The organism is Bradyrhizobium sp. 26S5, assembly GCF_036923295.1.
GTDB lineage: Bacteria > Pseudomonadota > Alphaproteobacteria > Rhizobiales > Xanthobacteraceae > Bradyrhizobium > Bradyrhizobium septentrionale.
Genome location: NZ_CP145948.1, coordinates 454,388 through 569,730 on the forward strand (window position 1 = coordinate 454,388; position 115,343 = coordinate 569,730).

94 protein-coding genes, 1 tRNA gene and 4 pseudogenes (1 of these 99 cut by a window edge) are annotated in these 115,343 nt (G+C 64.9%); 54 read left to right on the plus strand and 45 right to left on the minus strand.

Going from position 1 to position 115,343, the window contains the following annotated elements:
• Together V5279_RS02105 and V5279_RS02110 are read left to right on the plus strand one after the other, a co-directional pair.
• Positions 1-443, plus strand: partial view of an ABC transporter ATP-binding protein gene (locus tag V5279_RS02105; RefSeq protein ID WP_338694694.1) — the 3' portion only. Its footprint begins 259 nt before the window's first position; only the last 443 of its 702 coding nucleotides appear in the window; the start codon falls outside the window, past its left edge; its stop codon occupies positions 441-443.
• 102 nt (positions 444-545) lie between these two features.
• Positions 546-738 (plus strand): annotated as a pseudogene (locus V5279_RS02110) (hypothetical protein).
• 39 nt (positions 739-777) lie between these two features.
• Here the strand turns inward: V5279_RS02110 and V5279_RS02115 are convergent.
• The 3 genes from V5279_RS02115 to V5279_RS02125 all read right to left on the minus strand — a co-directional run bounded on the left by V5279_RS02115 (position 778) and on the right by V5279_RS02125 (position 4,888).
• Positions 778-1,173, minus strand: a complete 396-nt coding sequence (locus V5279_RS02115; RefSeq protein WP_338694696.1) for a nuclear transport factor 2 family protein — start codon at positions 1,171-1,173, stop codon at positions 778-780.
• A 1,046-nt stretch (positions 1,174-2,219) separates the two neighbouring features.
• Positions 2,220-3,695, minus strand: coding sequence for a murein L,D-transpeptidase family protein (locus tag V5279_RS02120; protein WP_338694698.1), 1,476 nt, complete (start codon positions 3,693-3,695; stop codon positions 2,220-2,222).
• Positions 3,696-3,925: 230 nt separating this feature from the next.
• Positions 3,926-4,888 carry an acetyl-CoA carboxylase carboxyltransferase subunit alpha gene (locus V5279_RS02125; RefSeq protein WP_029079586.1) on the minus strand — a complete coding sequence of 321 codons (963 nt, stop codon included), beginning with the start codon at positions 4,886-4,888 and terminating at the stop codon, positions 3,926-3,928.
• A gap of 354 nt (positions 4,889-5,242) precedes the next feature.
• Between V5279_RS02125 and V5279_RS02130 the strand changes: the two genes are divergently transcribed.
• Positions 5,243-6,277: an IS110 family transposase gene (locus V5279_RS02130; protein ID WP_166294930.1), complete on the plus strand. Its 1,035-nt coding sequence runs from the start codon at positions 5,243-5,245 to the stop codon at positions 6,275-6,277.
• Between the two features lie 347 nt (positions 6,278-6,624).
• Here V5279_RS02130 and xerD read toward each other — a convergent pair whose 3' ends face one another.
• Positions 6,625-7,530, minus strand: coding sequence for a site-specific tyrosine recombinase XerD (gene xerD / locus V5279_RS02135; protein ID WP_414645991.1), 906 nt, complete (start codon positions 7,528-7,530; stop codon positions 6,625-6,627).
• A gap of 119 nt (positions 7,531-7,649) precedes the next feature.
• Positions 7,650-7,796, minus strand: coding sequence for a histidine kinase (locus V5279_RS02140; RefSeq protein ID WP_166301615.1), 147 nt, complete (start codon positions 7,794-7,796; stop codon positions 7,650-7,652).
• Positions 7,797-7,940: 144 nt separating this feature from the next.
• Between V5279_RS02140 and V5279_RS02145 the strand changes: the two genes are divergently transcribed.
• The 3 genes from V5279_RS02145 to V5279_RS02155 are packed head-to-tail and all read left to right on the plus strand — an operon-like array spanning position 7,941 to position 11,036.
• Positions 7,941-8,573, plus strand: coding sequence for a shikimate kinase (locus tag V5279_RS02145; protein ID WP_029079588.1), 633 nt, complete (start codon positions 7,941-7,943; stop codon positions 8,571-8,573).
• A complete protein-coding gene (gene aroB / locus V5279_RS02150) occupies positions 8,570-9,712 on the plus strand; it encodes a 3-dehydroquinate synthase (protein WP_338694701.1) in 1,143 nt (380 codons plus the stop codon). The genes V5279_RS02145 and aroB overlap by 4 nt, the downstream gene beginning before the upstream one ends.
• Before the next feature lie 16 nt (positions 9,713-9,728).
• Positions 9,729-11,036, plus strand: coding sequence for an HlyC/CorC family transporter (locus V5279_RS02155; protein ID WP_166301621.1), 1,308 nt, complete (start codon positions 9,729-9,731; stop codon positions 11,034-11,036).
• Positions 11,037-11,186: 150 nt separating this feature from the next.
• Here V5279_RS02155 and V5279_RS02160 read toward each other — a convergent pair whose 3' ends face one another.
• Entirely contained in the window at positions 11,187-11,636 is a 450-nt protein-coding gene (locus tag V5279_RS02160; protein ID WP_338694702.1) for a hypothetical protein, read from the minus strand.
• A 125-nt stretch (positions 11,637-11,761) separates the two neighbouring features.
• Complete coding sequence (locus tag V5279_RS02165; protein WP_029079592.1) at positions 11,762-12,037, minus strand: BolA family protein; 276 nt, start codon at positions 12,035-12,037, stop codon at positions 11,762-11,764.
• Between the two features lie 109 nt (positions 12,038-12,146).
• On the opposite strand from V5279_RS02165, the gene V5279_RS02170 reads away from it, so the two are divergent.
• Complete coding sequence (locus V5279_RS02170; protein WP_029079593.1) at positions 12,147-12,785, plus strand: J domain-containing protein; 639 nt, start codon at positions 12,147-12,149, stop codon at positions 12,783-12,785.
• Between the two features lie 196 nt (positions 12,786-12,981).
• On the opposite strand, the gene V5279_RS02175 is transcribed toward V5279_RS02170, so the two are convergent.
• A complete protein-coding gene (locus V5279_RS02175; protein WP_338694704.1) occupies positions 12,982-14,076 on the minus strand; it encodes a citrate synthase/methylcitrate synthase in 1,095 nt (364 codons plus the stop codon).
• Between the two features lie 76 nt (positions 14,077-14,152).
• Here V5279_RS02175 and V5279_RS02180 point away from each other — a divergent pair, with 76 nt between their 5' ends.
• Positions 14,153-15,376, plus strand: a complete 1,224-nt coding sequence (locus V5279_RS02180) for a citrate synthase family protein (protein ID WP_338694706.1) — start codon at positions 14,153-14,155, stop codon at positions 15,374-15,376.
• Between the two features lie 217 nt (positions 15,377-15,593).
• Here the strand turns inward: V5279_RS02180 and V5279_RS02185 are convergent, their stop codons facing one another.
• The gene (locus tag V5279_RS02185; RefSeq protein WP_338694708.1) at positions 15,594-16,256 is read right to left on the minus strand and encodes a DedA family protein; all 663 of its coding nucleotides are present in this window, start codon (positions 16,254-16,256) and stop codon (positions 15,594-15,596) included.
• 292 nt (positions 16,257-16,548) lie between these two features.
• Between V5279_RS02185 and cobS the strand changes: the two genes are divergently transcribed.
• The 5 genes and pseudogenes from cobS to V5279_RS02210 all read left to right on the plus strand — a co-directional run bounded on the left by cobS (position 16,549) and on the right by V5279_RS02210 (position 22,206).
• Entirely contained in the window at positions 16,549-17,547 is a 999-nt protein-coding gene (gene cobS, locus V5279_RS02190) for a cobaltochelatase subunit CobS (RefSeq protein WP_338694710.1), read from the plus strand.
• A gap of 3 nt (positions 17,548-17,550) precedes the next feature.
• Positions 17,551-17,961 (plus strand): GNAT family N-acetyltransferase, encoded by a 411-nt coding sequence (locus V5279_RS02195; RefSeq protein ID WP_338694711.1) that lies wholly within the window; start codon positions 17,551-17,553, stop codon positions 17,959-17,961.
• Positions 17,958-19,856 carry a cobaltochelatase subunit CobT gene (cobT, locus tag V5279_RS02200; protein WP_338694712.1) on the plus strand — a complete coding sequence of 633 codons (1,899 nt, stop codon included), beginning with the start codon at positions 17,958-17,960 and terminating at the stop codon, positions 19,854-19,856. Before V5279_RS02195 ends, cobT begins: the two co-directional genes overlap by 4 nt.
• Positions 19,857-19,859: 3 nt before the next feature.
• Positions 19,860-20,957: pseudogene (locus V5279_RS02205) on the plus strand (esterase-like activity of phytase family protein).
• A gap of 136 nt (positions 20,958-21,093) precedes the next feature.
• The gene (locus V5279_RS02210; protein WP_338694714.1) at positions 21,094-22,206 is read left to right on the plus strand and encodes an NADH:flavin oxidoreductase/NADH oxidase; all 1,113 of its coding nucleotides are present in this window, start codon (positions 21,094-21,096) and stop codon (positions 22,204-22,206) included.
• A gap of 21 nt (positions 22,207-22,227) precedes the next feature.
• On the opposite strand, the gene V5279_RS02215 is transcribed toward V5279_RS02210, so the two are convergent.
• Positions 22,228-23,739: an FAD-dependent monooxygenase gene (locus tag V5279_RS02215; RefSeq protein ID WP_338694716.1), complete on the minus strand. Its 1,512-nt coding sequence runs from the start codon at positions 23,737-23,739 to the stop codon at positions 22,228-22,230.
• A 55-nt stretch (positions 23,740-23,794) separates the two neighbouring features.
• On the opposite strand from V5279_RS02215, the gene V5279_RS02220 reads away from it, so the two are divergent.
• Both V5279_RS02220 and V5279_RS02225 read left to right on the plus strand, forming a co-directional pair.
• Complete coding sequence (locus V5279_RS02220) at positions 23,795-24,433, plus strand: TetR/AcrR family transcriptional regulator (RefSeq protein WP_338694718.1); 639 nt, start codon at positions 23,795-23,797, stop codon at positions 24,431-24,433.
• Positions 24,434-24,537: 104 nt separating this feature from the next.
• Positions 24,538-25,638, plus strand: a complete 1,101-nt coding sequence (locus V5279_RS02225) for an LLM class flavin-dependent oxidoreductase (protein WP_338694720.1) — start codon at positions 24,538-24,540, stop codon at positions 25,636-25,638.
• A 77-nt stretch (positions 25,639-25,715) separates the two neighbouring features.
• Here the strand turns inward: V5279_RS02225 and V5279_RS02230 are convergent, their stop codons facing one another.
• Positions 25,716-27,398: a phospholipase D-like domain-containing protein gene (locus V5279_RS02230; RefSeq protein WP_338694722.1), complete on the minus strand. Its 1,683-nt coding sequence runs from the start codon at positions 27,396-27,398 to the stop codon at positions 25,716-25,718.
• A 230-nt stretch (positions 27,399-27,628) separates the two neighbouring features.
• Complete coding sequence (locus V5279_RS02235) at positions 27,629-29,896, minus strand: DUF2235 domain-containing protein (RefSeq protein WP_166301657.1); 2,268 nt, start codon at positions 29,894-29,896, stop codon at positions 27,629-27,631.
• A 221-nt stretch (positions 29,897-30,117) separates the two neighbouring features.
• Here V5279_RS02235 and V5279_RS02240 point away from each other — a divergent pair, with 221 nt between their 5' ends.
• Positions 30,118-30,537 carry a hypothetical protein gene (locus V5279_RS02240; protein ID WP_338694725.1) on the plus strand — a complete coding sequence of 140 codons (420 nt, stop codon included), beginning with the start codon at positions 30,118-30,120 and terminating at the stop codon, positions 30,535-30,537.
• A gap of 46 nt (positions 30,538-30,583) precedes the next feature.
• On the opposite strand, the pseudogene V5279_RS02245 reads toward V5279_RS02240, so the two are convergent.
• Positions 30,584-31,761, minus strand: a pseudogene (locus tag V5279_RS02245) (ABC transporter substrate-binding protein).
• A 265-nt stretch (positions 31,762-32,026) separates the two neighbouring features.
• Between V5279_RS02245 and V5279_RS02255 the strand changes: the two are divergent.
• Entirely contained in the window at positions 32,027-32,911 is an 885-nt protein-coding gene (locus V5279_RS02255; protein ID WP_338694729.1) for a winged helix-turn-helix domain-containing protein, read from the plus strand.
• A 19-nt stretch (positions 32,912-32,930) separates the two neighbouring features.
• Here the strand turns inward: V5279_RS02255 and V5279_RS02260 are convergent, their stop codons facing one another.
• Complete coding sequence (locus V5279_RS02260) at positions 32,931-33,443, minus strand: TetR/AcrR family transcriptional regulator (protein WP_338694731.1); 513 nt, start codon at positions 33,441-33,443, stop codon at positions 32,931-32,933.
• A gap of 160 nt (positions 33,444-33,603) precedes the next feature.
• Here V5279_RS02260 and V5279_RS02265 point away from each other — a divergent pair, with 160 nt between their 5' ends.
• The 3 genes from V5279_RS02265 (at position 33,604) to V5279_RS02275 (ending at position 38,645) form a co-directional block, all read left to right on the plus strand.
• Positions 33,604-33,861 (plus strand): hypothetical protein, encoded by a 258-nt coding sequence (locus tag V5279_RS02265; protein WP_338694733.1) that lies wholly within the window; start codon positions 33,604-33,606, stop codon positions 33,859-33,861.
• A 287-nt stretch (positions 33,862-34,148) separates the two neighbouring features.
• Complete coding sequence (locus V5279_RS02270) at positions 34,149-37,607, plus strand: acyl-[ACP]--phospholipid O-acyltransferase (RefSeq protein ID WP_338694736.1); 3,459 nt, start codon at positions 34,149-34,151, stop codon at positions 37,605-37,607.
• Between the two features lie 75 nt (positions 37,608-37,682).
• Positions 37,683-38,645 carry an alpha/beta hydrolase gene (locus V5279_RS02275; RefSeq protein ID WP_338694738.1) on the plus strand — a complete coding sequence of 321 codons (963 nt, stop codon included), beginning with the start codon at positions 37,683-37,685 and terminating at the stop codon, positions 38,643-38,645.
• A 200-nt stretch (positions 38,646-38,845) separates the two neighbouring features.
• On the opposite strand, the gene V5279_RS02280 is transcribed toward V5279_RS02275, so the two are convergent.
• The 5 genes from V5279_RS02280 to rpmB all read right to left on the minus strand — a co-directional run bounded on the left by V5279_RS02280 (position 38,846) and on the right by rpmB (position 43,375).
• Complete coding sequence (locus V5279_RS02280) at positions 38,846-40,063, minus strand: ABC transporter substrate-binding protein (protein ID WP_338694740.1); 1,218 nt, start codon at positions 40,061-40,063, stop codon at positions 38,846-38,848.
• 365 nt (positions 40,064-40,428) lie between these two features.
• Positions 40,429-40,653, minus strand: a complete 225-nt coding sequence (locus V5279_RS02285; protein WP_166301675.1) for a hypothetical protein — start codon at positions 40,651-40,653, stop codon at positions 40,429-40,431.
• 307 nt (positions 40,654-40,960) lie between these two features.
• Positions 40,961-41,185, minus strand: coding sequence for a hypothetical protein (locus tag V5279_RS02290; protein WP_338694743.1), 225 nt, complete (start codon positions 41,183-41,185; stop codon positions 40,961-40,963).
• A 960-nt stretch (positions 41,186-42,145) separates the two neighbouring features.
• Complete coding sequence (locus tag V5279_RS02295; RefSeq protein WP_338694745.1) at positions 42,146-42,886, minus strand: DEAD/DEAH box helicase family protein; 741 nt, start codon at positions 42,884-42,886, stop codon at positions 42,146-42,148.
• Between the two features lie 180 nt (positions 42,887-43,066).
• Positions 43,067-43,375, minus strand: a complete 309-nt coding sequence (gene rpmB, locus V5279_RS02300; protein WP_092120029.1) for a 50S ribosomal protein L28 — start codon at positions 43,373-43,375, stop codon at positions 43,067-43,069.
• Positions 43,376-43,741: 366 nt separating this feature from the next.
• On the opposite strand from rpmB, the gene V5279_RS02305 reads away from it, so the two are divergent.
• From V5279_RS02305 to V5279_RS02325, 5 genes are all read left to right on the plus strand, one after another.
• Positions 43,742-44,572, plus strand: coding sequence for a DUF3108 domain-containing protein (locus V5279_RS02305; protein ID WP_414645992.1), 831 nt, complete (start codon positions 43,742-43,744; stop codon positions 44,570-44,572).
• A gap of 682 nt (positions 44,573-45,254) precedes the next feature.
• Positions 45,255-48,803, plus strand: a complete 3,549-nt coding sequence (locus V5279_RS02310) for a helicase-related protein (protein WP_338694754.1) — start codon at positions 45,255-45,257, stop codon at positions 48,801-48,803.
• A 20-nt stretch (positions 48,804-48,823) separates the two neighbouring features.
• A complete protein-coding gene (locus V5279_RS02315; protein ID WP_338694756.1) occupies positions 48,824-49,093 on the plus strand; it encodes an RNA-binding S4 domain-containing protein in 270 nt (89 codons plus the stop codon).
• 84 nt (positions 49,094-49,177) lie between these two features.
• Positions 49,178-49,516, plus strand: a complete 339-nt coding sequence (gene fdxA, locus V5279_RS02320; protein WP_029079620.1) for a ferredoxin FdxA — start codon at positions 49,178-49,180, stop codon at positions 49,514-49,516.
• Between the two features lie 420 nt (positions 49,517-49,936).
• Entirely contained in the window at positions 49,937-50,728 is a 792-nt protein-coding gene (locus V5279_RS02325) for a CarD family transcriptional regulator (protein ID WP_166301690.1), read from the plus strand.
• A 460-nt stretch (positions 50,729-51,188) separates the two neighbouring features.
• Here the strand turns inward: V5279_RS02325 and V5279_RS02330 are convergent, their stop codons facing one another.
• On the minus strand, positions 51,189-52,223 hold the full coding sequence (locus V5279_RS02330) for an IS110 family transposase (RefSeq protein ID WP_166294930.1): 1,035 nt from the start codon (positions 52,221-52,223) through the stop codon (positions 51,189-51,191).
• A gap of 523 nt (positions 52,224-52,746) precedes the next feature.
• On the opposite strand from V5279_RS02330, the gene V5279_RS02335 reads away from it, so the two are divergent.
• Positions 52,747-53,145, plus strand: coding sequence for a nuclear transport factor 2 family protein (locus V5279_RS02335; RefSeq protein WP_029079623.1), 399 nt, complete (start codon positions 52,747-52,749; stop codon positions 53,143-53,145).
• A gap of 71 nt (positions 53,146-53,216) precedes the next feature.
• Here the strand turns inward: V5279_RS02335 and V5279_RS02340 are convergent, their stop codons facing one another.
• The 7 genes and pseudogenes from V5279_RS02340 to cyoA all read right to left on the minus strand — a co-directional run bounded on the left by V5279_RS02340 (position 53,217) and on the right by cyoA (position 60,127).
• Positions 53,217-53,753 (minus strand): response regulator transcription factor, encoded by a 537-nt coding sequence (locus V5279_RS02340; RefSeq protein WP_338694759.1) that lies wholly within the window; start codon positions 53,751-53,753, stop codon positions 53,217-53,219.
• A pseudogene (locus V5279_RS02345) lies at positions 53,743-55,073 on the minus strand (ATP-binding protein). The gene V5279_RS02340 and the pseudogene V5279_RS02345 overlap by 11 nt, the downstream one beginning before the upstream one ends.
• 28 nt (positions 55,074-55,101) lie before the next feature.
• A complete protein-coding gene (locus tag V5279_RS02350) occupies positions 55,102-55,905 on the minus strand; it encodes an SURF1 family protein (RefSeq protein ID WP_414645993.1) in 804 nt (267 codons plus the stop codon).
• A 26-nt stretch (positions 55,906-55,931) separates the two neighbouring features.
• Positions 55,932-56,324 (minus strand): cytochrome o ubiquinol oxidase subunit IV, encoded by a 393-nt coding sequence (gene cyoD / locus V5279_RS02355; protein WP_338694760.1) that lies wholly within the window; start codon positions 56,322-56,324, stop codon positions 55,932-55,934.
• Complete coding sequence (cyoC, locus tag V5279_RS02360; RefSeq protein ID WP_029079628.1) at positions 56,321-56,950, minus strand: cytochrome o ubiquinol oxidase subunit III; 630 nt, start codon at positions 56,948-56,950, stop codon at positions 56,321-56,323. Before cyoC ends, cyoD begins: the two co-directional genes overlap by 4 nt.
• Positions 56,947-58,950 carry a cytochrome o ubiquinol oxidase subunit I gene (gene cyoB, locus V5279_RS02365; protein ID WP_338694761.1) on the minus strand — a complete coding sequence of 668 codons (2,004 nt, stop codon included), beginning with the start codon at positions 58,948-58,950 and terminating at the stop codon, positions 56,947-56,949. Before cyoB ends, cyoC begins: the two co-directional genes overlap by 4 nt.
• A gap of 10 nt (positions 58,951-58,960) precedes the next feature.
• On the minus strand, positions 58,961-60,127 hold the full coding sequence (cyoA, locus tag V5279_RS02370; protein ID WP_338694762.1) for a ubiquinol oxidase subunit II: 1,167 nt from the start codon (positions 60,125-60,127) through the stop codon (positions 58,961-58,963).
• Between the two features lie 181 nt (positions 60,128-60,308).
• On the opposite strand from cyoA, the gene V5279_RS02375 reads away from it, so the two are divergent.
• Positions 60,309-61,619: an MFS transporter gene (locus tag V5279_RS02375; RefSeq protein ID WP_414645890.1), complete on the plus strand. Its 1,311-nt coding sequence runs from the start codon at positions 60,309-60,311 to the stop codon at positions 61,617-61,619.
• Positions 61,620-61,804: 185 nt separating this feature from the next.
• Here the strand turns inward: V5279_RS02375 and V5279_RS02380 are convergent, their stop codons facing one another.
• Positions 61,805-62,449 (minus strand): transporter, encoded by a 645-nt coding sequence (locus V5279_RS02380; RefSeq protein WP_338694763.1) that lies wholly within the window; start codon positions 62,447-62,449, stop codon positions 61,805-61,807.
• Between the two features lie 350 nt (positions 62,450-62,799).
• Between V5279_RS02380 and V5279_RS02385 the strand changes: the two genes are divergently transcribed.
• Positions 62,800-63,150 carry a hypothetical protein gene (locus V5279_RS02385; protein ID WP_338694764.1) on the plus strand — a complete coding sequence of 117 codons (351 nt, stop codon included), beginning with the start codon at positions 62,800-62,802 and terminating at the stop codon, positions 63,148-63,150.
• A 118-nt stretch (positions 63,151-63,268) separates the two neighbouring features.
• Complete coding sequence (locus V5279_RS02390; protein WP_338694766.1) at positions 63,269-63,670, plus strand: c-type cytochrome; 402 nt, start codon at positions 63,269-63,271, stop codon at positions 63,668-63,670.
• Positions 63,671-63,832: 162 nt separating this feature from the next.
• Here V5279_RS02390 and V5279_RS02395 read toward each other — a convergent pair whose 3' ends face one another.
• Positions 63,833-65,335 carry a M48 family metalloprotease gene (locus V5279_RS02395; protein ID WP_414645891.1) on the minus strand — a complete coding sequence of 501 codons (1,503 nt, stop codon included), beginning with the start codon at positions 65,333-65,335 and terminating at the stop codon, positions 63,833-63,835.
• A 54-nt stretch (positions 65,336-65,389) separates the two neighbouring features.
• Positions 65,390-66,133, minus strand: a complete 744-nt coding sequence (locus tag V5279_RS02400; protein WP_338694768.1) for a thermonuclease family protein — start codon at positions 66,131-66,133, stop codon at positions 65,390-65,392.
• A 490-nt stretch (positions 66,134-66,623) separates the two neighbouring features.
• Here V5279_RS02400 and V5279_RS02405 point away from each other — a divergent pair, with 490 nt between their 5' ends.
• The 5 genes from V5279_RS02405 to V5279_RS02425 all read left to right on the plus strand — a co-directional run bounded on the left by V5279_RS02405 (position 66,624) and on the right by V5279_RS02425 (position 79,689).
• Complete coding sequence (locus V5279_RS02405) at positions 66,624-74,102, plus strand: Ig-like domain-containing protein (protein ID WP_338694769.1); 7,479 nt, start codon at positions 66,624-66,626, stop codon at positions 74,100-74,102.
• A 181-nt stretch (positions 74,103-74,283) separates the two neighbouring features.
• A complete protein-coding gene (locus tag V5279_RS02410) occupies positions 74,284-75,489 on the plus strand; it encodes an ABC transporter substrate-binding protein (protein WP_029079637.1) in 1,206 nt (401 codons plus the stop codon).
• A 166-nt stretch (positions 75,490-75,655) separates the two neighbouring features.
• Complete coding sequence (locus V5279_RS02415) at positions 75,656-76,450, plus strand: enoyl-CoA hydratase (RefSeq protein ID WP_338694772.1); 795 nt, start codon at positions 75,656-75,658, stop codon at positions 76,448-76,450.
• A 15-nt stretch (positions 76,451-76,465) separates the two neighbouring features.
• Complete coding sequence (locus V5279_RS02420; protein ID WP_338701802.1) at positions 76,466-77,221, plus strand: hypothetical protein; 756 nt, start codon at positions 76,466-76,468, stop codon at positions 77,219-77,221.
• Positions 77,222-77,574: 353 nt separating this feature from the next.
• Positions 77,575-79,689: an acetate--CoA ligase family protein gene (locus V5279_RS02425; protein WP_338694774.1), complete on the plus strand. Its 2,115-nt coding sequence runs from the start codon at positions 77,575-77,577 to the stop codon at positions 79,687-79,689.
• Positions 79,690-79,850: 161 nt separating this feature from the next.
• On the opposite strand, the gene V5279_RS02430 is transcribed toward V5279_RS02425, so the two are convergent.
• The 7 genes from V5279_RS02430 to V5279_RS02460 form a co-directional block, all read right to left on the minus strand.
• On the minus strand, positions 79,851-80,651 hold the full coding sequence (locus V5279_RS02430) for an enoyl-CoA hydratase/isomerase family protein (protein ID WP_166301731.1): 801 nt from the start codon (positions 80,649-80,651) through the stop codon (positions 79,851-79,853).
• 17 nt (positions 80,652-80,668) lie between these two features.
• Positions 80,669-81,829: an acyl-CoA dehydrogenase family protein gene (locus tag V5279_RS02435; RefSeq protein ID WP_018269158.1), complete on the minus strand. Its 1,161-nt coding sequence runs from the start codon at positions 81,827-81,829 to the stop codon at positions 80,669-80,671.
• Between the two features lie 18 nt (positions 81,830-81,847).
• A complete protein-coding gene (locus tag V5279_RS02440) occupies positions 81,848-82,915 on the minus strand; it encodes an acyl-CoA dehydrogenase family protein (protein WP_338694783.1) in 1,068 nt (355 codons plus the stop codon).
• Between the two features lie 231 nt (positions 82,916-83,146).
• A complete protein-coding gene (locus V5279_RS02445) occupies positions 83,147-83,989 on the minus strand; it encodes an IclR family transcriptional regulator (RefSeq protein ID WP_338694785.1) in 843 nt (280 codons plus the stop codon).
• A gap of 3 nt (positions 83,990-83,992) precedes the next feature.
• A complete protein-coding gene (locus V5279_RS02450) occupies positions 83,993-85,126 on the minus strand; it encodes an NADH:flavin oxidoreductase/NADH oxidase (RefSeq protein WP_338694787.1) in 1,134 nt (377 codons plus the stop codon).
• Between the two features lie 44 nt (positions 85,127-85,170).
• Complete coding sequence (locus tag V5279_RS02455) at positions 85,171-86,388, minus strand: ABC transporter substrate-binding protein (protein ID WP_338694789.1); 1,218 nt, start codon at positions 86,386-86,388, stop codon at positions 85,171-85,173.
• 15 nt (positions 86,389-86,403) lie between these two features.
• Positions 86,404-88,032: an AMP-binding protein gene (locus V5279_RS02460; protein WP_338694791.1), complete on the minus strand. Its 1,629-nt coding sequence runs from the start codon at positions 88,030-88,032 to the stop codon at positions 86,404-86,406.
• A gap of 193 nt (positions 88,033-88,225) precedes the next feature.
• Between V5279_RS02460 and V5279_RS02465 the strand changes: the two genes are divergently transcribed.
• Together V5279_RS02465 and V5279_RS02470 are read left to right on the plus strand one after the other, a co-directional pair.
• Entirely contained in the window at positions 88,226-88,987 is a 762-nt protein-coding gene (locus V5279_RS02465; protein ID WP_338694793.1) for an N-acyl homoserine lactonase family protein, read from the plus strand.
• 120 nt (positions 88,988-89,107) lie between these two features.
• Positions 89,108-89,890 (plus strand): SDR family oxidoreductase, encoded by a 783-nt coding sequence (locus tag V5279_RS02470; protein ID WP_338694795.1) that lies wholly within the window; start codon positions 89,108-89,110, stop codon positions 89,888-89,890.
• A gap of 194 nt (positions 89,891-90,084) precedes the next feature.
• On the opposite strand, the gene V5279_RS02475 is transcribed toward V5279_RS02470, so the two are convergent.
• Together V5279_RS02475 and V5279_RS02480 are read right to left on the minus strand one after the other, a co-directional pair.
• Positions 90,085-90,363 carry a GlsB/YeaQ/YmgE family stress response membrane protein gene (locus V5279_RS02475; protein ID WP_166301749.1) on the minus strand — a complete coding sequence of 93 codons (279 nt, stop codon included), beginning with the start codon at positions 90,361-90,363 and terminating at the stop codon, positions 90,085-90,087.
• 36 nt (positions 90,364-90,399) lie between these two features.
• Positions 90,400-91,002, minus strand: coding sequence for a YidB family protein (locus V5279_RS02480; protein ID WP_338694797.1), 603 nt, complete (start codon positions 91,000-91,002; stop codon positions 90,400-90,402).
• Between the two features lie 151 nt (positions 91,003-91,153).
• Here V5279_RS02480 and V5279_RS02485 point away from each other — a divergent pair, with 151 nt between their 5' ends.
• From V5279_RS02485 to V5279_RS02495, 3 genes are read left to right on the plus strand one after another with little or no spacing between them, the layout of a single operon-like run.
• Positions 91,154-92,164: a 2-dehydropantoate 2-reductase gene (locus V5279_RS02485; RefSeq protein ID WP_338694799.1), complete on the plus strand. Its 1,011-nt coding sequence runs from the start codon at positions 91,154-91,156 to the stop codon at positions 92,162-92,164.
• A gap of 51 nt (positions 92,165-92,215) precedes the next feature.
• The gene (locus tag V5279_RS02490) at positions 92,216-92,410 is read left to right on the plus strand and encodes a hypothetical protein (protein ID WP_166301758.1); all 195 of its coding nucleotides are present in this window, start codon (positions 92,216-92,218) and stop codon (positions 92,408-92,410) included.
• A 22-nt stretch (positions 92,411-92,432) separates the two neighbouring features.
• Entirely contained in the window at positions 92,433-92,855 is a 423-nt protein-coding gene (locus tag V5279_RS02495) for a CAP domain-containing protein (RefSeq protein ID WP_338694802.1), read from the plus strand.
• A 10-nt stretch (positions 92,856-92,865) separates the two neighbouring features.
• Here the strand turns inward: V5279_RS02495 and V5279_RS02500 are convergent, their stop codons facing one another.
• From V5279_RS02500 to V5279_RS02510, 3 genes are all read right to left on the minus strand, one after another.
• On the minus strand, positions 92,866-93,447 hold the full coding sequence (locus V5279_RS02500) for a hypothetical protein (RefSeq protein WP_338701804.1): 582 nt from the start codon (positions 93,445-93,447) through the stop codon (positions 92,866-92,868).
• Between the two features lie 268 nt (positions 93,448-93,715).
• On the minus strand, positions 93,716-94,813 hold the full coding sequence (locus V5279_RS02505) for a hypothetical protein (RefSeq protein WP_338694804.1): 1,098 nt from the start codon (positions 94,811-94,813) through the stop codon (positions 93,716-93,718).
• 199 nt (positions 94,814-95,012) lie between these two features.
• Positions 95,013-95,666, minus strand: coding sequence for a TetR/AcrR family transcriptional regulator (locus V5279_RS02510; RefSeq protein WP_338694806.1), 654 nt, complete (start codon positions 95,664-95,666; stop codon positions 95,013-95,015).
• Between the two features lie 84 nt (positions 95,667-95,750).
• Between V5279_RS02510 and V5279_RS02515 the strand changes: the two genes are divergently transcribed.
• Positions 95,751-97,256, plus strand: coding sequence for an NAD(P)/FAD-dependent oxidoreductase (locus tag V5279_RS02515; protein WP_338694808.1), 1,506 nt, complete (start codon positions 95,751-95,753; stop codon positions 97,254-97,256).
• 24 nt (positions 97,257-97,280) lie between these two features.
• Here V5279_RS02515 and V5279_RS02520 read toward each other — a convergent pair whose 3' ends face one another.
• The gene (locus V5279_RS02520; protein WP_166301776.1) at positions 97,281-98,189 is read right to left on the minus strand and encodes a LysR family transcriptional regulator; all 909 of its coding nucleotides are present in this window, start codon (positions 98,187-98,189) and stop codon (positions 97,281-97,283) included.
• 125 nt (positions 98,190-98,314) lie between these two features.
• Between V5279_RS02520 and V5279_RS02525 the strand changes: the two genes are divergently transcribed.
• The 7 genes from V5279_RS02525 to V5279_RS02555 all read left to right on the plus strand — a co-directional run bounded on the left by V5279_RS02525 (position 98,315) and on the right by V5279_RS02555 (position 104,207).
• Positions 98,315-99,184 carry an MBL fold metallo-hydrolase gene (locus tag V5279_RS02525; protein ID WP_338694812.1) on the plus strand — a complete coding sequence of 290 codons (870 nt, stop codon included), beginning with the start codon at positions 98,315-98,317 and terminating at the stop codon, positions 99,182-99,184.
• Positions 99,185-99,217: 33 nt separating this feature from the next.
• Positions 99,218-100,216 carry an alpha/beta hydrolase gene (locus tag V5279_RS02530; RefSeq protein ID WP_338694814.1) on the plus strand — a complete coding sequence of 333 codons (999 nt, stop codon included), beginning with the start codon at positions 99,218-99,220 and terminating at the stop codon, positions 100,214-100,216.
• A 96-nt stretch (positions 100,217-100,312) separates the two neighbouring features.
• Positions 100,313-100,389: transfer RNA gene (locus tag V5279_RS02535), tRNA-Arg, on the plus strand.
• A 248-nt stretch (positions 100,390-100,637) separates the two neighbouring features.
• Positions 100,638-100,955, plus strand: coding sequence for a DUF485 domain-containing protein (locus V5279_RS02540; protein WP_338694816.1), 318 nt, complete (start codon positions 100,638-100,640; stop codon positions 100,953-100,955).
• Positions 100,952-102,649 carry a cation/acetate symporter ActP gene (gene actP / locus V5279_RS02545; protein WP_414645892.1) on the plus strand — a complete coding sequence of 566 codons (1,698 nt, stop codon included), beginning with the start codon at positions 100,952-100,954 and terminating at the stop codon, positions 102,647-102,649. The genes V5279_RS02540 and actP overlap by 4 nt, the downstream gene beginning before the upstream one ends.
• Positions 102,650-102,692: 43 nt before the next feature.
• A complete protein-coding gene (gene fahA, locus V5279_RS02550) occupies positions 102,693-104,042 on the plus strand; it encodes a fumarylacetoacetase (protein WP_338694818.1) in 1,350 nt (449 codons plus the stop codon).
• Between the two features lie 12 nt (positions 104,043-104,054).
• Complete coding sequence (locus V5279_RS02555) at positions 104,055-104,207, plus strand: hypothetical protein (protein WP_338694820.1); 153 nt, start codon at positions 104,055-104,057, stop codon at positions 104,205-104,207.
• A gap of 115 nt (positions 104,208-104,322) precedes the next feature.
• Here the strand turns inward: V5279_RS02555 and V5279_RS02560 are convergent, their stop codons facing one another.
• Positions 104,323-105,384 carry an AraC family transcriptional regulator gene (locus V5279_RS02560; RefSeq protein ID WP_338694821.1) on the minus strand — a complete coding sequence of 354 codons (1,062 nt, stop codon included), beginning with the start codon at positions 105,382-105,384 and terminating at the stop codon, positions 104,323-104,325.
• A gap of 244 nt (positions 105,385-105,628) precedes the next feature.
• Here V5279_RS02560 and V5279_RS02565 point away from each other — a divergent pair, with 244 nt between their 5' ends.
• The 5 genes from V5279_RS02565 (at position 105,629) to V5279_RS02585 (ending at position 111,352) form a co-directional block, all read left to right on the plus strand.
• A complete protein-coding gene (locus V5279_RS02565; RefSeq protein ID WP_166211837.1) occupies positions 105,629-106,396 on the plus strand; it encodes an enoyl-CoA hydratase/isomerase family protein in 768 nt (255 codons plus the stop codon).
• A gap of 2 nt (positions 106,397-106,398) precedes the next feature.
• Positions 106,399-107,610 (plus strand): CoA transferase, encoded by a 1,212-nt coding sequence (locus V5279_RS02570; RefSeq protein ID WP_338694825.1) that lies wholly within the window; start codon positions 106,399-106,401, stop codon positions 107,608-107,610.
• Between the two features lie 189 nt (positions 107,611-107,799).
• Positions 107,800-109,218 (plus strand): UbiA family prenyltransferase, encoded by a 1,419-nt coding sequence (locus V5279_RS02575; RefSeq protein ID WP_338694827.1) that lies wholly within the window; start codon positions 107,800-107,802, stop codon positions 109,216-109,218.
• Between the two features lie 2 nt (positions 109,219-109,220).
• Positions 109,221-110,606, plus strand: a complete 1,386-nt coding sequence (locus V5279_RS02580; RefSeq protein WP_338694829.1) for an FAD-binding oxidoreductase — start codon at positions 109,221-109,223, stop codon at positions 110,604-110,606.
• Positions 110,606-111,352: an SDR family oxidoreductase gene (locus V5279_RS02585; RefSeq protein WP_338694831.1), complete on the plus strand. Its 747-nt coding sequence runs from the start codon at positions 110,606-110,608 to the stop codon at positions 111,350-111,352. Before V5279_RS02580 ends, V5279_RS02585 begins: the two co-directional genes overlap by 1 nt.
• Here V5279_RS02585 and V5279_RS02590 read toward each other — a convergent pair.
• Entirely contained in the window at positions 111,333-112,586 is a 1,254-nt protein-coding gene (locus tag V5279_RS02590) for a glycosyltransferase family 87 protein (RefSeq protein WP_338694833.1), read from the minus strand. The genes V5279_RS02585 and V5279_RS02590 overlap by 20 nt on opposite strands.
• A gap of 186 nt (positions 112,587-112,772) precedes the next feature.
• Here V5279_RS02590 and V5279_RS02595 point away from each other — a divergent pair, with 186 nt between their 5' ends.
• Positions 112,773-113,612, plus strand: a complete 840-nt coding sequence (locus V5279_RS02595) for a tetratricopeptide repeat protein (protein WP_338694835.1) — start codon at positions 112,773-112,775, stop codon at positions 113,610-113,612.
• 319 nt (positions 113,613-113,931) lie between these two features.
• On the plus strand, positions 113,932-114,894 hold the full coding sequence (locus V5279_RS02600) for an IS110 family transposase (protein ID WP_166301254.1): 963 nt from the start codon (positions 113,932-113,934) through the stop codon (positions 114,892-114,894).
• Positions 114,895-115,343 lie beyond the last annotated feature (449 nt).

Consider the following 115,343-nt stretch of genomic DNA (forward strand, 5'->3'; position numbering starts at 1 on the left):
CGCAGGAGCATTCGGTGTTCGCCCGCCTGTCGGTGCGCGACAACCTCGCGGTCGGCTCGCTGACCAATTCGGATGCCAGCGCGGTCGATCGCGTGCTCGCGATCTTCCCGAAGCTCGGCCAGCGGCTCGACCAGCCGGCCGGCACGCTGTCCGGCGGCGAACGCAAGATGCTGGCGATCGGCCGCGCCATGCTCGGCAATCCAAAACTGCTGCTGCTGGACGAGCCGACCGAAGGCGTCTGGATCGGCGTGATCGAGGAGATCACCGAGCGGCTGATCGAACTCGCCAAGAGCATTTCGGTCGTGATCGTCGAGCAGCATCTCGACCTCGCGCTGCGCGTCGCCGACTATGCTTATGTGCTGGACCGCGGCCGCGTCGCGTTGCAGGGCGAGGCGGGCGAGGTGCGCAACGATCCGGAATTGCTGCGGTATCTGGCGCCGTAGAATCCGTGGTTCCACAGGAACGAACGGCTCCGGCTGCCGTTGGGCAGCGGGAGGAGTTCATCCATGCGTTATCTTTCGATCGTAATCCTTAGTGCTGTTGCCATGATGAGCAGCGGCGTCGCGCTGGCGCAGCAGTTCCGGCACCAAGGCAGAACAGAATGCGTGCTCGCGCGATGCGCAGCGCTTCTGCCGCAAGGACCTCGGCAATGACGGCGCCGTGCAAAACTGTCTGCAGATGAAGCGGGCCAGCCTGAGCTCAAGCTGCAAGAAGGTCTTTGAAAGCCACGGCATGTAGCGATCACCGGCCGGTGCGGTCGCAAATGTCCTTGCCAGGTTAGTGCGACGGTGTTCCGCCGACGTGCTCGACAAGGTGTGCGCGTGAGGGCGACGGCTCAAACCGGTCGGCGAAATACTGCGTTTCGTGCACGACCTGGCCGTCGCGGAATTCCATGATGCTCACCGTATAGGACGGGATGCCGTCATAGGTCAGCACCAATTCGGTGACCCAGAGGTCACCGCCGCCGATCATGCGCTGGATCGTGAAGCGCTTCCTGTTCGGCTGCACCGTGCGGCTCTCCTGAATGTTGCGCCGGCCCCGGATCCGCTCGCCCGATTGCGGATAATCGAGCACTGCATCCTCATGGTAGATCTCATGCTCGCGCGCGAAATCGCTCGCGTCCGACGCCTCCCAATGGCGCTGCAGCGCCGCCCGCACGGTTCGATCATCCATCGCAACCTCCCGGCTGTGCCTCGTGCCGCATCTCACGATCGTCGGCGCGTAGTTGGCAAGAGGAATGTGGTGGCGAAGGGCGGCGATGATGCGGCTATGTGGCTCCTAGAATGCCAGTGAGGTGAGCACGCTTCTCGGGCTCCCTCTCCCCTTGCGGGAGAGGGTGGGGAGGGGTAGCCCCGGGCGAGATGATCGATGAGGGGGCGCGCTCGCAAAATGCGTTTGCTTATCGTCCTGACGAGCTCGGAGAGAGTTCGTCGTGTGGCACCCCTCTCCCTAGCCCTCCCCCGCAAGGGGGGAGGGAACCCTTCCGCCGGTGCTTCCCTGACGCGCCAATCACTGAGTTGCCCGACGGCGCAAGCCCCCGCAGCAAAAATATTTCGCTTTATCAGAAATACAACTCAGTGTTATAAATCCGCCGTCTCACCCGATCGAGGGGCGCTTCGCGATCGTCACGGGTGTTGCGGTGAGATGCGGTGGACGCTGAGCGTGCGAGAGACGAAAGCATGTGACGCGGACGGTGAAGTCGTGTGGTCCTGACGCCCTAGTGGCAGGTGTCCTCTCGCAAGACGCGCAAGCGTTTTCGCGAAGGCGGTGACAAGCAAGCCTAGTCTCGCCGGGGAGAGCACGAAGTAAGCCGTACCCCATCGCGCAGGGAAAGCCGGGATGTTCCCGGTTACACCTGTGGTCCTACCCCCGTGCTTTCTACCTTTGCACGGGGCCCATGGGTGCGATCGGCGCCCGGCTTTCCCTGCGCCCTCTGTTCAAGAGAGGGCGGAACGAAAAGCACGACTCGGACAAATCATGTCGCGAGAATGCGGATGTGTGAGCCATGTGTGAGCCACAAGTGGCGCAACAAATTCGGTGTCGTCCCGGCGCAGGCCGGGACCCATAGCCACCGAAGGTGATTGTTGCGACGCTGGGGCCACAGCTTTCCTCACCAACTCAATCCTGTGGTTATGGGTCCCGGCCTGCGCCGGGACGACACTGTCTTGTCTGGAAAGTTGATCGGTACCGACCGGCGTCGCGACGCAGTCGCGCCGCGCTTACTTCACCGCCGAGAAGCGGGTGTCGAACGAGTTCGACTGCACCACCGGCGCGGAGCCGGCGAGCTGGGTGCCGGTGGCTGCGGGGGCCGGCGCGGCTGCGGCAGTGTCGGTGACCGACGGTTTTGGCGCGGGCTTGGCGGCCTGCTTCGGCTCCGCCTTCGGTGCGACGCGAACCACCGATTGCGGCTTGGCCTCGGCGACCTTCGGCTTGGCCGGCGCGGCAGCGACTGCAGCCGGCGGCTTGGCCGCGGCTGCCGGGGTCGCATCAGCGGTGCCGCCGATCCCGACCTTACGGGCAAAGCTGGAGAAGAAGCCTTCGGACTTGTCGGACGCGTTGGCCGAAGCAACACGGGTGGTGGGCGATGGCGTGGTCGACGACGTCGTCGCCACGACCGGCTGTTCCTGCTGGACCGCCAGATTGGGCCGCGGCGGATTGACCGTGCCGGGGATCGTGCCGGGCGCGCGTGCCAGCGACATCGACTGCAGCGACTGGCTGTCGCCGCCTTCGGACAGACCGGTGTTTCCTTCCGGAATCTTCGAGGCGAAGATCGCGTTCATGCCGCCGTCGATGCCGGTGTTGAGGCGCGCCACCGGCGTGCCCTTGGAGACGAGCTTGGCGGTCTCGGCGGCGTCCTGCTGCTCCTTCTCGCGCACGGCGCTGGCGATCTCGTCGGGGATCACATAGGCCGGGCACTTCGCGGAGGCATCGAACACCGGATCTCGTGTCGCGTTCGGTGCCTTGACCGCGTCGAACACGTACTTCTTCTCGCAGAAGTCGACCTTCGGCTCGTGCTTCGTCACTTCGAAATGATCATAGCCTTCCTTGATCATCTTCCAGAAAGGCATGTTCGGATTGTTGCGGTGCTTGGCCATGTTCACCGGCGTCATCCGGAACGGGTAGGCCTGCAGCTGGAACGCCTTCTGGCCGCCGAAGAACGACTCGCGGCCGAGCGAATAGATTTCCGCGATCTGCTCGTCGGTCATCGCGTAGCAGCCGCGCGACGAACAGTCGCCATGCACCATCAGCTGCGAGCCGGTGCGGCCGAGCGCCTTGTCGAAGGCGTTGGGATAGCCGGTGTTGAACGACAGGTAGTAGGCCGACTGCGGGTTCATCTGGCTCGGGTTGATCGAATAGAACCCCTCGGGCGCCTGGCGGTCGCCTTCGCGGACCTTCGGACCGAGATCGCCCGACCAGCGGCAGATCGGATAGGTCTTGAGCAGCGCCATGCGGCCGGAGCGGTCCTGCTTCCAGACCTCGAGCTCGGCCTCCTGCTTGAACAGGCGGACCAGCATCGGCGACTGCAGATCCATGTCCTTCTCGACCATGGCGGCGAGGAGTTTTGGCGTGACCGGCTGGTTGGCCTTGGCGTTCTGCGCGAGCGAGATCTGGTCGCTGTCACAACCGGCGAGCAAGATACCCGCGGCGAGCACCGCCGAAGTCAGAAGCGCGCGTACGAGCGTGCGATGAGTCAAGTCCGAAGCTCCACACCCACCGGGCGTTATTCGCGACCCCAACACGGCGAATATGCCCTGAAGCCATTGTGTAAAATATTAGCCTTCGACACCCCCAGCTCGCAACCTGAACAGGGGCTGACGGCCCTCACGGTAGCAGGCATGGTTCAAGGAACGTTAAAGACCCTGCTCAGGGCCCAATTACGGCAAAATCAGGCGATTTGGACGAAAAATCGGGCGGTTTGGGCGCCTCAGCCGAGCTTGCGGCCGATATCGAGGAACTTCTGGCGCCGCTGTTTGCGAATCGCGTCCGGATCAAGATTTCGTAGGTCGTTGAGCGCCTGGGCGATGGCGTCGCCCGTGGTCGTGATCATCGCGGCGGGGTCGCGATGAGCGCCGCCCGAGGGCTCCCTCAGGATCTGGTCGATCACGCCGAAGCGCAGCATGTCCTGTGCGGTGATCTTCATGCTGTTGGCGGCTTCCTGCGCCTTGGTGCCGTCGCGCCACAGGATCGAGGATGCCGCCTCCGGCGAGATCACGCTGTAGATCGCGTGCTCCATCATCAACACGCGGTTCGCCGTGGTGATGGCGATGGCGCCGCCCGACATGCCTTCGCCGGTGACGATCGCGACATTGGGCACGCCGAGCGACAGGCAGGCGTCGGTCGAGCGCGCGATCGCCTCGGCCTGGCCCCGCTCCTCGGCGCCGATGCCGGGATAGGCGCCGGCGGAGTCGACGATCGACAGCACCGGGATGCCGAAGCGATCGGCCATCTCCATCAGGCGCACCGCCTTGCGGTAGCCTTCGGGGCGCGCCATGCCGAAATTGTGCTTGATGCGGCTGTCGGTGGTGGCGCCCTTCTCCTGGCCGACCACGCAGATGCTCTCGCCGCGGAAGCGGCCGAAGCCGCCGATCAGGGCCTCATCGTTGGCGAATTTGCGGTCGCCGGCCATCGGCGTGAATTCGGTGATAAGGCCGCCAATGAAATCGGTGAAGTGCGGCCGCTGCGGATGCCGCGCCACCAGCGTCTTCTGCCATGGCGTCAGGTTGGCATAGAGCTCGGTGAGCGCCTGCGCCGCCTTGTCCTCGATCCGTGCGACCTCGTCGCCGATGTCGCTGCCGCTTGCGGCAAGCGCACGCAACTCGTCGATCTTGGATTCAAGCTCGGCGACAGGTTTTTCGAAGTCGAGATAGCTGCGCATCGGGTCGGGCATCAACTCAATATAGGGAGGAAGGGTGCGAGGGGCGAAGCGGTTTCGGCGTAGAGAAGAGAAGTTTTGTAACTTCAATCGGTTAACGCGCATCCGGGCAGAATGCACGCTTCGGGATCGCAGGCAGGTGACGCTCTTTCTGCGGAGATGCCGCCGAAGTCAAGACGGATCAGATGACGGTATCGATGTCTCCGGTCCATGTAGATGGGGTAACGGGCCGGCCGCCCGCTCGCTACGGCGCGATTTGGAAGCGCGCTCGCGAGCGGCCTGTTGGTTGGAAGGCGGTCGTCCCTCAAACTGATGGTGTCAATAAACGGAGTCGGGCAAGCCCGCTCCAAGCATCATTAAGGGACGACCATGTACCACTATGCAGGAATCGACGTGTCTTTGGAATGCTCGAGCGTCTGCCTTGTCGATGGGACAGGTAAGATTTTGCGCGAGGCGAGGGTTGCGAGTGAGCCGGAGGCCTTGATCACCTGGTTGCGGTCGCTGGGGTTGGTGCTGGAACGGATCGGGCTGGAGGCTGGTCCGCTGTCGCAATGGCTCTACGCAGCGATGCGGGATGCGGGCCTGGCAGTCGAACTGTTGGAGACGCGGCACGTCCGCGATGCCTTCAAGGCGATGCCGGTGAAGTCGGACCGCAACGATGCCCGCGGGATCGCGCAACTGATGCGGCTGGGCTGGTTCCGGCCGGTGCACTGCAAGTCGATCGAAGCGCAGGAGACGCGGGCGGTTCTGACGGCACGCAAGCTGCTGCAGTCCAAGCTGCGCGACATCGAGAACAGCCTGCGCGGCGTGCTCCGCGGCTTCGGTCTGAAGGTCGGCACGACCACCGAGCGCACGTTCGCCGAACGCATCCGGGAGCTCGTAGCGGGCCATCCCGGACTTGAGATCGTGGCACAGGCGCTGCTCGAAGCCCACGCCGTGCTGCGGCGCGAGTTCAATGGCCTGGATAAGCACACCCAAAAGCTCGCCAGGTCGCACCCTCAAGCCCGCCTCCTGATGACGACACCGTCCGTCGGCCCGATCGTGGCGCTTACCTACGCCTCGGCGGTCGACGACCCGAAGCGCTTCCGGTCCTCGAAGGCGACGGGAGCGCATTTTGGCCTCACCCCGAAGAAGTACCAATCGGGCGAAACCGACTATACCGGCCGCATCAGCAAGATCGGCGATGCCTCCGTGCGCGAGGCGCTCTATCAGGCGGCTCACGTCATGCTGACCAAGCCGGTCAGGAACTGCTCGGCGCTGAAAGGCTGGGCGATGCGGATCGCCCGGCGCGCAGGCCTGCGCAAGGCCAAGGTGGCGCTCGCACGCAAGCTCGCCGTCGTTCTGCATCGCATGCTCGCCGACGCCAAACCGTTCAACCCGATGGCCAAGGCCTCGGCAACCTAAGCAAGGAGCAGCAATCGGTTCTGGGCGGGCCACGACACCAGGCTCTCCCTGAGCGAGGTCCCTGCGCCGGGACGATGGATCCGGTCAGGCCGCCATCCGGGAAGTGGCTCACAACCACGCTTCCGTAGATTGGCCGGCCGGCTCCTCAATGCACCCCATCAGGCGACGGCCTTCGCGCCGATCCCGTACAGAAGCAAGTGCCCGGCGAGTGGATCACGCAAAAAGGGATTGACTTACAAAGGCCCGTTACAGAAGCCCGGATGAAGCGAAGCGAAATCCGGGACAAGTCGACCCCCGGATGGAGCGTCTCCGGATTTCGCTTGCGCTGCATCCGGGCTACGGACGGCTTACGATTTCTCGGCCAGCGGATGCAGGTCGCGGACCAGGCTCTTCAGCCGCTCCTCGACCACATGGGTATAGATCTGGGTGGTCGAGATGTCGGTGTGGCCGAGCAGGGTCTGCACGATGCGCAGATCCGCGCCATTATGCAGCAAATGGCTGGCGAAGGCGTGGCGCAGCACGTGCGGGGAGACCAGCCGCGGCGCCAGTCCGGAGGCGGCGGCGAGCTCCTTGAGGTCGCGGGCAAAATGCTGCCGGGTCACATGGCCGCTCTCACTGGAGGACGGAAACAGCCATTTCGACGGCGCGGCCTTCTTCGCCTTCGGCTGCATCACCTCGATCGCCGCGAGGTAGTCCGCCATCGCCTGGCGCGAGGCGTCGTTCAGCGGCACCAGCCGCTCCTTGTTGCCCTTGCCGCGCACCACGATCATCCGCGCATCGCGCCGCGCCGCGGAGACCGGCAGCGATACCAGCTCGGAGACGCGCAGGCCGGTGGCGTAGAGCACCTCGAGCAGGCAATAGAGCCGCAGCGCGCGCAGCCGCTGCGCCGGCGAGACGTCGGTCTGGGTCAGCTCCTTGGCGCGGGTCAGCATGCGGTCGACGTCGGCGATCGACAGCACCTTGGGCAGGCCGCGGCCGCGCTTCGGCCCGGACAGGATCGCGGCCGGATCGTCGCCGCGGACCCGCTCGTCGAGCAGGAAACGATAGAGATGCCGCATCGCCGACAGCCGCCGCGCCACGCTCGACGACTTGAAGCCCCTGGTATCGAGGTCGGCAAGGTAGCCGCGCAGCACCTCGGTGTCGGCGCCGGTGAAATCGGTGCCGGCATGGGCGAGGTAGTCGGAGAAGTCGGTCAGGTCGCGCCGGTAGGCGTCGAGCGTGTTGGCGCCGGCGCCCTGTTCCGCGGCGAGCATGTCGAGGAACAACGCGGTCAGCTTGGCGTCGGAGGACTTCGGCTGAGCAGTCTTGGCCGGAGCCTGTGCGGGGGTCTTGGTGATCTTGGCGGAAGCGGGCATGCCAAGACTCATAGCGCCTATTTCTTGAGGAACTTATCCGGCGGGATGGTCACGGACATTTCCCGCGGCTTCGGGGTCACGAAATTCGCCAGCGCGAAGATGACGCCGTAGCCGATCCCGAAAATCACGGCGACGACCGTCAGGAAGCGGAACAGGCTGGGCATGGAGGCGACTCAGGGAGCGAATTAACCAATGAAATCATCCAACATGTTCCCCGCGCCGTTGCAAGAGTCGCTGGTAACGGTGTCGCCGGGGGTAGTATAGGTGGCTCGAATTCTGAACAATTCGTCCCGATATCCGAGCTTTTTATGTCCGACGCAGCCGTACCGGCGCCCACCCACCCGACCCTGGAGGCCGACATTGCGGCCGCGCTGGGGACGCGGTCGATCGTGCTGGTCGGCATGATGGGGGCCGGCAAGTCGACCATCGGACGGCGGGTGGCGGCGCGGCTCAAGCTGCCGTTCGCCGACGCCGACACCGAGATCGAGGCGGCGGCGAGGATGACGATCCCGGAGATCTTCGAGACCCATGGCGAGCCTTATTTCCGCGACGGCGAGGCGCGGGTGATCGCCCGCATCCTCGACAGCGGCCCGATCGTGCTTGCGACCGGCGGTGGCGCCTTCATGCGCGAGGAGACCCGCAACCGGATTCGCGACCGCGCGATCTCGATCTGGCTCAAGGCCGACAGTGATATCATCATGCGCCGGGTCCGCCGCCGCGCCGATCGTCCGCTGCTGCACACCGCCGACCCCGAGGCGACCGTCAACCGGCTGCTCAGCGAGCGCGAGCCGGTCTACCAGAACGCCGATCTGACGATTGCCTCGCGCGACGTGCCGCACGACCGCATCGTCGACGAATGCCTCGAGGCTCTGCATGCGCATCTGTGCGGCGCGCGCCCGGCCGACGAGCCACCATCTGATGGATTGAACGCGACCTCATGACTGCGCCCGTGAAACATTCCGCCTCCGTTACCGTCGACGTTGCGCTCGGTGACCGCGCCTATGACATCGTCATCGGCCGCGACGTGCTGCAGTCGCTCGGCGAGCGCGTCGCGGCGCTGCGGCCCGGCGTGCGCACCGCCATCGTCACCGACCGCACCGTCGCCAAGCATTGGCTGGAGCCGACCGAAGCCTCGCTCAAAGCTGCAGGCGTGCCGACGTCGCGGATCGTCGTCGAGGAGGGCGAGAGTTCGAAGAGCTATGCCACCCTGACGCAGGTCAGCGAAGCGCTGGTCGCAGCGAAGATCGAGCGCAACGATCTGGTGATCGCGCTCGGCGGCGGCGTGGTCGGCGATCTCGCCGGATTTGCGGCCGCGATCCTGCGCCGCGGCGTCGATTTCGTGCAGGTGCCGACCTCGCTGCTGGCGCAGGTCGATTCCTCCGTCGGCGGCAAGACCGGCATCAACTCGCCGCAGGGCAAGAACCTGATCGGCGCCTTCCACCAGCCGGTGATGGTGATTGCCGACACGTCGGTGCTCGACACGCTGTCGCCGCGCCAGTTCCGCGCCGGCTACGCCGAGGTCGCGAAATACGGCATTCTCGGCGATGAGGCCTTCTTCGCCTGGCTCGAAAAGAACCACGCCGACATCGTCGCAGGCGGCGCCGGGCGCGAGCACGCGATCGCGACCTCCTGCCGCGCCAAGGCCGCCATCGTCTCCCGCGACGAGCGCGAGACAGGCGAGCGCGCGCTGCTCAATCTCGGCCACACCTTTGGGCACGCGCTGGAAGCCGCGACCGGCTTCTCCGACCGCCTGTTCCATGGCGAGGGCGTCTCGGTCGGCATGGTGCTTGCCGCTGAATTCTCGGCGCAGCTCGGCATGATTTCGTCCGACGATGCTACGCGCATCGCGCGTCATCTGTCCGCGGCAGGATTGCCGACGCGGCTGCAGGATATCGCAGGCTTCACGCAGGAAGGTCTTGCCGACGCCGACGCGCTGCTGGCGCTGATGGCGCAGGACAAGAAGGTCAAGCGCGGCAAGCTCACCTTCATCCTGCTGGAGGCCGTCGGCCGCGCCGTGATCGCCAACAATGTCGAGCCACAGCTGGTGCGCGACTTCCTGCAAGCCAAGCTGAAGGCCTAAACCACGGATCAAGCCAGTGGGCTGGTTAACCTTCTCGATCGTGCTGGTCTGTCTCTTCATCTCCGCGTTCTTCGCGGCGAGCGAGACGGCGCTGACCGGCGCCTCGCGCGCCAGCATGCTGCGGCTGTCGAAACAGGGCAACAGCGATGCCGGCGTGGTCTCGAAGCTGATCAACATGCGCGAGCGCATGATCGGCGCGCTGCTGCTCGGCAACAACATCGCCAATATCGGCGCCTCGGCGCTGGCGACCGGCGTGTTCACCGCCTGGTTCGGCGATGTCGGCGTGCTCTACGCCACCGCGGTCATGACCGTGATGGTCGTGGTGTTCGCCGAGGTGCTGCCCAAGACCATCGCGATCAACGCGCCCGACCGCATCTCGCTGCTGGTCGCGCGGCCGATGCGGCTGACGATCTTCGTGCTGGGGCCGCTGCTCACCATCATCGAGACCATCGTGCTGGCGCTGATGAAGCTGCTTGGCATCAAGGTCGGGACGCATCAGGCGGTGCTGTCGCCGACCGAACGCCTGCGCGGCGCGGTCGATCTGCTGCATCACGAGGGCAAGGTCGAGAAGCAGGATCGCGACATGCTCGGCGGCCTCTTGGATCTGAGCGAGCTGCAGGTCTCCGACGTGATGGTCCACCGCACCGAGATGACCATGGTCAACGCCGACCTGCCGCCCGAGGAGCTGGTGCGCGAGGTGCTCGCCAGCGAATACACCCGCATCCCGCTGTGGCGCGAGAAGCCGGAGAACATCGTCGGCGTGCTCCACGCCAAGGACCTGCTGCGCGCGATCCGCGCCAATGAGGGCGACATGTCGGCGATCGACGCCTCCGCGATCGCGCTGCCGCCGTGGTTCGTGCCGGAGATGCGCCCGGTCTCCGAGCAGCTGAAGGCGTTCCGCCGCCGCAAGACCCACTTCGCCCTCGTGGTCGACGAGTATGGCGAGGTCGAAGGCATGGTGACGCTGGAGGACATCCTGGAGGAGATCGTCGGCGACATCTCCGACGAGCACGACGTCGTTGTCGCCGGTGTCCGTGCGCAGCCGGACGGCTCGGTCGTGGTCGACGGCTCGGTGCCGATCCGCGATCTCAACCGCGCGATGGACTGGCGCCTGCCGGACGAGGAGGCGACCACGGTCGCCGGCCTCGTGATCCATGAGGCGCGCTCGATTCCCGATCGCGGCCAGAGCTTCACCTTCCACGGCTTCCGCTTCCGCGTGCTGCGCCGCGAGCGCAACCGCATCACCGCGCTGCGCATCGTCGCAGTCCCGCGCGAGGCCGAGCACGACGAGAAGAAGCCGAAGCGGGCGGGGACGGCGTTTTAGTCCTGGTACCGCTAACGCAGGCCTATCCCCGTCACCCTGAGGAGCCGCGAAGCGGCGTCTCGAAGGGTCGACGGCCACCAGCCGGGCCGTGCATCCTTCGAGACGCGCTACGCGCTCCTCAGGATGACGGGTCTGATAGGCACGCCAGTGCTACTCGATATCGATCGAGATGCCCGACAGCTTCCAGGCACCGTCGGAGGCGATGAAGCCGAGCTGATACTTCACCTGCTTCGGCGTGGTGTCGAAATGGCCCTTCAGCCGCAGCACGCCCTTGTCGTCGATCTTGGCGTCCTCATCGAGCACGATCGGCCTGGCGACCACGGCGTCGAACACGGCGTGCTTGTCGACCAGGTCCTTGAAGATCGTCTTCAGCTTGTCGGGCGGAAACTGGTCGCGGAACGGTTTTGAGATCTTGGCGTGGAACACGGAGAAATTATTCGCCGCCACCGCATCGTTGAGCGACACTAGGATGCTCTTGATCAGCACCTCCTGGACGAACGGGCTCGGCATATCCAGCGCCGCGGCCGGGCGGATTGCACAGATCAGGAGCAGGCCGGCGGCGGTTGCGATCGACCGGAGGCGTGGCCAGCAAGGGATCATCAACGGCCCCACATAGATCGGTGGCGATGCGATACGCTGACCTGCCCGCATATGGTGCAGGTCCGTCGCCGAGTATCCGTCCTCAATAAAGGAAAACTGTGGCGGCGTCTTGAGGCCAGCGCGAACTAGCGCGGCTTTTCCCCGAGGGCGTGTGCATGGATCGCCAGCGCGTGCACCGAGCCGGCGAGTTCCTGCGCCAGCGTCGCATTTATCATGCGATGGCGTTCGATCCGGCTCTTCCCTTCGAAGGCCGGAGACACAATATATACACGGAAATGCGTCTCGCCGCCTGGCCTGTGCCCGGCGTGGCCCTCATGCAGATGTGACTCATCGACCACGTCGAGGCTTTCCGGCAAGAAAGCTTCACGCAACTTGTTTATGATAGTGTCTTTGGTGCTCATGGCGGCGGAGTTAGGTCCGCGTCGGCTTTTCGTCAATGGTGCAAGCGGGAAACGAGGTCTGCGCAATGTCAAGACTTGAAGAATTGTGCATTGCGTAGTCAAAGAGAACATGCCGATCGATTCATCAAAATTCTTCGACTCCATTCGCATCAAGCCGACCAAGGTGAGTGCGAAGCGCACGGCGCAGGCAGGCGAGCAGGCTGTGACCTGCGAATGGGCGGGTTGCCAGAACAAGGGTGCGCACCGCGCCCCGAAGGGCCGTGAGAATTCGCGCGAGTACTGGCACTTCTGTCTCGATCACGTCCGCGAGTACAACCAGTCCTACAATTTCTTCCAGGGCATGAATCCCGACGACGTCGCGCGCTACCAGAAGGACGCGCTGACCGGCCATCGTCCGACCTGGAAGATGGGCGCCAACAGCGGCAAGAAGGGCGACGATGGCCTCGACGCCGCCTCCGATCCGTTCCACGTCTTCTCCGAGCTCAACGGCCGCGGCCGCTGGCGCCCCGGACCGGGCGGCGCGGAGCCCAAGCCCGAGACCCGCAAGGTCATGAATGCCGAGCGCAAGGCGCTTCTGGTGATGGGGCTCGGCGCCGGCGCGACGCTGGAAGACGTCAAGGCGAAGTACAAGGCGCTGGTGAAGCAGCACCATCCCGACGCCAATGGCGGCGACCGCTCCACCGAAGATCGCCTGATCGAGATCATCAAGGCGTATAATTATCTGAAGACCGTGGTGCGCGAGGCCTGAACTCTGGCCTTCGCCGCTCCTACGCGAGGATGCGGAGCTTCCGCACCTCCCCTTGAAAAGGGGAGGTCGCTTTGCTCGCGAGAGCAAAGCGGGTGGGGATCCGTTCCCTCCACAAACAGTGTCGTCTGCGGCTGACCCCCATCCCGACCTTCCCCCTTTCAGGGGGAAGGAGAAGAGCCTCGTAGCCCGTTAGCACTCAGCCCTTCGGCACTGCCCCGACATAGGACGAACTCGGCCGGATCAGCCGTCCGGTGCGCCGCTGCTCCAGCGCGTGCGCGGTCCAGCCCGCGGCGCGGGCCACGGCGAAGATCGGCGTGAACGCCTGCCGCGGGATTTTCAGCCCGTCGAGCAGGATCGCGGTGAAGAACTCGACATTGGTCTCGAGCGGCCGCTCCGGATTCTTCTTGCGCAATGCCCCGCGGATATAGGCCTCGACCTCGCCGGCAAACGGCAGGTCGGCGCCGTCGGCCTCCAGGCGCTCGATCGCGACCTTCAGCACGTCGGCACGCGGGTCGCGCACTCGATAGACGCGATGGCCGAACCCCATCAGCCGCTCGCCGCGCGCCAACGCGTCGTCGACCCAGGGCTTGATGCGCTCGCGCGTGCCGATCGCATCCAGCATCTCCAGCACCGGCTCCGGCGCACCGCCATGCAGCGGACCGGTTAGCGCGCAATAGCCGCCGGTGATGGCCGCGAACAGGTCGGCCTGGGTCGATGCGATCACCCTTGTGGTGAAGGTCGACCCGTTCATGCCGTGGTCGCAGACGGTGACGAAGTACGCGTCGAGCGCGGCGACCTCGCGCGGCGCGGCCTTTCGGCCCAGCAGCATCCGCAGCGTGTCGGCGGCGTGGCTGGCATTCGCCTCGGGCGCGATCGGGTCGCTGCCACGGGCGCGCTGGACCAGGGCGCCTGCGATCACCGGGAAGGCGCCGACGATGGTCGCCTCGTGCTCCAGTCCGTTCTCGCCGCGCAATCCTGCGATCGCGGCGCGGAAGCCGTCGACGATCGACATGCCGCGGGTCGCCGGCAGCAGGTCCTCTAGCCGCGCAAAGGCGCGTTCGCGGGCGGCGCCGAGGCTGGCGCGGACATTGGCCTCGCTCAGCGACTTGCCGGTGGCGCCGTTCCACAGCCGCGCGGTGACGCCCTCGAAGCTCGACTTGCCCGCGAGGTTGGCGACGTGTTCGCCCGCGATGATTAGTTCGCCGCGCTCGCCGTCGACATGGCTCAACACGGTCTCAGCGGCGGGAACGCCGTCCAGACCGATCTGACTCTTGGTGAGATGCACATTCATGGCCCGATCTCCTTGCTTCACGCCTTCAAGGTCGGGCCTCTCGACGAGTTGATCAATCTTGATTATATAAATCAATATGAAAAAATCCGCCGAGCTATACCTGTCCGCCCGGGAGGCCGCCGCCGAGCTCGCGATCTCGCCGGCGACGCTCTACGCCTATGTCAGCCGCGGCCTGATCCGCTCCGAGCCGTCACCGGATTCGCGCAGCCACCGTTACCGGGCCGAGGACATCAGGGGCTTGAAGGAACGCCGCGTGCCGTCGCCGGAGCCGCGCGGGTTGCGCAATTTCGACGCCGACCTGCCGGTGATGGATTCGGCGATCGCCACCATCACCGAGCAGGGTCCGATCTATCGCGGCGTGAACTGCGTCGATCTCGCCGAGCGCGACACCCTGGAGCACACCGCGACGCTGCTCTGGGACGTCACCGGCGTCGATCCGTTCGCCCCGGACAATTGTCCGCATGTCTCGGACGAAATGCGCGCGATCGCGGAGGCCGCGCGCCGCGCCCAGCCGATCGACCGCACGGTCGCCGTGCTGGCGCTGGCGGCAAGCGCCGATCCCGGCGCCTTCACCCGTGCGCCCGACGGCCGCGCGATGGTCGGCGCCCGCATTCTGCGGCTGCTGGTCGCGACCATGCTGAACGCGGCGCCGTCGGCTGACCTGCTGCACGAGCAGGTGGCGCGGGTCTGGACATCCGACAACAAGCACGCGCCCGATCTGATCCGCCGCGCGCTGGTGCTGCTCGCCGAGCACGAACTGAACGCCTCCACCTTCACCGCGCGCTGCGCGGCATCGACCGGGCTCAATCTGTACGACGCGGTGATTGCGGGGCTCGTCGCGCTGAAGGGGCCGATGCATGGCGGCGCCGGCGTGCTCGCCTCGCGCCTCGTCAAGACAATGATCGACAACGACGTTGCGCCGGTGGTTCGTGAGCGCGTTGCGTTGGGCGAGCGTTTCCCCGGCTTCGGGCACGGCGTCTACAAGAAGGGCGATCCGCGCGCGATCTCGCTGCTCGAGGCGCTGACGCGGGCCGGCGCGCCGCGCAAATTCACCCGGGAGGTGCCGGAGCGGATCGCGGAGGCGACCGGCGAATTCGTCAACATCGATTACGCGCTGGCGGTGCTGGTGCATGCGCTGCGGATGCCTGCAGGCAGCGAGCTCGCGCTGTTTGCGATGGCCCGCAGCGTCGGCTGGATCGCGCATGCCAGCGAGCAGCTACAGCTCGGCAAGCTGATCAGGCCTCGCGCGCGCTATGTCGGCCCGGCGCCCGGGCGGGCCGGCGCGACCAACAGCATCTAAAGCGCGATGAGATTAGGTTGAATAGCAATAGCGAAGGCGGTGCGCCCCCTCTCCCGCTTGCGGGGGAGGGCCGGGGTGGGGGCTCTCTCCGCGAGTCACATTGCGGAGAGAGCCCCCACCCGCACCGCATCTTCGATGCGTTGCGACCTCCCCCGCAAGCGGGAGAGGTGTAGCCAGTCTGCCGCGAGACCGATTCAACCTGACTTCGTTCTCACGACTATTTCGCAGGTCTGGCCGGTTCGATCAGGCTGCCGCCATGCCGCCGGCGGATGGTCCAGATCGCGAGCGCCAGGATCACGGCGCCGCCCGCCACCGCAAACATCCAGAGATGCTTGCCGACATGCTCGTGATGCGGCAGCCCGGCATAGTCATGCAGCGCGGTGACGGCGAGCACGCCGGGCAGCACATGCGCCGGCGCCCAGAGCAGGATCGCGGGGATGTTGACGGCGTAGAAGCGCGCCGGCGGCATGTCGAGCGCACCGGCCGTGATCGGCACGAAAGCGCGGATCGGCGGCACGAAGCGGGCGAAGAACACCGCGAGCACGCCCCAGCGGTTGAAGAACGCCTCGCTCTGCGCGACCACGCGCGGGTAGTTGGAGAGTGGCCAGGTCGAGAGGATCTCGCGCTGGCTGCGGTGGCCGATCATATAGGCCGTGCCGTCTCCGAGCATCGCGCCGGCGGCCGCCGCGGCGAGCACCGGCCAGAGCTTCAATTCGCCGCCCGGCACCAGTGCGCTCAGCGCCAGGATGATGGTCGAGCCCGGCACCAGGGAGCCGACCACCGGCACCGCCTCCAGCAAGGCGGCCAGAAACAGCGTCAGATAGGCAAGCCAGGCATGGGCCGAAACGAACGCGATCAAGGGGTCAAGGAATGAAGTCACAAAATTCCCATGTGGAGGTGATATAGATCTGAGAGCTACCAACTCCCCGCCGGGCTGAAAAGTGCCCGGCCGGGCAGGCCGCATTGGCGCCGCGGCGAAAGTACGGCGGGATTTGCAGGGCAGCCTTCCAAAAACCGAGTTTCACTCCTATCTTTATGATAGAACAACGAAACTTTGATTTGCCCGCGGGCTTCTGCCGGCCGTTGCTCTCTGCTAGGCTTGTTCGAAGCACCCCATCCGCAGCCAAATGACCTAATCTGGTTTCGGGAATGCCCGGGACCTCGGAGGATGAATGACGACCGCCGTCCAGACCAAAGCGCAAGAACCCGTCGGAATGCCCGACATGAAGGTGTCGGTGCGGCAGGTCTTCGGGATCGATAGTGATCTGGAAGTGCCCGCTTATTCCGAAGTCGATCCGCACGTGCCGGAAGTCGATAGCGACTATCGCTTCGACCGCGCCACCACGCTTGCGATCCTCGCCGGCTTCGCCAAGAACCGCCGCGTGATGGTCACCGGCTATCACGGCACTGGCAAGTCGACCCACATCGAGCAGGTTGCGGCCCGCCTCAACTGGCCCTGCGTGCGCGTCAACCTCGACAGCCACATCAGCCGTATCGATCTCGTCGGCAAGGATGCCATCGTGGTCAAGGAGGGCAAGCAGGTCACCGAATTCCGCGACGGCATCCTGCCCTGGGCCTTGCAGCACAACATCGCGCTGGTGTTTGACGAATACGACGCCGGCCGCCCGGACGTGATGTTCGTGATTCAGCGCGTGCTGGAAGTCTCCGGCCGCCTGACGCTGCTCGACCAGAACAAGGTGATCAAGCCGCATCCGGCGTTCCGCCTGTTCTCGACCGCCAACACGGTCGGCCTCGGCGACACGTCCGGCCTCTATCACGGCACCCAGCAGATCAACCAGGGCCAGATGGACCGCTGGTCGATCGTCACCACGCTGAACTACCTCGCCCATGACGAGGAAGTGGAGATCGTGCTGGCCAAGGCGAAACACTATCGCACGCAAGAAGGCCGCGACATCGTCAACAAGATGGTGCGGCTTGCGGACCTCACCCGTAACGCGTTCGCCAATGGCGACCTGTCGACGGTGATGAGCCCGCGCACGGTGATCACCTGGGCCGAGAACGCCGACATCTTCAACGACATCGGCTTCGCGTTCCGCGTCACCTTCCTCAACAAGTGTGACGAGCTGGAGCGGCCGCTGGTCGCCGAGTTCTATCAGCGCTGCTTCAACGTCGAGCTGCCGGAATCCTCGATCAACGTGGCGCTCAGCTAGTCCATGCCGAAAATCTCCGTCGAGCGCACAGTCACACAGACGAAGAAAGCGGTGCTCGGCGGATTGCTCCGCTACAACAACGAGAAGATGGGGAAGCAGAAGTACAAGCGCTTCGCCATCTCGCTGCGGCAAGGCGACGAGATCGTCGGCGGCATCGTCGGCGAGGTCTGGACCGCGGTGTTGTTCATCCAGTTGTTCTGGATGGAGCAAAAGTTTCGCAACAAGGGTTTTGGCGCGAAGCTGATCAAGGCGATCGAGGACGAGGCGCGGCGCTTCGGGGCGACGCGATCCTATCTGGATACAATGAGCTTCCAGGCGCCGGGCTTCTACCGCGCCAACGGATATAAAGAGTTCGGTTCGATTGAGGGGTATCCCGGCGGCGTCACGCGCCACTGGCTTACGAAATCACTATGACAACCTCCAACATCAAATTCCGTCCCGGGTCGAAGGAAGCACCGACCGAGCCGTTCAAGCGCTCGGTGTCGGCGTGCCTGAAGGCGATCGCCAAGAAGCCGGAGCTCGAAGTCAGCTTCGCCGCCGAACGTCCCGGGCTTGCGCCCGGCAAGGCCCGGCTGCCGGAGCCGGCGCGCAAGATGACCAAGCGCGATGCGGCGATCGTGCGCGGCCACGCCGATTCGATCGCGCTGAAGATCGCCTGCCACGATCCCAAGGTGCATCGCAAGCTGATGCCGGGCAATCCGCAGGCGCGCGGCGTGTTCGAAGCGGTCGAGCAGGCGCGCGTCGAGGCGATCGGCTCGCGACGGATGTCAGGCGTTGCCAAGAACCTCACCGCGATGCTCGACGATCATTTCCACCGCGGCAAGTATGACGAGATCACCGACCGCGCCGATGCGCCGCTGTCGGATGCGCTGGCGATGCTGGTGCGCGAACGCCTGACCGGCATGGCGCCGCCCGCGGCCGCCAAGAAGATGGTCGATCTCTGGCGCCCGACGCTGGAGGACAAGATCGGCTCGCGGCTCGACAAGCTCAGCCGCTTCACCGAGGACCAGGCCAAGTTCGGCGACCTCGTCCATGATCTACTGTCGGCGCTCGATCTCGGCGACGACCGCAACATGGATTCCGACGATGACGATGACCAGGACGAGAACCAGGACGGCGAGAGCGATCAGTCCGGTGCCGAAGGTTCGCCCGATTCCGACGCCGCGCAGGAGATGAGCGCCGACCAGGCGCAGACGACGGCGGAAGAGATGAGCGAAAGCGCGATGGAGAGCGCGCAGGCCTCCACCAGCGATACGTTCGACGACGGCGAGCTCGGCGACGACGAGACGCCGGGCGAGGCGACGCGGCCGAATTCACGCGGCCAGAACGAGCCGCGCGGTCCGGAATATCATGCGTTTGCGCCGAAGTTCGACGAGGTGATCGCGGCCGAGGATCTCTGCGATCATGACGAGCTGGAGCGGCTGCGCTCCTATCTCGACAAGCAGCTTGCGCATCTGCAGGGCATCGTGGCGCGGCTCGCCAACCGCCTGCAGCGCCGCCTGATGGCGCAGCAGAACCGCGCCTGGGAGTTCGATCTCGAAGAGGGCATCCTCGATCCGGCGCGGCTGTCGCGGGTCGTCACCGATCCCTATCACCCGTTGTCCTTCATGCATGAGAAGGAGGCGACCTTCCGCGACACCGTGGTGACGCTGCTGCTCGACAATTCCGGCTCGATGCGCGGCCGTCCGATCACGGTCGCCGCCACCTGCGCCGACATCCTGGCGCGCACGCTGGAGCGTTGCGGCGTCAAGGTCGAGATTCTCGGCTTCACTACCCGCGCCTGGAAGGGCGGGCAGTCGCGCGAGGCGTGGCTTGCCGCCGGCAAGCCGGCCAATCCCGGCCGCCTCAACGATCTGCGCCACATCATCTACAAGTCGGCCGACGCGCCGTGGCGTCGCGCGCGGAAAAATCTCGGCCTGATGATGCGCGAGGGTCTGCTCAAGGAGAACATCGACGGCGAGGCGCTCGACTGGGCGCACAAGCGCCTGCTGGCTCGTCCCGAGCAGCGCCGCATCCTGATGATGATTTCCGACGGTGCGCCGGTCGACGATTCCACGCTGTCGGTCAATCCGGGCAACTATCTGGAGCGGCACCTGCGTCACATCATCGACGAGATCGAGACCCGCTCGCCGGTCGAGCTGATCGCGATCGGCATCGGTCACGACGTCACGCGCTACTATCGCCGCGCCGTCACCATCGTGGACGCCGAAGAACTCGGTGGCGCCATCACCGAAAAGCTCGCCGAACTGTTCAGCGAGACCCACGGCTCGGCGCCCGCCCAAGGCACCCGGCGCCGCCTCCACTCGTGAGACATGCGCTCACACCTTAGCCGCCGCCGTTTCCTTCGAGATATGGCGGCGGGACTGTCGGCGGCCGCGCTGCCGCGTCTCGCGCAGGCGCAGAGCGCCACCGAGCCGCCGCTGACGCCGGGCCCGTCCGGCAGGCCGGGCCGCCATCGCGTCGACGAACCTGTCGCGGTCGAGGTCAATGCGCGGCCGCTGCCGTCGTTCGACATCCGCGATCGTGCGCGCACGCGGTTCGGCGCGCTGGAATATCGCAGCGGGCTGATCCTGACCTCGTCGTTTTCCGGCTTCGGCGGCCTCTCCGCATTGCGGCTCGATCCCAAGGGCGAGCGCTTCATCGCGGTCAGCGATCAGGGCAGTTGGTTCACTGGCCGCATCGTCTATCGCGGCCGCGACATGGCCGGGCTCGACGATGTCGAGGCGGCGCCGCTGCTCGGGGCCGACGGCAGGCCGATCACCGCGACGCGCGGCTGGTACGATTCGGAATCGCTCGCACTCGACGGCTCGTTCGCCTATGTCGGGCTCGAGCGGGTCAACCAGGTGCTGCGCTACGATTTTTCCAAGGGCTTTACCCGGTCGCGCGGCGAGGTGGTGCCGCTGCCGGCGGCGGCGCGCAAGCTTCCCAACAACAAGGGACTGGAGGCGCTGGTCTTCGTGCCCAAGGTGATGCCGAAAGCCCAGCCGCTTGCCGGCACGCTGATCGCGTTCTCGGAGCGCGGGCTCGATGCCGGCGGCAATCTGATCGCCTTCCTGGTCGGCGGCAAGACGCCGGGGCAGTTCAGCGTGCGCCGCACCGAGAATTTCGACATCAGCGACGCGGTGCTGCTGCCGGCGGGCGATCTCTTGATCCTGGAGCGGAAGTTCTCCTGGCTCGGCGGCGTCGGCATCCGCATCCGCCGCCTCGTGCTGTCCGACATCGCGCCCGGCGCCGTCGTCGACGGCCCTGCGATCTTCAACGCCGATCTCGGCAACTAGATCGACAACATGGAAGGCATCGACGCCCATGTCACCGCGGAGGGCGAGACCGTGCTGACCATGATCTCGGACGATAATTTCTCGCTGATCCAGCGCAACCTGTTGCTGCAGTTCACGCTGGTGGTGGACTGATGTGCCGCGCCCAAGGGGCGGCGCGATCGCATTGCTGGTCTGCGCCCCGGCCTGTTCGGCGCGCCGGACAGTTGGTGATCGCGGCCGCCGCCTCTATGTTAACCGTGCCCTTTCCCCGATCCCGGATACCGTCCACATGAGCACCCTGTTTTCCCCGATCGAACTGCGCGGTCTGAAACTCTCCAATCGCATCATGGTCGCGCCGATGTGCCAATATTCGGCGATCGACGGCTCCGCCAACGACTGGCACTTCACCCATATCAACATGCTGGCGCTGTCGGGCGCCGCGATGTTCTGCATTGAAGCGACCCATGTCGAGGATATCGGGCGGATCACGCCGGGCTGCCTCGGGCTCTACAGCGATGCCAATGAGGCGGCGCTGAAGCCGATCCTGGCCTCGGTGCGCAAGCATTCGAAGGCGGCGGTCGCGATGCAGCTCGCCCATGCCGGCCGCAAGGCCTCGAGCCAGCGGCCCTGGGAAGGCGGGCAGTTGATCCCGATTGCCGAGGGCGGCTGGCAGACGGTGGCGCCATCTGACGTCCCGCACAAGGAGGGCGAGGCCGCACCGGTGGCGCTCGACGACGCCGGGCTGAAGCGCATCCGCGAGGCCTTCGTCGCCTCAGCGAAGCGCGCCGACCGGCTCGGCATCGACGCGCTCGAGCTGCACAGCGCGCACGGCTATCTCTTGCACCAGTTCCTGTCGCCGCTCGCCAACAAGCGCACCGACCGCTACGGCGGCTCGCTCGAGAACCGGATGCGTTTCCCGCTGGAAGTGTTCGATGCGGTGCGCGCCGTGTTTCCCGATCGCAAGCCGGTCGGCGTCCGGGTCTCGGCGACCGATTGGGTCGAGGGTGGCTGGGACGTCCCGCAGACCATCGAGTTCACCAAGGAGTTGAAGAAGCGCGGGGTCGACTGGATGGACGTCTCCTCCGGCGGCGTCTCGGCGCTGCAGAAGATCCCGCTCGCACCCGGCTATCAGGTGCCGGCGGCGCAGGCGGTGCGGGAGGCGACCGGCGTCACCACGATGGCGGTCGGCCTCATCACGGAAGCGAAGCAGGCGGAGGAGATCGTCGCCTCGGGGAAGGCCGACATGGTCGCGCTCGCCCGCGGCATGCTCTACGACCCGCGCTGGGGCTGGCACGCCGCCGCCGAGCTCGGCGGCGAGGTGAACGCGCCGCCGCAATACTGGCGCTCGCAGCCCTCGACGCAGAAGGCGCTGTTCGGCAAGACCACGTTCGGGGCGCGCTGACAGCGCGCCTTGCCAGCGAGGTCAATGCGTGGCGGGCCCGAACCAGCGCACCAGCGCGGCGTCGAGGCCCGCTGTGTCGGTGTCGTCGGCCGCCCAGGCGATGCAGGCATCCGGCCGGATTAGCGACGAAGGGCCGCTGCGTCTTGGCATGCATCGGACAAAGATGTCCCAGCGAGCTGCGACCGCTGACGCAGCTCCGCCGGTCGCATCGACCAGCACGGCCCTGCCGTCCTCCATCTGATCGAACAGCGTCGTTTCGGCGCCCTCGCCGCCGAGCGCGAAATTTCCGGCGAGCCGGCCGACCAACGGATGATCGCTGCCGAGGTCGTAGCGGATCTTGATGCCGCTGATCATTTCGCCGAAGTAGCGCGTGCCCTCGTCGAGGCTCATCAGGTCGGCGACTATGTCGCGCAAGGCGTCGGTCATGACATCCGGCCGCATCAATGCGACCTGGGCGCGGGTGTTGGCGAGCACCTTCGCCGCGATCGGATGCCGCTCCTCGGTGTAACTGTCGAGCAAGCTGTCCGGCATGCGATCGCAGACAACCGCCGCAAGCTTCCAGCCGAGGTTGACTGCATCGAGCAGGCCGAGATTCAAGCCTTGCCCGCCGAACGGCGAGTGCACATGCGCCGCATCGCCCACCAAAAGGACGCGACCCTTACGATAGCTCGCGGCCTGCCGGGCATTGTCGGTGAAGCGCGTGACGGTCTTGACGGCGGTGACGCGGACGTCGGCGCCGCTGATCCGGCGCAGGGTGGTCTCGATCTCCTCGCGCGTCATGGGTGCGCTGCGATCGGCCGGCGGTCCGTCGAACTCGGCGAGGAAAACCCGGCCGGGAATCGGTCCATACGCCATCATGCCGACAGGCGTTCGCCGCCAGCCGACCGGCAACAGCCGATCCGGATGATCGAGGTCGACAATGGCCTGGTGTCCGGTGAGGGTCGGGTCGGTGCCGGGAAAGTCGAAGCCGGAGCGCTTGCGCACCGCGCTGCGTCCGCCGTCGCAGCCGACAAGATAGGCGGCGTGCAGCTCGATCTCGCCGGACGCGCCCGTCGTCCGCGCCACGACGCCGTCTCCGTGATCCCTGAAATCGATCAGCTCGCAGCCGCGCCTGATCTCGATCCCGAGCGCGCGGGCGCGTTCGCCCAGCATCTTCTCCAGGGCGTGCTGGTTCACGCCGCGCAGCCGCCGGTCCGGCTCGTGCTGCCGTGTCTGATCGATCAGGAAAATGCCGGAGAAGTGACCGCCGAATTTCTTGAACGGAAGTTCGCTCTGGCCGTCCGCGCCCTTCATGAGCGTCGACATACTCTCCGCCATGGCGCGTTCGACCGCATCCATCGCGTCGGCAAGGCCGCGGCGCTCCAGTGCCTCGCCTGCGAGGGCGCCGATCGCGCCGGCCTTGATGGTCTGGTCGGGCTCGCTCAGCCGCTCGATGACGACCACGTCGGCGCCGCCCAGGGTCAATTCGATCGCCAGCAGCAGTCCGGTCGGCCCGGCGCCGACCACCACCACATCCGTTCGTTCACGCGTCACGCCGTCACCATATTTTTATACTGGGTATAATATTTAGTATGGTACAAATTTTCACATGTCAAATCGGGATGGATTGCGGGAGCGGAAGAAGGAGGCGACGCGTCAGGCGATCTCGGACGTCGCCACCGAGCTGTTTTTGGAACGCGGCTTCGACAATGTTTCGGTGGCCGAAATTGCCGAGGCCGCCGAGGTCTCCCGGATGACGGTGTTCAATTACTTTCCGCGCAAGGAAGATCTGTTCTTCGACCGCGAAGAGGAAAGCCGCCAGATTCTGAAGACCGCGTTTGCCGAGCGAGCACCCGGCGAGGCGCCGCTCGTGACCCTGCGCAAGCTGGTGCAGAGCCTGGCGGATCGAGCGCATCCGTTCGCGAAATTCACCGATGCAACGGCGAAATTCTGGCGCACCGTCGCAGAGAGCCCGGCGCTCGCGGCGCGGGCGCGCGAGATGCGAGACGAGTTCATCGATGATCTCGCAACCGTGCTGGCGGGCGCGATCACGCGGCCGCTCGCCGATGCCGATGCCCGGCTCGCCGCTTCGATGGTGGTGACGGCAATCACCGTCGCCTATGCGGAAGGGCTTCGCGCGCACAAGGCCCGCAGATCGGCCGCATCGTCACGCGAGGCCTTCCTGCAGATCATGGAGCGAAGCTTTTCGGGGATCGCGGCCATGCTGAAGGATACGCCCTACGCATAGTCCCGGCCCGGCTGCATGCGACAAGGCCATTGTTCTGCCGCGGCCATGGCGGGTACTCTTCCATCGCGTGCGGAAGACACGCATCAGACAAAGAGAGGAAACCCATGGAACTCGGATACTTCGCGATGCCGTCGCATCCGCCGGAGTGCGGATTGAAGGAGGGCCACGACTGGGACCTGCGGGTGCTGCGCTGGCTGGACGAGCTCGGCTACCAGGAAGCCTGGATCGGCGAGCATCACACCGCACCGTGGGAGCCGCACCCGTCGCCTGATCTGTTGGTCGCGCAGGCTTTGCTGCAGACCAAGACTCTGCGCATCGGCCCCGGCGGTTTCCTCCTGCCCTATCATCACCCGGCCGAACTCGCGAACCGCGTTGCGATGCTCGATCACATCTCGAACGGGCGATTGAACTTCGGCGTCGCGGCTAGCGGCCTGCCGAGCGACTGGGCGATGTTCAACGTCGACGGCATGTCGGGCCAGAACCGCGACATGACCCGCGAGGCGCTCGAAATCATCCTGAAAATGTGGACCGAGCCGGCGCCGTGGACGCACAAGGGCAAGTTCTGGACGGTGACCAAGCCGGACACGATGTTCGATTTCCTCAAACCCCACATCAAGCCGCAGCAAGCGCCGCATCCGCCGATCGGCGTTGCGGGCCTGTCGAAGAACTCGGACACGCTGAAGCTCGCCGGTGAGCGCGGCTTCATTCCGATGAGCCTCAATCTCAATCCGGCTTATGTCGGCAGCCATTGGGACTCGGTCGAGGCCGGCGCCGCCAAGACTGGCCGCAAGCCGAGCCGCAAGGACTGGCGCATGGTGCGCGAGGTGTTCGTCGCCGACACCGATCAAGAGGCATGGAAGCTCTCGACCGGCGACATGATGGGCCGGATGATGGGTGAGTATTTTCTCCCCTTGCTCGGTCACTTCGGTTTCAAGGATTATTTGAAAGCCTCGCCCGACGTGCCTGACAGCGACGTCACCGTCGAATATTGCGCCCGCAACAACTGGATCGTCGGTTCGCCCGCGACCGTCACCGAGAAGATCGAGAAGATCTACCAGGAGGTTGGCGGCTTCGGCGTGCTGCTGGTGTTCGGCTTCGACTACAAGCACAAGCCCGAGGCTTGGCACAATTCGCTGCGGCTGCTGAAGCAGGAGGTGCTGCCGCGGCTGAAGCATCTCGACGCCTCGGTCGGCCGCGCGGCGTAGCGCGTGAGGAAGAACGCGGGGCAGCCGCAACGCTGCCCTGTGTTTCATGTCATGACCCCCGATAGGAGATCAGGCAGTCAGGTCGTGCCGAGCCAGAACCGCGTCTCGGTTTCCGCCCAACCCTTGCCGATGCGGTTGCTCAGCCAGGCATCGCTGCGCTTCAGCCCCTTGTCCTTCTGGCCCTCCGGCGTGTTGCGCCAGGCCTGCCAGCGATACTGACCGTAGATGCTGACGATGCGCGCGGCGTAAGTTAGCGCGAGCTGCGAATCGCCTCTGATGATGACGAGATTGTCGTCGTTTTTGGTGCTGGCGCGGTCAGAGAAATTGTGCGAGCCGGTCATGACCACCGGGTTCTTGCCGGCCGGATCCAGCACGATCACCTTGCTGTGCACGGCGATCATGAATTTTCCGGTGTTCTTGATCTCGTGCTCCCACCAGTCGGCGGTCTTGTCGATGCCGGCGGGCCGGATCACGTCGGCGATCTGCTTGCCCTTGAACACCTGCTGCTGGCCGTCGCCGGCCAGCAGCTGCAGCTGATCCTTCGGGCTGTCCTTACCCTGCGCCGGGAAATTGTTGAGCACGCCGCGGACATAGAGCTTCTTGTCCTGCGCCTTCTCCAGGATCGGGCCGAGCAGGCCCTTGTTGCCGGGATTGAGCATCAGGCACACCGCGCCATGCTCGGTGTCCTCGATCATCTTGGTGGCTTCCTTGAGATCGCCGCTCTTGGTGGTCGGCGTGAACCAGACGCTGACCTTCGACGGGCCGATGGTGAACGGCCATTCCTTATCGCCGGCCACCGCCAGCGCCTTCGGCGACTTGCTGCCGTCGGCGTAGATCAGCTTCCAATGGTCGTAATAGGCCGCGGCGATCTTGTCGTCGGTGATCTCGAGGCCGTTGTTGTTCTGGGTGCACAGTCCGGTACGCGTCCAGTTGGTGCTGCCGGTCCAGACCGCCTTCGGTGTCTGCGCGCCGTCGCAGAACACCGCGAACTTGTTGTGCGCGTAGCGGCTCGGCGCGATCTTGCGGCGGACGATGTCGACGCCGGCTTTCTTCAGCACGCCGGCGTTCTTCTCGGTGTCCTTTGCCGTGGCGTCGGACTTGCCGGTGCTGTTGCCGAGCACGACATGGGCCTTGCCCTTCAGCGCGGTCAGCGCCGCGATCAGTTCGGGATCGTTGAGCTCGTAAAGCGCGAGATAGACGTCGCGCTTGTTCTTCTTGGCATCGGCCAGTAACGCGAGCAGGCGGGCGCCAAGCTGTCCCTTGAGGAAGTCGCGAATCTTGTTGCCCTTGGTCGAGATCGCCTTCTCCAGCGTCTGCGCCGGCTTCTTGTCCTTGCCGATCGCGCGCGACAGCCATTGCGCCGAGATCGTGCCGCGGTTGAACCATGGCTTCAGCGGACCCGACGGCGTGGCGGAGACGTAGTCGGTCCACGTCGACGGCGCGTTGGCCGCAGGCTTTACCTTGGTATCGCCGTCCTTGAGGACGGGCACCACGCCGTAGCGGACCGGCGCATCGGCCGGCGCCAGGAAATCGGTCCAGTTGGTCTTCTGCACCGGCCATTCGGTGCTCGGCCGATGCTCGCCGGACTTGTGGCCCTGCGCCTGATCCTCGAACCCGACCCAGGTGTCGACCACGGTCGCGGTCTTGCCCTGCTGCTGGCGATACAGCGCGAAGCCCAGACAGTTCGGGATCATCGCCGATACTTCCCAGACCACGAAGATGCCGTCTGTGGTTGGAAACGCCTGAATTCGGGAAATCATGGTGATGCCTCCAAATCGCTGGTGAAAATAGCCGGTCGATATGAAACTGGCGCGTCAGCACTCCCCGGGGATCCGTGGTGTCGCGTCGGATCGTTCCAGGCGTCTGGCAGCCCATCTAGCAAAGGGAGCATAGCAGCTGATCTACAACCCGAACTGTCGGCTGGATCACAGATGGATCACGCCGGGCGGCTCCGTGTCGGGTCGCGATCCTGTGGGCGCGGCTCGACCCCCTACAGCAACCGCACCGTGACCTTCGCCTTGCCCTTGTGATCGCCGTAGAACCATTTGTAGACCCAGGGCAGGCCGATGACGGCCTGGTTGACGTAGAGGAAGATCTCGCCGCTGCGATCGGCCGTGAACCGCGCCTTGTAGACCTGCGGATCGGTGTTGGGCGCCGGCGCCGGATCAAGAAAATACTCGTCGACCCCGGTCTGTCCGACCCGTGCGATCAGCCTGAACCACGGCCGGAACAGGACGCGCCGCAGGAAAATCGTGGCGTAACCACGCCAACGTTTTGCGGCCTCGATCGTCGACGTGCGGTATCCGACCGGCGTCACCGCCCGTCCGGCGTCCTCCCACGGCTCCGCCATGGTGATCGCGATCTCGTACTTGAACCCGGTGCGGACCTTGAGGCCGGTCGGCGCACAAATCGCGCTGGTATCGAAGTCGGCTGCGTCCTGCGGGACGCCCTTGTCGACGGCGACAAGCTTGTCGGCCGCGGTGCCCGTGCAGACAGCGCCCATCGAGTCAGCGGCATTGAACAGGAAATGGCTGAGCAGTGTCGCGCTGAACCAGACCAGCAAGGCCGTCAGCAGGAACGGAACGGCGTGTCGCTTCCCGAAGTTGAGGATCCACTGATAGACCGCGCTGGTGCGGAATCGATAGATCGCATTGTGCACGATTCCGGAGAGCGGCGTCGGGTTCGCGCGGTCGCGCCAGATGATCCGCATCCTGTCCCTGATCGCGGCGCTGAGCGAGGTGCCGACGCCCATCAGCAGGAAAACCGCAATGACGCCGCCGGCGAACCATTCCGGGTTGCCGGCATACCAGTCCGTCCACCAGTGAAACGAATCGGGCAGGAACGATTGGACGAAGCGCACCAGCTCCGAAATCATCCTGAACCAGGAGCTGAATTCGTGCTCCTTGTGCTGGTTGTGGAACAGCCAGAACGCGGCCAGATGCAACGACGCCGCCAGCGTGGCAAAGTAGGCGATCCGGCGCATCCAGACATAATTCCATAGCTTCTCCTGCGCCGCATAACGCGCCGGTGCGCTCGCCGGCGTCTCGAACGTCGTCTCGCCCAGCGGCGTGATCTGGCCGCTTCGCGAGACAATGACGTAGTTTGGCGGAAGTCCGATCGGGGCATAGGCATTGGCGCCGCTGTCGATCCGCTCGAACACGCTTTCGTGGATCTTCGGCGTCGGCACGCTGACACGGGCATAACGATCGTTGCAGAGCTCGGCGACCTTGCGAGGTCCATACCGGTAGTAGGAGCCGAGGCCCGCGCGCGAATCATAGAGGCGGCCGTCCTTGTCCTCGGACGATCTGATCGACTTGATCGCATCAGGATCGGCAGTCGGCGCGCTCTTGAACACCAGGCCACGCTTGACGGCTTCGTCGACCAGCCATGCCAGCGGCACGAACGCGACGGCATCGTCGGGATAACCGCCGCCGACATTGGCATGCATGCCGACGAACCAGACTTGGACGAGGCGTTCGCCATCGATGGTCGCGGGCACGGCCGGGACCGGTTGTCCCGGCTCCTGCTCGGTCCAGAGCACCGGATGGAATGTCGTGCGCTCATCGTCGAGGGCCAGCGCATGTCGCGCCCACTTGACCCGCGGGCTGAGAATGCGGTTCGGCAGCTCGAGCGGCCACACCCAGTTGGAGATGCCGCGGGTCATCTCGTCGATCGGCAGCCCATAGGCCGCGACGGTGTCCCAGATGCCGATGAATTCGATCGCGGCGACCTGCTTCCGGGCAATCTCTGTATAAGACTTGTGGCCTCGGAGGCGATCCCACACCGGCACAAGGATGTAATCGCGCAGCGCGCGGAACAGCACCTCGATGCGCCATATCGAATGGTAGCCCTCGGCGCGGTACGCCCGATAGGCCTTCACCGCGCCGTCGTGCAGCTCGGATTCGGTGTCCGCGACGATCAGGCCCCGATCGAGGATGAGTGCGGCAAGCGTGCGCACGGTGAATGCGCCACGGCTGAATCCGAACAGGTAGATCTTCGAATCGTTCTCGTGGTCGTAGTTTCGGCAGATGAACTTGTAGGCATCGAGGATATTGCGCTTGAGGCCGTAACCGAAGGCGCCGCCGAGCAGCGCAAGCGGGACGAACGACGACGTGCCGACGCCGTCATCATACTTGGCGGCCTGGCTGTTGCCCTGCAGATCGAGCGACTGGAAGATCCGCCAGACATTGGTTCGCCAGACGCTGGAGGCGGCGTTGCCGGTGCCATCGGACAGAATGATGATCTTGGGGCTCGGCATTGAAAGATGCTCGCTGAAAAGAATGAAGCGGATCGCGCAAGGTAGTAGTAGCGGATTCGATTGCTACTTTGGATCGATGTTTAGTCATTCCGTGCCACGATAGATGTGAACTGGCGCACAATAGCGTCGCGTGGTCGCAGCCATGTGAGCGGCGGCGGCTTTCGCGATGCTGCGAAAAGGCCTAGCCTGCCAGCGGTGCAATTCATTGATGAGGCACAGCCATGCGCAGCCGCGTCAGAAAGTTTGCCCATATCCTGGAGCGCTTCGGCCTTGCTTTGGCGGGAGCCGCGAGCGGTCTGTTCGTCGCCATCCATGTCGGCTCGAGCGTGTCGGCGCTGACCTCGCAGGCCTTCCTGCTGCTCATGATGCTGGGCGGCGCGATCGGCTTCTATGTCGGCATCGATACGCCGCCAAAGCTCTTCCATCCGAAGGACACGACCTCGACGCGCAAGATTGACGCGGCGGAGCTGCTCAGCGCGGTCGGCACCTTCCTCGCGACGATGGTTGCGTTCTTCTCGGTCGGCGTCGTCGTGCTGCGCAGCGAGCCGGACATCGCCTGGACCGCGACCATCATGGCGGGCTGGGTGCTCGGCGTCGCCATGCAGATCGTCGCCGGCACGATCGCGCGCACCCGGGTCTGAGGCGTCGAAGAGACGCCGCGCCGGAAGGGTTGCCGCTCCGTCCCAGTTACCTGTTCGCGACCTTGGTGGGATCCTTGATCGCCTGGAAGGTTTCCTGCTCGACGCTGTAGAGCTCGCTTCCGATCTTCTCGACCTTGCGAATGTAGATGTTGTGGACGACTTCGCGGGTCTTCGGATCGATCGACATCGGGCCGCGCGGGCTTTCCCCGGCCATGCCCTTCATGGCCTCGACCAGCGCGTCGCCGTTGGTCTTGCCGCTGGTCACCTGCAGCGCCTGGTAGATCAGATGCATGCCGTCATAGGCGCTGACGCTGATGAAGTTCGGGCGGACATTGGCGTTGGCCTTGCGGAACGCGGCGACATAGTCGCGGTTCAGGTCCGACGGATGATAGGCGGAGTAGAACCCCGCCGTGATCGTGCCGATCATGGCATCGCTCATCCCCGGCAGGTCCTCGTCGTCGGCGATGTCGCCGGGGCCGATCAGCTTGATCCCGCTCTTGTCGAGCCCGCGCTCGACAAACTGTTTGGCCAGGATGCCGGCCTGGCTTGTCGGAACGAAAATGAACAGGGTGTCGGGATTGCCGTCCCGCGCGCGCTGCAGGAACGGTGCGAAGTCGGGATTGGCCAGCGGCACTTTCAACGCCTCGACGATCGATCCGCCTGCCGCGATGAAGCTCGCCGAAAATACGCCGGCGGCTTCATGCCCGGGTGCCCAGTCGGATGCGATGATGGTGGCCCGCTTCGATCCGCTTTTCGCCGCCCAGCCTGCCAGGACGCTGGCCTGCTGCGCATGGGTCCAGCTGGTGCGCACGAAGTAGGGCGACCGATCGGTCACGATCGACGTGCCCGAGACCATGACGACGGTTGCGGTCTTGCTCTCATTGACCAGCGGTGCGAGCGCCAGCACGCTCGGCGTCAGCCCGCCACCGAGGATCGCGACCTTGTCGTTGACGATCAGTTCCTGCGCAATGCGCTTGGCATTGTCGGCACGCTCGCGTCGTCCCGGACGATCAGTTCGATCTTGCGGCCGGCGACCGTGTCGCCGTGTTGCGCCATGTAGAGCCTTGCCCCGGCGACCGCCTGTTTGCCGACCGGCCCCAGAACGCCGGTCAACGGCATCACCAGGCCGACCTTCACGACCTCCTGCGCCTGGGCGTTTCCCGATTGCGCCGCCGCGAGCGCAACAATCCCCCCGACCAATGCGGCCAACGGTGCCCTCGACATGGTCAACCTCCCGCGTGCCTGGAAATGATGCCGGGCCGGTCCGCCACTATCGTCCACGCCACGGGGAAGTCCTGATGAAGAAGTGACAGAACGACGATTTTCCTGCTAAATTTCCCGGATTGGTGCCGTCTGTGGGCATGGAGTGACCTCTATGAACCCGGCGACTGATTCCGTATTGATATTTGATGCCTTTGAGCTGGACTTCGCCCGCGGCGTCGCGCGCGCGGATGGCGTCGAACTTGATCTCAGGCCGAAGTCGTTCGCGGTGCTCGGCTGTCTCGCCAGAAATGCCGGGCGGCTGGTCTCCAAGCGGGATCTGCACGAGGCGGTGTGGGGCCACGTCGCGGTTTCAGACGATTCGCTGGTCCAATGCATCCGCGAGCTGCGCCTGAAACTGCGGGATGACGACCACCGCATCATCAAGACGGTATCGCGCCGGGGTTATCGCCTCGATGCTAAGCCGATTTCGGCATCGCACGAACACGCACCGCGGGATGCCGCGGGCGCGACATCCGCTCCGCGCGCCGTTGCAGGACGCTTGCCCGTGTTTCCCCGATGGTTGCTTGTCGCCGGCCTGTCGGCGATCGCCTTCGCAGCGCTCGCATTCGTGCCGCCGATCGCAAACGGGATGCGGCATCCCCTGGCGGAATTGGCGAACTGGTTCGCGCCGCAGGATCACGGCATTGTGCCAGATCAGGATGCCGAGCGGATCACTGCGCTGGCGGTCGAGAAGCAGTTGCCGCTTCCGGCCTTTCGCGTTCACGCGCCGGCAAACGACGTGCCGGACAGTGTCCGCCGCTTTCTCGGCGTGTGGGTGAGCGACGAAGGATGGATCAACTCGCACCGCCAGTTCATGATGATCGTCACGAGCGTCGATCGGGATGGTGTCGCGACCGGGTATCTCGTGAATGGACCGGCCATGCCGCACAGCCGTACACCCGGACCTGGCTTTTCCGGCGGCTTCACCGGGCATGTCCTTGACGACACCTTGCGATACGACGGCAATGCGGGACTGCATTCGGCCTCCATCACCGCGGACGGACGGATCGAGTTCAAGCTGATCTTCCGGGAGGGCGGCACCGGAGTGGTATTTCTTGAGCCGCTCTGGACGCTCGGCCGCTCAGGGCGCGTCGCACGCAATCAAACATGATCGCGGCACGCGAGCCTGACTACGGCCTGCGGGTTACGCCCAATCCAGCAAGATGCGTGTCGACGAATTGCGCGAGCCGCTCGCGCAGCCGCTCCGGCGGCACCGCGACCATGCGCTCCTCGAGGCCCAGCGAGATGATGCCGTGGACCGCGGAGAACATCATCCGCGACAGCAGCGCAACGTCGTCGGGATCGCGATCGGGCAGCAGCCGCAGCAGCGGCGCGTGCATCAGCACGAACGCGTCCATCACCATCGCGAGGATATCTTCAGGAAATGGCCGGTCGTCCTCCATCCGGTGCTCGAACAGCGAGCGCAGCAGATTGGCGTGCTCGGTCGCGAAGCCGAGATATGCGTCGGCGAGCCCGTGCAGCTGGTGCAGCGGATCGTCGGCTGGAATCGCCTTTAGCCGTGTAGTCAGGCCCTCGACGGTCTCCCGGTTCACCGTCAGGATCAGGCCGTCGAAGTCGCCGAACTCGTTATAGACGCTGCCGATGGAGCAGCCGGCGGCCTCGGCGACGTCGCGAACCTTCAATGATCTCAATCCTTTAGTGGCAATCGACCGGCGTGCGATCTCGATCAGCAGGGTCCGCCGCTGAAGTTTTTTTCGATCCCGTCGCGATTCTTCTTGAACAATGTTCATTTTCGTACTACTAATTTGAGCGTTGCTCAAGCTGGCTAAGGAGGCCACTCACATGCAGACCCTAGCACTTCAATTGACCAGCACCCTTGTCGATGACGCGATCGAGCTCGTGAAGGGCTTTGGCCGCGCCATCCTCTCCCCGGCGATGGAGCCGATCGAGCGGATCGCCCGTGCCTGCGACGTCGCAGGTGTCCTGGAGCAGCGGCGCGCGGACCGGCGCGCGCCGCGCCGGGCGGCCTCGGGCGGCCGCGGGTGCAAGCCGCGCCACTGCCGGTGGTCGCCGTTCCGCGGGTTGAGTGAACTGACCTGAACCGTACCGGCGGCAATTGTCGCCGAAACCTCAACAAAGCGCTCACCATGTCCCCCGCGAACCCGCCTCGGCGCCGAGCAACCCCAGGTCTGGATAAGGTCTCGTACATCTCTGGCGGGCAATGTCCCGGTATTCCGGCGCCGGCGGATGTGCGCCGGTTCGAACCGATACGTTGCGGAAAAGACTAAAGGCTGCGGCATCTCCGTCATTTCACCACGCTCACCATTCTCTGCCACGCGAACTCGCAGACCTGCCAGCGCCTCGCGCGCTAACCCAAGGAAACGGTCATGATCAAGGAATTGATGTCGTCCCGCCGCTTCGCGCCGCTGTTCTGGTCGCAGTTCTGCTCGGCGTTGAACGACAATGTGCTGAAGAACGCCCTGGTCATCATGCTGCTCTATGGCGTCGCCAACGAGCAGGGGCCGGCGCTGGTTCAGCTCGCGGGTGCGGTCTTCATCGCGCCGTTCTTTGTGCTGTCGGCGCTCGGCGGCGAGCTCGCCGACCGCTACGTCAAATCCGTCGTCGCCCGCCGGCTGAAGTTCTTCGAGATTTTCGCCGCGGCGTTCGCCGCAGCCGGCTTCTTCACCCATTCGATCCCGCTGCTGTTCATCGCGCTGGCGCTGTTCGGCATCGTCGCTGCGCTGTTCGGTCCGGTGAAGTATGCGGTGCTGCCCGACCAGCTCTCGGTTTCCGAGCTTGCAACCGGCAATGCGCTGGTCGAGGGCGCAACCTTCATGGCGATCCTGATCGGCACCATTGCCGGCGGCATGTTCGTCGCCGGCGCCAGCCATATGGGCTGGATCTGCGCCGCCGTGGTCGGCCTCTCCGTGCTGTCCTGGGCGTTCGCGTCGCGCATCCCCCTGACGCAGCCCTCCGCGCCCGATTTGCTGATCACCAAGAATCCCTGGACCTCGACCGTGCGCCTGCTGAAGTCGCTCTACGCCGAACCGCGGCTGTGGGACGGCATGGTGATCGTGTCCTGGTTCTGGATGGTCGGCGCGATCGTGCTGTCGCTGCTGCCTGCGCTGATCAAGGAAGGCGTCGGCGGCACCGAGGGCGTGGTCACGCTGTGCCTCGCCGTGTTCGCGATCGGCATCGCCGCCGGCTCGCTGTTCGCGGCGCAGCTGAGCCATGTTCGCCCGAATCTCGCGCTGGTGCCGATCGGCGCCATCGTGATGGGCGTGATCGGCCTCGACCTCGCCTGGGCGATCGCAACCACGTCGCTCGGCAAAGAGGTCACCGCGGCTGCGTTTGCAAGCTCGTTCGGCGGCTTCCGCATGCTGGCCGACTTCTTCCTGTTCGCCTTCGGCGGCGGCCTGTTCGTGGTGCCGTCGTTTGCCGCGGTGCAGGCCTGGACCGCACCGTCCGAACGCGCCCGCATCATCGCCGCCGGCAACATTTTGCAGGCCGGCTTCATGGTCGCCGGCGCGGTGTTCGTCGGCGCGCTGCAGGCCACGGGGCTTGCGATCGCCTGGATCTTCTTCGGTCTTGCCATCGCGAGCTTCGGCACCGTCTGGTTCGTGCTGAGCAAGTGGGGCAAGGAGGGCGTGCGCGATTTCGGCGCGCTGCTGTTCCGTGCGCTGTTCCGGGTCGAGGTGCGCGGCATGGAGAACCTGCCGCCCGAGGGCACGCGCATGCTGATCGCGCCCAACCATGTCAGCCTGGTCGACGGCCCGCTGCTGCACGCCACGCTGCCGATCGATGCGAGCTTCGCGGTCGACACCGGCATCTCCAAGGCGTGGTGGGCCAAGCCGTTCCTGAAGATGATCAAGCACTACACGATGGATCCATCCAAGCCGCTGGCCGCGCGCGACCTGATCAAGCTGGTGGCCGCCGGCGAGCCGGTCGTGATTTTCCCGGAAGGGCGTATCACGGTCTCCGGTTCGCTGATGAAGGTCTATGACGGCACCGCGATGATCGCCGACAAGGCCGATGCAGTCGTCGTCCCGGTCCGCATCGAGGGCGCACAGCGTTCGCATCTCAGCTATCTGAAGAACGGCGAGATCAAGCGCTCCTGGTTCCCCAAGGTGACGATCTCGATCCTGCCGCCGGTGAAGCTGCCGGTCGACCAGTCGCTGCGCGGCAAGGCGCGCCGCAATGCCGCCGGTGCCGCGCTGCAGGACGTCATGATCGACGCCATGGTCAAGAACGCGATGCTCGACCAGACGCTGTTCGAGGGCCTCGGCCACGCCTATCGCGACCGCGATACCGGTAAGCCGATCATCGAGGACGCGCTCGGCACCAAGCTGACCTATCGCAAGCTGATCCTCGGCGCGCAGGTGTTGAGCCGCAAGCTCGAGCAGGACACCGCGGTCGGTGAGAATGTCGGCGTGCTGCTGCCGAATTCGGCCGGCGTCGCCGTCGTGTTCATGGCGCTGCAGGCCATCGGCCGCGTGCCGGCGATGCTCAACTTCTCGGCCGGGCCGGTCAACGTGCTGGCCGCGATGAAGGCGGCGCAGGTCAAGACCGTGCTGACCTCGAAGGCCTTCATCGAGAAGGGCAAGCTCGACAAGCTGATCGCGGCGATCGAAGGCCAGACGCGCGTCGTCTATCTCGAGGATGTCAGGGCCGGCATCGGCCTCGCCGACAAGATCGCGGGCTTCCGCGCCGGCATCGCGCCGCGCGTCGCCCGCAACGCCAACGATCCCGCGGTCATCCTGTTCACCTCGGGCTCGGAAGGCACGCCCAAGGGCGTCGTGCTGTCCCACCGCAACATCCTCGCCAACGCGGCGCAGGCGCTGGCGCGGGTCGATGCCAATGCCAATGACAAGGTGTTCAACGTCCTGCCGGTGTTCCACTCGTTTGGCCTGACCGGCGGCATGATGATGCCGCTGCTCGGCGGCATCCCGATCTTCATGTATCCGTCGCCGCTGCATTACCGGATCGTGCCCGAGCTGATCTACCAGACCGGCGCGACCATCCTGTTCGGCACCGACACATTCCTCACCGGCTACGCCCGCTCGGCGCATGCCTATGACTTCCGCACGCTGCGGCTCGTCATCGCCGGTGCAGAAGCGGTGAAGGAGCGCACGCGGCAGATCTACATGGAGCGCTACGGCATCCGCATCCTCGAGGGTTACGGCGTCACCGAGACCGCGCCGGTGCTGGCGATGAACACGCCGATGGCGAACCGCCAGGGCACCGTCGGCCGCATCTCGCCGCTGATGCAGTATCGTCTCGATCCGGTCCCGGGCATCGAGGAAGGCGGACGGCTGTCGGTGAAGGGCCCGAACGTGATGATCGGCTACCTCCGCGCCGAAAATCCCGGCGTGCTCGAGCCGCTGCCCGAAGGCTGGCACGACACCGGCGACATCGTCACGGTCGACGCGCAGGGTTTTATCGCGATCAAGGGCCGCGCCAAGCGCTTCGCCAAGATCGCAGGCGAGATGGTCTCGCTGTCCGCGGTGGAGACCATGGCGACCGCGCTGTGGCCGCAGGCGATGTCGGTTGCGGTCACGCTTCCCGATCAGCGCAAGGGCGAACGCATCGTGCTGCTCACCACGCAGAAGGATGCCGACCGCGCCGCGATGCAGCGCCAGGCCAAGAGCGTCGGCGCCTCCGAGCTCGCGGTGCCCGCCGACATCCGCGTCGTCGACAAGGTGCCGCTGCTCGGCACCGGCAAGACCGACTATGTCGGCGCCACCGCGCTGGCCAAGGAACTGGCCGCTGCGCCCGCCGCGCAGGCCGAGCCCGCCGGCGACGAGGGCGAGGCTGCGCCGGAGCAGCTCGCGCAACACGTGGCATGACGGTTGGCATGATGGTTGTGCTTTTCGGGAGCATGTTGTCAGATAGACGGCAACTGCTCCCGAGAAAGCACGATCATGCCGCTTCTGCTCGATCCCGTCATTGAGAAGATCATTCCGCTGCTGCCGTTGCGCGATCCTACGGTCATGACGCCGCAGAGCGCGCGCGACTCGCTGCGCGCGCTGGCCGAGGCGCGCAAGGCGGTGCCGCCGCCGCCGGTCGATGTCGCGCGGGATATCGAGGTGCGGGGCGCCGCGGGGAAGCTCGCCGCGCGGCTCTATCGGAGCGGCAGCGGGCGGGCGCCGACCGTGACCTTCTTCCACGGCGGCGGCTGGGTCGCCGGCGATCTCGAGACCCATGACCGCCAGGCCCGCAACCTCGTGATCGAGACCGGCGCGGTGGTGATCTCGGTCGATTACCGCCGTCCGCCGGAAACGCGCTTCCCCGGCGCGTTCGAGGATGCGTTCGCCGCGATCCGCGACGTCGTCGCGCGCATCGCTGACTTCGGGGGCGACCTCTCCCGCGTCGGCGTCGCCGGCGATTCCGCGGGCGGCAATCTTGCCGCCACCACGGCGCTCGCCTGCCGCGACGCCGGGATCAGGCTCGCCGGGCAGCTGCTGGTCTATCCCGTCACTGATGTGGTCGGCGGTTTTGCCGACGCAGCCGAGAACGCCAGATTTCCGTCGCGCGCCGAGAATGCCGAGGGCTACTTCCTGTCGCGCGCGGTGATGCAGTGGTTTTGCGGGCATTATCTCGCCGACCCGGCACAGGGCGCCGACTGGCGCGTCTCGCCGCTGCGCGCGAAGTCTCTCGCCGGTGTCGCGCCGGCCGTTGTCACCACCGCCTGGTTCGACCCGCTGCGCGACGAGGGCCATGCCTATGCGCGGGCGTTGCAGGCGGCCGGCGTGCCGGTGACGTATCACGCCGGCGAGGGCCTGATTCACGGCTATTTTGGCCTCGGCGATGCCTCGGAGGCCGCGCGGGCGGAGGCGCAGCGCGCGCGGGCGGATTTTCGGGCGTTGCTGGAGCGGGGAGTCTAACCTCCCGTCGTTCCGGCGGCCTAACAACCTCCGTGTCGTCCCGGCGAAGGCCGGGACCCATAGCCACCGCAGCTTGTTGTGGGAGCAGGCTGCGGCCACAGCGTCGCGCCACACCATCCAGTCGGGGTAATGGGTCCCGGCCTGCGCCGGGACGACGGTGTGGATGGTTTCGCGCTCTACAATTTCCGCCTCACTCCCCCTCAATCATTCCCGATCGTGTCCCCGAACAGCTGCCACGTTTCCCCGTTGAACTTCTGCAGCCGCATCGCCTCGACCGGGAAATAGTCGGTCGGCGAGGTCTTCACCTTGATGCCGGGCAGGAACATCGGCAGCGCGATGTCGAGGTTGGCGGCCTGCTTCATGATGTTCTCATGGGTGAGGTCGTCGCCGCATTGCTTCAACACCTGCACCGTCGCCTCCGCCACTACATAGCCGTAGACGATCAGCTGGTCCTGCAGATTGCCTTCGGGGAAGTAGTTCTTCATGAAGCTCTGCCAGGCGATGACATCCTTATCGTCTTTCCACTGCGGATCGTTGGGATCCTTCAGCGAGTAGGACGAGATGATGTCCTTGGAATAGTCGAAGCCGGCCGGCTTCAGCACCGAGGACACCGAGGTCGAGGTCGCCGCGAGGAAGAACAGGTCCGGCTTCCAGCCGATCTCGCCGATCTTCTTGATCGCCTGCGCCGCCTGCTTGGGGATCGCGTGCATGAACAGCACGTTGGCGCCGGACGATTTCAGCTTCACGATCTGGCTGTCGACCGTCGGATCGGTCGATTCATAGGTCGTTTCCGCCACCACCATCTTCGCGGTGTTCTCCGCGCCCAAGCCCTTTTTGAAGCCGTTGCCGTAATCCTTGCCGGCGTCGTCGTTCTGGTAGAACAGCGCGATCTTGGCGTCCGGCTTGTTGGTCAGCACATATTTGGCGTAGACCGCGGTCTCGGCCTGGTACGACGGCTGGAAGCCGATCGACCACGGATAATGCGCGTAATCGCCCCACAGCGTGGCGCCGGCGCCGACGAACAGCTGCGGGACTTTCTTGTCGTTGAGATATTTGCGCACGGCCAGGCCGGTCGGCGTGCCCAGCGGATTGAGGATCGCGGCGACCTCTTCTTGCTCGACCAGCTTGCGGGTCTGCTCCACCGTCTTCGGCGGCGAGTAGCCGTCGTCGAGCGTGATCAGGGTGATCTTGCGCCCGTTCACGCCGCCCTGGTCGTTGATCATCTTGAAGTAGGCCGCCTGCACCTTCGCGATCACGCTGTAGGCCGACGCCGCGCCGGAGAATGGCGAGGTCTGCCCGAGCTTGATCTCGGTGTCGCTGGCACCCGCGCCATACTTCTTCTCGGCGGCGTGCGCCTGTGTCGCGAGCGCAAGCGCGGCCAGAGCCGTGATGGCCTTGCAAATGGCCTTCGATGTCATCGTGAGCCTCCCTGTGGCGTTCTTATTGTTCTCGGGGGAGAGCTTACGTGAGGCCGCAACCGTTGGGCTTGTGGCGAGACGCCGGGGCAGGGATGCGAAAATGCGGCGGGGCGCGATGGTCGGCTGGAAAACTCAGCCAATGTGCGGTGGTTTGCCGCAAAGTGGAATGACTATCAAAATCTCTCCCCGCGTGCCGGGCGCTTCTTACCTCGCCCCGCTTGCGGGGAGAGGTCGGATCGCATGGAGCGTAGCGCAATGCGATCCGGGTGAGGGGGTACAGGTACGTTCGCGAGTGTCGCTGGTGGAGAGAGGCCCCTCACCCCAACCCTCTCCCCGCAAGAGCGGGGCGAGGGAGAACTTCTAGCTCAACGATACCGCACGCTGCCGGTCGTGATCGGATCGGTCGGCAGCACGGTGGCGCCGGCGCGGCTGGCGGCGGCGGAGGTGATCATGCCGGGTTCGCCCTTCAGCACATTGCGGGGCGGGTGGAATTCGAGGACGACGAGGGCGGCGGTGGCCAGCACCGCCACGGCGGCGGTTGCGAGCGCAGGCACCAGTCTTCCGCGCGTATCGACTGCGCGAACTTGCATTGATCAATTCCTTGTACTGAGTCGTTCTTTGGACGTGATGTAAGTACGGCCTGGCTTGTTCCCAAGAGTGCGGCGCACATGCCTCACAATCAGTTGTGCCGGTCGTGATGTCCTTCACGGTTTTCAAACCCGCGCGGCGTGGCCGCGTCGAATCGCAATCGTGTCGGACGGCTTGTTTGCACACTAACACTTGGAAGAGATCGTGGCGTTTTGCATGCGCCTCATGCGCTCGTGATGATGCGAATGAGTTTGTGATTAATCCGCCTTCGCCAAGGCTTCGGCGTGACAAGCCGCTTTTTGCCGTGATTTATAGGCTTTCTTTGTCGGTTAACGTCGGCGCGTTAAGGCTTTCTTCACGCGCACTCCAAGCATCAGAATGGATTCGCGTGATGACACCGCTGTCATTGGCAACAGCTGTCAGCGGACGTTTCTCAGCCATTGGCAGCGCCGTCATTGCGAGGCTTGTCGCGCCGTCTTGTCCGCCGAAGCCTTTGGGCGAAGGCGGAAGTTTTGGCGAGGCAGCGCGATCCATCTCTTCTCACTCGATGCGATGGATGATTCTACTCCACGTCCAATCACACAAAGAAGAATCCACTCACGCGCAGCCACGGATGCGCGCCGTTCGGATCGATTCACCTGTCAAACAGCAGGAGGGGGTGAGCGCACGCAGCCTCGCGGCCGGATCGGCCCGAGCTTTGCGGCAGTGTGACCCTCGCTTCGATAGCAGAGGGTGCAGGGAACGCCGGGTGCCAGCACGCACCCATGGGTCCCGAGCAACAAAAAGCTCGGGAGGTAGGACCACAGGTACGGCCGGGCGATCCCGGCGTTCCCCGCGCGGATGGGTTACGGCTTATACGTGCTCTCCCCGGCGAGACTGGGCTTGCTTGTCACCGCCTCCGCAGAACGCTTGCGCGTTTCGCGAGGGGACACCGGCCGCTAGGGCGTCAGGACCACACGCTTTCACCGTCCGCAGATAGGCGCGCTCGTCAAGCGCACCCACAGCGTCCACCGCATCCCGCACCCAACGTCCGTGACGATCGCGATACGCCCCTCTCAGAGGAGGCGGGACGCGCTGTTTGTAGTGCTGAGTTGGGGTGCCGGGGAAGAGGAATATTTTCTCTGCGAGGACTGGACAGGGTGTGTCGACTTGAAAAGGCTGGTGAAATTCGAGTTTTGGCGCACGCCTTGGGACAGACGCTTAGGCTCCGCCAGTGCGGATTTTCCTAGACAGGTTTAGAAAATGACAAGATTACCTCCCGCCGCATGCGCCCATCGAGCGACTCTTGGCCGTTCCCAACGGATGGAGGAGGGAGGTAGCGACGGTTGGCTGGCAGGAGCCTAACGCGTCTTGTTTCATTTTTTAGACCTGCTCTTTCTGCGACCGCAGATACAATCTTTGCGTTTGGAATGAACGTCCCGCGAACCGTATTTTCTCCTACTACATAAATGGCTCGGCCGCCTGGCTTGAGAACGCGTGCTGCCTCTGCAACGGCTAGGCGCATGTCCTCGATGTAATGAGCAAGTACGGCCTCATGTCTCGGGGATAACGGGAAGAACACGTCCTGACCAGTGTATGCTCCGTGAGGGGAAAGTTGACCCACTTTTCGTTGTCGTTGTCGAAGGTGTTGTTCAAGTCAAGTCTGGCGGGAGTGGCTGTCACACCGATATAAACTCCGTCATGACTGATAAGCTGTTTGATGAGCGCGTTGATCCGCGTGACGTCGCCCTTGTTAATGAGAGCGTTCGGTGTCGCGAAGTCGGCTTCGTCGTCGACTACGACCTTCTCGCGCACGCGTTCTAGTTTTTGATTCAGCTTCGCGAGATCGCTAGCATTCTTCTTGCAGAAGATGACATGGAATCCCGTCGCGAAAGAGTACTCGGGATCAATGACGTCGGAGAAGTTACGCGCGGCTGGCGACAAATTTGATCGCTGAAATCGATCAAGATTCTGCTGGAGCAGCTGAACGCTGTCGTTCAACAAGTGAATGATAACTCGGCTTCCATCGTCGAGTAATTTTGCGGTAAGGCAGATCATCATTTCCGTCTTCCCGCTTTGTGGCTCGCCGTAGATCACGAACGAGCTCGTGCCCGCACGCAAAGTCTCGCAGGCGCTGGAAACCGCAGCTTCCACGCAAGATGTCTGTTTGTTGAGTTTCTTTAGGCGATTGAGTTGACCCAGGTAGCGTTCGCGCTGGGCCGCGATCCCCCTCAGCTCTTCGACATTGACTGCCAACAGTTACCCCTTCCCTATCGCAGTTGAGTGTTCTCGTTCCTGCGATCATAGCGGGTGGTTTGTCGGCGGCATAGGGTTCGCCTACTTCTCCGATGGTCGAATTGTCTCAAAACAAAAACGGCCGGGTCATCCGACCCGGCCGTTCAAAACTCTCTCCGCGCTTTCGCGCTTGTGGCTAGCTCAGCTCGCCTTCTTCACGAACACCGGCTTGCCGACCTTCTTCTCGATCGCGCGCTTGAGATCCAGTGCGCGGGGCGACAGCACCTCGGCCTTGGCCTTGATGAGATAGGCATCGAGGCCGCCATTGTGGTCGACGCTCTTCAGCGCATTGGTCGAGACGCGCAGGCGCACGTTGCGGCCGAGCGCATCCGAGATGAAGGTCACGTTGGCCAGGTTCGGCAGGAAGCGCCGCTTGGTCTTGATGTTCGAGTGGCTCACCTTGTGGCCCGTCTGGGGGCCCTTGGCCGTCAGTTCGCAGCGCCGGGACATTACCAAAATCCTTATTGCATCCCCGCCTCTGGCGGCGCGTGCGATCACGCGGCCCGCGCGGGGGTTTTGAATTCGCGTCCATTTTCCAGGAACCGCGGGTGTATAGGGGCAGATCGCCCAAGCGTCAAGATTATATCGCCGCATGGGCGCAGCGGGAAATGGCGGTTCATAAGCCGTTCCAGCCACTTACCGGCGGATATAGCAACCATATAAAGGGCGTATTCGGCTGCAAGTCTTGGTTCCATAAGAGATGCGCGTGTTGTCCGGCCGATGTGACATGCTGATGTGACTTGGCGAAATTGGACAACGAACCGCGCGCCGATAGCAGGACCGTCAGGTACGTAAGTGACCACCACGATTGCCCTTTTGCCCCCGCTCGGCCGGCTCATCGGCCTGTGCGCTGGTGCCCTCCTGCTGTTTTGCGCCGAGCGCGCCAGCGCGCAGGGGCGGCTTGACGCCAAGTATGAGGCGACCCTGGCCGGTATCCCGGTCGGCAAGGGCGCCTGGACCATTGAAATCGGCGACGACAGCTTCTCGGCCTCGGCCCAGGGCGGCACCGCGGGCCTTCTGAAGGCGTTTTCCGGCGGCAGCGGCTCGGGCGCCTCGCAGGGCCGCGTCGTCAACGGCTCGCTGGTCGCCAGCTCCTACACCGCGACCACCACCACCGCGAAGAAATCCGAGACGATCCGGATGGTGCTGGCGAACGGCGCCATCAAGGACTCCACCATCGAGCCGGAGCCGCCTGTCGATGCCGACCGCCTGCCGGTGTCGGATGCGCAGAAGAAGGGCGTGTTCGATCCGATGACCGGCTCGTTCCTGCGCGCGCCCGGCAATGCCGAACTGATGAGCCCGGATGTCTGCCGCACCGGCGCCGGCGTGTTCGACGGCCGCATGCGCTACGACCTCAAGCTCGATTTCAAGCGGGTCGAGATCGTCAAGGCCGAGCGCGGCTATCATGGCCCGGCGCTGGTCTGCGCGCTCTATTTCGTGCCGGTCTCGGGCTACATCCCGGATCGGCCCGTGATCAAATACCTCGCCGCCCAGCGCAACATCGAGATCGCCTTCGTGCCGATCGCGGGCACCCGCCTTTTGGTGCCGTTCCGCATGACGATCCCGACCCCGCTCGGCCAGGCCATGCTGGAAGCCACCTCGTTCGTCACCACCGCCGCGCCGCCGCGCGTGGCGAAGACGCAGTAGGGGATCTGATCGCGGCCACGCTGACCGACCGTCACCCTGAGGAGCGCGCTCTTGCGCGCGTCTCGAAGGGTCGACGGCCACCAGCGGGGCCGTGCATCCTTCGAGACGCGCTTCGCGCTCCTCAGGATGACGGGTCAGGGAGAGGTGACCGGTCCAGAGAATGCAACAAACGTCACCGGAATCCAGTTGACTCTTGCCTGCTTCTGATTCGACTCGGCCCCCTCTGGAATTTAAGGAATTCAGTCCGCATATCCTGTGCTTGTGGAGCCCTCTCAAACTTGATCTAGTGCCGCCGCCGTCAGGTCCACCCGAGATGTTGCGGTGAACGTTTCAGGTCTGGAATGGAGTCACCGATTCGGGCGCGATTCGTTCCGGAGTCGTTCCGAAGCTTAAGCCAGGCGCAGAAAGCGTCGCATTGTGAGACAGATTTTGCGAAACACGCTGCCAATGCGAAACATGCAGCCAGACCGTCACCCTGAGGAGGCCGCGCAGCGGCCGTCTCGAAGGGCGACAGCCCCGCTCGGCCCGCGAGAGGAAAGTCCGATCAAAACGCGCGGATAAATTTGGGCCGTGCATCCTTCGAGACGCGCTGACGCGCTCCTCACAGCGACAAAGGCGGGGCCTTTGCGCGGGGATGACGGGTTAGGGATCTCGCCAACAATTCAAGAAACACCTGCAAAATATGGCTTTCTCAACTTCGTTCGGAAATGACCGCGTGCCCGGCGCAGGCGTCACCGCGGTGCTTGGCCCGACCAACACCGGCAAGACGCATCTTGCGATCGAGCGCATGCTTGCGCATTCGTCGGGGCTGATCGGGCTGCCGCTGCGGCTGCTCGCGCGCGAGGTCTACAACAAGATCGCGGATCGCGCCGGCGTCGACAATGTCGCGCTGATCACCGGCGAAGAGAAGATCAAGCCGAAGGCGCCGCGCTTCTGGGTCTCGACCGTGGAAGCGATGCCGCGCGATCTCGACGTGTCGTTCCTTGCGGTCGACGAGATCCAGATCGCAGCCGATCTCGAGCGCGGGCATGTGTTCACCGATCGCATGCTCAATCGCCGCGGTCGCGACGAGACGCTGCTGCTTGGCGCTGCGACGATGCGCCCGATCATCGAGCGGCTGTTGCCGGGCGCTTCGATGGTCACGCGGCCGCGATTGTCGCAGCTCGAATTCGCCGGCGACCGCAAGATCACGCGGCAGCCGAGAAGAACAGCAATTGTCGCGTTCTCCGCGGATGAGGTCTACGCGATCGCCGAACTGATCCGCCGTCAGCATGGCGGCGCGGCTGTGGTGCTGGGCTCGCTGTCGCCGCGCACGCGCAATGCGCAGGTCGAGATGTTCCAGAACGGCGATGTCGATTATCTCGTCGCCACCGATGCCGTCGGCATGGGGCTCAATCTCGACGTCGATCACGTCGCCTTCGCCTCCGACCGCAAATATGACGGCTATCAGTTCCGCCGCCTGACGCCGGCCGAATTCGCCCAGATCGCGGGCCGCGCCGGCCGCGCCACGCGCAACGGCACGTTTGGTACGACGGGACGCTGCGCGCCGTTCGAGCCGGAGCTCGTCAACGCGCTGCAGAACCACACCTTCGACAGCGTCAAGATGTTGCAATGGCGCAACGCGAAGCTCGATTTCGCCTCGCTCGGCGCGCTGCAGGTGTCGCTGGCGCAGGCGCCCAATCATGAGGCACTGACGCGGGCCCCGATCGCCGAGGACCAGCGCGTGCTCGACCATGTCGCGCGCGACGCCGAGGTGCGCGAATTCGCGCATGGGGCTAAGGCGGTGGAGCGGCTGTGGGAGGCCTGCCAGGTTCCGGACTATCGAAAGCTGTCGCCGGCCGCCCATGCCGAACTCGTGACCACCCTGTATGGCTTCCTGATGCAAAAGGGTCGTATCCCTGACGCATGGTTTGCCGCCCAGGTCGACCAGGCCAACCGGACCGACGGCGATATCGACACGCTATCGGGCCGGATCGCGCAGATCCGGACCTGGACCTTTGTGGCCAATCGGCCGGACTGGCTGTATGACCCGGAGCACTGGCAGGGGATCACGCGCGATCTCGAAAATAAATTATCCGATGCGCTGCATGAACGGCTCACGGAGCGTTTCGTTGACAGGCGGACCAGTGTATTGATGCGCCGCCTGCGGGAGAACTCAGTTTTGAATACGGAAATTGGCAAGACCGGCGAAGTGATCGTGGAAGGTCATGTGATCGGCCGGCTCGATGGTTTCACCTTTGCACCTGATGCGGCCGAGGCCGGCAGCGACGCCAAGGCGCTGCAAGCCGCCGCCCAGCAGGTGCTGGCGCGCGAGATCGATGCACGCGCCGAGAAACTGGGTGCGGCGCCCGACGAGCAGTTCGTGCTGACCTCCGACGGCACCATCCGCTGGACCGGCGATGCGGTGGCCAAGCTGGTCGCCGCCGAGGACGCGCTGCATCCGCGCCTGCGCATCATCTCCGACGAGCGGCTGACCGGCGCCTCGCGCGAAGCCGTGCAGACCAGGCTCGACCTCTGGCTCAAAACGCATATCGAAAAACTGCTCGGGCCGCTGTTCGAACTCTCCAAGGCCGAGGATATCCAGGGCATCGCCCGCGGCATTGCCTTCCAGCTGGTCGAGGCGCTCGGCGTGCTCGAGCGCAGCAAGATCGCGGCCGAGATGAAGGATCTCGACCAGCCCTCGCGCGCAGCGCTGCGCAAATACGGCGTGCGGTTCGGCGCCTATCACATCTACTTCCCGCAGCTTTTGAAGCCCGCGGCGCGCTCGCTGGCCTCGCTGCTATGGGCCGAGAAGCAGAACAATGTCGACATGGCGGCGCTGTCGAACGTGCAGCATCTGGCATCCAGCGGCCGCACCTCGTTCCCGGTCGACAAGCAGCTCGCCCGCGATGCCTATCGTGTGCTCGGCTATCGCCAGTGCGGCGAGCGCGCGGTGCGCGTCGACATCCTGGAGCGGCTCGCCGATCTGATCCGACCGGCGCTGGCCTGGCGCGAGACCTCGCCGGGCGAGAAGCCCACAGGCGCCTTCGACGGCCGCGGCTTTGTCGTCACGCAGGCGATGACTTCGCTGACCGGTTCTGCCGGCGAGGACTTTGCCTCGATCCTGCGCGCCCTCGGCTACCGCATGGACCGCCGTCCGCCGCTGCCGCCGAAGGCGGTTGAGGTGGCACCCGTCGAGACCACCGAGACGGCCGCCGCCGAGACGCCGCCGGTCGAGGCTGGTGCTGACGCCGCCGCGGATGCGCCGGTCGACGCCGCCGCTGAGGTCACGGCCGATGCAGTGGAGGCTACCGCTGCGCCCGAGGCCGAAGCGCCTGAGGCCGAAGCTGCTGTCGATCAGCCGGTGTCCGGCGATCCCGCGCCGTCGGCCGCGCTGCTGCCCGATGTCGGCTTTGCCGAGGTGGTTTCCAGCGAGGCGACGCCGGTCGTCGTCGAGACCCACCAGGATGCCGCAGCGGAGCGTGCCGCTCCGGTCGACGCGCCCGCCGCGGCCGAAGAACCCGCTCCTGAAGCGCCCGCCGCTGAAGTCGCAGCCGCGCCCGCCGTGGAAGCCGCTGCGGAGACGCCTGAGGCTGCCACTGAGGCGCCCGCGGAGACCGCGAGCGCCGACGCTGACACCGCCGAGGCCGCTCCCGCAGCCGCGGAAACGCCGGCCGAGCCGCAATTGGTCGAAGTCTGGCGTCCCGGCGGCCGCTCCGATGGAGAACGCCGGCCGCATCATCGCGGTCACGATCGCAACCGCGGCCGTCATCAGAACAAGCCCGCCGAAGGCGCGCAGGCCGCCGAAGGCGGCGGCGAGGGAGGCGAGAAGCGCGAGCAGCATCGCCGTCCGCGCCGGCATCACGATTTCCGCGCGCCGCGTCCGGGCGCGGCACCCGCTGACGGCGCTGCGGCAGCCCCCGCCGCGCCGGCCGATGGCGCGCAGGCCCGCGACACCAGAGAGGACAAGGGCCAGCGCCGCGAGCGGTTCGAGGGCAAGGGACGCGATCGCGACAATGAGCGGCGCGGCGAGAAATTCGGCGGCGGCCGCAAGGGCGGCGATCGTGATCGCGGCGGCCGCGATTTCGGCCGCGACAAGGGCGGGCGCGACAAGCGCGAGGGCGGGCCGTCGCATCGGCCCTATGCCTCGAGCGCGAGCACGCCGCGTGAGCGCGACCGGCCGATCGATCCGAACTCGCCCTTCGCCAAGCTCGCTGCACTGAAGGAGCAGCTCGCCGGCCGGAAGGAATAGCCCAACTTTTGGTCTAGCTCTTGGATCGACAGCGCCTCGACAAATGGCTGTGGCATGCGCGGGTGGTGAAGGCCCGCGCCAGCGCGGCTGAACTCGTCGCATCAGGGCATGTCCGCATCAACGGCACGCGCGAGAAATCGCCGGGCCATGCGGTGAAGCTAGGCGATGTCGTCACCGTCGCGCTCGACAACAGCGTCCGTGTGCTGAAAGTGATCGGCTTTGCCGAACGGCGCGGCGACGCCGCGTCCGCGCGCCTGCTTTGCGAGGATTTGCAAGGAGGCAAGGAATAGCTATTTAGGGCCAGCAATTCCTTGCGGCTGCGGTATTCCTGCGCTACGCAACCCCGGAAAAAGTGGATCGTTTCGGAGTTTTGGATGACCTACGTCGTCACTGAAGCCTGCATCAAGTGCAAATATACCGACTGCGTCGAGGTCTGCCCCGTCGATTGCTTCTACGAGGGCGAGAACATGCTGGTCATCCATCCGGACGAATGCATCGATTGCGGCGTGTGCGAGCCGGAATGCCCGGCTGACGCCATCAAGCCGGACACCGAGCCGGGGCTGGAAAAGTGGCTTGAGGTCAACCGGGACTACGCCAAGAGCTGGCCGAACATCACCCAGAAGAAGGACTCGCCCGAGGACGCCAAGGAGTGGGAAGGCAAGGAAGGCAAGTTCGAGAAATATTTTTCTGCGAATCCGGGCAGCGGCGACTGAGTTCGCCTGTCACCCTCGGGACTACCCCGATAAGGGCGGGCTTGGACCGCCGCGGCCCTCCGTCCGACCGCCGATTTAACCCTAATGACGGACATATGACCTGAGGGTCCCCTGTTATGCCCGGAATCGGGCGTAAATCATTGATTTTTGCGGAAAATGTGCTATATCTGGCACATTACAGGCCAAGAACCCCTGCCATGCGTACCTTGTGGCTTCGAGGTTCCCGCAAACATCGAACAGGGGCGCGGCAGTTTCCGCGCGCAGGCTGTGTCACAGAAAACGCGTAAAAAGAGTGCTTCAAAGACGACGAAAAAAGCCGCTGTCGTTGCCCGCAGCGCAACCAAGGGCCGTGCCAAGGCGCCCGTGAAGGGGGCCAAGAAGGCGGCGGCTGCAAAGTCCTCAAAGAACAAAAGAAGCGTGATGCCAGAAAAGACTGCCAAGACTGCCGCGAAAGCGGCAGCTGCGAAGCCCGCTGCTGCGAAGGCCGCCCCCAAGACTGTTGCTGCTGCGCCGAAGCCGGCCGCCCCGAAGGCTGCCGTCCCCGCCGCTGCTCCGAAGGTTGCCGCCAAGCCGGCCGCTGCGCCGCCCCCGGCAGAGAAGAAGGTCGTGACCCAGCGTCAGGGCTTCAAGGCCAATGAATTCGTGGTTTATCCCGCTCACGGCGTCGGCCAGATCCTGGCGATCGAGGAGCAGGAGATCGCGGGCGCCAAGCTTGAGCTGTTCGTGATCAATTTCATGAAGGACAAGATGACGCTGCGCGTTCCGACGGCGAAGGTCGCCAATGTCGGCATGCGCAAGCTGTCGGAGCCGGCGCTGGTCAAGAAGGCGCTGGAGACGCTGAAGGGCCGCGCCCGCGTCAAGCGCACCATGTGGTCGCGCCGCGCCCAGGAATACGAAGCGAAGATCAACTCGGGCGATATCGTCGCGATCGCCGAGGTGGTCCGCGACCTCTATCGTTCGGAATCGCAGCCCGAGCAGTCCTACTCCGAACGCCAGCTCTATGAAGCGGCGCTCGACCGCCTGTCGCGCGAAATCGCGGTCGTGCAGCACTCGACCGAGACCGAGGCGATCAAGGAGATCGAAGGCCAGCTCGCCAAGAGCCCGCGCCGCGGTGCCAAGGCCGAAGCCGAGGGTGAAGGCGAGGGCGATGCCGACGGTGAGGATCTCGACAGCGATGGCGACGATACCAGCGTCGCCGACGAAGCTGCCTAAGCAGCGCTGCAAGGTTTCAGATGAAAAGCCCGGTCGCAGGACCGGGCTTTTTGTTTTGTGGCGAGCGTTGCAACGCCACCGAAGTAAGCGGCAACGCTGCGTCCACGCGGCTCTCTATTCGTAGCCCGGATGCAGCGCAAGCGAAATCCGGAGACGCTCCATCCGGGGGTCGACTTGTCCCGGATTTCGCTTCGCTTCATCCGGGCTTCTGTAACGGGCCTTTGTAAGTCAATCCCTTTTTGCGTGATCCACTCGCCGGGCACTTGCTTCTGTACGGGATCGGCGCGAAGGCCGTCGCCTGATGGGGTGCATTGAGGAGCCGGCCGGCCAATCTACGGAAGCGTGGTTGTGAGCCACTTCCCGGATGGCGGCCTGACCGGATCCATCGTCCCGGCGCAGGGACCTCGCTCAGGGAGAGCCTGGTGTCGTGGCCCGCCCAGAACCGATTGCTGCTCCTTGCTTAGGTTGCCGAGGCCTTGGCCATCGGGTTGAACGGTTTGGCGTCGGCGAGCATGCGATGCAGAACGACGGCGAGCTTGCGTGCGAGCGCCACCTTGGCCTTGCGCAGGCCTGCGCGCCGGGCGATCCGCATCGCCCAGCCTTTCAGCGCCGAGCAGTTCCTGACCGGCTTGGTCAGCATGACGTGAGCCGCCTGATAGAGCGCCTCGCGCACGGAGGCATCGCCGATCTTGCTGATGCGGCCGGTATAGTCGGTTTCGCCCGATTGGTACTTCTTCGGGGTGAGGCCAAAATGCGCTCCCGTCGCCTTCGAGGACCGGAAGCGCTTCGGGTCGTCGACCGCCGAGGCGTAGGTAAGCGCCACGATCGGGCCGACGGACGGTGTCGTCATCAGGAGGCGGGCTTGAGGGTGCGACCTGGCGAGCTTTTGGGTGTGCTTATCCAGGCCATTGAACTCGCGCCGCAGCACGGCGTGGGCTTCGAGCAGCGCCTGTGCCACGATCTCAAGTCCGGGATGGCCCGCTACGAGCTCCCGGATGCGTTCGGCGAACGTGCGCTCGGTGGTCGTGCCGACCTTCAGACCGAAGCCGCGGAGCACGCCGCGCAGGCTGTTCTCGATGTCGCGCAGCTTGGACTGCAGCAGCTTGCGTGCCGTCAGAACCGCCCGCGTCTCCTGCGCTTCGATCGACTTGCAGTGCACCGGCCGGAACCAGCCCAGCCGCATCAGTTGCGCGATCCCGCGGGCATCGTTGCGGTCCGACTTCACCGGCATCGCCTTGAAGGCATCGCGGACGTGCCGCGTCTCCAACAGTTCGACTGCCAGGCCCGCATCCCGCATCGCTGCGTAGAGCCATTGCGACAGCGGACCAGCCTCCAGCCCGATCCGTTCCAGCACCAACCCCAGCGACCGCAACCAGGTGATCAAGGCCTCCGGCTCACTCGCAACCCTCGCCTCGCGCAAAATCTTACCTGTCCCATCGACAAGGCAGACGCTCGAGCATTCCAAAGACACGTCGATTCCTGCATAGTGGTACATGGTCGTCCCTTAATGATGCTTGGAGCGGGCTTGCCCGACTCCGTTTATTGACACCATCAGTTTGAGGGACGACCGCCTTCCAACCAACAGGCCGCTCGCGAGCGCGCTTCCAAATCGCGCCGTAGCGAGCGGGCGGCCGGCCCGTTACCCCATCTACAGGCAGACGCCCCGTCATCCTGAGGTGCGAGCTCTTGCGAGCCTCGAAGGATGCACGGCCCGAGTGCTTGCAGGTGCGCGCGGAAATAGCCGGGCTGTCGCCCTTCGAGACGCGCTGCGCGCTCCTCAGGATGACGGCGAGGCACTCTCCACTTCGCTAGCTCGCTAGCTGGGCTACTGCATCGGCCGCTTCACCCGCTGCTTCTCTCGAGCTTCCGCGCCAGCCACGTAAACGATCCTGACCGGAATCGCCTTGAGTTGTTTCACGGATGACGACGGCAATCGGTGCCCGGCATGCTATGCTGGCCGCCCTGCCGTTATTGGATCGACGTTAAGATGACCCATCAATTTGCAGAGGAGAAATCCGATGGCATCCAATGTTGAGGCAACCAGGAAGGGCTATGAGGCCTTTCAACGTGGTGACATTCCAGCGCTCATCAGGGATCTGATCGATGACGACTGCACGTGGATAACCCCAGGTCCCCAGGATAAATTGCCTTGGGCCGGGACCTTTAGGGGAAAGCAGCAGATTGCAAACTTCTTCGTCCAGGTCGGCGAGAATTTGGAATTCAGCGAGTTTGCTCCGCGTGAGATGATCGAGCAGGGCGACACCGTCGTGGTCTTGGGCACACTCACGGCGCGGGCAAAGAGAACAGGCAAGACCGTAACGAACGAATGGGCCCACGTTTTCAAGTACCGCGACGGAAAGGCGGTCCGTTTTCAGGAGTACATCGACACTGCGGCGGATGTTGCCGCGATGTCCTGACGGAGCGAGAGGCAGCCGGCTGAATCAGGCGCGCATTCGCGTGTCTCGTTGGCGTCGTCGGCCTCTATCGCCTACTTCACCCGCTGCTTCTCGAGCTTGCGCGCGAGCGTCCGGCGGTGCATGCCGAGGCGGCGGGCGGCTTCGGAGATATTGAAATCGGTCTCGATCAGGGTCTGGTGGATGCGTTCCCATTCCAGCGTCTTGATCGAGGTCGGCCGCGCGCCGACCTCGATGGCGGCGTTGCCTTGCGCTTTAAGGAACGCGGCCTCGATGTCATCGGTGTTGGAGGGCTTGGCCAGATAGTGGCAGGCGCCGAGCTTGATCGCCTCGACCGCGGTCGCGATGCTGGCGAACCCGGTCAGCACGACGATCAGCATCTCCGGATCATGCGCGTGCAGCGCTTCGACGCAGGCGAGGCCGGAGGCGCCGCCGGCGAGCTTCAGGTCGACCACGGCATAGCCGGGCGATTGTACTTCCAGGAGATGCCGCACCTCGTCGAGCGAGGCCGTCACCGCGACACCGTAGCCGCGGCGCACGAACGAGCGCTTCAGTGTGCGGGCAAAGCCGGCGTCGTCCTCGACGATCAGGAGCTGGCGTTCATCCGTCAAGATGGTCTCCGATCGCGAGCGTCGACAGCGGCAGCTCGAGCCTGACCGCGGCGCCGATATCCGGGCGGTTGCGCGCCGTCACCACGCCGCCCAGCTTGCGCACCACGTTGCCGACCAGGAACAGGCCGAGGCCGCTGCCGGGGCTGCCCTTGGTCGATTGATAAGGCTTGCCGACATGCGCCAGCATCTCGCGCGAGAAGCCCGGGCCGCGATCGATCACCGACAGCACCAGCCTGTCGCGATCGCGCTCCGCCGTCAGCTCGATCCAGTCGCGCGAGACCTCGGCGGCATTGTCGAGCACGTTGAAGATCGCCTGCTTGAGCGCGATGTCGGAGACGATCGGCAGGTCGGCCCCGAAGGCGTTGCGGAAATACAGCGTCGCCGACGGCCGCGACGTCCGCCATTCCTCGACCAGCGCCGACAGGAATGCAGCGACCGTGGTCGGCGAGGAGCCTTCGCCGCGGGCCTCGCCGGCCGACAGCAGGATGCCGGTGACGATCGTCTTGCAGCGCTGCACCGAGATCTCCATCTCGCCGAGGTCCTGCGACAGCTCGGGATCGGAGGCGAGCGCGGGCATCCGGCGCCAGTCACCCAGGATGACTGAGAGCGAAGCGAGCGGCGTGCCGAGTTCGTGCGCGGCGCCGGAGGCCAGCAGCCCCATCCGGACGATATGGTCCTGTTCGGCCGCGTCCTGGCGCAGCGCCGCGAGGCGGAGGTCGCGGTCGCGCAGGTTGCGGTTGATCCGCGTCATGAACACCACGAGCAGCACGGCGTCGAGCACGAGGCCGATGAAGGTGCCGACGATATGGAGGTTGAACGCATCGGCAAAGCCCTGCTGCGGCAGCTCCAGCGGCCGGTAATAGTTGGTCAGCCAGGCGAAGTTCATGCACACCAGCGCCACCAGCGACCAGGTCGAGGGGGCGTCGAGCAGCACCGCGCCAAGCGTGACCTGCAGCAGATAGAGCGACGTGAAGGGATTGGTGGCGCCGCCGCTGAGATAGAGCAGGACGGTGAGCGCGCAGCAACGTCGAGCGTCAGCGCGATCAGGAGCTCGCGGTTGTTGATGTCGGCGCGGTAGCGCAGCCACAGCAGGCTGACGAGATTGAGCGCCACCAGCCCCGAGATCACGGCCGCCATCGGCATCAGCGGCAGCGCGACGCCCATCCAGAACTGCACAAAGCCGATGGTCGCGATCTGGCCGATCACCGCGATCCAGCGCAGCTGGACCAGCAGGGCCATGTTCTTGCGGTTGGTGGCGACGTCGGCGGGAGCTGCGAGATCGAACGGCATGCCGGCAGCCGCGTTCACGGCGGACGGCATTACGGCCGTGCCGGTCTCGGCCTTTTCGTCATGCGGATCCGATGTGCGCTCGAGCATCTGGGCCTGTGTCGCGAGACAGATTGCGGGCTGCGCCGATCAGGCGGCGCACGGCGGCGCGCCTTGAGTCCCACCCTGGATCAGCGCCGGCGCGGCCCCTGCCGCTGATGATGCGCAGGAGCGCGCCCGCCAGCATAAAGGCCAGCGCGAACCATGTCAGCGCGTAAACTAGGTGGTTGTTCGGAAACCGCACCATCGTGAGCCCGCCGATGGGGTAGCCGCCCGGATTGGGCGTTGCATCGGCGTCGATGAAGAAGGGGGCGACCTGCGACAATCGGCGGCTGGCGGCGATCGCTGCGACGTCGCGCGAATACCAATGGCCCGATGCGGGGTCGTTGCTGCGCAGGAAGCCGCCCTTCGGCTCCGAGATTCGCAAGAGGCCGGTGACGCTGACGGTGCCCTGCCGCTCGCCGTCGCGCCGCGTTGCAGGATCGCGTCTGTCAGGCGGCACAAAGCCGCGATTGACCAGCACCGTGGTTCCGTCAGCCATGCGCAGCGGGGTCAGCACCCAGAAGCCCGGGCCGTCGGTCGTCACGGCCTGCACCAGCGTCTCGTCGGTATTGAGGAAAGTGCCGCTGACGGTGACACGGCGGTACTCGTCGCTCGCGGCGGTGACCGCCGGCCATGACGACGGAGGCGGCGGCGCTGTTGGCGCCGCATGCATGCGCTGCTCGACCCGCCCGATCAGCGCCAGCTTCCAGGTCCTGCGTTCGACCTGCCAGGCCCCGAGCGCGATCAGCAGCACCACGCCCAGCATGCCGAGCGTGAGCAGCACAAGCGATGGTCTGGCCGACCGACTGGTCACGGCATCTGGCTCATGTCGTGCAGGGGCATCATGTTGACGTTGAGATGATGCATGACCCACAGCGAGCCGGTCAGCGCGATCACCACCATGATCACGGTGAAGATCAGCGCCATCATGGTCCAGCCGTTCTCGGACCGCGTGTTCATGTGCAGGAAGTACACCATGTGCACGACGATCTGCACCGCGGCGAGCACGAGCACGATCAGCGCGGTGACCTGCTTGTCGACGATGGTGCCGGTCATCACCAGCCAGAACGGCACCGCGGTGAGGATCACCGAGAGGCCGAAGCCGATCAGATAGCTCTTCAGCGAGCCATGGGCGGCGCCACCATGGTCATCATGGCCGTGACCGCCGGCGGCGGAGTGCAGGGCGTGAGAGTCTGTTGTCATCGCAGCATTCCCAGGAGGTAGACGAAGGTGAAGACGCCGATCCAGACCACGTCGAGGAAGTGCCAGAACATCGAGAGGCACATCAGCCGGCGCCGGTTGGCTTCGGTCAGGCCGAAACGCGCGGTCTGCACCATCAGCGTCACCAGCCAGACCAGGCCGAAGGTGACGTGCAGGCCGTGGGTGCCGACCAGGGTGAAGAACGACGACAGGAAAGCGCTGCGCTGCGGCGTCGCGCCCTCGTGGATCATGTGCGCGAACTCGGTGAGCTCGATGCCGAGGAAGGCGAGGCCGAACAGTCCGGTGATCGCAAGCCAAATCTGCGTCGCGCCGATCCTCGATTTCTCCATCGTCAGCATGGCAAAGCCATAGGTGATCGAGGAGAGCAGCAGCATCGTGGTGTTGAGCGCGACCAGCTTGAGGTCGAACAGGTCCTTCGGCGCCGGACCGGCGGCATAGTTGCCGCCGAGCACGCCATAGGTCGCAAACAGCATCGCGAAGATGAGGCAGTCGCTCATCAGGTAGATCCAGAAGCCCAGCATGGTGCTGGCGCCTTCCGGATGCGCATGCTCGTCGATGACGTGAAAGATCGGTTCGGAGCTTTGGGTGGAGACGGTAGCAACGGTCATGGCTGGGCTCCCGCGGCGAGAACGCGCGTCCGCGCATCTTCGGTCCGCACCACCTCATCCGCCGGGATGTGGAAGTCGCGGTGATAGTTGAAGGTGTGGCCGATCGCGACCGCGAGCAGCGCAATGAAGCTTATGGCGGCGAGCCACCAGATGTACCAGATCAGGCCGAACCCCATGACTGTCGCCAGTCCGGCGAGGATGATTCCGGTGCCGGTGTTGGACGGCATGTGGATCGGCTTGAAGCCGGTGAGCGGACGCCGGTAGCCGCGGCGCTTCATGTCCCACCAAGCATCGTTATCGTAGACCACAGGCGTAAAAGCGAAGTTGTAGTCCGGCGGCGGCGAGGATGTCGCCCATTCCAGCGTGCGCGCGTCCCAGGGATCGCCGGTGGTGTCCTTCAGCTGCTCGCGTCTGAGAATGCTGACCGCGAACTGCACCAGCATGGCGCCGATGCCGAGCAAAATCAGGAACGCGCCGAAGGCCGCGATGACGAACCAGATTTGTAATGACGGATCGTCGAACACGCGGAGCCGTCTCGTCACGCCCATCAGGCCGAGCACGTAGAGCGGCATGAAGGCGAAGTAGAAGCCCGAGACCCAGAACCAGAACGACAGCTTGCCCCAGAACGGATCGAGCCTGAAGCCGAACGCCTTCGGGAACCAGTAGTTGATGCCGGCGAACAGGCCGAACAGCACGCCGCCGATGATCACGTTGTGGAAATGCGCGATCAGGAACAGGCTGTTATGCAGCACGAAATCGGCCGGCGGCACCGCGAGCAGCACGCCGGTCATGCCGCCGATCACGAAGGTCAGCATGAACGCCACCGTCCACATCATCGGCAGCTCGAAGCGGATGCGGCCGCGATACATCGTGAACAGCCAGTTGAACATCTTCGCGCCCGTCGGGATCGAGATGATCATCGTGGTGATGCCGAAGAACGAGTTCACGCTGGCGCCGGAGCCCATCGTGAAGAAGTGGTGCAGCCAGACCAGGTAGGACAGGATGGTGATGACGACCGTGGCGTAGACCATCGAGGTGTAGCCGAACAGCCGCTTGCCGGAGAACGTCGCGGTCACCTCAGAGAAGATGCCGAACGCCGGCAGCACCAGGATGTAGACCTCGGGGTGGCCCCAGATCCAGATCAGGTTCACGTACATCATCGGGTTGCCGCCGAAGTCGTTCGTGAAGAAATTTGTGCCGACGTAACGGTCGAGCGACAGCAGCGCCAGCACCGCGGTGAGCACCGGGAAGGAGGCGACGATCAGGACGTTGGTGCAGAGCGAAGTCCAGGTGAACACCGGCATCTTCATCATCGTCATGCCCGGCGCGCGCAGCTTGACGATGGTGCAGACCAGGTTGATGCCCGATAGCGTCGTGCCGACGCCGGCGACCTGTAGTCCCCATATGTAGTAGTCGACGCCGACGTCGGGACTGTAGCCGATGTTCGACAGCGGCGGGTAGGCGAGCCAGCCGGTGCGGGCGAATTCGCCGACGAACAGCGACATCATCACCAGCACGGCGCCGCCGACCGTCATCCAGAAGCTGAAATTGTTGAGGAAGGGGAAGGAGACGTCGCGGGCGCCGATCTGCAGCGGCACCACATAGTTCATCAGGCCGGTCACCAGCGGCATCGCCACGAAGAAGATCATGATCACGCCGTGCGCGGTGAAGACCTGGTCGTAGTGATGGGCCGGGAGATAGCCGTCCGAGCCGTTGAAGGCGATCGCCTGCTGCAGCCGCATCATCAGCGCGTCCGCGAAGCCGCGCAGCAGCATCACGATGCCGAGGATCATGTACATGATGCCGATGCGCTTGTGGTCGACGGTGGTGAACCACTCGCGCCACAGATAGCCCCAGAGCCGGAAATAGGTGACGAGGGCGAACAGCGCGAGGCCGCCGGTCGCGACCACGGCGAAGGTGCCGACCAGGATCGGCTCATGGAACGGCAGCGCTTCCAGATTGAGGCGGCCGAAGATCATCTTGATGAGATCGGGATTCATGCGGCGCTCCTCAGGAGTCTGATTTCGGGCGCTGGCCGAGCAGCAAAGAGGTCGATGACGGATGGGCGGGCGAGAACGGCGGGCGCTTCAGCCCGACGCCGCGCAGCGGCGTCAGGTCGAGCGGGGCGAGAACGTCGCGCGACGGCGCGTCCTTGATCTCGTCCATCGAGCAGATGCCGGCGACGAAGGTCGGCTCGGTGCCGAGCGGCGCGCCGCGGCGGGCGTATTTGTCGTAAGTGAGCGGCAGCGTGTTGTTGAGGCCTTCGCGGCCGAGGCCGCCCTCGGCGTCGATCGCCATCATCTCGCTCATGCACATCTTGCCCGGCTCGACGCACATGTTGAGGATCGCCTTGTAGAGATCGCGATCGACGGTGCCATAGAGCCGCACCGGATCGTTCTGGCTCGGGCGCTCGAGCTGCAGATAGTCGGTGCGGCCGAGCATGTTGGTGCTGGCCTTGGCGTTGGCGACCCACTTGTCGAAGCCGGACGCCGACAGGCTCTTGAAGTCGAAATGCATGCCGGAGAAGCCGGCGCCGCTGTAATTGGCGGAGAAGCCGCGGAAGGTGCCTTCCTGGTTGGCGACCGCGTGCAGCTTGGTTTCCATGCCCGGCATGGCATAGATCTGGCCGGCGAGCGCGGGGATGTAGAACGAGTTCATCACGGAGGAGGCCGTGATGCGGAAGCGGATCGGGCGGTCGATCGGAGCTGCGAGCTCGTTGACGGCGGCGACGCCGTAATCCGGGTAGATGAACAGCCACTTCCAGTCGAGCGCGACCACCTCGACATTGAGCGGGGCGTCCTTGCTCTCGATCGGCTTGTCGGCGGCGATGCGGCCGAGCGAGCGGTAGGGATCGAGCAGGTGCGTGCCCATCCAGGTCAGTGCACCGAGGCAGATGATGATCAGCAGCGGCGCCGACCAGATCACGAGCTCGAGCTGGGTCGAGTGATCCCACTCCGGCTCGTAGGGTGCTTCGGTATTGGATTGCCGGTAGCGCCAGGCGAAGAAGATGGTCAGCGCCATCACCGGAAGCACGATCACGAGCATCAGGATGGTGGAGATCACGACGAGGTCGCGCTGCTGGGCGGCGATGTCGCCGGCGGGCGCCAGGACGACGAAATCGCACCCGCCAAGGAACGCCGCGAACGGCAATAAGGCCAATAATTTCAAGGCGCGCACGGCTCACCCCCAAGGGATCGGCTGGAATTTTATGAGTTCCGCCAACGGGTAGCTGCGATGCAGCAAAGTTGACATTGGACAATTTGTCCAATGTTGCACTGCGGGATAGGAGGTCAGAAGGTGAAGTGGACCGCGTGGCAAATTCTGCCCGTGGCCTCATCTTGAAGGACGGTCTCCGGCGATGGCACAGGCCCCAGCAATGGCTCACGGCACCCCGACGGCATCAGGTCGCGGGCAGGCGAAACCCGGCGAAATCGCCATCGGCGTCATCATCGGACGCACCTCGGAATTCTTCGACTTCTTCGTCTATGCGATCGCCTCGGTGATCGTGTTCCCGAAGCTGGTCTTCCCGTTCGTCAATGAACTGACCGGCACGCTCTATTCGTTCGCGATCTTCGCGTTGGCCTTCGCCGCGCGGCCGCTCGGCACCGTGATCTTCATGGCGGTCGACCGCCGCCACGGCAAGGGCGCCAAGCTCGTCATCGCGCTGTTCCTGCTCGGCACCTCCACGGTCGCGATCGCCTTCCTGCCCGGCTACGACACGATCGGCGTCGCGGCGATCTGGCTATTGGCTGCCGCGCGGCTCGCGCAGGGCATCGCCTGGGGCGGCGCGTGGGACGGTCTCGCCTCGCTGCTCGCGATGAATTCGCCGCCGAATCGCCGCGGCTGGTACGCGATGGTGCCGCAACTCGGCGCGCCGCTCGGACTGATCGTGGCGAGCGCGCTGTTCGCCTTCTTCGCCGGCAACCTCTCGGCGGATGATTTCTTCGATTGGGGCTGGCGCTATCCGTTCTTCGTCGCCTTCGCCATCAACGTGGTGGCACTGTTCGCGCGGCTGCGCATGGTGGCGACCGATGAATATTCCGAGCTGTTCGAAAGCCGCGATCTGGAGCCGGCGCGCGTCGGCGAGACCATCAAGCAGGAGGGCCGCCACATCCTGCTCGGCGCGTTTGCGCCGCTGGCGAGCTTTGCCCTGTTCCACATGGTCACGGTGTTTCCGCTGTCCTGGGTGTTCCTGTTCACCAAGGAAAGCCCGGTGCGCTTCCTGATCATCGAGATGATCGGCGCCGCGGTCGGCGTCGTCGCGATCATCGCCTCCGGCATGATCGCCGACCGCGTCGGCCGCAAGCCGCTGCTGCTGGGATCGGCGGTCGCGATCGCAGTCTATAGCGGCTTTGCCCCGCAGCTGCTCGATGCCGGCGCGGTCGGCGAGACCGTCTATATGGTGCTCGGCTTCGTGCTGCTCGGCCTGTCGTTCGGCCAGTCGTCGGGCGCGATCGCCTCGAGCTTCGCGCGGACCTATCGCTACACGGCCTCGGCGCTGACCTCGGATTTCGCCTGGCTGTTCGGCGCCGGCTTTGCCCCACTCGCAGCGCTGCTGCTGGCGACCCATTTCGGCCTGATCTCGGCCGGCGCGTATCTCCTGTCGGGCGCGGTGTGGACGCTGCTTGCGCTGTGGCTCAGCGGCCTGCGCGAAGCCGAAGTCAATTAGCCACGCAGCCCTGTCTTCTCCTTCCCCCTGAAAGGGGGAAGGTCGGGATGGGGGTCAGCCGCAGGCGCCGCTGCAAGCGGAGAGAGCGGATCCCCACCCGCTTTGCTCTGGCGAGCAAAGCGACCTCCCCTTTTCAAGGGGAGGTGGAAGCGCCGCGTGGATGGAGATTGGCCCATCACCCATCGTCACCGGAACAGTCCGTCGACGCGGAACGAATACCCTACGCCGACGATATAGTTCGGCGAGTTGCGGTTGAGCCCGAACGCGACGTGGAGGTCGACCTGCTGGGTCGGCGTGATCCGGTAGAGACCGCCGGAATTGATCAGCTGGGTCGGCCGCGCGCCATCGGGATAGTCGCCGACATATTCGGTGAATGCGCTGATCCGCTCGGTCAGCTTCTTCTCGATCACGAAGGTCGCTTCCGACATGTGTCGTCCCGTCAGCTCGGCGGGACGGAAGAATTCCGTGAGCATGCCGCTGACGCCCCAGCCGTCATGCAGCTCCCAGGACCATGGCAGCTGGATGTAGGGCTGCGCGCCGCGCCCGGCGATTTCGGCCGCACCGGTCGGCAGTGCGACACCGGCGGTGATGGAGAGGTCGATTTTCCCCGGCACCGGGCTGATCTGCCATTTGATGCCGGGCGCGACGTCGGAAAAGCCCGAGGCGCCGGGCGACTTCAGCGTGCCGGTATAGCTCGGCAGGTCGATCAGCACTTCGAGGCAGGGCGCGATGCCGAGCCGCCAGCGGCTGTTGCTGCCGTCGATGCTGCGGCCAGCGTTGCGGCCGGTCAGGTTGATGCCGTTCTCGTTCTGCAAGCTCCCGACCGGCACGACGATACTCGAATTGGTTACGTCGGGCCGGTCGGTCGCAATTTCGTCGCTCGCCTTGGGACAGCCGTCCGCGCGCGCAGCGGTGGCTGCTGCGAGTGTGAGCGCAGCAAGCGCGCACCCGAGTTGGGCAAGTCGAGCGACGGCGCCGCACCGGTTGGGAAACACTGGGGATGCTCCTGTCGCGCGGCGCGCTGCGGAGGTGGCAGCCTTGAATAGATCGGCCGACGACGCGGATATTCCTGGCAGGCGGGAAGAAACTTCAACAAGACGTGCTGATGTCAGCGATCAATGCGGCTGGCGTCCAGCGCCATTGTGCGGCAAGCTTGGGCTGCCGATCGAGGCGGCACGGCATGACCGCTCGAACGCCACGCGAATATCGCGCATCGATTGCCATTGGCGCTCTGCTGCTGGGTCTGCTGGACCCCTCGGGGGCCCTTGCCCGCGGGGGCAGCTTTCCGCGCGATGACCCCTGGAACGCGGAGCGCATCGACAATCTGCCGCCCGATATCCGCAATGCGGTCCTGCATATGTGCGGGTCACGGCCCAATGCCGGGCGCTATTTCGCGACCTATCTCGACAACTCCCGCGTGGTCAGGCTGCACTTCGAGCATTCAATTGCGAGGGCGCGCAGCAATTGCACCACCGCGCCGATGGCTGTCTGCATCAGGACTACGCCCGCTCGGGCGCGCATTATCATCTGATCCGCAATTACGTCGGCCGCTGCGAGGATTGAAGGAACCGCGCCCGCAGGCGGAATTTCAGGGAATAGAATGGCAGGGTGGCTGCTCCTGTTGTGGTGGCAAACAGGAGCCCCATGGAATGACCATTCGTTCGATCGCAGGCGCTATCGCGCCGCGGCACGCCAAACTCGCCGCGATGGCGGCGATTGCGCTTCTACTCGCCCTCAACAGCGCCCGGGCGGCGGGAGATCCGGCGCGTGGCGCCACGCTGTATCAGGGCTGCGGCGATTGCCATTCGATTGAGAAGAACGACGTCGGCCCGTTGCACAAGGGTGTCGTCGGCCGCCTCGCCGGCACGGTTGCGGGCTACAATTACTCGCCGGCGCTGAAGGACTCGAAGATCGTGTGGACTGAGGCCAATCTCGACAAATGGCTGACCGGTCCGGACGCCATGGTTCCGGGCACCAAGATGTTCTACGAGGTTCAGGATCCAAAGGATCGCGCCGACATCATCGCCTTCCTCAAGGAGAAGGCGAAATAGCGCATTCTCTCTCTACGTCGTCCCTGCGGAAGCACGGACCTATGACCACAGGAATATGTTATTAGGGCGCGCTGTGGCCCCAACTTTTTCCATCAATCGATAACGGTGGTTATAGGTCCCGGCGTTCGCCGGGATGACGGTGGTGAGGGTGCGTGCACGGCCTCAATCCACCACGATCTTGACGCGGTCGCGCGGCTTCACCTGGGCGTGGGAATCGAGTCCGTTGAGCACGCGGAAGCGCTCGGAGGGGTGATCGACGCCGGCCATGCGGTGCGACAGCGATTCCACGGTATCGCCGGGCTGCACGTTGATGACCTTGATGCGCAGCGGGCGCGCGGCCTGGATCTCGTCGAGCGTCAGGCGGCGGAACGAGTTGACGGTCTCGCGTGCGTTGCGCTCGCTCTCGGTGGATTTCTGCTTGGCAGCGAAGATGAAGCGATAGACGTCGCTGCCGAAGCGCAGCGCGTAGACCTTGAACTGCCACTGGTCGCCATGCGCGGTGGCCGATGCCGCCGGAAAGCCGTTGATGTTGAGGTCCTCGGTCGAGGATTTCTCGACGCCTTCCATCCAGCCGGAGTTCAGATAGTCGCCGAGCGACTGCTCGGCCGGCACCCGCACCACATCGAAGCGCATCGCCTGGCTGCCGCCCTCGCGCACGCCGATCACCGCCTGCGCGGTGTTGTCGAGCGTGAAATTGTCGGGCGCGGTGAAGGTGAAGCCGAGCTTGGGATGCAGGAAGCGGCGGCCCCGAACAAACCCCTCGCTGGGGTCCTCGCCATAGACGATGTTGTCGATCGCGGCGAGATAGGTCTCGCGGTCGCGCTCGTTGTTTTCGGGCGACGAATATTGCCGCGCGGTGGTCTGCGCATTGGCGATGCGCTCAGGCGTCGCCGGATGCGACGAGGTAAAGTCTTGCGCGCGCGGATCGAGCGCGGTCTTGCCGACCTTGAGCGCGGCATTGCGCTCCATCGCGGTCAGGAAGCGCGCTGCGCCGTAAGGATCGAAATGTGCGCGCGCGGCGATTCCGACGCCGATGCCGTCGGCCTCGAACTCCTGCTGCCGCGAGAAGCTCGCCATCGTCAGCTTGGTCTTGGCGAGCGCCAGCGCCGTGAGATCGGGGTCGCTGCTCATGTCGGTGACGACGCGCGTCACCACCGCGGCCTGGCGCGCCTGGTCCTCGCGCATCGCGGCGTGCTTGGCCAGTACATGCGCCATCTCGTGGCTCAGCACCGAGGAGAGCTCGGAAGTGTCGCTGGCGAGCGCGATCAGGCCGCGCGTGACGTAGAGCTGACCGGTCGGCAGCGCGAAGGCGTTGACTGCGCCGGAATTGAGGATCGTGACCTTGTAGGCCTGGTCGGGCCGTTCGGACGCGGCGACCAACTGATCGACGGTCTTGCTGATCAGGGCCTCCAGCTTCGGATCGTCATAGGCGCCGCCATAGGACGACAGGATGCGCTCATGCTCGCGCTCGCTGTTGGGCGTCTGCTGCACCACGCGGTTCGGCTTCACCGGAGCCGCCGCTGCGGTCGGGGGGGCCTGCTCGAAACGGCCGACATTGCCGATATTGCCGCAGGCCGAGAGCGTCAGGGCCGCGCAGACGAGCGCCAGCGCAGCCCAAAGACGGCGGCCAGTCCCCCCTTCACGCCCTCCTGCGTGCTCAATCACGTCAAATACCCACAAATTGTCCCATGAACCGGCCGGGGCATGGCCTCCTGGCCCCTAGTTCCCGCCGAGCATTTCAAGCTGCCCCACCCGGAGCAATTCGATTCGCGGCCCACGCCGTGCTTCCACCCAGCCTCGCACACGAATCCTACGATTTTCCAGAGACTTGGGCGCAAGCCCGGCCGCCTCGAACGCAGCGACTATGCGCCTTGAAATAGTCGCAGCAAAGTCCCGAGTCCAGTTTCGGCCGAAATTCAGATAGGTCGTCGCGCCAGCCTGACGCACGGACAAAACCCTGCCCTCGACCACTGTAAAACGCCCGATCCCGGCCAAAATATCGTCGGAACTTTCGGCGTTTTTTATGACGCTGGACTCGGCCCAAGTTCCCGATCGGGTGGTCCTCGCCTCGGCCTCCGCCGCCATCAGGGCCGCGGCGCAGTCCTTGTCGGCGATCTCTGAAGACACCAGAGCGAGGCCACGGCGCAGCGATTCACCCTGCACGGACGTCTCTTGGCCGTCGAGGAACGCATAGGCCGGCTGCCGGCCATAGCGGTCCGGCGTGTCATCCTGTCCGCGCAGCGTGACGTCGCGGCCGAGCAGCAGCGCCGACAGCGCGGCGGCGGCCTTCGCCCGGTCCGCGACCTCGATGCCGGCAAGCTTGACCTCACGGCCGTCATCCAGCCGAAAGCTGCGCGCATCGATTACTCCCGCAACACGGCCCTCGCCCTGAATCTCGAAACTGCATCCGGCCGCCTCGGCGCGTCCGATGCAGGCGCCGATCGCGAGGGCGCAGACTGTCATCGTCACCACCCGCGGGCTGCGACGCCATGCTGTATCGCGTGGAAGCATCATGCTGCACTCGGCGTTCCGGCGCGCTCCGTTCGGAGCGCAGTCGCAAATAAGCTCAGTCTGACGGAAAGATCGCATCGGAGCCACAAGCGAAGCGAGACGGCATCGATGGAGCCATCCTTGATTCGGCAACGCATTGCGGATCAATTCTTTGCGGCACTTCTCATTGCGCGCAAAGTCGTGTTGCGAGTTTCACAATGGCGCGGGCCCGCCAAGGGACGACGTCGTCGCATCTGCCGCGTCCGGTGACGCAGATTGCCGTCCGCGCCTGCGCAGCGCGGTCCTCGCGCGCATCAACCTTACCGCTTCACCATCTCAAGTCCGTGCGCGGAATGAGAATTCGTTATTGTTACCAATGGCTTGCGACACGATGTAACTAATCGGCAATTTTTTTGAAACAGCGACGGATCGCAGTCGCTCTCGCATATTGCCGAGGTCCCTGGTGTCGAATCCTGTTGTTCTCACGCTGACGACCAGCGATCCGGTCCACGATTACACCCAGCTCTACAACGCGATCTCGGCGATCAGCGTCGGCGGCGGCCTGGCTGCGGCCAATACCGACTACATCATCAACTTCTCGACCTCTGGCGCCGCGCGCACGCTGCAACTGCTGGACGATCTGCCGGCCATCAATTTGATGAGCGGCTCGACGCTGACCTTCGACGGCAGCTCCGACTACAACAATCAGCTCGGCGGCAAGGACAATAGCGACGTCATCGACGCCCGCGGCTATCAAGGCTTCGTCGTCGTCGCCGGCAAGGTGACGTTCAAGAATCTCACCATCGTCAACGCCGTCGCAAGCGGCGGTGGTGGCGGCACCGGTGGCGGTGGTGGCGGCGCAGGCCTCGGCGGCGGCCTGTTCGTCGGGCAGAATGCCGACGTCACGCTGAACAACGTCAATTTCGGCAGCAACACCGCCAAAGGTGGCAATGGCGGCGCGGTCGATCCGGCCGGCGGTGGCGGTGGCGGCGGCGGCATCGGTGCCGACGGCGGCAGCGGCAATGGCGGCGGCGGTGGTGGCGGCGGCTTCGGCGGCCAAGACTATTACGGCGACCATGGCAACGGTGCCAATGGCTACAGCGAGGCGGGCTCTGACAGCCAGCATCCTTCAACCGGCGCGCAGACCTCGAGTGGCACGCCGGCGACCGTTGTTGGTCCGGGCGGTGGACAGAGCGCCGACAATTACGGCGGCATTGGCTTCGGCGCGCATGCCTCCGGCGGCGCGAATGGTGGCGGCGGCGCCGGCGGCGTCGGCGGCGGGGGTGGTGGTATCGGTGGCGGCAACTCGGTGGGCGGCAGCCCCTCGGGCACCCTGATCGGCTTCGGCGGCGCTGGCGGTGTTGGTGGCGGAGGCGGCGGTGGCATTTATGGCGGCGGCGATGGTGGTTTCGCTGGCGGAGGCGGTGGCTCCGGCAACGGCAGCGGATACACGCACACCGGCGGCGATGGCGGCTTTGGCGGCGGCGGCGGCGGTTCGAACGGCACGCCCGGCACCGGCGGGTTTGGTGCAGGCAGTGGCTCGCTCGCCGGCGGCGGGGGCGGCGGATTAGGCGCTGGCGGCGACATCTTCGTCCAGCAGGGCGGCAAACTCACCGTCATCGGCGGCACCTTGATGGATGCCACCGAGACCGGCGGCACCGGCGCCAACGGCGCGGGCAATGGCTCGGCCTATGGCGACATCTTTATCCAGGGCACCATGGTCGTCACGCCGACGCACACCGTGCCCACGTTTTCCCAGGGCCTGCAAACCGTCACGACGCTGACGATCGGCGACACCATCGCCGACGAAAAAGGCATCAGCGGCAGCGGCACGAGCGGAAAGCTGGTCGTCTCCGGCGGCGGCACGCTGACGCTGACTGCCGCCAACACTTACGTCGGCGGCACCCAAATCGATGGCGGCAACGTCCTGTCGATCACGGCCGACAACAATATCGGCGGCTCGGCCGGCGCGCTGATCCTCAACGGCGGCACGCTGACCACGACCGGCGGCTACACCTTCACGCACGACATTCAGCTCACCAGCAACGGCGGCACCTTCGACATATCGTCCGGCACGATTGTGGACACCGGCTCGATCAGCGGCTCCGGTACGTTCATGCTGTCCGGCGCCGGGACGTTGCAGCTCGGGATGGGTCAGCTCGCCGGGCTGACCGGGACGTTCGGACTGAGCAGCGCGCATCTGTTGCTGACATCGAGCGGCACTTTCGACGACGCGCTCTCGGTCAGCGGCAATTCGATCCTGTCGATCGCGAACGGTACGACCGTCACCGACACCGCCGTCGTGACCGGCAGCGGCAATCTCGGGATCGACGGCGGCGGTACACTCGTGCTTGGCCACGCCGCCAACACCTACGGCAGCACGACGATCTATTCGGGCACGGTGTGGCTCACTGCGGCCGGCGCCGCCGGAGCCGGCAACATCTCGTTCACGACAGGCATTGCCGGCACGCTGAAGATCGACAACGCTGCGCTGAGCGGCAATGCGTTCACCAACACGATCGCGAACTTCAATCCCGGCCAATTCATCGACCTGACCGGGCTGCACTACAACACCCAGAATCCGTCGCTCAACACAGTCAGCCTGTCCGGCAACACGCTATCGATCTCGAACGGCACCACGACCGATACGCTGACCCTCGCCGGGGTCGGCGCCGGTACCAGTTTCCAGCTCTCGCAGGATGCCAACGGTGGAACGATCGTGCAGGTCGTCTCGACCCGCGTCTTCAATGTCTCCAACGTCGCCGAGCTCAACGCGGCCATCCTGCAGATGGATTCCGGCGGGGTAAACGCCGCGCAGAATGCCAACTACACGATCAACATCACCGCCAACTTCAGCCTCACGTCGGAGCTGTACGCGCTCAATTTGCTGAGCGGGTCGAGCGTCACGATCAACGGCAGCGACGGCCACGGCGGCACGCACACGATCGACGGCCTCAACGCCCAGCGTGGCTTCTTCGTTTATGCCGGCAACGTCAATCTCGAGAACCTGACCATCCAGAACACGGTGGCCGCAGGCGGCGGCGTCGTCCGCGGCGGCGGCGGCGGCGGCGCCGGGCTCGGCGGCGCGCTGTTCGTCTCGTCGAATGGCAGCGCCACGATCGACAACGTCACCTTCCACAACAGCGCCGCGATCGGCGGCAACGGCGGTGGCGGCGGCACGGGCAGTATCACGTCCGGCTACGGCTTCGGCGGTGGCGGCGGGATGGGCGGACGCGGCGGGAGCAGCGGCGGCGGTGGGATCGGCCTCGGCGCTCAAGGCTCGGACTCGGATCTCTTTGCCAACGGTTCGCCCGGCATTGTCCCCAACACTGCCGGGGGCGGCAAAGGGAGCGACGGTTACCTGATCCCGTTCGGTGGCGGGACTATGCTTTACTGGTATGGCGGATCAGGCGGCGCCAATGGTGGTGGCGGCGGCGCGGCGGGGTGGATCGGCAGCGGCGTTCGCGCACCGTACGGGCCGGGGGGCGGTATCGGCGGCGGCAACGGGGCTGATGGCGGCAATGGCGGCTTCGGTGGTGGAGGCGGCGATGGCGGCAACGGCGGCTTCGGTGGCGGCGGCGGCATTGGCGGTGTCGGAGGCTTTGGCGGCGGCAATGGCGGCACCAATGGCAACGGCGCGCCGGGCGGCGGCGGTGGCCTCGGCGCCGGCGGCGCGGTCTTCGTTCAGCAAGGTGGCTCGCTGACCATCAAGAGCGGTTCGCTGTCGAACGATTCGGGCTTTAACGCCGTCGCCGGCGGCACCAATGGCATCGGCCAGGCCAGCGGCTCGGCGTACGGCTCTGGCATCTTCATCCAGGGCAACAACAATCTCAGCTTCGCACCTGGTAGCGGCCAGACGCTGACCATTGCGAACGACATCGCCGACCAGAGCGGCAGTGGAGGCACTGCCGCCAATGCGGGCACAGGCGGCCTCACCATCAGTGGCGGCGGCACCGTCATCCTCGGCGGCAACAACACGTATACGGGATACACCACGGTCAGCGGCACCGGCACTGTTGTCTCGATCTCGTCCAACGTCAATCTCGGCGCGGTCATCAGCATCCTGAAGCTCGGCGACGGCACCGGCATAAGCTTCACCGACGGTTTTACGCAAACCCACAACATCACCGTCGCTGGCGATCCGATCTTCAATGTCGCGCCCGGCGAGACCGTCACCCAGAGCGGCGTCATCTCCGACGGCGCGACGCCGGGTGATGTCGAGGTGACCGGCGGCGGCCGGCTCGTGCTGTCGGCGCACAACACCTATTCGGGCGGCACCGTCATCAGGGGCGCCACGCTCGAGCTGGCGGCGAATGGCGCGGCGGGTACCGGCGCGATCGCCTTCACGGATGGAACGACCGACAAGCTCGTGCTCGATGCCGTGGCGTTCTCCGGCACGGCGTTCGGCAGCTCGATCACCGGCTTTGCCGGTGGCGACACCATCGACTTCGGCAACATCGCCTATGACGCAACGGCGACGCTGTCCTATGCGAACGGCGTGCTTGTCGTTAAGAGCAGCGGCGGCACGACGCTCGCCTCGCTGAATCTGAGCTTTGGCGCCGGCGCCTCGGCCGGCTCGCTGCTCCTTGGCTCCGACGGCTCGGCGACGCCGCATCTCGAAATCCGGTCACAGGCAAGCATCGCCTCGGTCACATCAGATACCACCGCTCACCTCACGACGCTGAACACCGGCAAGGTCGTGACCATCACCGTCAATTTCAGCAACACGGTGAGCGTGACCGGTACGCCGGAGCTGCTGCTCAACGACGGCAAGGCCGCGAGCTATGTCAGCGGCAGCGGTTCGCAGGCGCTGGTGTTCAGCTACACCGTGCAGGACGGCGACAGCACGTCCGATCTGCAGGTGCAGAGCCTCTCGCTCAACGGCGGCACGATCAAGGATCCCGGCGGCCAGGACGCCGACGTGACCCATGCGGCGACTGACCTGCATCTCGTGATCGACGCGATCGCGCCGACCGTGTCGGTGGTCGCGACCCCGACCTCGCTGCTGGCCGGACAGACCTCGACCGTCACCTTCACCTTCTCCGAGGCGGTCACGGGTTTTGCGCTGTCGGATACGACGGTGAGCGGCGGCACGCTGAGCAACCTCGTCCATGTCGGCCTCAACGGCGCGCACCTGGACATCTACACGGCGACCTTCACGCCTGGTGTAGCCGATTCCGAGGCAGGCTCGGTGCAGGTCAATGCGTCGAGTTATACCGACGTTGCCGAAAATGCCGGTGCGGCGAGCAACGCGATCACCGTCAGCGGCGACACCAAGGTGCCGGCGGTAGCGGTGACCGCCGATCACACCGCGCTGACCGCGGGCGATACCGCCGTCGTCACCTTCACCTTCTCCGAGGCCGTCACAGGCTTTGGGCTCGGCGATGTCACAGTCCATGGCGGCACGCTGGGTAACCTGGCCCATGCCGGCGTCGATGGCTCCGGCCGTGACGTCTACACCGCGACCTTCACGCCCGATGTGACCAACACCGAGGCGGGCTCGGTGCAGGTCAACGCGTCTGGTTATACCGATGTCGCGGGGAACTCCGGCACGTCGAGCAACACGATCAACTTCACCGGCGATACCAAGGCGCCGACGGTGTCGGTATCAGCCGATCACACCGCGCTGCTCGCCGGTCAGACCGCGGTCGTGACCTTCACCTTCTCCGAGGCGGTCGCGGGCTTCGGGCTCGGCGATGTCAGTGTCAGCGGCGGCGCGCTGGGCGGCCTCATCCATGTCGGCGTCAACGGCGCCGGCCAGGACGTCTATACGGCGACCTTCACGCCCGACGTCACCAACGCCGAGTCGGGCTCGGTCCAGGTCAACGCATCCAGTTATGCCGACACGGCTGGCAATACCGGCGCGGTCGGCAACACCGTCAACTTCACCGGCGACACGTTGGCGCCGACGGTCTCCGTCACGCTCAATCCGGACACGGTGCTGGCCGGCGACCTCTCGGTTGCGACCTTCACCTTCTCCGAGGCCGTGTCCGGCTTCACGCTTGCCGACACGGCTGTCCATGGCGGGTCGCTGAGCAATCTCGTGCATGTCGGGCTCAACGCGTCAGGCCAGGACGTCTACACCGCGACCTTCACGCCCGATGTCAGCGACACCGAGACCGGCTCGGTGAAAGTCAACGCGGCTGGTTATGGCGATACCGCCGGCAACGCCGGTGCGGCAAGCAACACCGCGACCATTGGCGGCGACACGCTGGCGCCGACCGTCTCGATCGCGGCGGATCGCAACGCGCTGCTGGCGGGCCAGACCGCGCTGGTGACGTTCACTTTCTCCGAAGAAGTCGCGGGCTTCGCGCTCGGTGACGTCGCGGTGCACGGCGGCGCGCTGGGCAATCTGGTCCATGTCGGCGTCAACGCGTCCGGTCAGGACGTCTACACCGCAATCTTCACGCCTGATGTGAGCAATGCCGAGGCGGGCTCGGTACAGGTCACCGCATCCGGTTATACCGACATTGCCGGCAACGCCGGTGCGGCCAGCAGCACGATCAATTTTACCGGCGATACCAAGGCCCCGACGGTGTCGGTCGCGGCGAGCCCGAGCACGGTGCTTGCCGGCCAGACTTCGGTCGTCACCTTCACCTTCTCTGAAGAGGTCGCCGGTTTCGCGCTCGGCGATACCGTCGTCGCCGGTGGTGCGCTGAGCAATCTGGTCCATGTCGGGCTCAATGGTTCAGGCCAGGACGTCTACACCGCGAACTTCGCGCCTGATATCAACGACGTCGTGGCGGGTTCGATCCGGGTCACGGCCGCGAGCTATACCGACGACGCCGGCAACTCGGGCGCGGCGAGCAACACCGCCAACATCGGCGGCGATACGCATTCGCCGACGGTATCGGTGGCGGCCGATCACACCGTGCTGCACGCGGGCGATGCGGCGCTGATGACCTTCACCTTCTCCGAGGCGGTCGCCGGCTTCAGTCTCGGCGATATCGCCGTCCATGGCGGTCTGCTCGGCAGTCTGGTCCATGTCGGCATCAACGGCGCTGGCCACGATATCTACACCGCGGTCTTCACGGCCAACGTGACCGACCATCTGTCGGCCAATCTGTCCGTCACCGGGTCAAGTTACACCGACATCGCCGGCAATGCCGGTGCGGCAAGCAACTCCATCAATTTCAGCGGCGACACCAAGGCTCCAATGACGCCGATGCTGATGCTGCATCAGGACACCGGCGTCTCGGGTGCCGATCACATCACCAGCAATCCGCTGATCGACTATTACAAGGCCGATGCGGCCGACACGCTCCGCTTCAAGGCCGACGGCGCCTCGAGCTTCTCGACATCAGCGCCGGTGTTCACGACCGACGGCGTGCATTCGGTGACGGTGCAGGAGGTCGATGCCGCCGGCAATGTCAGTGCATCGTCGAGCCTGATCTTCACCCTCGACACGGCAGCGCCGCATCTCACCGGAATCACCGCGACGCCGTCCGGCGGCGTTGCGGCGACGGGTTCGCTGGTGCAATTGACCGTCGGCTTCAACGAAGCGGTTCATGTCATCAGCGGCACGCCGACCCTGACGCTGAACGATGGCGGCAGCGCGATCTACGATGCCGCGGCGACGGCGCTGCTCGGCGATCCCTCCAAGTTGGTGTTCGATCACGTCGTGTCGTCGACGGACCGCGCCGCCTCGCTGGCCGTGACCGGCTTCGCGGCCAACGGCGCCAGTGTCGTCGACCTGGCCGGCAACGCGGCCTCGCTGTCGGCGGTATCAGCCGCCTTCGATGCGCTGCACATCAACGAGACCATCGCACCGGCCTACACGCTCGGGGCGATCACCCGGCCGGAACTGCATCTCGATCTGGGCGGCCATGTCATCATGGATGCCGCGGCATCGGCGTTCGCCGGACAATACGGCACGCAGTATTTGTTCCTCGGCCTGCCGGCGGGAACGCCCTTTTCCACCGTTCCCGACTTTCATCTCTGATCTCGCATCGCGGCTGGAAGATGTCGACGCCGCGCCGGCAGCTCCGGCGCGGCGCCTCATTCCGCTTAGCGGAAAACAGATTGCTGCCGCTGCGGCTTGCTGCAGTGCGGGCCATGCGGCATGATCCGGCCCTCGAAACGGACCTGAAGGAATGAGGTCCGCATCTCAAGGGAGGGTTTGAATGAGACGAGTTTTGGCCGGCGTGTTGGCCTGTGTGTTTGCGATCTCGGCGAATGCGTCGCTGGCGCAGGACAAGCCTCCGCTGAAGCTCGGCGGCATCCTCGATATGTCGAGCCTCTATGCCGACATCACCGGCTCGGGCAGCGAAACCGCGGCCAAGATGGCGGTGGAGGATTTCGGCGGCACGGTGCTCGGACGCAAGGTCGAGATCGTGGTCGGCGACCACCTCAACAAGGCCGACCTTGCCGCCAACATCGCGCGCGACATGATCGACAACCAGGGTGTCGAGATGATCTTCGACGTTGCGGCGTCGGCGACAGCGCTCGCCGCCGGTGAGATCGCCAAGGCGCGCGGCAAGATCATCATGTTCAACGGCCCGGGCTCGATCCGCCTCTCCAACGAGGCCTGCGGTCCCTATACCGTGCACTACGTGTTCGATACCTTTGCGCAGGCCAATGTCACCGGCCTTGCCGCGGTGAAATCCGGCCTCGACACCTGGTTCTTCCTGACCGCGGACTACGCCTTCGGCCAGGACCTGGAAAAGGACACCAGCAATGTCGTGGTCAAGTCGGGCGGCAAGGTGCTCGGCAATGTGCGGCATCCGATCAACACCTCGGACTTCTCGTCCTTCCTGCTGCAGGCGCAGGCCTCGAAGGCCAAGGTGATCGGGCTCGCCAATGCCGGCGGCGACACCATCAACGCGATCAAGCAGGCGGCGGAATTCGGCCTCACCAAGACCGGCCAGAAGCTATCGCCGCTGTTGGCTTTCGTGACCGACATCGACAGCGTCGGGCTCGACACTGCGCAAGGCCTGCTGCTGGCGGAAGCGTTCTATTGGGACCTCAATGACGACACCCGCGCGTTCTCAAAACGCTTCATGGAGCGCGTCAAGCGGGTGCCGACCTCGGCACAGGCCGGCGTCTATTCCTCGGTGACGCATTACCTGAAGGCAGTGAAGGCCGCCGGCACCACGGACGCGGCCGCCGTCATGAAGGTGATGAAGGAGACCCCGATCAACGACATGTTCGCCAAGAACGGCCGAATTCGCGAGGACGGCCGCATGGTGCACGACATGTACCTGTTCGAGGTCAAGAAGCCCTCGGAGTCGAAGGGCCGCTGGGACGATTACAAGCTGCTCGCGACGGTGCCGGGTGACCAGGCGTTCCAGCCGCTCGCCGACTCGCGCTGCCCGCTGGTGAAGAAGTGACGCGAAGCGTCATCCCGGGCGATGCAACGCATCGAACTATGATGCGCAATTGCGCATCTGAGGATCTCGAGATTCCCCGATGCGCAATTGCGCATCTGTGGTCTGGTCCTTCGGACCATCCCGGAATGACGCTGAGATAATCAACAACAACGAAAGGCAAAACGCCATGAGCGACAATCAGATGGTTCTCCAATCCCTCGACCAGGGCCTGCTCACCATGACCATGAACCGTCCCGAGCGGCGCAATGCGCTCAATCCGGACATGACGCGCGGCCTTGTCGAGGCGGCGCGGCGCGCGCAGGACGATACCGACGTACGTGCGGTGCTGATCCGGGGCGCCGGCGGCACCTTCTGCGTCGGCGGCGACGTCAAGTCGATGGCGGAAGGCCGCGCGCCGCTGCCGTTCGAGGCCAAGATGGCGAATCTGCGCCGCGGCATGGAGGTCTCGCGCATCCTGCACCAGATGCCGAAGCCCGTGGTGGCGCAGCTCGACGGCGCGGCGGCCGGCGCCGGGCTCTCGATCGCGCTGTCCTGCGACCTGCGCGTCGCCAGCGCCTCCTGCAAGATCACCACCGCCTTTGCCAAGGTCGGCTTCTCCGGCGACTACGGCGGCACCTATTTCCTGACCAAGATGCTCGGCAGCGCCAAGGCGCGCGAGCTCTATCTGATGTCGCCGGTGCTGTCGGCGCAGGAGGCCTATAACCTCGGCATGGTCTCCAAGGTGGTGCCCGATGCCGATGTCGAAGCCGAGGCGCTGGAACTCGCGCGATCGCTGGCGCAGGGACCGTCGGTGACGCTCGGCTATATCAAGCGCAACATCAACAACGCCGAGACCATGACGCTCGAAGCCTGCTTCGACGGCGAGGCGATCCACCACACCCGTGCCGGCGAGACCACTGATCACAAGGAAGCGGCCAAGGCGTTCGTCGAGAAGCGCAAGCCCACCTTCCAGGGTCAATAAGCCGTGACCAATTCCTTGGCCGAGTACATGCGGCTGCGGCAGATCTGCCTGGTGGCCCCGCAGCTCGCGCCCGTGATCGCGGACATCTCCGCGATCATGGGCCTCGATGTCTGCTACCGCGACGGCAACGTCGCCAAATACGGGCTCGAGAATGCGCTGCTGCCGGTCGATACCATCCTGCTGGAAGTGGTCGCGCCCTTCCAGCCGGGCCCCGGCACCGCGGCCGGCCGCTTCATCGAGAAGACCGGCGGCCGCGGCGGCTACATGGCGATCTTCTGCTGCGAGGATCCCGATGCGCGCGGCGCAAAGGCCAATGCGATCGGCGTGCGCACCGCGAACGTGATCACGCACGCGCCCTATCACGGCGTGCAGCTGCACCCGCGCGACTGCCGCGCTGCCTTCATCGAGTTCAACCACACCGACGGCAGCGACGACATCCTGGGGCCGTATCCACCGGCCGGCCCGGACTGGCAGAAGTCGATCCGCAAGGACACGACCCTGGCGTTGACCGAGGTCGAGATGCAGAGCCCCGAGCCGCAAGCGTTGGCGGCGCATTGGGGCAAGATCGTCGGCTTTCCCGCCGGCGGCACCGTGGTGAAGCTGTCGAATGCGACCTTCCGCTTCGTCAAGGGCAACACCGAGATCATGAGCGGTTTGACGTTCAAGGTCACCGACAAGGCGAAGGTGCTGGATGCCGCGAAAGCCAGGGGCTGTGCGGTGGCGGGGGATGAGTTCCTGCTCTGCGGCGTGACGTTCAAGCTGACGGCGTAGTCCGCCGTCATTGCGAGGAGCTCGCGACAAAATTGCAAAGCAATTTTGCGCTGAAGCGACGAAGCAATCCATTGTTTCCGCAAGTAGAGGGATGGATTGCTTCGCTTCGCTCGCAATGACGGGCTACAGATCATTTTTCCGTCATCCTGAGGAGCGCGCAGCGCGTCTCGAAGGATGCACGCCCGGCTGGTGGCCGTCGATCCTTCGAGGCTCGCTCCGCTCGCACCTCCAGCGACAAAGGCGAAGCCTTTGCGGGGGATGACGGGGAACGATTGGTGCTTGCGGGGAGGGCGGTTGAGCCGGCGGCAACGATCCAATATCGTGGCCGACAATAACAACAATTGGAACGCCCCATGCCGCATCCGCTCGATACCTTCTTCGCCCCAAAGAGCATCGCGCTGATCGGCGCCTCGCGCGATCACGAGAAGATTCCCGGGCGGCTGCTCGCGATGCTGCGCAAGAACCTCTATCCGGGAGCGCTCTATCCGATCAATCCGAACTATGACGAGATCGACGGCTTGAAATGCTTCAAGTCGGTTGCCGAGGTCGGCGCGCCGATCGATCTCGCCGTCATCGTCATTCCGGCCCGTGCCGTGCTGCCGGCGCTGGAGCAGTGCGCTTCCGCCGGCGTCAAGAACGCGGTCATCATCTCGTCCGGCTTTGCCGAGGAGGGCGGCGACAGCGCTGACATGCAGGATGCGATCGTGGCGCTGGCGAAGCGGACCGGGATGCGGATCAGTGGCCCCAACGCGGAAGGCTTTTACAGCCAGGTGCAGAAGGTCGCCGCGACCTTCAGCCCGACCGTCGACGTCAAGCCGGATGCGCCTGATCTGGTCGCCAGCAAACGGCGGATCGGCATCGTCGCGCAGAGCGGTGGTATCGGGTTTGCGATCTATCATCGCGCCAAGGCGCTTGGCGTAGCCCTCAGCTACGTCGTCAGCGCCGGCAATGAGAGCGATCTCGGTGCCGGCGAGTTCCTCGACTACATGGTGCAGGATCCGTCGACCGACGTGATCCTGCTGTTCATCGAGGGTATCCGCGACGTCGACAAGTTCCTGGTTGCGGCGAAGCGCGCGGCAGAGCTCAGGAAGCCCGTTATCGTGACCAAGGTCGGCCGCTCCGGCGCCGGCGAGCGCGCGGCGGCCTCGCATACCGCGAGCATGGCGGGCTGGTCGGCAGCCTATGACGCGGTGTTCGCGAAATATGGCTTCATCGTCTCCAACGATCTCGACGAGGCCGTGACCATTGCCGCGGTTCTGACCACCAATCCCTTGCCGAAGGGCGACCGCGTCGCGGTGCTGACGGTATCAGGCGGCGCCGGCATTTGGGGCGCCGACACCGTATCGATGCAGGGCCTGCGTGTGCCGGAGCTTTCGGCTGCGATCCAGAACCGGATCAAGCAATGGATGCCGTCCTATGGCGCGGCGGGCAATCCGGTCGACGTCACCGCGCAGGGCGTCTCCTCCGGCGGCCTGCAGAAGAGCATCGAGCTGTTCGATGCCTCCGACGAGGTCGATGCGACGCTGGTCGTGCTGTCGCTGTCCAGCGAGACGCGGATGCCGTTCAAGGAGGCCGAGCTGAAGCCTTTGATCGCGGCGCAGAACAAGCCGGTGGTGTTCTATTCCTACACGCTGCCGTCGCACTTTGCGCGGCAGGAGCTGGCGAAATCGGGCGTGGTGGTGCTCTCGGGGCTGACCCATGTCGGCGTCGCGATGCGGCGGCTGGCGGACTATGCCGCCTTCAAGCCCGCGCCGGAGATGGCGGGATCTGCGTCGCCGGCGCACGATCTTTCCGCGCATCTGAAGTCAAAGACGCTGTCCGAATATGACAGCAAATCGCTGCTGCGAGCCGCCGGCGTCGCGCTGCCGGATGAGCTGCTGGTGACCGATCGCGACGGGCTCGACGCCGCGATCGAGCACGCCCGATTTCCGCTTGTCATGAAGATCCAGTCGCCCGCGATCGCGCACAAGAGCGAGGTCGGCGGCGTCCGCGTCAACATCGCCGCCAAGGGCGCGGCGTTCACCGCCTATCGCGACATGCTGGAGAGTGTGCAGAAGCAACGGCCGGATGCCGCGATCCAGGGCGTGCTGGTCGGGCCGATGGCCAAGAAGGGCATCGAGATCATCGTCGGCACCATGACGGATGCGACCTTCGGGCCGATGGTGATGGTGGGCCTCGGCGGCATCACCACCGAATTGTTCAAGGACGTGGTGTACCGCCCGGCGCCGGTGAGCCCGGCGGAAGCAACCACGATGCTGGAGACGCTAAAGGCCGCACCGCTGCTGCACGGCTTCCGCGGCGCGCCGAAGGCGGATGTCGCAGCGCTCGCGCGCTTGATCTCGCAGATTTCGGTGCTGGCAGCGCAGCATGCAAGCGAGATCGCCGAGATCGAGGTCAATCCGGTGCTGGTGCACCCGGAGGGGCAGGGCGTGACGATCGTCGATGCGCTGGTGGTGCCGAAAGGCTAGCGAGCCATCTCCCCAGCGTCGTCCCGGGCTTGACCCGGGACCCATACGCCGCGGCCCGCGGAAAGGGCACAAGGGGAGACGGCTTGTCCTGCCACTCGCATCGGTGGTTATGGTCCCGGGTCAAGCCCGGGACGACACGTGGATGGAGCTGCGCGAGGGCCTCACCGCCCCCTGAAGTTGGCGACGCGGCGTTCGGCGGTGGCCTTGACGCCTTCCTTGAAGTCCTCGGTCGCGCGCAGCTTGGTCTGCTCTTCCAACTCGTGGTTGGTTGCGGCGAGCACGCGGTCGGCGAGGCCGGCGCGCATGGTGGCGCGGGTCGAGACCAGGCCGAGCGGCGAGCATTCGGCGATCTCCTGCGCGAGCTTCATCGCTTCAGCGCGCACCTGATCCTGCGGCACCAGCACGTTGGCGAGGCCCCAGCGATAGGCCTCTTCGCCGGTGACGCGGCGGCTGGTGTAGAACATCAGCTCCGCATTGTTCTTGCCGATCAGCTCCGGCAGCGTCGTGGTCAAGCCGAAGCCCGGGTGGAAGCCGAGTTTGGTGAAATTCGCCGAGAAGCGCGCTTCAGGGCAGGCGACGCGGAAATCGGCCGACACGGCGAGGCCGAGGCCGCCGCCGATCGCAGCACCATGGATCGCCGCGACGATCGGCTTCTTGTTGCGGAAGATGCGCACCGCCTGAACATAGAGATGGTTGATCGGCAGGTTGGAGGCCGGATCGCTCTTGGCGCGTTCCTCCTGCTCCTGGCGGGCCGGGTCTCCAAAATTGGCGCCGGCGCAGAACGCCTTGCCTTGCGCGGCCAGCACCGAGGCGCGGATCTCGATATTGTTGTCGATTTCCTCCAGCGCGTCGGCGATCTGGTTGATCAGCGCGACGTCGAAGAAGTTCAGGGGCGGCTTGCGGATTTCGATCAGGCCGACATGGCCGTGGGTCTCGACGCCGATATCCGTGTATTTGGTCATGATCTGTCCTCGTTGAATTAGCGTAGGCCCAATCCGCGGGCGATGATGCCGCGCAGCACCTCGGTGGTGCCGCCCTGGATCGTTAGCTTGGGTGCGGTCTTGATGGCGAAATCGAGCTGCTTTTCCAGCGTCTCGCGGTTGGTCGCGGTTTCCTCGACGAAGGCGGCGAGATCGCGGACGCGATGCGGCAGCTGCTGCTCCCACACCGTGCCGATGTCCTTGACGATGGAGGCCTCCACCACCGGCTCCTTGCCGGCCTGCAGCATGCCTGCGACCGACACCGACATGCGGCGCATGGTGTGCACTTGCGCGACCAGGCGCCCGATGCCCTCGGCGCTGCGGGTGTCCGGGTTCTTGCCGACCGCGCGCACCAGTTCGGTGAGCACGTAATAGGTCTCGAGGAAGCGCTCGGGGCCGGAGCGTTCATAAGCGAGCTCGGATGTTGCCTGCTTCCAGGCGCCGTCGACCTCGCCCAGCACATGATCGTCCGGCACGAAGTAATCGGTGAACACCACCTCGTTGAACTCGAACTGGCCGGTGATCTGGCCGATCGGGTTCACCTGAATGCCCGGCTGCTTCATCTTGACCAGGAACTGGGTCAGGCCGTGACGGCGGTTCTCTTTCGTGGGCGGTGACGTCCGGAAAATCGCGATCATGTAGTCGGCGATATGCGCCGACGAGGTCCAGATCTTGGTGCCGTTGATCAGATAGCCGCCGTCGGTCTTGGTCGCGCGCGTCTTCGCCGCGAACAGATCGGAGCCGGAGTTCGGCTCGCTCATGCCGATCGCAAAACAGACCTCGCCGCGGCAGATTCGCGGCAGGATGTCCATCTTGATGTGCTCGGGCGCGTATTTCAAAAGCACCGGCCCGCTCTGGCGGTCGGCGACGAAGAAGCGCCGGGTCGGCGCATTCGCCACCCGCATCTCCTCGGTCACCACATAACGTTCGAGGAACGAGCGCTCCTGGCCGCCATATTTCTTCGGCCAGGTCATGCCGAGCCAGCCCTTGGCGCCGACGCGGCGGGAGAATTCCGGCGCGTCATTGTCCTCGCGGTTCGGCGCGTGCGGATCGAAGGTGCCGGCGGCGATCTCCTCGGCGAGGAAGGCACGCACCTCCTTGCGGAGCTGCTCGCATTTCTCCGGCAGGCGGATCGGATCGAAACGAAGGGCTGCGGTCATGATGTCTCTGTCCTGATCTCAGCGCGAAGCCACCAGCGGCCACAGTTCGTCGGCGCCACGCTCGGCGACGAGCTTGCCGAGCTCGACCGCCCAATAGCTCTCCGAGCCGAAATCGTCACGCCAGGCCAGCGCCCGTAGCGAGTAGCGGTGCAAGATGTGCTCGTTGGTGAAGCCGATCGCGCCGTGCACCTGATGCGCAATACCGCCGCCCTTCTCGGCTGCTTCCGAGCAGCGGATTTTTGCGGAGGCGGCTTCGAGGAACACCGCGTCATTGTTCAGCGAGTTCGCGCTTGCAATGGTATCGGCCGCTGAGGTCGCGGCGGCCAGCGCCGCGGCCGACTCGCCGGCGAGGCGGGCGAGGTTGTGCTGCACCGCCTGGAATTTCGAGATCTTCTTCTCGAAGGCGACGCGCTCGTTGGAATAGCGCACGGAGATGTCGAGCATCGATTCCAGTGCGCCTGCAATCTGCAGGCTGCGCACCACGCCGCCCATCAGCATCAGCGTGGTTTGGTCAAAGCCCTTTGGCGCGGGCTTGGTCGTGACCGGCTGCACCTTGTCGAGCGTGACGGTGTCGTTGTGATCGCCGCCAAGTCCGATGCCGGATTCGATCCGGCATTTGGCGGCATCGACCAGCGCGATCGAGATGCCGCCATTGTTATCAGCCAGCACCGCGAAATGTTTCGCGTCTTTCGCGAACGGCACGCCGCGGGCGCGGCCGGAGAGAGAGCCGTCGGCGTTGAGCGTGACGCGGTCCTTCGGGCTTGCCGGCAGCACGGTCATCTCGCCTTCCGGGGAGGCGATCCTGGCTTGCGTCAGCAGCCAGCCGGCCAACATTGTTTCGGCCAGCGGAACAGCGATCGCATGCCGTCCGGCGACGTTGAGGACGCTGAAACCTTCGGCGAGGCTGGCGCCGGAACCGCCGAGATCGTCGGGCACCCAGGACAGCGGCAGGCCGGCTTCGGTCAGCGCCTGCCACAGCGGCGCCTTCCATGCGCCCTGCTTGTCGTGATTGATGGTCTGGGCATCCGCGAGATCGGCGAAAATCTTTCCCGCGGTCTCGGCGACGATGTTCTCACTCTCCGCCACAGCGTTCCTCGTGTTGATTGGCTTGGGTCCTGCCATCAGGCAGGCCCTGCTTGCGGTGTTGTCTTGCGCTCAATGATGCGGAAAAGCCATAGCCGTGACAAGCGTTGCCCGCAGGGCCACTTGCGCGGATGGCATGAAGCTGGACCGGGTGCACGAATTCCGCATAGTGGACTTTGGATCGCCTTGGTTTTGTGTGCCAGGCGCGGAGGAAAATCGGCCGGCGCCATCGGTTCAGTCCGCCAGGTGAAACTGGATCGCCTTCCGCATGAGGTCGGCGAGTTCGGCCTCCTGGACCATCAGCGCGTCGTTCAGCCCGGCGACGCACAGCACCAGCGGCTCGTTGGATTCCGCGATCGGCGGCAGGTTCATGGCGACGACGCCGGCGCCCGGCGTGACCATGCCGAGCGAGAAGGCATGCCCCTTGGCGCGAACCTTCTTCAGCTCCAGCAGCAAGGCCTTGATGTCGATCTGCCGATCCGGCCGCGGCTCGTTGTCGTTGATCAGGCGGACCAGGCGTCTGACTTCCTTGTCCGGATAAGCCGACAACAGCGCGTAGCCTGATCCCGAGTGCGCCAGAGGCCGCCGCGTGCCGGCTTTGACATGCAGCCGCATCGGCAGTTTGGCCTGGATGATATGGATATATTGCGCGCTGAGCCCGTTGCGCACCGCGAGCATGATGGTCTCCCCGGTCTTCTCGGAGAGCTCGTCCATCAAATTGATCAGGCGCCCCCGCGTGAACAGCGCCGGGCTGAGCCAGTGCCCCAGCATCGAGATCCGCGGCGTCGGGATATAGGTGCGGCGGCTGGTGTCGTAGTGCAGATAGCCGAACGCCGTCATCGTGCGCATCAGCGCCGAGGTGCTGGACTGCGGAAATTTCAGGGCGGCAGCCACCTCGATGGCGGAAGCGGCGCGCTGGTGCTCCTCGAAGAATTCGAGCACGTCGAACACGCGCCGCGCCGACTTGACCGCATTGTCCATCTTCGGCAGGTCGCGCGAGGTGTCGCCGGGGCTGTCGAAAGACCGCGCGCCGGTCGCAGGACCGGTAGCCGCCACATCTTTCTTCGCCACCGGCATCGCTTATCGTCCTTGCTGCGCCACCCGCCGCTTCAGCCACCAGCCATATTGCTCCGGCCAGTTCGTCCACTCGGGATCGCATCCGAGCGCGAGTGCCGTCTGGGCGGGCCAGTTCGGATTCCACAGCAGTTCGCGGCCGAGTGCAATAAGCGTCGCCTTGCCGTCCCGCAAGATGGCTTCCGCGTAGTCTGGCTCGCGGATCAGCCCGACCGCGACCGTCGGCATACCGGCTTCCTTCTGGATGCGTTCGGCGAAGGGCACCTGGAAGCCCGGCGTGCGCGACACCAGCGAGTTGCCGCGCGGCAGCTTCATGCCGCCGGACGAGCAGTCGACCATATCGATGCCGATCGCCTTCAGCTCGGTTGCGAAGGCGATCGAATCTTCGATCGACCAGCCGATATCGACGCCGTCGACCGACGAGATGCGGACCAAGGCCGGCAGATGGTCGGGCCATTCCTCGCGCATGATGGAGGCGATTCGCAGCGGCAGCCGCATCCGGTTCTCGCGCGAGCCGCCATAATCGTCGTTGCGGTTGTTTGCCAGCGGCGACAGGAACGAGTGCATCAGATAGCCGTGCGCGCAGTGCAGCTCGATGACGTCGTAACCTGCGGTCCTGGCGCGGCGGAACGCCTGGCGGTAGTCGTTCACCAGGGTATCGATCTCCTCTGAAGTCAGCATGTGCGGCGCCGGCCAGCCGTCGTCGAAGGGAATGCTGCTCGCGGCCGCGATCTGCCACGGGCCTTCGCCGCGCGCCTTGATGTCGGCCTCACCCAGCGGGTTGCCGCCTTCCCACGGCCGCTGCGATGAGCCCTTCCGGCCGCCATGTGCGATCTGGATCGCGGCCTTGGCATCGAAGCGGTGGATCAGCGCGGCGAGGCTGGCGTGGCCTGCGATGTGCGTATCGTCCCAGATGCCGAGGCATCCATGGGTGATGCGTCCCTGGGTGTTCACCGAGCTCTGCTCGACGAATACGAGACCGGCGCCGCCGGCAGCGAGCTTGCCGATATGGGCGGTGTGCCAATCGGTCGCGCGGCCCTCATGCGCCGAATAGGTCGCCATCGGCGAGACCATGATCCGGTTCTTCAGTTCGAGGTCGCGCAGTTGCAGCGGGGTGAAGAGTAGCGGCAGTTCGGTCATGCGATGTCCAGCCTTGCTTGTGGTTTGCGGATCCGTGCGAGCAATCATTTCTTGAGCAGCGGGCATGCGCTCTCCTCGGGCGTTGCGAACGCTTCCTTGCCCGGAATCACCTGCACCAGCTTCTCGTAATCCCAGGCGCCCCTGGATTCCGCGGGCGATTTCACCTGCACGAGATACATGTCGTGGATCAGCTGGCCGTCCTCGCGCAGGAAAGCATTGCGGGCGAAGAAGTCGTCGATCGGCATGTCCTTCATTTGCGCGATCACCCTGGGGCCGTCGTCGGTGCCGGACTTCTCGACCGCCTTGAGATAATTCATGACGGCGGAGTAGAGACCGGCCTGGACCATGGTCGGCCGCTTTTTGGTCCTGGCCATGAAGCGCGCGGCGAAATCGCGGGTCTTGTCGTCGAGATCCCAATAGAACGCGGTCGCGAGCTGCAGCCCCTGCGCCGCCTGCAGGCCGATCGCATGGATGTCGCTGGTCTGCATCAGGAAGGCCGCGAGCTTCTGCTGCTGCGCCAACCCGAATTCCTGCGCCTGCCGGATCGAATTGGCGAGATCGCCGCCGGTGTTGGCGAAGGCGATCACGTCTGCCTTCGAGCTCTGTGCCTGCAACAGATAAGACGAGAAATCCATGCTGTTGAGCGGATGCCGCACCTCGCCGGTGATGCTGCCGCCGACCTTCTCCACCGTCTTGGCGGCGTCGTTGCGCAAGGCGTGGCCGAAGGCGTAGTCGACCGTGACGAAGTACCAGCTCTTGGCGCCTTCCTTGGCCAGCGCCCGAACCGTGCTGTTGGCGAGCGCATAAGTGTTGTAGGTCCACTGCACCGAATTGGCCGAGCAGCCCTTTCCGGTCAGATCGGAGGAGCCGGCCGACGACACCAGCATCGCCTTGTTCTTCTGCTTGGTGAGCTCGAGCACGGCGAAGGCGACGGCGGAGTTGGCGAAATCGACGATGACGTCGACATTCTCCTGCTCATACCAGCGCCGCGCGATGCCGGCGCCGATGTCGGCCTTGTTCTGATGGTCGGCATCGACCATCGCGATCGGCTTGCCCAACACCTTGCCGCCGAAATCTGAGATCGCCATCCGCACCGCTTCGACCGCTCCCGGGCCGGCCGCGTCGGCATAGAGCCCGGCTTGATCGGTCAGCACGCCGATCTTCACCATGTCGTCGGAGATCTGCGCGTGGGATGGCGTGGCGGCGAAGGTGGCCGACAGGATTGCAGCGCTCGCGGCCATCCACCCGTAAGTCGATGTCATTGTCCCAGGTTTCCTCTAGTTCGATTGCCTTATGGCGTTGGTTTTCTCTTGCCGCAGGTCGATCATCCCAGGATGCGACTGCGGGTCCTTGTCCGCGCCGAGCAGCGCGTGTTTCTGGATCTTGTTGGTCGAGGTCAGCGGCAGCTCGGCGACGAAGACGATCCACGCCGGCAGCTTGAACGGCGCCAGGCGTTCGCGGCAGAACCGAAAGATGTCCTGCGCGAGTTCGCGCAATACGTCGGCGCCATCGTTGATCACGATGAAGGCCGCAACTTCCTCATCGCGGATGGGATCGCGCGCGGCGACGACCGCGGCCTGCTTGACCAGCGGCGACGTCGTCAGCACGGCCTCGACCTCGGCGGCCGAAATGTTCTCGCCGGCGCGACGGACTAGGTGCTTCAGCCGGTCGACGAACACGAAGGCGCCGTCCTCGTGCTGCCAGGCGCTGTCGCCGGTGTGAAACCAGCCGCTGCGCCACGCCTGCTCGGTGGCTTCGGGGTCCTTCAGGTAGCCGGAGAAAAAGCCGCGCCGCGGCGTGGCTTCCGAATGGCGCACGCAGAGTTCGCCGACCTCGCCTGGCGGCAGCGCATTGCCGTCGGGGTCCAGAACGATCATCTCGAGTCCGGGCACGCTGCGGCCGATGGTGTTGGTTTCCAGATGGCGCGGCTCGACCGCGTTGAACGGACTGCGTCCGGTCTCCGTCATGCCCCAGCCTTCGACGAAGGGGATGCCGAAGCGTTCACGGGCTCGCGCGCGCTGCTCAGGATTGGCGCCGACGCCCATCGAAAAGCGCAGCGCATGGGCTTTCTCGTCCGGCGTCTCCGGCTGGGCGAGCAGGGCCGCGACGATCACGCCGAGATAGTGCAGCACGCTGGCGCGGCAGGACACGATGTCGCGCCAGGCGTATTTCGCGTTGAAGCGTTCCGGCAGGATCAGGCAGCCGCCGGTCAGCATCATTGCTATCGTCGTGAGCGTGAGGCCGGCCATGTGGAACAGCGGCAGCGGGCTGTAGAGGCGCTCCGTTCCGATATGATAGGTCGCCTCGCCGCCGTGGCTTGCGTAGCAGCGGCCGGTCGCTACCACGTATTCGTTGGTCAGGATGCATCCCTTCGGACGCGCCGTGGTGCCCGACGTGTAGAGCAGCGCGGCCTCGGTCTGGCTTGCCGGATTGTCGGTGCGGGGCGGCGGCCGTCGGGCAAGCGGGATTTTCGCCACGCTCGCGGCGAGATCGTCGCCCGATACGTCAAGCACGGGCACGGCGCCGGTCAGCGCCTTCCGCAATTCCTTCTGATCGTGCAGCGTGACGATCAGGTCGGGCTCAGCATGCGCAATGAGATATTCGATTTCCGCCGCGCGATAGGCCGGGTTGATCGGAACGATCGAGACGCCGAGGCCGTTGAGCGCCAACCAATGCACGATGAAATCAGGCCGGTTCTCCAGCAGCAGGCACGCGCGGTGCCCATGGCCGAAGCCCGATGCGCGGTACTGATCGCGCAATGCGCAGACCTGCCGTACGATGTCGCCATAGGACAACTCGATGCCATCGGGAAAATAGCCGCGGCCAGGACGCGCGGGAATGCAGAGAAAGGGTTTGAACGCTGCCGCATCTGCGGTCGCAGCGAACACGCTGAACACGGTGTACATCGTCGCGTATGCTTCCCCCAGATGGCCGCAGGTCGACGTCAACGATGCCGGTCTGCGAGAGCTGCTTCGTTGAGCGCGTTGCCGCGATCGCGGCGTTGCGCGGAAGCTATAGGGGTGAGTAATGTGCTGTCAAATCCATCATGAGTTTTTATAAAACTCATATGTAGTTTGAAGCCAAATGGGAGATGGCGTGATGAAGATGCATATGTTGTCGGGCGGGCGTCTGCGGATGTCCAAGCGGACCTATCTGCCGGATGCGCCGCGTGGCGAGATGATCGACCTGCCGGTGTCCTGCGTGCTGTTGCGGCACACGCAAGGCAATGTGTTGTTCGACACCGGATGCCATCCCGATGTCGCGACCGATCCCGAAGGGCGGCTCGGCACGCTCGCCAAATACATGACGCCGATCATGTCGGCGGATGATCACGTGCTGACAAGCCTGAAGGCGACAGGCCTTGGACCCGACGATATCGACGTGGTGATCTGCTCTCACCTGCACACCGATCATTGCGGCTGCAACGCCTTCTTCAAGAAGGCGACGATCTTCGTCCACGCGCTCGAGATCGAGGCCGCCAACGCGGCCAATGCGCCGGATCGCGGATACATCAGGGCGGATTGGGATCATCCGTTGAAGATGGAAATCTTCGACCGGCAGATGGACGTGTTCGGCGACGGCAGGCTGACGCTGATCCCGCTGCCCGGGCATTCCAAGGGCACGACCGGGGCGCTGGTCAAGCTCGACCAGAGCGGCGAATTCCTGCTCGCCTCCGACGCGCTCAGCGTGCGCGCCAATCTCGATCAGCGGACTTCGCCTCGGAACAGCCTCGACGTCGAGCAGTTCCTGAATTCGCTCGACGAGATCGCCAGGATCGAAGCGTCAGGCGTCAAGATCATCTGCGGCCATGACGATGCGCAATGGGCCAGCCTGCAAAAGGGTCCGAACGCCTATACATAAGAGCCTTGCACATAAGGGCCTTGCACATAGGAGCCTTGCGCGGTTTGCAGGTATCTTTCCGCGCGATATGGTATGCCACCGCCGGAATTCATCTGGCTCACAACAACAGGGGAAATGCAGATGTCGAAGGATGGCTTGTGCGCGATCGTGACCGGGTCCGCATCAGGACTTGGTGCCGCGACCGCGCAAATCCTCGCCACGGCGGGCGCGCGCATCATCATCAATTATTCCAACAGCAAGGCGGAAGCCGAGGCAACTGCCGAACTCTGCCGCAAGCAGGGCGCCGAGGTGCTGGTGGTGCAGGGCGACGTCTCGCGCGATGAGGATTGCAAGAAGATTGCCGCCGCAGCCCAGGGCTGGGGCCGCCTCGATGTGCTCGTCAACAATGCCGGCACCACCAAGCATGTGCCGCATCACGATCTCGACGGGCTGACGGCGGAGGACTTCCAGCGCATCTATGCCGTCAACACCATCGGCCCGTTCCAGATGGTCCGTGCCGCGCGCACACTGCTCGAAGCCGGTGCGAAGGCATCTAGCCGTCCGTCGGCGGTGGTCAACATCTCCTCGGTCGCCGGCATTTCCGGCGGCGGTTCGTCGGTGGCCTATGCCGCGAGCAAGGGCGCGCTCAACACCATGACGCAGTCGCTGGCGCGCGCGCTGGCGCCGCTGATCCGCGTCAACACGGTGTGCCCGGGCTATATCGACACGCCCTGGTTCACCAAGGGCCGCGGCGAGGCGGGCGCCAAGCAGGTGCGCGACACCGTGGTGGCGCGCGTGCCGCTGAAGGTCGCGTCATCAGCGGAAGATATCGCCAACCTGGTCTGCTTCCTGGCGAGCCCGGCGTCGAGCAACATGACCGGCGAGTTCGTCCGCATGGACGCGGGCATGCATCTGATCCAGTGACGGAGCGCCGTTGCGGAAATGAAAATGCCCGGGCCAAGCCCGGGCATTTTGATTTTGAAGTAGCTTTCTGTTCGTTGTCTCGTCATTCCGGGATGGTGCGTTAGCACCAGACCTCAGATGCGCAATTGCGCATCGGGGAATCTCGAGATCCCGGGTTCGATGCTAGGCATCGCCCCGGGATGACGCCTACGGCGTCACCTGTTTCCCAAATCCGGGATCACGCGCGCCGCGACCAGCCTGTTCCAGATGAACAGCACCACCAGCGCGCCGATCGTGGCGGTGATGAAGCCGGCGCCCTGTTCGGGACCGTAATGGCCGATGGCCTGGCCGATGAAGGTCGCGAGAAACGCGCCGGCGATGCCGAGCACGGTGGTGAGAATGAAGCCGCTGGGATTGTTGGGTCCCGGCGACACGAGCCGCGCAATGATCCCCGCGATAAAGCCGACGATGATGACCCAGATGATGCCGCCCATGACTGTCGTCCTCCTCAGATGGAATCAACGCTGCCGCTAAAGCCTGCCGCGTAGTTCGTCGCTGCTCGGCAGCCGCCCGTCCGGCGTCAGATGATTGATCGCATCGGGCAGATACTGGCTCAGGCCCTGCAGTAGCTGGTCCCGCGACATGCCGCTCTGCGACGCCAGCGAGTCGATCTGGTCGGCGCCAAGCGCGTTGGCGAGATCGCCGGGCGCGATCTGCTTGTTGGGACCGTTGCTGACCCAGGAATTGGCCGCCTCGCCATGGCCCTTCTGTTGCAGCTGGTTGAGCAGATCGCCGAGGCCACCGCTGAGCACAGTGCCGGCAGCACCGCCGGCGAGAAGACCACCGAGGCCACCCTTGAGCAGATCGGAGAGCCCGCCGCCGCCGGCACCGCCCGGCAGGCCCGCGGTGACGTTGCCGGGGAGCGGCGGCGCCTGCGCCGGTTTCGGCTCAGGGGAGGCGGTGCCCGGCTGGTCGCCGGTGAAATGCTTGACGGCCTTCCAGGCGAGCAGCGCCAGGATGGCCATCGTCATTGGCGACATTCCGCCGCCGCTCGAGCTGTCGGATTGTGTGCTTGGCGCGCTCGGACCGCGAGGGCCGTTCTGCATGCCGTTGAGTACGTCGAGTAAACCCATGATCGTCTCCTGCCGCAACCGTGCCCCGTGCGGGAAACATAGCTTCGGCCCATGACGGTTACAAGGCGAGACGCCGGCCCCGGCGGTGCGTCGAAATAGGCAGGCAACCCAAGGTCTGCTATCGATCCCCGATGAACGGACGTTTAGCCAGATGAACACGGACCGGCCGATCGGTATTGCGGGCGCCGGCAGCATCGGCTGCTTCGTCGGCGGCATGCTGGCGGCGGCGGGCCGTCGCGTCGCGCTGCTGGCGCGGCCGCGGCTGATCCAGGAGATTTCCGCGGGCAGCTTGCGGGTCAGCAGTTTCGACGGCTCGCAGCGGACGGTATCCGCGGACCAGCTCATGCTGTCAGACGATCCGTCGATCTTGCGCGACGTTCAGACGGTGCTGGTCACGGTGAAGAGCGCCGATACCGCTGAAATGGCCGAATTGATCGCGCGCCACGCACCCGCTGACGCCGCGGTGATCAGCCTGCAGAATGGCATCGGCAATGTGCCGCTGCTGCGCGACCGTCTGTCGGGCCGCGAGGTGCTCGGCGGCATGGTGCCGTTCAACGTGGTCGCGCTGGGCGACGGCCGCTTCCATCGCTCAACCTCGGGCGACATCGTGATCGCGCAGGATGACGCCGGCACGGCGGCGCAGCTCTCGGTGCCGGGCCTTGCGATCAGCAGCACCGGCAATATTGACGGCGTGCAGTGGGGCAAGCTGATCGTCAATCTCGGCAATGCGCTCAATGCGCTGTCCAACATTCCGCTGCGGCAGCAGCTCGCGCAGCGCGGCTGGCGGCAATTGCTGGCCGACCAGATGGCCGAAGGCTTGGCCGCGGTGCGCGCCGAAGGCATTGCGCCGATATCGCCGACGCCGCTGCCTTCGAGCTGGATGCCGCCTTTGCTGCGGCTGCCGGACACGCTGTTCGACATGCTGCTCGGCCGCACCATGAAGATCGATCCCGAGGCGCGCTCCTCGATGTGGGAGGATCTGCAGCGCGGCCGCCGCACCGAGATCGATTATCTGCAGGGCGTGATCACCGCGATTGCGGATCGCCGCGGGCTCGATGCGCCGTTGTCGCGCCGCGTCATCACGCTGATCCGGAAGGCGGAGGCCGCCGGCAAGGGATCGCCGGGGCTGACGCCCGAGCAGATTCGCGCGGCATCGTCGTGAAGGCCCGGCGATCATTGGCCACATCGATCAAACGTCCGAGGAGGTGACATCATGAAACGATCTTGCATCATGCTGCTCACGCTTGTTGCGCTCAGTGTCGGCGCAGCCCGCGCCGCGCCGCCGACCGTGGTGCCTTCGCCAGGCTATGATGCGCGCTTGCAGGAGCAGCGCGCCGCGAGCCGATCGGCGATGCCTGCGCACAAGCCGGTCGCGCCCCGGCACCACAAGCGCAGTCGCGCGCGCTGATCCCTTGCAGAGATGATCTCAGATGAAGCTGCTGCTCCTCGCGCTCACCCTCGTGCTCGGCTTGACCACGGCCGCAAGCGCCGCCGACTATGCCGGTTCGATCAGTGCCTATAGGCGCGCCAACCACATGTCCGCAGTGAAGCTTGACGCGAAGCTGAATGCGATGGCGTTGAAGCAGGCGCAGGCGATGTCAGCGAGCGGATCGGTCAGCCACTCCGCGGGCGGCAGCTTCTTCACGCGCATCGCGCCGTTGAAGAAGCAGCGCGCCGCCGAAAATATCGGCGCGGGTTTCATTGCCTTCGCAGAGATGCTGAAGCAGTGGGAGAATTCGGCGGGGCATCGCGAGAACCTGTTGATGCCGGGCGCCAAGCGCGTGGGCGTCGCCTTCGTCGACAATCCGAAGTCGCCGTACCGCCGGTTCTGGGCGATGGTGATTACCGACTGATATGAGGAAATCAGTTCCGCTTCGCGAGCTTGGTCGGCTGCGGCGCGAACAGCTTCTTCAAGCCGTCCAGTCCCTCGGAAAGCTTTGGCCATTCGCAGGAGAACGTGCCCTTGACGCAACTCCCCGCCTGCGGCCGCACCTTGGGAAGCGGGACGACAGTAACGCGCGGCTTGACCGGTCGCGCGACCGGGACAGGCGCCTTCGCCGGCTCGCTGTGCAGTGACGCCTGCTCAATTTGCGGCGGCTGCTCCTGTGGCCTTTCCTGCCGCTCGAGCTGCTTGGCGTTGAACGCGGCGACGATGCGGGAGCGTCGCTGCTTCTCGAGATAGCCGGTATATTCCTGGTCGATCTTCTTCTGCTCGTCGGGCGTCGGATTGGGACCGGCGATATCGAAGCTGCGGTCCTGCATGAAGTCGTAATAGGTGTAGCCGCCGCCTGCCTTGCGGCGTCCGGCAAACTTGGCGTTGCAATCGGCGAGTTGCGCGGTTCGGTCTTCCTTGGTCTTCGCCTTCTCGGCGAGGTCGGCGCAATCCTCGAAGTCCCTCGGTGTGCCGCGCCACCATTGCGCGTGCGCGCTCATCGGCGCCAGCATGGAAGCGGCGACCAGAATGGCGACAGCCAACGTCGATGATCGTGACGGCATCACGGACATTGCAAGCAAAACCCGAACCAGACAGGGTGAGCGGATTGTCGTCATTTTAACGATGCTTGTCACCCCGGAACCTGACGATTTCCCTGCCCTTTTAAGCTGCACTCCAGTCGCTTGGTCGAGCGGAATAAGCGCCGCACGCCATTGGAATGTTTGAGCAATTTTTTATCTCAGGGCGCGTGGGAGATTGGAACAATTCGACTTGAATCGTTCACTTCACCCGGTGCAACAATGCGACGAGTTCCGCCTGCCGATGCGTGCCGGTCTTCTGGAAGATCGTCTTGAGCTGATTGCGTGCAGTGGCCACGGCAACACCGGCCTCCTGCGCGGCAGTTTCGACCGAATCCCCGCGCGCAAGCCGCGCGGCGAGCCGCGCCTGTGCCGGTGTCAGCTCGAAAGTCGCCGCCAGCAGCGCCTGGTCGAACGCCGGGTTGCCTTCGAGATCGCGGATCAACAGGAGCGCGCGCGCTCCCAGGAACGGCGAGCGCGCGGCGGGAGGCACCGGCTGCATCTGGATCACGAGCGGCCGCTTGTCGATCCTGCGCACCACGATCGGCGATGACGGCAATGGCTGCAGGTCCGAGCTGTGCGCCAGTTGATCGATCAGCCGGGTCAGATCGGCATTGGCCTGCCGGTCGAGCAGAGTGAGGCGATTGTTACGGATCGCGAGGTCGTGGCCGAGGCAGGCTTCCGCCTGGCCGTTCATGCCGATGATGGCGCCGTAGCGACCGACGGCAATCGCGGCGACCTGGATCAGGTCGAGCGCGCTGGTGATGCCCGACAACGCGGAGCGGCCGACGACGGCGGAGAGCGTCGCGGCTTCCGTGAGCCGCGCCGACATTCTCGACAGCGCCTTGACCTCGTCGGCTTCGAACATGCCTTCTTTCGGCGAGCGCTGGATGGTCAGTCCCCACAATGCCGGGCCGGAGCGGAAGCTGACGGCCGCAAACCATTTCAGGCCGAACTCGCCGAGCGTGGTGTAGAGCGGATCGCGCAGCATCTCGGTCTCGGACGCGAACAGGTCCGCATCGGTGATGACGTCGGCACCGGCGAGCATCAGCGGCACGCCGCGCGCCGCGCGGATGTCGGTGAGATGAAAATTCTGCGGGAAGTAGGTCTTGGTGAAATAATCGGTGATCGATTGCGTGCGCGGAATGTCTTCGGTGCGGATATCGCTCTGTAGCATCGCAGCCCCGGTCGCGCCGACGGCGGCGCAGACCTCGTCCATGAAGGACGGCCAGGTCGCGGGATCGAGCACCACGTCGCCGAGGCGCGCGATCACGTCGTCCAGCCGGTGCACGTCGACCAAAGGCTCAGCTCCGCCCGATTTTCGTTGTTTCACAAGACGAAACAGGTCGGACCTGCTTGCGCCCGGTACCATGCATAAGAAAGCCCAGGCTGCCGAATATGCAAGTCAAATCAGCGACGCAGCGGGGTGGACGCGACGAAAACCCTGGCGAAACATGATCGAAAATCGGCGGATCCGGCGGTGCTGCCCAGCGCGGCTGCTACCGCGAATGCCAATCCTGGTGGCGATTGGCCTCGGTCAGCGCCACCCGGCAGAAGCTCGCGGCGATCACGACGACGTCCTCGACCGATTGCGGATACTGCTTCGACACCCAGCGCAGCGCGATCGAGATGACGGCGCCGACCATGCCGTTCGAGAGCAGCATCGCCATTGCGGCCTTGTCGCCGCGTTTCGGATCGGACGTCGGCGGCACCAGGATGTCGCTGAAGACCCGCAAGGCATCGAGCTTGACGGCATCGACCGCCGGACTGATGCCGGAAATCTCCAGCAGGAAGACCCGCGCCGGTTTCGGATGCTGCTTCAGCCGCGTGAAATACAGCGTCAGCGCAGCGCGCAGCCTTGCCTCGGGATCGCCCCCGGCGGCTGCGGCGGCAGCCATCATCTCCTCGTGCAAATGGCCGACGACATGATTGTAGGCTGCGATTAGCAGCGCTTCGCTGTTGGCGAAGGATTCGTAGAAATAGCGCTCGGTCAGCTCGGCCGCCTCGCAGATCGCCTTCACGGTCGCGACGCGATAGCCGACCTCGCCATAGACCTCGATCGCCGCGTCGATCAGCCTGAGCCGCCGCTCGGCGCGGCGTTCCTCGGCGTCCATACCGCCGTAGAGGCGGGCTTTCCGGCTGCTGCTTGCCATGAAAGCCTATTGACATGAGCTATTGTCAGATGTCAAGGTATCTGACAATATGGATTGTCAATACTGGCACGGGAGGGTCAGGGCATGTCCGCGCATTTCGACGTGTTGATTGTGGGCGCGGGGCTCTCGGGCATCGGCGCCGGCTACCATTTGCAGACCAACTGCCCGGACCGCAGCTACGCCATTCTCGAAGGCCGCGATTGCATCGGCGGCACCTGGGACCTGTTCCGCTATCCCGGCATCCGCTCCGACTCCGACATGTACACGCTCGGCTATTCGTTCCGGCCGTGGACCGAGCCGAAGGCGATCGCCGATGGCCCGTCGATCCTGAACTACGTGCGCGAGACCGCGCGCGTCTATGGCATCGACAAGAAGATCCGCTTCAACCACCGCGTCATCAGTGCCGACTGGTCGTCTGCCGACTCGCAATGGACGGTGGAGGTCGAGCGCGGGCCGGAGAAGACGATCGAGCGCCTCACCTGCAACTTCCTGTTCATGTGCAGCGGCTACTACAAATATGAACACGGCTACACGCCTGATTTCCCCGGTATCGGCGATTTCGCCGGCCGCCTCGTCCATCCGCAAAAGTGGACTGACGACATCGACTATGCCGGCAAGAAGGTGGTGGTGATCGGCAGCGGCGCGACCGCGGTGACGCTGGTGCCGGAAATGGCCAAGACCGCCGCCCATGTCACGATGCTGCAGCGTTCGCCGACCTATGTCGTGGCGCGGCCGGACGAGGACAAGGTCGCCAACTGGCTGCGGGCGCGGCTTCCTGCGAAGGTCGCCTACGGCCTCACGCGCTGGAAGAACGTGCTGTTCGGCATGTATTTCTACCGGCTCTGCAAGCGCGATCCGGAGCGCGTGAAGAAGCTGATCCTCGGCGGCGTGCGCCACGCGCTCGGCCCCGACTACGACGTCGCCACGCATTTCACGCCGAGCTACAATCCGTGGGACCAGCGGCTCTGCCTGGTGCCGAACGGCGATCTCTTCCAGTCGCTGCGCAGCGGCGGATCGTCCGTTGTCACCGACCAGATCGAGACCTTCACGCCCGGCGGCATCAAGCTCAAGAGCGGCAATATGCTCGACGCCGACGTCGTGGTGACGGCGACCGGCCTCGATCTGCAGGTGCTCGGCGGGCTCGAGATCAATGTCGACGGCGCGCCCGTCGATCTGTCGAAGACCATGAACTACAAGGGGCTGATGTACTCGGGCGTGCCGAACCTCGCCGCCGCCTTCGGCTACACCAACGCGTCCTGGACGCTGAAATGCGACCTGACCTGCGAATATGTCTGCCGCATGCTCAACCACATGAAGGCGCACGGCTACGCACAAGTGACGCCGCGGCGGAACGACCCTGATGTCACCGAGCTGCCCTGGGTGGATTTTTCCTCCGGCTATATCCAGCGCGCCGCCGCCAGATTCCCCAAGCAGGGCTCGCGCCGGCCGTGGCGGCTCTACCAGAACTATGCGCTCGACATCGTGACGCTGCGCTTCGGTTCGCTGAAGGATGAGGCGATCGAGTTTCTGCCGGCGCGCCGGACCGGTGCGGCGGATCAGGCCGCGAGCCCGGCGAGACAGGTGGCGTAGGACGCGGATCACCGGCGTCGCGCGCTAATCCTCCGCACAGTCTGTAAGCAGATTCCGCAGCCAGACATGGCCGGGATCGTTGTCGAAGCGTGCGTGCCAGGTTGCGTAAAGCGAGAAATGTCCGGCGTCGAATGGCAGCGCGGTGGCGGTGAGCACATTGGAATAGCGCGCGAGGAACCGCGCCGGCAACGTGCAGACGAAATCGGTCGACTGCAGGATGACGGGCACGACGCTGTAGTACTGCACGGAGACCCCGACGCGCCGGGTCAGGCCTCGTGCCGCGAGGATATCGTCGACGAAGCCGCGAAAGCCGCCTCCGTCTCCGGAGACGATGACGTGTTCGAGCGATGCATATTCCTTCAGCGACGGTCGACGTGAGCCCCGCGGATGCGCCTTGCGCTGCGCCATCATGAAGCGCTCTTCCAGCAGCGGCTTGTGCGGCATCCCGTTTGGCAGCGCGTTCTTCGAGACCAGCGCGATGTCGATCTCGCCTGCTTCGAGCTGGCCCGCAAGCCGTGCCGGGTCGACGGCGCGAAATGCCAGTCGGGTTGTCGCGGCGCCGCTGCGGCGCATCCGCTGCACCAGCCGTCCGCCCAGCATGGCGCTGGCATTGTCGTTGGCGCCGATCGCAAAGGTCCGCTGCGAACTCTTCGGCTCGAACACCGGCGGGGTGCGCACCACGTCGTCGAGCCGCCGCAGCGCGTCGCGCAGCGGCTCCCGCAGCTTGATGGCGCAGGGCGTCAGCACCATGCCCTTGCCCGATGCCGCCGGTGTCAGCAGCTGATCGCCAAACACGTCGCGGAGCCGCGCCAGTTGCGCGGAGAGCGCGGGCTGGCTGAGGCCAAGCCGCGCCGCGGCGCGGGTCACGTTGCGCTCGTCGAGCATCACGCTGAGCGAAACCAGCAATGGCAGCGTGTGGGCGTTCATATCCATGGCGATTATGCCTGTTATCCGATCTATCAATTTCAATTATCCCATGCTGCGAGGCATTGAGGCAATAAGGTTCGGCGCCCGGCGATCTCAGGCAGCGAACTGCGATGCAGGAAGGGATGCAGGCCATGAGCTGCCATTCGATCGGCGACGTGACGGTCCGGCGGGTGACCGAACAATGCGGCGCCGGATTTGCACCGGGTTTCCTGTTTCCGGACTGGGACCCGCGCGTGCTCGACGAGCACAAAGCGCTGATGATTCCCGACTGCTTCGACGTGACGGAAGGGCGCTTCATTGCCAGCGTGCACAGCTGGGTGCTGCAAACCCGGCATCACACCATCCTGATCGATTGCTGCGCCGGCAATCACAAGAACCGGCCCGGCCTGCCGCGTTTCCACCAACTGGACTTGCCGTTCCTGCAGCGGCTGGTCGAAGCCGGCGTCTCGCCTGACGCCGTCGATTACGTCATGTGCACGCATCTTCATGTCGATCATTGCGGCTGGAATACCCGGCTGGTGGATGGCCGGTGGGTGCCGACCTTTCCCAATGCGCGATATTTGTTCTCGAAGGCCGAATACGATCATTGGCGCGGTCCGGCCGGACGTGAGGGGTTCAATGCCGGTGTCTATGAGGATAGCGTGCTGCCGGTGGTCGCGAGCGGGCAGGCCGAGATCGTCGATGGCGAAAGCGAGGTCGGCGATGGCCTCACCTTTCACCCGACGCCGGGCCACAGCGTCGGCCATGTGGCGATCAGGCTTGCCAATGCCGGCCAGTCCGGATTGTTTAGTGGCGATATCATGCATCAGCCGCTGCAGGTGTTTCGGCCCGACTGGAACAGCGCCTTCTGCGAGGATCCGGCGCGTGCGCGCCAATCCCGCCGCTGGCTGCTGGAGCAGGCGGCGGAGAGCGGCGCCACGGTGTTCACCGCGCATTTTGCCGCCTCGTCGGCCGGCCGCGTCACGCGCCGCGGCGACCGGTTCGACTGGCGCTTCGCGTGACGCCGGCGAGACCAGAAGAAGGACGTCCGCGACATGAGTTTGCCTGACATCGCGACCGAAGAGATGATGGTGCCGAGCGATACCGACGGCATCAGCCTGTTTGTGCGCAACAAGCGCCGCGCCGACCTGGCCCGGTTCACGCCCGGCAACACCATCCTGTTCGTGGCGGGCTCGACCTATCCGGCCTCGACCTCGTTCGACCTGAGGCTCGATGGTGTGTCCTGGATGGATCACCTCGCCGCGCGGGGGCACGACGTCTACCTCGTCGACGTCAGGGGCTACGGCAGTTCGACGCGTCCGCCGGAGATGGCGCTGCCTGCGAGCGTCAATGCGCCGATTGTGCGGACGCCGGTGGCCGTTCGCGACATCGGCAGCGTGGTCGCCTTCATCCGCGCACGGCGCAATCTGGCGAAGATCAATCTGATCGGCTGGTCATGGGGCACGACATTGATGTCGCGCTACACCAATGAGAACCCCGATGCCGTCGCCAGGCTTATCCTGATCGCGCCGCAATGGTTGCGTGACACGCCGAGCCTGACTGATGCCGGCGGCTCGCTCGGGGCTTTTCGTATCGTCGATCGGTCCGCCGCGAAGGACCGTTGGCTGAACGGTGTGCCTGCGGACAAGAGGCAGGCGCTGCTGCCGGATCACTGGTTCGACGCTTGGGCCGATGCGACGTTTGCCTGCGGCCAGGCCGGACCGGGCCCGTCGCAATTGATGGCGCCGAACGGCACGGTGATCGACAGCCGGGAGTTTTGGGCCGCGGGCAAGCCGCTCTACGATCCTGCGCGGCTCACCGTGCCGGTCCTGATCGTCCACGGCGAATGGGATCGCGACTGTCCGCTCGAGATGTCGCGCGCCGTGTTCGGCCAATTGACCGCCGCGCCCTACCGGCGCTGGGTCGAGATCGGCGAGGCCACCCATTCCCTGTTCCTGGAAAGCAATCGCTGGCAGGTGTTTGGCGCGGTCGATCAGTTCCTCGAGCAAAGCCCGCCGGATCGGCTGTCACATGAGCGAAATCAGTTCTTTTGATCGAAGACTGCATCAGACGCTTGCTTCGGAGGCTTCCGATGCGCCTCCGCCTCTGCTATGGGATGGCCACGCCCGCGTGCTTCGCCGCGGGTTCGCGGTCCCGTAGCTCAGCCGGATAGAGCGACGGTTTCCTAAACCGTAGGTCGGAAGTTCGAGTCTTCCCGGGATCGCCAAACAACGCGCTAGCGCCGAGAGCTGGCGCGTCGGCAAGCCGTTCCATCGAATCATCCTGGCAACGCCCGAGATAGCGGCGTGGCATGAAATCACGCGGAGTTTGGCAGGATATCACCTTGCCCGATGCGGCCCGGATTCCGATGCTCGGAACATAACGAGGGAGACGCCTCCGGAGCCTTGATCTTCTGCTGCGCACCGCGCGCAGGCGGGGAGCGGCAGTCCGCAATGTCTCCGAGGGAGGAGCCGGATGTCGCAACTGACCCGTGAGCGGACGCAGCAGATTCTTGCCGATGCGGCGTTCAAGGAGCTTGTCTCGGGACGCGCCAGGCTGCGATGGAGCCTGTCCATCCTGACGCTGGTGATGTTCTTCGGCTTCATCGCGCTGATTTCGACGGTGAGAGCCGCGCTTGGCGCGAGCATCGCGGGAAGTGCCATGCCGCTGGGCTTCGCGCTCGCGCTCGCCATGGTCGCGGCGGTCGTGATTTTCACGGGCATCTATGTGCAGCGGTCGAATGCGCGGTTCGACGAGCTCACTCGCATTGTCAACCGGGAGCTTGGCCGATGATCTTCAGATGTTTGCTGGCCGCAGCGTTGATCGCGGCCGTTCCGTTCGAGGCGATGGCACAAAGCGCCTCTGTGACGGGCGGGCGTGGAACCGACTGGATCGCGATCGGGATGTTCGCCCTGATCGTCGCTATCACGCTCGTCATCACCTACCGTTCGGCAGGCAGCACGCGCTCGAAGGCCGGCTTCTATACCGCCGGACATTCGATCACGCCGCTGCAGAACGGGCTGGCGACCGCCGGCGATTTTCTGTCGGCGGCCGCATTTCTCGGCATCTCGGCGCTGGTCTACGCCAACGGATTCGATGGCTTCATCTATGCGCTCGGATTTCTCACGGGTTGGCCGATCGTGCTGTTCCTGATGTCGGAACGCATGCGCAACCTGGGAAGCTACACGTTCGCGGATGCGGCGGCGTTTCGTCTCGACCGCACGTCCGTCCGGCTCGTCGCCGCGACCGGCAGCCTCGTCGTCGTCCTGTTCTATCTGATCGCGCAGCTGATCGGGGCGGGCAAGGTGATCCAGCTCCTGTTCGGCATCGACTACATCCTGGCAGTCGTCGGTGTCGGCGTTCTGATGATGCTCTACGTCATCGTCGGCGGCATGCAGGCGACCACGTGGGTTCAGATCACGAAGGCGGTGCTCTTGATCTGCGGCGGAACACTGCTCGCGCTTGCCGCTTTGTGGCATTTCGATTTCAGTCTCGGGCGGCTGCTCGAAGCCGCAAGCCGGATTCACCCCAAGGGCTCCGCAATCCTTGCGCCTGGCGGATTGTTTGCCGAACCGGTCTCGGCGATTTCTCTCGGACTGGCGCTGGTGTTCGGCACGGCCGGCCTGCCGCACATCCTGATGCGGTTCTTTACCGTGAAGGATGCCGCGGCTGCCCGCAAATCCGTGTTCTATGCGACGACCTGTGTGGCGTATTTCTGCTGGGTGATTCCCGTGCTGGGATTTGCCGCCGCGGCGATCCTGATGGCGGATCCCAGTTATTTCAACGTCGCGGCATCCGGCCAGTTCAACAAGATCGTCGATCTGATTGGCGGACCGAACATGGCGTCGATCCACCTCGCCCATGCGATGGGTGGCCCGGTCCTGCTGGGCTTCATTTCCGCGGTCGCCTTTGCAACCATTCTTGCGGTCGTCGCCGGACTGACGCTCGCCGGTGCCTCGGCCGTCAGTCACGACATCTATGGCCAGGTGATGTGCGGTGGAAAAGCGCCGGAGGCGCGCGAGGTTCTGATCTCGAAGATCGCCGCGATGGCAATCGGCGTCGCTGCGGTTCTTCTGGCCTATGTCTTCGAGAACCAGAACGTTGCGTTCATGGCGGGACTCGCGCTGTCGGTTGCCGCAAGCTGCAATTTCCCGGTGCTTGTCATGGCAATGTTCTGGCGCGGCACGACGACGCGCGGCGCCGTCGCCGGCGGTCTCGCCGGGCTGGCCGCATCGGTCGTCCTCGTCGTGCTGAGCAAGACGGTCTGGGTTGCCGTCCTGGGCTTTCCATCGGCGCTGTTCCCTTACGATAATCCCGCGCTGTTCTCGATGCCGCTCGCTTTCCTGTTCGTGTGGCTGTTCTCGGTGACGGATCGTAGCGCGCGTGCGTCGCGCGAACGCGAGGCGTTCGCAGCGCAATTCATCCAGTCCGAGATCGGAAGAGCTCTGGCCGTTGAACGCCCCGGCCTTGCAGCGGCAGCCTCATGAAATCCGGCGCAGACTGCACTGACCGCGGAGCCTGGAAGACAGCATGACCAATCTGCTCGACGAGACGCACGATCCGGCACGGCGAAGCTTTGTCGAGACTGCAAACGGCAACGAGACCGACTTCCCGATTCAGAATCTGCCGCTCGGCATTTTTTCCACCGCGGCCGAGCCGCAGCCGAGGGTAGGTACGGCGATCGGGGATAGCGTGTTCGACCTGAAGCGGGCACTCGGTTCGGACGAGCATCTTGGGCAGCCGATCCGGCGGGCTTTGCAGGACAGCACACTCAATGCGTTGTTCTCGCTCGGACCGGCCGCGACGCGGGCGGTGCGGCGCCGCGCGGCGGAACTGCTCGGCCAGGGCAGCGCGGCCAACGTGATCAGGCGTCGTGCCTCGGATGTGCTGACGCCGATGGCCGACGTGACCCTCCATCTACCGACGCGGGTGTCGAACTACACGGATTTCTATGCCGGCATCTATCACGCGCAGGCGGCCGGTGCGCTGCTGACGCCGGAAAATCCGCTTCCCGCGAACTACAAATGGGTCCCGATCGCCTATCACGGCCGGGCATCGTCCGTGCAGGTCGGGCGGGGCGCGGTACGACGGCCGCTCGGACAGCGTCCGCCCGCCACGGCCGGCGGAGCGCCGACGTTCGGGCCCTGCGAGCGACTGGATTTCGAGCTCGAGATGGGCTTCTACCTCGCCGCCGGAAACCAGCTCGGCCGGCCGGTCCCGATCTCCGAGGCATCGCAGCAGATCATCGGTTATTCGCTCCTCAATGACTGGTCCGCACGCGATATCCAGCGTTGGGAGATGTTTCCGCTAGGACCGTTCCTGAGCAAGAGCTTTGCCACGTCGGTCTCACCCTGGGTCGTCACCGCAGATGCGCTGGCTCCGTTCCGCCTCCCGGCGCTGGCGCGCCCGCAGACCGATCCGCGTCCGCTCGATTACCTGTTCGATATGCCCGACCAGTCCCATGGCGGGCTCGATGTTCATCTTGAGGTGCTGCTCTCGACCGCGCAGATGCGCGCCGCGAACCAGCCCGCCGCAGCGATCCTCACGTCGAATGCCAAATACCTGTACTGGACGCCGGCGCAGATGGTGGCGCACCACTCGATCAACGGCTGCAACCTGCAGTCGGGCGATTTGATCGGCACCGGCACCATCTCGGGACCAAGTCCGGCGCAGCTTTCCAGCATGCTCGAACTGACTGCCGCAGGGGCAAGGCCGGCGATGCTTCGGAATGGCGAGAGCCGCGGCTTCCTGCAGGATGGCGACGAGATAATCCTGCGCGGCAAATGCATGAGGGACGGCTATGCCAGCATCGGGTTCGGATCGTGCGCCGGCAGGATCGAGCCGGCTGAGGCCGTCATCGCCGCAAGCGAGCAAGCTTGATGGAGGGCTGTCATGGAATGTCAATCTTTGCTCTTTGGCGCCTACCTGTCGGCTTCTCCACTCGATCCGGACGAGGTCCGCTTCGGACAGCTTCTGGCGCTGGTGGTCGGACTGTCCCTGTTGCTGATCGTGCGCTTGGCATTAATGCTGGTCGGGGCGTTCTAAAGTGCGATGAGATAAGGTTGAATCGTCATCGCACTTTAGCTCTTTGTTTGAGCATGATCTTTTCGGAAAACCGCTTCGCACTTTTTCGGATCATGCTCTAGCGCGACCACCAGCATTAGGTTTGCTCCCGCGGCTCCGGATGGCGAAAATCCGAGGGCGAGCGGTTGGTCCATTTCTTGAAGGCCTTTCGAAAACTGGTTGCGTCGGCAAAGCCCACGCGCTCGGCGACCTGATCGATTGCCAGATGGGTGTTCTCGAGCAGCTCGGTCGCCACCGACCGCCGCATCCCATCGACGATCGCTTGGTAGGACTGGCCGTCCTCCGCCAACCTGCGGTGAAAGGTCCGCAACGAGAGCCCGAGCTGGGCAGCAATCTCCGGTGCGGCCGGAAACCGGTTGGGACTGTTAAGGCACGCGGCACGAATCCGCCTGGCAAGCTCGGATTCGCCGGGACGCTCGGTCATCACGACGTCGCAGAGCTGCTGGCAGATCTTGGCCGTGATCGGATTTGCGTTCGGGCACGGCAGATCGAGGACCTTTGCGTCGAAGTGCCACTCCATGCGATCGGCAGCAAAGTCGATCGGGCAGTTGAACATCCGTTCGTAGTTGCGCCAATGCACGGGCGGCGCGAACGGAAAGATCATCCGCTTGCTCGGGAAGGGTGCTTCAAGCACGCGGCTGAACACGGCCGTCATCGAGCTGCGCCAGAATTCCGCGGCAAATGGCAAGAGCTCGCCGAGCGGATCGAGTCCATGGCTGCGCAGGATCGCGGTGGTGCCGTGCTCGATCCGGAAGCTGATCTGCCGCACGGCAGGTCCGGCCATGGTGATGTGATCGAGCGAGAACAACAGCGCCTCGCCAAATGTCCGGCTCGATACCAGTGCATAGCCGTAGATGCCGTAATCGCTGATGCGCTGCCGCGCGCCGGCGAGCAGTCCGATGTCGGATCGTTTCGCCAGCCTGATGGCGTTGCGGTAGATCGCCAGCCGCTGGCGATGCGAGATGCGCGCGTGCGGATCTTCCAACTGCGTGGCATCGAGACCGGTGCGCGCGAACAGCTCGCGAACCGAGACGCCCTGCGCCGCAAGCTCGGCGGCCAACGCACCGAGGCCGAGCAGGCTCTGCGTCGGTGCATCGGGATCGCTCGAGATCGGCATCACGATCTTGATCGGCTTCATGGCTTCCTCCGCGTCCACCTGGCACAGTTTGACAGGCGGATGAATCGGCTCTTCCGGCCGCTTGGCAATTTTCGACATCATAATTGGCAGAGCTTGACGTTGTCACGCTTGTTATGATGAGCGACATTCAAACCGTTGAGAACGGCGGGAACTGTACAAAGCAGCCCGTGATGAGGAAACGCCAGCCGGCCGCGGTTCTGCGGCGGAGGCCGGCTGTTGGCCCTGGATCGAGCGAGGGAACGGCATGACGATTGTAACTCACGAGATCGACGGCAAGGTCGGCGTGGTGACGCTGGCCAAACCGCCGCATAATCTGCTCGACGATCAACTCATTAATGCAGTGGTCGGCGCCTACCACACAGTGGTCGCGGCCGGCTGCCGCGCCATCCTGCTGCGCAGCGCGATGCGGCATTTCTGCGCCGGTGCGGAGATGGCGTCCTGGGGAACGGGCACCAAGCTGCATACCGATCAGGCCGGGCTCGAAAAGGTCTGGCGCAGCCTCGAGGATGTGCCGGTGCCCACGGTCGCCGCCGTCAACGGCGGCGCGCTCGGCGGTGGCCTCGAACTCGCGTTGACCTGCGACATGATCGTCGCTGCCGACACCGCCTTCTTCGGCCAGGTCGAGGTGGCGGTCGGCTTGCTGCCGCTGCTCGGCGGTACCCAGCGGATCGCCCAGCGCGCCGGGATCGCGCGCGCCAAGGAGATCTCGATGCTCGGCCGGCGTCACACGCCCCAGACATTCGAGCGCTGGAACATCATCAATCTCGTCGTCCCGGAAGCGGAGCTTGCGGCGTCGTCGATGATCCTGGCCCGGCAACTCGCCGCGGGCCCGACCAAGGTCATCAACGGCATCAAGATGCAGGCGAACCTCGAGGCGCGCGGCGGCATCGCCGCCGCCGATGCGCGGCAGGTCGAGATCAACGACATGATCTGGCAGGCCAGGGATCGGCAGCGCGGTGCCGATGCCTTCTTTGCATCCGGTCCCGCAACTGCCGTCTTCGAGGGAGACTGACGATGTCCGCTGCACCGCTGCAGGGCCTGCGGGTGGTTGATTTCACCCGCGTGCTGGCCGGCCCGCATTGCACCAAGGCGCTGCGCGACCTCGGCGCCGAGGTCACCAAGATCGAGCCGCCATCCGGCGATATCGGCCGCGCCGGGCTGCCTTTTGTGAACGGCATGGGTCTGTATTTCGTGCAACAGAATGCCGGGAAGCGAAATCTCAGTATCGACTTGAACTACGCCGAGGCGCGCGAGATCGTCGCCAGTCTGTGCCGCGACGCCGACGTCATCGTCGAGAATTTTCGGCCCGGCACCCTGGCGCGGTTCGGCTTCGGCTATGACGACGTCCGCGCGTTCAACCCCGGCATCATCTACGTGTCGCTCAGCGGCTACGGGCAGTCCACCTCCTGGCGAAACAGGCCGGCCTTCGCGCCGACGGTGCAGGCCGAGACCGGCCTCACCTCGATCGTGCAGGATCATTTCGGTGCGGCATTGTCCGAACCGCGCGGCGATTCCTGCAGTCATGCCGATGTCTATACCGGACTGCAGGGTGTGATTGCCGTGCTCGCCGCGCTCCAGCATCGCAACCGGACCGGCGAAGGCCAGCATGTCGACGTGTCGATGGCCGCGACCATGCTGTCGGTCAACGAGCGCGCCGGCGCGATGCTGTCGGAGGTCGATACCGACGGTGAGCCGATCGCGCTCTCGGCCAACGAATCCCACATCTTTGAAATGTCCGACGGCACGCGGTTGACGATAGCCGCCAGCCCGATCTATTCGCCGATGTTCACGCGCTACTGCGCGATGATGCGGCGAAGCGATCTGCTGGCCGATCCGCGCTACGCCACCGCCAGGCTGCGCAGGGAAAACCTCGCAAGTCTGCTCGCCGAAATTCGTGCCTGGCTCACGACATTCGAAAACCTCGAGCAATTGCAGGCGCAGGTGAGCGAGGCGGGGCTTGCGGTCGGGCAGGTGAGAACCGTCAACGAATTCGCAAGCTCCGACTGGGTCAAGGAGTGGAATGCGGTGGTCGAGGTCGACGACCGCGCCGGCGGGCTGGTGCGCATGCCGGGCAACCCCTGGATCTTCAGCGGCTCGGAGCTTCCGTCCCCCGGCGTGCCCGCCTATCAGGGCGAGCATAATGAAGCCATCCTCGATGAGCTCGACGTCCCGTCCGAAACCGTCCGGGATCTGCAGCAGCGTGGCATCCTGCTCAGCCGCCGATAAGCGTTTCGGGCTGTCGTCCCGAAGCCGTCCGCGGGCCGCTGGCCGGCCGCCGTTTCGTCGCGGCCGGGAATTGGCCGCGAAGCCGCCCTGGCCGCGCCTGCCATTCCGCGCCCAAGTTCACCCGACAAGTTCACCCGGCGTTAGGGAAAGCCCGGGACAATGGGGAGGAGGCACCGGAACACCGCGCGCATGCGAGCTAGTTTTCCAGAACGGGTTGAGCAGGGCGATCGCGGCGCCCTCCGCGATCCGTTGCCGTTAAGGAGCCGGCCGCTCGTCGTCGATGTCGACGAGGTCTTGATCGGGGAAAGCTCCTTCCCGGCGGATTTCCCGTCCGGGATTGCCGGCCGCTTTCGCGCCATCGCGGCGGCGATTGCCACCGCCTTCGAACCGGAAGCGCGATCGGCGGATGCCGCTGGCGTCTCTCGCTTCGATCCATCCCGCGCGCAATTCGACCGCGACGCCGTGAGGTTCCTGTTGCAGGTTTTGGGTGAAGGCCGCCCGGTCTATCTTTGCTCGGAAACCTATGGCGAGCCGTTCGTCAGCGCGGTTGCCGAGCATCTCGGCGTCTTCACCGCCTGGGCGGCCGCGCCGGGGAGCCGGTCGCCGGCCGCACAGAGCGACGACTTTCCTTCCGCGCTCCGTCAAGGTTTCGACTACATCGGCAGCGCGACGGCCGCACTGCCCGATTTCGCGTCGCCCGTGGCGCGCCCCGCCGGATCCGAGTCGGCTGCGCCTCCGCGCGCCGATGTGCGCAGCTGGCTGAAGCTGTTCAGGGTGCATCAATACGCCAAGAACGCCCTGGTGCTGGTGCCGCTCCTGACCGCACACAAATTCGCGCTGGGGTCGGCCGCAACGTCGCTGCTCGCCGTGATCGCATTCTCGCTCTGTGCCTCGAGCGCCTACATCCTGAACGATCTTCTCGACATCACGGCCGATCGCGCCCATCCGAGCAAGCGCAACCGTCCGATCGCAAGCGGCACCATCACGCCGTCGCAGGCCGTCCGCGCGATGGCCCTGGCGCTGGTCGGCGCGTTCGCGATCGCCATGCCGATATCGATCGAGTTCGGTGGCGTCCTGCTCGGCTATTTCGCGCTGACCACGTCCTATTCGCTCTGGCTCAAGCGCATCGCGACCGTCGATGTCGTCGTGCTTGCCACGCTTTACACCGTGCGCGTAATCGGCGGCGCGGTCGCGATCGACGTGCCGATGTCGGAATGGCTGCTGGCGTTCTCGCTGTTCATCTTCATGTCGCTGGCGCTGGTGAAGCGCTACACCGAGCTCGCCAGCCAGCCGGACGGCGCCGTGCTGGCGGCACGCGGCTACCAGATCGAGGACAAGGCGATGGTCGCGATCCTTGCGGCTGCGTCGGGCTTCAACGCCGTCGTGATCTTCACGCTCTACATCTCGTCCGATACGGTTCGCGCGATGTACAGCCATTCGCAACTGCTTTGGGTCGGCTGCCCGATCCTGATGTACTGGATCGGCCGCGTGATGTTGTTCGCGCAGCGCGGCCTGATCGACGACGATCCGGTGATGTTCGCGCTGAGGGATCGCGCCAGCTGGGTCGCCCTCGGCGCGATCGGCGTCATCATGCTCGCCGCCATCTAGCAATGTCGGCGGTTGCCTTGCCAGGACGTGTGAGTGCGGCCTCTGGTCCCAGCGGGATCCGTCTCTCCGGTTGGGGCAATTATCCCAAAGTGTCGACCGAGCTGCTGGCGCCGCAGACGCAAGCAGGCGCGCGCGACTATCTGCTGGCGCGGTCCGGCGTCGTGGCGCGCGGGGCAGGGCGGGCTTATGGCGACGCTGCGATCGGTGTGCAATCCACGATCTCGTCACGCGGCCTGAACCGGATGCGCAGCTTCGACGCGGCCACCGCCCGATTGACGGTCGAAGCCGGCGTGACCATCGCCGACATCCTCGCCGCCTTCGAGCCGCGCGGCTTCTTCTTAAAGGTCGTGCCCGGCACGAAATTCGTGACGGTGGGAGGCGCGATCGCCGCCGACGTGCACGGCAAGAACCACCATCGCGACGGCGGCTTCGGTTCTATCGTCGATTCCTTCCGCCTCGCGTTGCCGGGCGGCGAGATCGTCAGCTGCTCACGGTCGGAGAACGCTGCGCTGTTCGCGGCGACGCTGGGCGGCATGGGCCTGACCGGCGTGATCCTCGATGCGACGCTGCGGCTGCTCCCGATCGAGACGGCCTGGCTGCGGCAGGACACCCGCGTCGCCGGCCATCTCGATGCGGCGATCGATCAGTTGGAAAGCAGCGCATCGGCCACCTATTCGGTGGCCTGGATCGACTGCCTTGCGCGCGGCGCGGCGCTCGGACGCTCGCTGGTCTATCTTGCCGAGCACGCCACGCGCCGCGACAAGGACATGCTCCGACCCGATCTCGCGCCTTTCCCCAGCCCGCGCACTCAGCGGCTGTCGGTGCCGGAGCTGTTTCCCGGATGGCTGCTCAATCGCGCATCGATGCGGGCGTTCAACGAGCTGTACTTTCGCCGCGGCGCGGCGCGTCAAGGCGAGCCGCGGCTGGTTCATTGGGATCCCTACTTCTTTCCGCTCGATGCGATCGCCGATTGGAACAGGATCTACGGCCGCCGCGGCTTCGTGCAATATCAATGCGTGATCCCGCTCGACCGCGCGCGCCGTGTCCTTGCCGAAATCCTGGATCGGGTATCGCGGCGCGGCGATGCGTCGTTTCTGGCCGTGCTCAAGCGGCTTGGCGATGGCGGCGGGCCGATGTCGTTTCCGCTTCGCGGCTATACGCTAACGATGGACTTTCCTGTCACCGACACGCTGTTCGCGTTTCTTGACCAGCTCGACGCACTGGTGGTCGATGCCGGCGGCCGGCTGTACCTCGCCAAGGACGCGCGGCAATCGCGCGCGACATTCGAATCCGGATATCCCGGCCTCGCGGCCCTGCGGGACATCCGCCGGCAGACTGGGGCAAATACGCGCCTCGTGTCGCATCTCTCAGCACGGCTTGGAATTTGATGACCGACACAAAATCAGTTCTGGTGATTGGCGGCAGCTCGGACATCGGGCACGCGACCGCGCTGCGCTATGCCAAGGAGGGATGGCGCGTGATGCTGGCGGCTCGCGATGTCGAGGCTGCCGAGCGCAACGCGGACGACATCAGGACGCGAAGCGGCGTCGAAACGTCGGTTCAGGCGCTGGACGTCTTGCAGACCGGGCAGCTTGCCGACTTTGTCGCCGGCCTTCCTGTGCTGCCGGATACCGTCGTCTGTGTCGTTGGCGAGCTCGGCGACCAGACGCGCGCCCAGGCCGATCCGGAGCTTGCGACGACGATCATGCGCACGAATTTCGAGGCGCCCAGCCTGCTGCTCGAACGGTTCGCGCAAGCGTTCGAGACGCGCGGCTCGGGCACCATCGTCGGGGTCAGCTCGGTTGCGGGCGATCGCGGGCGGGCGTCGAACTACTACTACGGCGCGGCCAAGGCCGGCTTCTCGCAATTCCTGTCCGGCCTGCGCAATCGTCTGGCGCTCGCCGGCAAGGTCCGCGTCGTTACCGTCAAGCCCGGGTTCGTGCGCACCAGGATGACGGCGCATATGAAATTGCCGGCTCCCCTTACCGTGCGACCGGATCGGGTTGCCGAGGATATCTTCCGGGCCGATGTGACGAAGCCGCGTGACGTGATCTATGTGGCCAGGCGATTCCGGCTGGTGATGGCCGTGATCTCCGCGCTGCCGGAGCCGATTTTCAAACGGATGCGCATCTGACACCGGCCTCGCTGATCGCCTCGGTCCTTGAACCGCGCAGCAGCACAATTCCGACAATCAGCGCGATCAGCGGAATGAACGCGAAGCCGCCGATCGAGAGCACGTCGAGCCAGTCTGCGCCCTGGTGGAAGGTCGCCATCTGCGTCGCCTGCAGGTAGCCGGCCGCGCCGATGGGAATTGGCAAGGCGTAAATGATCCCCCGTTCCCACTCCCGCGCGTTCGCCAGCAGCGCCGGCAGCAACAGCGCCAGGCCGACGCTGAAGACCAGGAAATCGTAGTCGTAGGCATAAGGGCTGATGCAGACCGAAACGATTGCGGTGAGGCCGAGGCTCTCGCGTGCGGGCATCGTGCGGTAGACCGCAATGAGGACGACGGCGAGCGCCAGCACGGCGACGATGCCCTGGGCGACAAACGATCCCGACGCGGACAACCCCGCCGTTCGCAACGCCGCATAGATCGAGATCATGCGATGCATCGGATAGTTGCCTTGCTCCAGGAACACCGACGAATCGCGTACGCTCTGCAGGAACGCGCTCCAGATCTCGACGCCGAACACCGCCGTAGAGATCGCTGAACTGATCAGCACGACGGCGGCGGCCGTCATCACGACCATCCAGGAGCGCCGCAGGATCGCGTAGACCGCGAACGCGATGGCGAGATGCGGCTTGATGATCATGAGACCAAGCGCCGCTCCGGCGACGACTGGTCGCTCTTCGAAGAACAGGCAAACCATTCCGATCAGCGCGGCCGTCAGCAAGCCGTTCTGTCCGCATGCCAGCGTGATCCCGATGGTCGGGAAGAAGATGATCAGCACGAGCACGAACTGGCTTCCGGCAAGGCGGCGCAGCACGGCGAGGTAAAGCGCCAATGTCGAGCCCGCGAACAGCAAATAGGCGATCCCGATCGGGATCAGCGCAAACGGCGCCAGCAGCAGGCCAAATTGCGGCGGATAGGTCCACGACATGAAGCCGTTGTGCCCGCCCGAGGCCTCTCGCTGGATGACGATGAGCTTCGCGAACCGATAGGCCTGGTCCATGTCGCCGAGCCACACCAGCTTTGCGGTGATGTAGAAGGCGGCAAAGTCGACAAGTTCGCGGCCATGCCCCAGCCCCACCTGCCACAACCACACCGCTTTCAGAACGATGGCGATGGCCAGCAGCGCGAGGATTCCACGTGTGTAGGCGGTTCGCTTCGAGGTGGTCGACTGAATTGTTTCGAGGGTTGTTGCGAGCATCAAGCCGGGCCCTGTTACGGCAATTCAGGCTAGATCGAATAGGTTAAGCAGTCGAAAAACCGGGCGGAACCGGGTAGTGCCAAGGTGCCCGGTTCGACCGGCGCCGGTACCCTTCATGCGACTTTCGCTGGACGCTCTGTCGGCGCCAATGGTAACGGCTGAGATGACCATTTGATCGAGAGCCGCATGCCGAAACCTCCGCCTCCTTCCGCCAATCGCGGGCCCGGCCCATCCCCGGTCCTGCAACGTGCCGTGGTCGCGTTGCAGATGGGGCAGGTCGTCGAAGCCGAGCGGCTGGCGGCGGAGGTGTTGAAGGCAAACCGGACCGATGTCGGCGCGGCCACGATCCTGGCACGGGCGCTGATGGCGCAGAACCGCAACGAGGAGGCGATCGCGCCGCTCGAGCGAGCCGCCCGCCGCGTCGAGGATGCCGGTATCGAGACGCTGCTCGGCGCGGCGCTCGGCGCCGTCGGCCGCCGCAGCGAGGCGATCGATGTGTTGCGGCGAACCACCGCGCGGCGGCCACCGTTCCTTCCCGCATTTCAGGAGCTGGCAGGGCAATTGGCTGCGGCGGGCCGCGTCGACCAGGCGGTTGCCGTCATCGAGAGCGCGATCGCTCTCGCGCCTGGGACCCTCGAGTTGCAGATACTGCTCGCGCAGCTGCTGCCCGATTGCAATCAGCGCAACCGAGCGCGCGAGATTCTGGAGAAGCTGCGCATTGTGGCGCCGGGGCATCCCGCTATCCTGCCCGCGCTCGCGCGTGTGCTGCTGCTCGATGGCGAATACGCCGGTGCGGCCGAACTCTACCGTCAGGTGCTGGCGCAGCGCCCTGACGACCCCCTGACGCGTCTTAGCTACTCCGCCTGTCTTCTGGAAATGGGCGACCGCGCCGCCGGCGAAGCCAATCTGCGTCTGGCGTTGCGCGGCCGGCCGCAAATGATCGGCCGCACGACGGCCGCGCTGACCATGTCATCGCATGGCCGCTTCTTCTTCCGTCCCAGCGGGTTTGCAAAATTTCTGAGCTAGGCGGTTCAGTCGCTGGTGCACGGAATTGTAGGATGGGTAGAGCGAAGCGAAACCCATCAATTGCACCCGCGCAGGTGAGATGATGGGTTTCGCTGCGCTCTACCCATCCTTGTATTAGCGCGCTGGGTTAGACTGGCCTCGTTCCGTGAGGAATGGCCCAGCTCGGGTGGCCGCCCGGGCTGGGCCGCTGATCGATCGGATCGTTACCCATCGAAGCCTTGAGGGCTGTTATTCGTAGCAAGATCGCGATCGGCACTTCATCGGGACCCGCATGGTTGAACGAACTTTAGGTTCGCATCACAAGGGAGGGTCGAGGAAGATGGCCAAGCGTACCACAATCTGTGCCGGGATCGATACCGGCAAGCGCAAGCTCGACGTGGCGCTCGACGGCAACTCGGAGCAGCTGCAGGTGGAGAACACGGCGGAAGGTCACAAGGCGCTGCTGGAGTGGCTTGGGCGGCGCAAGGTCAAGCGGGTTGGGATCGAGGCGAGCGGTGGCTATGAGCAAGCCGTCGTCGCCGAGTTACGGCGCATGCGGTTTGTCGTCGTGGTGTTCCAGCCGGCGCAGGTGCGTGCCTATGCCAAATACCGCGGGCAACGTGCCAAGAACGATCGGATCGATGCCGCGCTGATCGCCGCCTGCGCCGCTGCGGTCAACAAGATCCACCCGGCCCCTGACGCAAGGTTATCGCCCTTGGCCGGGCAGCTGACACTGATCGATCAGATCGGAGAGGATATCACGCGGTTCAAGAACCGGCTCGAGAGCTGTCGCGATGCGCGTATCCAAAAGCTCTGGAAGGAAGATATCGTCCGCCTGGCCAAGCGCGAACGCGTCGAGTTCAAGGCTTTGGTGGCAGCGATCCGCGAACAGCACGATCTCGCTGCCCGGCTCGATCTGATCTACAGCGTCGGCGGGGCCGGGCTGCCGACTGCGGTCGCCATTCTGGTGCGCATGCCGGAGATCGGCCAAATCAGCCGCGAGCAGGCCGCAGCTCTTGCGGGCCTTGCGCCTTATGATGACGACAGCGGAGAGCATATTGGCGCTCGTCACATCATCGGTGGACGCAAGCGCCTGCGAGAGGCGCTCTATGCTGCAGCGCTGGCGGCGTCGTTCCGCTGGAATCCGCAGCTCATCGCCCTTTACAAGCGACTGATCGCCGCCGGTAAGGGTCACAAGCGCGCGCTGATCGCCTGCGCCAGGAAGCTGCTTGTCTTCATCAACGCCGTGGTGGCCCGAGGCACCCCTTGGCAAGCTGACATGTCAGCTGTTCCAGCAGCCTGAAGCGTTTCTTTGTTCGACCGGGGCGCCGTTTCTTCGTCCCGACCTGCCGTCACCAGGACGTCGCGCACAGCGGCCGTCAAGGATGGCCGTCGCTCAAATGCCACCACATCCTCATCCTCAACAGGCCACGCCTTGATGGCCGCGAGCACGGCGTCAGTCTCAACGGCGATCGGACAATTCAATCGCACACAACCGAAAGAGCTAATGGTTGCTACGAGACTGGCGGTCTGTCATCGACTGGTTTGCGTTGATGGGAGCGGAGTTGGTCGCGCCCTGCGCCCTCTGCGAGAGGAGAGGGCGGAAAGAAGAGCAAAGCTCGGACAGATCATGTCGCGAGAATACAAAGCTGCGTCCCCATTAAAGCTGTCATCGCCCGGCTCGACCGGGCGATCCAGTACGCCGCAGCCTCTCGGTTCAAGCACCGGCGTCTCTGGAATACTGGATCACCC

Bases quoted from the DNA above. Each gene is read 5' to 3' on its own strand.
- V5279_RS02115 (WP_338694696.1), bottom strand. From the start codon at position 1,173: ATGGATGATCGAACCGTGCGGGCGGCGCTGCAGCGCCATTGGGAGGCG.
- V5279_RS02125 (WP_029079586.1), bottom strand. From the start codon at position 4,888: ATGCCCGACCCGATGCGCAGCTATCTCGACTTCGAAAAACCTGTCGCC.
- V5279_RS02130 (WP_166294930.1), top strand. From the start codon at position 5,243: ATGTACCACTATGCAGGAATCGACGTGTCTTTGGAATGCTCGAGCGTC.
- xerD (WP_414645991.1), bottom strand. From the start codon at position 7,530: ATGCTCGCCGCGGAACAGGGCGCCGGCGCCAACACGCTCGACGCCTAC.
- V5279_RS02140 (WP_166301615.1), bottom strand. From the start codon at position 7,796: ATGCCCAGCCTGTTCCGCTTCCTGACGGTCGTCGCCGTGATTTTCGGG.
- V5279_RS02145 (WP_029079588.1), top strand. From the start codon at position 7,941: ATGTCCGACGCAGCCGTACCGGCGCCCACCCACCCGACCCTGGAGGCC.
- aroB (WP_338694701.1), top strand. From the start codon at position 8,570: ATGACTGCGCCCGTGAAACATTCCGCCTCCGTTACCGTCGACGTTGCG.
- V5279_RS02160 (WP_338694702.1), bottom strand. From the start codon at position 11,636: ATGATCCCTTGCTGGCCACGCCTCCGGTCGATCGCAACCGCCGCCGGC.
- V5279_RS02165 (WP_029079592.1), bottom strand. From the start codon at position 12,037: ATGAGCACCAAAGACACTATCATAAACAAGTTGCGTGAAGCTTTCTTG.
- V5279_RS02170 (WP_029079593.1), top strand. From the start codon at position 12,147: ATGCCGATCGATTCATCAAAATTCTTCGACTCCATTCGCATCAAGCCG.
- V5279_RS02175 (WP_338694704.1), bottom strand. From the start codon at position 14,076: ATGAATGTGCATCTCACCAAGAGTCAGATCGGTCTGGACGGCGTTCCC.
- V5279_RS02180 (WP_338694706.1), top strand. From the start codon at position 14,153: ATGAAAAAATCCGCCGAGCTATACCTGTCCGCCCGGGAGGCCGCCGCC.
- cobS (WP_338694710.1), top strand. From the start codon at position 16,549: ATGACGACCGCCGTCCAGACCAAAGCGCAAGAACCCGTCGGAATGCCC.
- V5279_RS02195 (WP_338694711.1), top strand. From the start codon at position 17,551: ATGCCGAAAATCTCCGTCGAGCGCACAGTCACACAGACGAAGAAAGCG.
- cobT (WP_338694712.1), top strand. From the start codon at position 17,958: ATGACAACCTCCAACATCAAATTCCGTCCCGGGTCGAAGGAAGCACCG.
- V5279_RS02210 (WP_338694714.1), top strand. From the start codon at position 21,094: ATGAGCACCCTGTTTTCCCCGATCGAACTGCGCGGTCTGAAACTCTCC.
- V5279_RS02220 (WP_338694718.1), top strand. From the start codon at position 23,795: ATGTCAAATCGGGATGGATTGCGGGAGCGGAAGAAGGAGGCGACGCGT.
- V5279_RS02225 (WP_338694720.1), top strand. From the start codon at position 24,538: ATGGAACTCGGATACTTCGCGATGCCGTCGCATCCGCCGGAGTGCGGA.
- V5279_RS02230 (WP_338694722.1), bottom strand. From the start codon at position 27,398: ATGATTTCCCGAATTCAGGCGTTTCCAACCACAGACGGCATCTTCGTG.
- V5279_RS02235 (WP_166301657.1), bottom strand. From the start codon at position 29,896: ATGCCGAGCCCCAAGATCATCATTCTGTCCGATGGCACCGGCAACGCC.
- V5279_RS02240 (WP_338694725.1), top strand. From the start codon at position 30,118: ATGCGCAGCCGCGTCAGAAAGTTTGCCCATATCCTGGAGCGCTTCGGC.
- V5279_RS02265 (WP_338694733.1), top strand. From the start codon at position 33,604: ATGCAGACCCTAGCACTTCAATTGACCAGCACCCTTGTCGATGACGCG.
- V5279_RS02270 (WP_338694736.1), top strand. From the start codon at position 34,149: ATGATCAAGGAATTGATGTCGTCCCGCCGCTTCGCGCCGCTGTTCTGG.
- V5279_RS02275 (WP_338694738.1), top strand. From the start codon at position 37,683: ATGCCGCTTCTGCTCGATCCCGTCATTGAGAAGATCATTCCGCTGCTG.
- V5279_RS02280 (WP_338694740.1), bottom strand. From the start codon at position 40,063: ATGACATCGAAGGCCATTTGCAAGGCCATCACGGCTCTGGCCGCGCTT.
- V5279_RS02285 (WP_166301675.1), bottom strand. From the start codon at position 40,653: ATGCAAGTTCGCGCAGTCGATACGCGCGGAAGACTGGTGCCTGCGCTC.
- V5279_RS02290 (WP_338694743.1), bottom strand. From the start codon at position 41,185: ATGGATCGCGCTGCCTCGCCAAAACTTCCGCCTTCGCCCAAAGGCTTC.
- rpmB (WP_092120029.1), bottom strand. From the start codon at position 43,375: ATGTCCCGGCGCTGCGAACTGACGGCCAAGGGCCCCCAGACGGGCCAC.
- V5279_RS02310 (WP_338694754.1), top strand. From the start codon at position 45,255: ATGGCTTTCTCAACTTCGTTCGGAAATGACCGCGTGCCCGGCGCAGGC.
- fdxA (WP_029079620.1), top strand. From the start codon at position 49,178: ATGACCTACGTCGTCACTGAAGCCTGCATCAAGTGCAAATATACCGAC.
- V5279_RS02325 (WP_166301690.1), top strand. From the start codon at position 49,937: ATGCCAGAAAAGACTGCCAAGACTGCCGCGAAAGCGGCAGCTGCGAAG.
- V5279_RS02330 (WP_166294930.1), bottom strand. From the start codon at position 52,223: ATGTACCACTATGCAGGAATCGACGTGTCTTTGGAATGCTCGAGCGTC.
- V5279_RS02335 (WP_029079623.1), top strand. From the start codon at position 52,747: ATGGCATCCAATGTTGAGGCAACCAGGAAGGGCTATGAGGCCTTTCAA.
- cyoD (WP_338694760.1), bottom strand. From the start codon at position 56,324: ATGACAACAGACTCTCACGCCCTGCACTCCGCCGCCGGCGGTCACGGC.
- cyoC (WP_029079628.1), bottom strand. From the start codon at position 56,950: ATGACCGTTGCTACCGTCTCCACCCAAAGCTCCGAACCGATCTTTCAC.
- cyoB (WP_338694761.1), bottom strand. From the start codon at position 58,950: ATGAATCCCGATCTCATCAAGATGATCTTCGGCCGCCTCAATCTGGAA.
- V5279_RS02375 (WP_414645890.1), top strand. From the start codon at position 60,309: ATGGCACAGGCCCCAGCAATGGCTCACGGCACCCCGACGGCATCAGGT.
- V5279_RS02385 (WP_338694764.1), top strand. From the start codon at position 62,800: ATGACCGCTCGAACGCCACGCGAATATCGCGCATCGATTGCCATTGGC.
- V5279_RS02390 (WP_338694766.1), top strand. From the start codon at position 63,269: ATGACCATTCGTTCGATCGCAGGCGCTATCGCGCCGCGGCACGCCAAA.
- V5279_RS02400 (WP_338694768.1), bottom strand. From the start codon at position 66,133: ATGACAGTCTGCGCCCTCGCGATCGGCGCCTGCATCGGACGCGCCGAG.
- V5279_RS02410 (WP_029079637.1), top strand. From the start codon at position 74,284: ATGAGACGAGTTTTGGCCGGCGTGTTGGCCTGTGTGTTTGCGATCTCG.
- V5279_RS02415 (WP_338694772.1), top strand. From the start codon at position 75,656: ATGAGCGACAATCAGATGGTTCTCCAATCCCTCGACCAGGGCCTGCTC.
- V5279_RS02425 (WP_338694774.1), top strand. From the start codon at position 77,575: ATGCCGCATCCGCTCGATACCTTCTTCGCCCCAAAGAGCATCGCGCTG.
- V5279_RS02430 (WP_166301731.1), bottom strand. From the start codon at position 80,651: ATGACCAAATACACGGATATCGGCGTCGAGACCCACGGCCATGTCGGC.
- V5279_RS02435 (WP_018269158.1), bottom strand. From the start codon at position 81,829: ATGACCGCAGCCCTTCGTTTCGATCCGATCCGCCTGCCGGAGAAATGC.
- V5279_RS02445 (WP_338694785.1), bottom strand. From the start codon at position 83,989: ATGCCGGTGGCGAAGAAAGATGTGGCGGCTACCGGTCCTGCGACCGGC.
- V5279_RS02450 (WP_338694787.1), bottom strand. From the start codon at position 85,126: ATGACCGAACTGCCGCTACTCTTCACCCCGCTGCAACTGCGCGACCTC.
- V5279_RS02455 (WP_338694789.1), bottom strand. From the start codon at position 86,388: ATGACATCGACTTACGGGTGGATGGCCGCGAGCGCTGCAATCCTGTCG.
- V5279_RS02460 (WP_338694791.1), bottom strand. From the start codon at position 88,032: ATGTACACCGTGTTCAGCGTGTTCGCTGCGACCGCAGATGCGGCAGCG.
- V5279_RS02465 (WP_338694793.1), top strand. From the start codon at position 88,226: ATGAAGATGCATATGTTGTCGGGCGGGCGTCTGCGGATGTCCAAGCGG.
- V5279_RS02470 (WP_338694795.1), top strand. From the start codon at position 89,108: ATGTCGAAGGATGGCTTGTGCGCGATCGTGACCGGGTCCGCATCAGGA.
- V5279_RS02475 (WP_166301749.1), bottom strand. From the start codon at position 90,363: ATGGGCGGCATCATCTGGGTCATCATCGTCGGCTTTATCGCGGGGATC.
- V5279_RS02480 (WP_338694797.1), bottom strand. From the start codon at position 91,002: ATGGGTTTACTCGACGTACTCAACGGCATGCAGAACGGCCCTCGCGGT.
- V5279_RS02485 (WP_338694799.1), top strand. From the start codon at position 91,154: ATGAACACGGACCGGCCGATCGGTATTGCGGGCGCCGGCAGCATCGGC.
- V5279_RS02490 (WP_166301758.1), top strand. From the start codon at position 92,216: ATGAAACGATCTTGCATCATGCTGCTCACGCTTGTTGCGCTCAGTGTC.
- V5279_RS02495 (WP_338694802.1), top strand. From the start codon at position 92,433: ATGAAGCTGCTGCTCCTCGCGCTCACCCTCGTGCTCGGCTTGACCACG.
- V5279_RS02500 (WP_338701804.1), bottom strand. From the start codon at position 93,447: ATGCTGGCGCCGATGAGCGCGCACGCGCAATGGTGGCGCGGCACACCG.
- V5279_RS02510 (WP_338694806.1), bottom strand. From the start codon at position 95,666: ATGGCAAGCAGCAGCCGGAAAGCCCGCCTCTACGGCGGTATGGACGCC.
- V5279_RS02515 (WP_338694808.1), top strand. From the start codon at position 95,751: ATGTCCGCGCATTTCGACGTGTTGATTGTGGGCGCGGGGCTCTCGGGC.
- V5279_RS02520 (WP_166301776.1), bottom strand. From the start codon at position 98,189: ATGGATATGAACGCCCACACGCTGCCATTGCTGGTTTCGCTCAGCGTG.
- V5279_RS02525 (WP_338694812.1), top strand. From the start codon at position 98,315: ATGAGCTGCCATTCGATCGGCGACGTGACGGTCCGGCGGGTGACCGAA.
- V5279_RS02530 (WP_338694814.1), top strand. From the start codon at position 99,218: ATGAGTTTGCCTGACATCGCGACCGAAGAGATGATGGTGCCGAGCGAT.
- V5279_RS02540 (WP_338694816.1), top strand. From the start codon at position 100,638: ATGTCGCAACTGACCCGTGAGCGGACGCAGCAGATTCTTGCCGATGCG.
- actP (WP_414645892.1), top strand. From the start codon at position 100,952: ATGATCTTCAGATGTTTGCTGGCCGCAGCGTTGATCGCGGCCGTTCCG.
- fahA (WP_338694818.1), top strand. From the start codon at position 102,693: ATGACCAATCTGCTCGACGAGACGCACGATCCGGCACGGCGAAGCTTT.
- V5279_RS02555 (WP_338694820.1), top strand. From the start codon at position 104,055: ATGGAATGTCAATCTTTGCTCTTTGGCGCCTACCTGTCGGCTTCTCCA.
- V5279_RS02560 (WP_338694821.1), bottom strand. From the start codon at position 105,384: ATGAAGCCGATCAAGATCGTGATGCCGATCTCGAGCGATCCCGATGCA.
- V5279_RS02565 (WP_166211837.1), top strand. From the start codon at position 105,629: ATGACGATTGTAACTCACGAGATCGACGGCAAGGTCGGCGTGGTGACG.
- V5279_RS02570 (WP_338694825.1), top strand. From the start codon at position 106,399: ATGTCCGCTGCACCGCTGCAGGGCCTGCGGGTGGTTGATTTCACCCGC.
- V5279_RS02575 (WP_338694827.1), top strand. From the start codon at position 107,800: ATGCGAGCTAGTTTTCCAGAACGGGTTGAGCAGGGCGATCGCGGCGCC.
- V5279_RS02580 (WP_338694829.1), top strand. From the start codon at position 109,221: ATGTCGGCGGTTGCCTTGCCAGGACGTGTGAGTGCGGCCTCTGGTCCC.
- V5279_RS02585 (WP_338694831.1), top strand. From the start codon at position 110,606: ATGACCGACACAAAATCAGTTCTGGTGATTGGCGGCAGCTCGGACATC.
- V5279_RS02590 (WP_338694833.1), bottom strand. From the start codon at position 112,586: ATGCTCGCAACAACCCTCGAAACAATTCAGTCGACCACCTCGAAGCGA.
- V5279_RS02595 (WP_338694835.1), top strand. From the start codon at position 112,773: ATGCCGAAACCTCCGCCTCCTTCCGCCAATCGCGGGCCCGGCCCATCC.
- V5279_RS02600 (WP_166301254.1), top strand. From the start codon at position 113,932: ATGGCCAAGCGTACCACAATCTGTGCCGGGATCGATACCGGCAAGCGC.